Source organism: Thermoanaerobacterium xylanolyticum LX-11 (assembly GCF_000189775.2).
In the GTDB taxonomy this organism is placed as follows: Bacteria; Bacillota; Thermoanaerobacteria; order Thermoanaerobacterales; family Thermoanaerobacteraceae; genus Thermoanaerobacterium; species Thermoanaerobacterium thermosulfurigenes.
Genome location: NC_015555.1, coordinates 1,713,774 through 1,829,116, shown reverse-complemented (window position 1 = coordinate 1,829,116; position 115,343 = coordinate 1,713,774). Strand labels below are relative to the sequence as shown.

At 34.0% G+C, this 115,343-nt stretch carries 98 protein-coding genes, 1 tRNA gene and 1 riboswitch (2 of these 100 cut by a window edge); of the genes, 81 read left to right on the top strand and 18 right to left on the bottom strand.

The window, feature by feature from the left end; all coding sequences use genetic code 11:
• The 12 genes from THEXY_RS08985 to THEXY_RS08935 form a co-directional block, all read left to right on the top strand.
• On the top strand, window positions 1-422 hold the end of the coding sequence (locus THEXY_RS08985) for an ATP-binding protein (protein ID WP_013788526.1). It extends 910 nt beyond the left edge of the window; 422 of the gene's 1,332 nt are visible here — the last part of the coding sequence; the start codon falls outside the window, past its left edge; its stop codon occupies window positions 420-422.
• Between the two features lie 73 nt (window positions 423-495).
• Window positions 496-2,631, top strand: a complete 2,136-nt coding sequence (locus THEXY_RS08980) for a DEAD/DEAH box helicase (protein WP_013788525.1) — start codon at window positions 496-498, stop codon at window positions 2,629-2,631.
• Between the two features lie 354 nt (window positions 2,632-2,985).
• Window positions 2,986-3,405: a hypothetical protein gene (locus THEXY_RS08975; protein WP_013788524.1), complete on the top strand. Its 420-nt coding sequence runs from the start codon at window positions 2,986-2,988 to the stop codon at window positions 3,403-3,405.
• Between the two features lie 38 nt (window positions 3,406-3,443).
• Complete coding sequence (locus THEXY_RS08970; protein ID WP_013788523.1) at window positions 3,444-3,842, top strand: helix-turn-helix domain-containing protein; 399 nt, start codon at window positions 3,444-3,446, stop codon at window positions 3,840-3,842.
• Window positions 3,839-4,300, top strand: coding sequence for a protein-export chaperone SecB (locus tag THEXY_RS08965; RefSeq protein WP_013788522.1), 462 nt, complete (start codon window positions 3,839-3,841; stop codon window positions 4,298-4,300). Before THEXY_RS08970 ends, THEXY_RS08965 begins: the two co-directional genes overlap by 4 nt.
• Window positions 4,301-4,346: 46 nt before the next feature.
• Window positions 4,347-4,763, top strand: a complete 417-nt coding sequence (mntA, locus tag THEXY_RS08960; RefSeq protein WP_225624283.1) for a type VII toxin-antitoxin system MntA family adenylyltransferase antitoxin — start codon at window positions 4,347-4,349, stop codon at window positions 4,761-4,763.
• Window positions 4,735-4,881 (top strand): hypothetical protein, encoded by a 147-nt coding sequence (locus tag THEXY_RS12650; protein WP_013788520.1) that lies wholly within the window; start codon window positions 4,735-4,737, stop codon window positions 4,879-4,881. The genes mntA and THEXY_RS12650 overlap by 29 nt, the downstream gene beginning before the upstream one ends.
• Before the next feature lie 131 nt (window positions 4,882-5,012).
• Window positions 5,013-7,292 carry an AAA family ATPase gene (locus THEXY_RS08955; RefSeq protein WP_013788519.1) on the top strand — a complete coding sequence of 760 codons (2,280 nt, stop codon included), beginning with the start codon at window positions 5,013-5,015 and terminating at the stop codon, window positions 7,290-7,292.
• On the top strand, window positions 7,292-8,563 hold the full coding sequence (locus THEXY_RS08950) for an McrC family protein (RefSeq protein ID WP_013788518.1): 1,272 nt from the start codon (window positions 7,292-7,294) through the stop codon (window positions 8,561-8,563). The genes THEXY_RS08955 and THEXY_RS08950 overlap by 1 nt, the downstream gene beginning before the upstream one ends.
• 342 nt (window positions 8,564-8,905) lie before the next feature.
• Entirely contained in the window at window positions 8,906-9,382 is a 477-nt protein-coding gene (locus THEXY_RS08945; protein ID WP_041592114.1) for a GNAT family N-acetyltransferase, read from the top strand.
• A gap of 16 nt (window positions 9,383-9,398) precedes the next feature.
• Window positions 9,399-11,480 (top strand): phospholipase D family protein, encoded by a 2,082-nt coding sequence (locus THEXY_RS08940; RefSeq protein WP_013788516.1) that lies wholly within the window; start codon window positions 9,399-9,401, stop codon window positions 11,478-11,480.
• A 184-nt stretch (window positions 11,481-11,664) separates the two neighbouring features.
• Window positions 11,665-12,249: a YdcF family protein gene (locus tag THEXY_RS08935; RefSeq protein ID WP_013788515.1), complete on the top strand. Its 585-nt coding sequence runs from the start codon at window positions 11,665-11,667 to the stop codon at window positions 12,247-12,249.
• 57 nt (window positions 12,250-12,306) lie between these two features.
• Here the strand turns inward: THEXY_RS08935 and THEXY_RS08930 are convergent, their stop codons facing one another.
• A complete protein-coding gene (locus tag THEXY_RS08930) occupies window positions 12,307-12,687 on the bottom strand; it encodes a carboxymuconolactone decarboxylase family protein (RefSeq protein WP_013788514.1) in 381 nt (126 codons plus the stop codon).
• 283 nt (window positions 12,688-12,970) lie between these two features.
• On the opposite strand from THEXY_RS08930, the gene THEXY_RS08925 reads away from it, so the two are divergent.
• From THEXY_RS08925 to THEXY_RS08885, 9 genes are all read left to right on the top strand, one after another.
• Window positions 12,971-13,348 carry a nucleotidyltransferase family protein gene (locus THEXY_RS08925; protein ID WP_013788513.1) on the top strand — a complete coding sequence of 126 codons (378 nt, stop codon included), beginning with the start codon at window positions 12,971-12,973 and terminating at the stop codon, window positions 13,346-13,348.
• On the top strand, window positions 13,345-13,848 hold the full coding sequence (locus tag THEXY_RS08920) for a ribonuclease toxin HepT-like protein (RefSeq protein ID WP_013788512.1): 504 nt from the start codon (window positions 13,345-13,347) through the stop codon (window positions 13,846-13,848). Before THEXY_RS08925 ends, THEXY_RS08920 begins: the two co-directional genes overlap by 4 nt.
• A gap of 112 nt (window positions 13,849-13,960) precedes the next feature.
• Window positions 13,961-14,060, top strand: a riboswitch (TPP riboswitch).
• Between the two features lie 114 nt (window positions 14,061-14,174).
• On the top strand, window positions 14,175-15,479 hold the full coding sequence (gene thiC, locus THEXY_RS08915; RefSeq protein WP_013788511.1) for a phosphomethylpyrimidine synthase ThiC: 1,305 nt from the start codon (window positions 14,175-14,177) through the stop codon (window positions 15,477-15,479).
• 27 nt (window positions 15,480-15,506) lie between these two features.
• Window positions 15,507-15,989, top strand: coding sequence for an energy coupling factor transporter S component ThiW (gene thiW, locus THEXY_RS08910; protein WP_013788510.1), 483 nt, complete (start codon window positions 15,507-15,509; stop codon window positions 15,987-15,989).
• Between the two features lie 83 nt (window positions 15,990-16,072).
• Window positions 16,073-16,375, top strand: coding sequence for a ferritin family protein (locus THEXY_RS08905; protein ID WP_013788509.1), 303 nt, complete (start codon window positions 16,073-16,075; stop codon window positions 16,373-16,375).
• A gap of 436 nt (window positions 16,376-16,811) precedes the next feature.
• Window positions 16,812-17,498 carry a GntR family transcriptional regulator gene (locus THEXY_RS08900; protein WP_013788508.1) on the top strand — a complete coding sequence of 229 codons (687 nt, stop codon included), beginning with the start codon at window positions 16,812-16,814 and terminating at the stop codon, window positions 17,496-17,498.
• A gap of 41 nt (window positions 17,499-17,539) precedes the next feature.
• On the top strand, window positions 17,540-18,616 hold the full coding sequence (uxuA, locus tag THEXY_RS08895; RefSeq protein ID WP_013788507.1) for a mannonate dehydratase: 1,077 nt from the start codon (window positions 17,540-17,542) through the stop codon (window positions 18,614-18,616).
• A gap of 108 nt (window positions 18,617-18,724) precedes the next feature.
• Window positions 18,725-19,696: an ABC transporter permease gene (locus THEXY_RS08890; protein WP_013788506.1), complete on the top strand. Its 972-nt coding sequence runs from the start codon at window positions 18,725-18,727 to the stop codon at window positions 19,694-19,696.
• A 15-nt stretch (window positions 19,697-19,711) separates the two neighbouring features.
• On the top strand, window positions 19,712-20,584 hold the full coding sequence (locus THEXY_RS08885; RefSeq protein WP_013788505.1) for a carbohydrate ABC transporter permease: 873 nt from the start codon (window positions 19,712-19,714) through the stop codon (window positions 20,582-20,584).
• Between the two features lie 329 nt (window positions 20,585-20,913).
• Here the strand turns inward: THEXY_RS08885 and THEXY_RS08880 are convergent, their stop codons facing one another.
• On the bottom strand, window positions 20,914-22,425 hold the full coding sequence (locus tag THEXY_RS08880) for a hypothetical protein (protein ID WP_013788504.1): 1,512 nt from the start codon (window positions 22,423-22,425) through the stop codon (window positions 20,914-20,916).
• A 284-nt stretch (window positions 22,426-22,709) separates the two neighbouring features.
• On the opposite strand from THEXY_RS08880, the gene THEXY_RS08875 reads away from it, so the two are divergent.
• From THEXY_RS08875 to THEXY_RS08845, 7 genes are all read left to right on the top strand, one after another.
• The gene (locus THEXY_RS08875) at window positions 22,710-24,377 is read left to right on the top strand and encodes an ABC transporter substrate-binding protein (RefSeq protein ID WP_013788503.1); all 1,668 of its coding nucleotides are present in this window, start codon (window positions 22,710-22,712) and stop codon (window positions 24,375-24,377) included.
• Between the two features lie 135 nt (window positions 24,378-24,512).
• Complete coding sequence (locus THEXY_RS08870; RefSeq protein ID WP_013788502.1) at window positions 24,513-26,582, top strand: alpha-glucuronidase family glycosyl hydrolase; 2,070 nt, start codon at window positions 24,513-24,515, stop codon at window positions 26,580-26,582.
• Between the two features lie 89 nt (window positions 26,583-26,671).
• On the top strand, window positions 26,672-27,832 hold the full coding sequence (locus THEXY_RS08865; RefSeq protein ID WP_013788501.1) for a Gfo/Idh/MocA family protein: 1,161 nt from the start codon (window positions 26,672-26,674) through the stop codon (window positions 27,830-27,832).
• 18 nt (window positions 27,833-27,850) lie between these two features.
• Window positions 27,851-28,921, top strand: coding sequence for a Gfo/Idh/MocA family protein (locus tag THEXY_RS08860; protein WP_013788500.1), 1,071 nt, complete (start codon window positions 27,851-27,853; stop codon window positions 28,919-28,921).
• Between the two features lie 29 nt (window positions 28,922-28,950).
• Complete coding sequence (locus tag THEXY_RS08855; protein ID WP_013788499.1) at window positions 28,951-30,993, top strand: glycoside hydrolase family 52 protein; 2,043 nt, start codon at window positions 28,951-28,953, stop codon at window positions 30,991-30,993.
• Between the two features lie 17 nt (window positions 30,994-31,010).
• Window positions 31,011-32,513, top strand: coding sequence for a GH39 family glycosyl hydrolase (locus tag THEXY_RS08850; RefSeq protein ID WP_013788498.1), 1,503 nt, complete (start codon window positions 31,011-31,013; stop codon window positions 32,511-32,513).
• 21 nt (window positions 32,514-32,534) lie between these two features.
• Window positions 32,535-33,497 carry an acetylxylan esterase gene (locus THEXY_RS08845; RefSeq protein WP_013788497.1) on the top strand — a complete coding sequence of 321 codons (963 nt, stop codon included), beginning with the start codon at window positions 32,535-32,537 and terminating at the stop codon, window positions 33,495-33,497.
• A gap of 20 nt (window positions 33,498-33,517) precedes the next feature.
• Here the strand turns inward: THEXY_RS08845 and THEXY_RS08840 are convergent, their stop codons facing one another.
• Together THEXY_RS08840 and THEXY_RS08835 are read right to left on the bottom strand one after the other, a co-directional pair.
• Window positions 33,518-35,125: a response regulator gene (locus THEXY_RS08840; RefSeq protein WP_013788496.1), complete on the bottom strand. Its 1,608-nt coding sequence runs from the start codon at window positions 35,123-35,125 to the stop codon at window positions 33,518-33,520.
• Between the two features lies 1 nt (window position 35,126).
• Window positions 35,127-36,875, bottom strand: a complete 1,749-nt coding sequence (locus THEXY_RS08835) for a sensor histidine kinase (RefSeq protein WP_013788495.1) — start codon at window positions 36,873-36,875, stop codon at window positions 35,127-35,129.
• Window positions 36,876-37,410: 535 nt separating this feature from the next.
• Here THEXY_RS08835 and THEXY_RS08830 point away from each other — a divergent pair.
• The 4 genes from THEXY_RS08830 (at window position 37,411) to THEXY_RS08815 (ending at window position 44,953) form a co-directional block, all read left to right on the top strand.
• Window positions 37,411-39,096: an ABC transporter substrate-binding protein gene (locus tag THEXY_RS08830; RefSeq protein WP_013788494.1), complete on the top strand. Its 1,686-nt coding sequence runs from the start codon at window positions 37,411-37,413 to the stop codon at window positions 39,094-39,096.
• Window positions 39,097-39,179: 83 nt separating this feature from the next.
• Window positions 39,180-40,157: an ABC transporter permease gene (locus tag THEXY_RS08825; RefSeq protein ID WP_013788493.1), complete on the top strand. Its 978-nt coding sequence runs from the start codon at window positions 39,180-39,182 to the stop codon at window positions 40,155-40,157.
• Between the two features lie 32 nt (window positions 40,158-40,189).
• Window positions 40,190-41,095 carry a carbohydrate ABC transporter permease gene (locus tag THEXY_RS08820; RefSeq protein ID WP_013788492.1) on the top strand — a complete coding sequence of 302 codons (906 nt, stop codon included), beginning with the start codon at window positions 40,190-40,192 and terminating at the stop codon, window positions 41,093-41,095.
• Window positions 41,096-41,254: 159 nt separating this feature from the next.
• Window positions 41,255-44,953: an endo-1,4-beta-xylanase gene (locus THEXY_RS08815; RefSeq protein ID WP_013788491.1), complete on the top strand. Its 3,699-nt coding sequence runs from the start codon at window positions 41,255-41,257 to the stop codon at window positions 44,951-44,953.
• Window positions 44,954-45,006: 53 nt separating this feature from the next.
• On the opposite strand, the gene THEXY_RS08810 is transcribed toward THEXY_RS08815, so the two are convergent.
• Complete coding sequence (locus THEXY_RS08810; RefSeq protein ID WP_013788490.1) at window positions 45,007-46,248, bottom strand: endo-1,4-beta-xylanase; 1,242 nt, start codon at window positions 46,246-46,248, stop codon at window positions 45,007-45,009.
• Between the two features lie 257 nt (window positions 46,249-46,505).
• On the opposite strand from THEXY_RS08810, the gene THEXY_RS08805 reads away from it, so the two are divergent.
• From THEXY_RS08805 to THEXY_RS08765, 9 genes are all read left to right on the top strand, one after another.
• The gene (locus THEXY_RS08805) at window positions 46,506-47,828 is read left to right on the top strand and encodes a sugar ABC transporter substrate-binding protein (RefSeq protein ID WP_041592112.1); all 1,323 of its coding nucleotides are present in this window, start codon (window positions 46,506-46,508) and stop codon (window positions 47,826-47,828) included.
• A gap of 190 nt (window positions 47,829-48,018) precedes the next feature.
• Window positions 48,019-49,344 carry a sugar ABC transporter substrate-binding protein gene (locus THEXY_RS08800; RefSeq protein WP_013788488.1) on the top strand — a complete coding sequence of 442 codons (1,326 nt, stop codon included), beginning with the start codon at window positions 48,019-48,021 and terminating at the stop codon, window positions 49,342-49,344.
• Between the two features lie 104 nt (window positions 49,345-49,448).
• Entirely contained in the window at window positions 49,449-50,333 is an 885-nt protein-coding gene (locus THEXY_RS08795) for a carbohydrate ABC transporter permease (RefSeq protein WP_013788487.1), read from the top strand.
• Window positions 50,334-50,346: 13 nt separating this feature from the next.
• Window positions 50,347-51,207, top strand: coding sequence for a carbohydrate ABC transporter permease (locus tag THEXY_RS08790; protein WP_013788486.1), 861 nt, complete (start codon window positions 50,347-50,349; stop codon window positions 51,205-51,207).
• Window positions 51,208-51,260: 53 nt separating this feature from the next.
• On the top strand, window positions 51,261-52,061 hold the full coding sequence (locus tag THEXY_RS08785; RefSeq protein ID WP_013788485.1) for a polysaccharide deacetylase family protein: 801 nt from the start codon (window positions 51,261-51,263) through the stop codon (window positions 52,059-52,061).
• Between the two features lie 114 nt (window positions 52,062-52,175).
• Window positions 52,176-52,838 carry a copper amine oxidase N-terminal domain-containing protein gene (locus THEXY_RS08780; protein WP_013788484.1) on the top strand — a complete coding sequence of 221 codons (663 nt, stop codon included), beginning with the start codon at window positions 52,176-52,178 and terminating at the stop codon, window positions 52,836-52,838.
• Window positions 52,839-53,017: 179 nt separating this feature from the next.
• Window positions 53,018-53,620, top strand: coding sequence for a TetR/AcrR family transcriptional regulator (locus THEXY_RS08775; RefSeq protein WP_013788483.1), 603 nt, complete (start codon window positions 53,018-53,020; stop codon window positions 53,618-53,620).
• 121 nt (window positions 53,621-53,741) lie between these two features.
• Window positions 53,742-54,446, top strand: coding sequence for an ABC transporter ATP-binding protein (locus THEXY_RS08770; protein WP_013788482.1), 705 nt, complete (start codon window positions 53,742-53,744; stop codon window positions 54,444-54,446).
• Window positions 54,447-54,827: a hypothetical protein gene (locus THEXY_RS08765; RefSeq protein WP_041592110.1), complete on the top strand. Its 381-nt coding sequence runs from the start codon at window positions 54,447-54,449 to the stop codon at window positions 54,825-54,827.
• Between the two features lie 64 nt (window positions 54,828-54,891).
• On the opposite strand, the gene THEXY_RS08760 is transcribed toward THEXY_RS08765, so the two are convergent.
• Complete coding sequence (locus THEXY_RS08760) at window positions 54,892-56,265, bottom strand: IS4 family transposase (protein ID WP_013787204.1); 1,374 nt, start codon at window positions 56,263-56,265, stop codon at window positions 54,892-54,894.
• A 127-nt stretch (window positions 56,266-56,392) separates the two neighbouring features.
• On the opposite strand from THEXY_RS08760, the gene THEXY_RS08755 reads away from it, so the two are divergent.
• The 6 genes from THEXY_RS08755 (at window position 56,393) to THEXY_RS08730 (ending at window position 67,876) form a co-directional block, all read left to right on the top strand.
• Window positions 56,393-59,293, top strand: a complete 2,901-nt coding sequence (locus THEXY_RS08755; RefSeq protein WP_049781460.1) for an ABC transporter permease — start codon at window positions 56,393-56,395, stop codon at window positions 59,291-59,293.
• A 137-nt stretch (window positions 59,294-59,430) separates the two neighbouring features.
• Entirely contained in the window at window positions 59,431-59,781 is a 351-nt protein-coding gene (locus THEXY_RS08750; RefSeq protein WP_013788480.1) for a phenylpyruvate tautomerase MIF-related protein, read from the top strand.
• 12 nt (window positions 59,782-59,793) lie between these two features.
• Window positions 59,794-61,278, top strand: coding sequence for a TIGR02677 family protein (locus tag THEXY_RS08745; RefSeq protein WP_013788479.1), 1,485 nt, complete (start codon window positions 59,794-59,796; stop codon window positions 61,276-61,278).
• A gap of 17 nt (window positions 61,279-61,295) precedes the next feature.
• Complete coding sequence (locus THEXY_RS08740) at window positions 61,296-62,432, top strand: TIGR02678 family protein (RefSeq protein WP_013788478.1); 1,137 nt, start codon at window positions 61,296-61,298, stop codon at window positions 62,430-62,432.
• Window positions 62,425-66,594: a TIGR02680 family protein gene (locus THEXY_RS08735; RefSeq protein ID WP_013788477.1), complete on the top strand. Its 4,170-nt coding sequence runs from the start codon at window positions 62,425-62,427 to the stop codon at window positions 66,592-66,594. The genes THEXY_RS08740 and THEXY_RS08735 overlap by 8 nt, the downstream gene beginning before the upstream one ends.
• Before the next feature lie 4 nt (window positions 66,595-66,598).
• Window positions 66,599-67,876 carry a TIGR02679 family protein gene (locus THEXY_RS08730; RefSeq protein WP_013788476.1) on the top strand — a complete coding sequence of 426 codons (1,278 nt, stop codon included), beginning with the start codon at window positions 66,599-66,601 and terminating at the stop codon, window positions 67,874-67,876.
• A gap of 55 nt (window positions 67,877-67,931) precedes the next feature.
• Here the strand turns inward: THEXY_RS08730 and THEXY_RS08725 are convergent, their stop codons facing one another.
• Entirely contained in the window at window positions 67,932-68,783 is an 852-nt protein-coding gene (locus THEXY_RS08725) for an Rpn family recombination-promoting nuclease/putative transposase (protein WP_013788475.1), read from the bottom strand.
• 249 nt (window positions 68,784-69,032) lie between these two features.
• Here THEXY_RS08725 and THEXY_RS08720 point away from each other — a divergent pair, with 249 nt between their 5' ends.
• The 6 genes from THEXY_RS08720 to galU all read left to right on the top strand — a co-directional run bounded on the left by THEXY_RS08720 (window position 69,033) and on the right by galU (window position 74,368).
• Window positions 69,033-70,403: a phosphomannomutase/phosphoglucomutase gene (locus THEXY_RS08720; protein ID WP_013788474.1), complete on the top strand. Its 1,371-nt coding sequence runs from the start codon at window positions 69,033-69,035 to the stop codon at window positions 70,401-70,403.
• Between the two features lie 98 nt (window positions 70,404-70,501).
• The gene (loaP, locus tag THEXY_RS08715; protein ID WP_013788473.1) at window positions 70,502-71,116 is read left to right on the top strand and encodes an antiterminator LoaP; all 615 of its coding nucleotides are present in this window, start codon (window positions 70,502-70,504) and stop codon (window positions 71,114-71,116) included.
• A gap of 87 nt (window positions 71,117-71,203) precedes the next feature.
• Entirely contained in the window at window positions 71,204-71,887 is a 684-nt protein-coding gene (locus THEXY_RS08710) for a YveK family protein (protein WP_013788472.1), read from the top strand.
• A gap of 13 nt (window positions 71,888-71,900) precedes the next feature.
• The gene (locus THEXY_RS08705; RefSeq protein WP_013788471.1) at window positions 71,901-72,623 is read left to right on the top strand and encodes a CpsD/CapB family tyrosine-protein kinase; all 723 of its coding nucleotides are present in this window, start codon (window positions 71,901-71,903) and stop codon (window positions 72,621-72,623) included.
• A complete protein-coding gene (locus THEXY_RS08700; protein ID WP_013788470.1) occupies window positions 72,623-73,399 on the top strand; it encodes a tyrosine-protein phosphatase in 777 nt (258 codons plus the stop codon). The genes THEXY_RS08705 and THEXY_RS08700 overlap by 1 nt, the downstream gene beginning before the upstream one ends.
• A 54-nt stretch (window positions 73,400-73,453) precedes the next feature.
• The gene (gene galU / locus THEXY_RS08695) at window positions 73,454-74,368 is read left to right on the top strand and encodes a UTP--glucose-1-phosphate uridylyltransferase GalU (protein WP_013788469.1); all 915 of its coding nucleotides are present in this window, start codon (window positions 73,454-73,456) and stop codon (window positions 74,366-74,368) included.
• 3 nt (window positions 74,369-74,371) lie between these two features.
• Here the strand turns inward: galU and THEXY_RS08690 are convergent, their stop codons facing one another.
• The 4 genes from THEXY_RS08690 to THEXY_RS08675 form a co-directional block, all read right to left on the bottom strand.
• Window positions 74,372-75,301 (bottom strand): WD40/YVTN/BNR-like repeat-containing protein, encoded by a 930-nt coding sequence (locus THEXY_RS08690; protein WP_013788468.1) that lies wholly within the window; start codon window positions 75,299-75,301, stop codon window positions 74,372-74,374.
• A 247-nt stretch (window positions 75,302-75,548) separates the two neighbouring features.
• Window positions 75,549-76,127, bottom strand: coding sequence for a hypothetical protein (locus THEXY_RS08685; protein WP_013788467.1), 579 nt, complete (start codon window positions 76,125-76,127; stop codon window positions 75,549-75,551).
• Between the two features lie 60 nt (window positions 76,128-76,187).
• Entirely contained in the window at window positions 76,188-78,110 is a 1,923-nt protein-coding gene (locus THEXY_RS08680) for an S-layer homology domain-containing protein (protein WP_230197574.1), read from the bottom strand.
• Window positions 78,111-78,285: 175 nt separating this feature from the next.
• A complete protein-coding gene (locus tag THEXY_RS08675) occupies window positions 78,286-79,212 on the bottom strand; it encodes an LCP family protein (protein ID WP_013788465.1) in 927 nt (308 codons plus the stop codon).
• 146 nt (window positions 79,213-79,358) lie between these two features.
• Here THEXY_RS08675 and THEXY_RS08670 point away from each other — a divergent pair, with 146 nt between their 5' ends.
• From THEXY_RS08670 to THEXY_RS08660, 3 genes are all read left to right on the top strand, one after another.
• Window positions 79,359-80,408 (top strand): YkvI family membrane protein, encoded by a 1,050-nt coding sequence (locus tag THEXY_RS08670; protein ID WP_013788464.1) that lies wholly within the window; start codon window positions 79,359-79,361, stop codon window positions 80,406-80,408.
• Between the two features lie 96 nt (window positions 80,409-80,504).
• Window positions 80,505-81,158: a DUF2225 domain-containing protein gene (locus tag THEXY_RS08665; protein WP_013788463.1), complete on the top strand. Its 654-nt coding sequence runs from the start codon at window positions 80,505-80,507 to the stop codon at window positions 81,156-81,158.
• 64 nt (window positions 81,159-81,222) lie between these two features.
• Window positions 81,223-83,922: a calcium-translocating P-type ATPase, SERCA-type gene (locus THEXY_RS08660; protein WP_013788462.1), complete on the top strand. Its 2,700-nt coding sequence runs from the start codon at window positions 81,223-81,225 to the stop codon at window positions 83,920-83,922.
• A gap of 3 nt (window positions 83,923-83,925) precedes the next feature.
• Here THEXY_RS08660 and THEXY_RS08655 read toward each other — a convergent pair whose 3' ends face one another.
• The 3 genes from THEXY_RS08655 to THEXY_RS08645 are packed head-to-tail and all read right to left on the bottom strand — an operon-like array spanning window position 83,926 to window position 86,138.
• Window positions 83,926-84,258: a hypothetical protein gene (locus tag THEXY_RS08655; RefSeq protein WP_013788461.1), complete on the bottom strand. Its 333-nt coding sequence runs from the start codon at window positions 84,256-84,258 to the stop codon at window positions 83,926-83,928.
• Between the two features lie 53 nt (window positions 84,259-84,311).
• On the bottom strand, window positions 84,312-84,728 hold the full coding sequence (gene ndk, locus THEXY_RS08650) for a nucleoside-diphosphate kinase (RefSeq protein ID WP_013788460.1): 417 nt from the start codon (window positions 84,726-84,728) through the stop codon (window positions 84,312-84,314).
• On the bottom strand, window positions 84,729-86,138 hold the full coding sequence (locus tag THEXY_RS08645) for an MFS transporter (protein ID WP_013788459.1): 1,410 nt from the start codon (window positions 86,136-86,138) through the stop codon (window positions 84,729-84,731). It lies immediately after the preceding gene.
• 175 nt (window positions 86,139-86,313) lie between these two features.
• Between THEXY_RS08645 and THEXY_RS08640 the strand changes: the two genes are divergently transcribed.
• From THEXY_RS08640 to THEXY_RS08625, 4 genes are all read left to right on the top strand, one after another.
• Window positions 86,314-87,123: a lipid II flippase Amj family protein gene (locus tag THEXY_RS08640; protein ID WP_013788458.1), complete on the top strand. Its 810-nt coding sequence runs from the start codon at window positions 86,314-86,316 to the stop codon at window positions 87,121-87,123.
• A gap of 82 nt (window positions 87,124-87,205) precedes the next feature.
• Window positions 87,206-87,682, top strand: coding sequence for a ribonuclease H-like YkuK family protein (locus THEXY_RS08635; RefSeq protein ID WP_013788457.1), 477 nt, complete (start codon window positions 87,206-87,208; stop codon window positions 87,680-87,682).
• A 171-nt stretch (window positions 87,683-87,853) separates the two neighbouring features.
• A complete protein-coding gene (locus THEXY_RS08630; RefSeq protein WP_013788456.1) occupies window positions 87,854-89,041 on the top strand; it encodes an FprA family A-type flavoprotein in 1,188 nt (395 codons plus the stop codon).
• Between the two features lie 75 nt (window positions 89,042-89,116).
• Window positions 89,117-90,307 (top strand): NAD(P)/FAD-dependent oxidoreductase, encoded by a 1,191-nt coding sequence (locus tag THEXY_RS08625; RefSeq protein WP_230197573.1) that lies wholly within the window; start codon window positions 89,117-89,119, stop codon window positions 90,305-90,307.
• A gap of 18 nt (window positions 90,308-90,325) precedes the next feature.
• Here the strand turns inward: THEXY_RS08625 and THEXY_RS08620 are convergent, their stop codons facing one another.
• Entirely contained in the window at window positions 90,326-91,189 is an 864-nt protein-coding gene (locus THEXY_RS08620; protein ID WP_013788454.1) for a phosphatase PAP2 family protein, read from the bottom strand.
• Window positions 91,190-91,354: 165 nt separating this feature from the next.
• Between THEXY_RS08620 and THEXY_RS08615 the strand changes: the two genes are divergently transcribed.
• The 6 genes from THEXY_RS08615 to larC2 all read left to right on the top strand — a co-directional run bounded on the left by THEXY_RS08615 (window position 91,355) and on the right by larC2 (window position 95,232).
• Entirely contained in the window at window positions 91,355-91,825 is a 471-nt protein-coding gene (locus THEXY_RS08615; protein ID WP_013788453.1) for a hypothetical protein, read from the top strand.
• A gap of 82 nt (window positions 91,826-91,907) precedes the next feature.
• A complete protein-coding gene (locus THEXY_RS08610; RefSeq protein WP_013788452.1) occupies window positions 91,908-92,423 on the top strand; it encodes a CDP-alcohol phosphatidyltransferase family protein in 516 nt (171 codons plus the stop codon).
• 68 nt (window positions 92,424-92,491) lie between these two features.
• Window positions 92,492-93,319 carry an ATP-dependent sacrificial sulfur transferase LarE gene (gene larE / locus THEXY_RS08605; RefSeq protein WP_013788451.1) on the top strand — a complete coding sequence of 276 codons (828 nt, stop codon included), beginning with the start codon at window positions 92,492-92,494 and terminating at the stop codon, window positions 93,317-93,319.
• Window positions 93,306-94,061, top strand: a complete 756-nt coding sequence (gene larB, locus THEXY_RS08600) for a nickel pincer cofactor biosynthesis protein LarB (RefSeq protein ID WP_013788450.1) — start codon at window positions 93,306-93,308, stop codon at window positions 94,059-94,061. Before larE ends, larB begins: the two co-directional genes overlap by 14 nt.
• 5 nt (window positions 94,062-94,066) lie before the next feature.
• Window positions 94,067-94,801 carry a nickel pincer cofactor biosynthesis protein LarC gene (larC, locus tag THEXY_RS12910; RefSeq protein WP_041592109.1) on the top strand — a complete coding sequence of 245 codons (735 nt, stop codon included), beginning with the start codon at window positions 94,067-94,069 and terminating at the stop codon, window positions 94,799-94,801.
• A 35-nt stretch (window positions 94,802-94,836) separates the two neighbouring features.
• Entirely contained in the window at window positions 94,837-95,232 is a 396-nt protein-coding gene (larC2, locus tag THEXY_RS12905; RefSeq protein ID WP_041592108.1) for a nickel pincer cofactor biosynthesis protein LarC2, read from the top strand.
• 19 nt (window positions 95,233-95,251) lie between these two features.
• On the opposite strand, the gene THEXY_RS08585 is transcribed toward larC2, so the two are convergent.
• Window positions 95,252-95,806: a biotin transporter BioY gene (locus THEXY_RS08585; protein ID WP_041592107.1), complete on the bottom strand. Its 555-nt coding sequence runs from the start codon at window positions 95,804-95,806 to the stop codon at window positions 95,252-95,254.
• 378 nt (window positions 95,807-96,184) lie between these two features.
• Here THEXY_RS08585 and THEXY_RS08580 point away from each other — a divergent pair, with 378 nt between their 5' ends.
• The 7 genes from THEXY_RS08580 to THEXY_RS08550 all read left to right on the top strand — a co-directional run bounded on the left by THEXY_RS08580 (window position 96,185) and on the right by THEXY_RS08550 (window position 103,980).
• The gene (locus tag THEXY_RS08580; protein WP_013788448.1) at window positions 96,185-98,821 is read left to right on the top strand and encodes a valine--tRNA ligase; all 2,637 of its coding nucleotides are present in this window, start codon (window positions 96,185-96,187) and stop codon (window positions 98,819-98,821) included.
• 28 nt (window positions 98,822-98,849) lie between these two features.
• The gene (locus tag THEXY_RS08575) at window positions 98,850-99,386 is read left to right on the top strand and encodes a GNAT family N-acetyltransferase (RefSeq protein WP_041592106.1); all 537 of its coding nucleotides are present in this window, start codon (window positions 98,850-98,852) and stop codon (window positions 99,384-99,386) included.
• A gap of 57 nt (window positions 99,387-99,443) precedes the next feature.
• Entirely contained in the window at window positions 99,444-100,721 is a 1,278-nt protein-coding gene (locus THEXY_RS08570) for a bifunctional folylpolyglutamate synthase/dihydrofolate synthase (protein ID WP_013788446.1), read from the top strand.
• Between the two features lie 50 nt (window positions 100,722-100,771).
• The gene (locus tag THEXY_RS08565; protein WP_013788445.1) at window positions 100,772-101,005 is read left to right on the top strand and encodes a hypothetical protein; all 234 of its coding nucleotides are present in this window, start codon (window positions 100,772-100,774) and stop codon (window positions 101,003-101,005) included.
• 140 nt (window positions 101,006-101,145) lie between these two features.
• Complete coding sequence (locus THEXY_RS08560; RefSeq protein ID WP_013788444.1) at window positions 101,146-102,555, top strand: ISLre2-like element ISTxy1 family transposase; 1,410 nt, start codon at window positions 101,146-101,148, stop codon at window positions 102,553-102,555.
• Between the two features lie 375 nt (window positions 102,556-102,930).
• Window positions 102,931-103,005: transfer RNA gene (locus THEXY_RS08555), tRNA-Pro, on the top strand.
• A gap of 63 nt (window positions 103,006-103,068) precedes the next feature.
• On the top strand, window positions 103,069-103,980 hold the full coding sequence (locus THEXY_RS08550) for a YncE family protein (protein WP_013788443.1): 912 nt from the start codon (window positions 103,069-103,071) through the stop codon (window positions 103,978-103,980).
• On the opposite strand, the gene THEXY_RS08545 is transcribed toward THEXY_RS08550, so the two are convergent.
• Window positions 103,964-104,482: a DUF4364 family protein gene (locus THEXY_RS08545; protein ID WP_013788442.1), complete on the bottom strand. Its 519-nt coding sequence runs from the start codon at window positions 104,480-104,482 to the stop codon at window positions 103,964-103,966. The genes THEXY_RS08550 and THEXY_RS08545 overlap by 17 nt on opposite strands.
• A 94-nt stretch (window positions 104,483-104,576) precedes the next feature.
• Complete coding sequence (locus tag THEXY_RS08540; protein ID WP_013788441.1) at window positions 104,577-104,873, bottom strand: alpha/beta-type small acid-soluble spore protein; 297 nt, start codon at window positions 104,871-104,873, stop codon at window positions 104,577-104,579.
• A 123-nt stretch (window positions 104,874-104,996) separates the two neighbouring features.
• Between THEXY_RS08540 and THEXY_RS08535 the strand changes: the two genes are divergently transcribed.
• The 8 genes from THEXY_RS08535 to THEXY_RS08500 all read left to right on the top strand — a co-directional run.
• Window positions 104,997-105,674: a 4Fe-4S double cluster binding domain-containing protein gene (locus THEXY_RS08535; protein WP_013788440.1), complete on the top strand. Its 678-nt coding sequence runs from the start codon at window positions 104,997-104,999 to the stop codon at window positions 105,672-105,674.
• A 72-nt stretch (window positions 105,675-105,746) separates the two neighbouring features.
• Entirely contained in the window at window positions 105,747-107,564 is a 1,818-nt protein-coding gene (locus THEXY_RS08530) for a beta propeller repeat protein (protein ID WP_013788439.1), read from the top strand.
• A gap of 151 nt (window positions 107,565-107,715) precedes the next feature.
• Entirely contained in the window at window positions 107,716-108,726 is a 1,011-nt protein-coding gene (locus THEXY_RS08525; RefSeq protein WP_013788437.1) for a LacI family DNA-binding transcriptional regulator, read from the top strand.
• A 59-nt stretch (window positions 108,727-108,785) separates the two neighbouring features.
• On the top strand, window positions 108,786-111,110 hold the full coding sequence (locus THEXY_RS08520) for a kojibiose phosphorylase (protein WP_013788436.1): 2,325 nt from the start codon (window positions 108,786-108,788) through the stop codon (window positions 111,108-111,110).
• Window positions 111,111-111,250: 140 nt separating this feature from the next.
• Window positions 111,251-112,519 carry an ABC transporter substrate-binding protein gene (locus THEXY_RS08515; protein WP_013788435.1) on the top strand — a complete coding sequence of 423 codons (1,269 nt, stop codon included), beginning with the start codon at window positions 111,251-111,253 and terminating at the stop codon, window positions 112,517-112,519.
• An 83-nt stretch (window positions 112,520-112,602) separates the two neighbouring features.
• A complete protein-coding gene (locus THEXY_RS08510; RefSeq protein ID WP_013788434.1) occupies window positions 112,603-113,502 on the top strand; it encodes a carbohydrate ABC transporter permease in 900 nt (299 codons plus the stop codon).
• A 13-nt stretch (window positions 113,503-113,515) separates the two neighbouring features.
• The gene (locus THEXY_RS08505) at window positions 113,516-114,325 is read left to right on the top strand and encodes a carbohydrate ABC transporter permease (RefSeq protein ID WP_013788433.1); all 810 of its coding nucleotides are present in this window, start codon (window positions 113,516-113,518) and stop codon (window positions 114,323-114,325) included.
• Window positions 114,326-114,427: 102 nt separating this feature from the next.
• Window positions 114,428-115,343, top strand: partial view of a LacI family DNA-binding transcriptional regulator gene (locus THEXY_RS08500; protein ID WP_041592105.1) — the 5' portion only. The gene runs 86 nt beyond the window's last position; the window shows 916 of its 1,002 coding nt (coding positions 1-916); its start codon is at window positions 114,428-114,430; the stop codon falls past the right edge of the window.

Here is a 115,343-nt window from a genome sequence, read left to right as displayed (position 1 = left end):
GCAGGGGACTTTACAGCTATAAAGCATTGGAACGTAGGTTAAAACCAGGTGTTCAAAGCGATGAATACCGTGATTTAAAGCAACCGGTAATTAGATTAATGCCAATTACTCCTAATGAAACTCTGGTTTTATTAATGAATATCCGCGATATACACGCAGCTCATTACGGCTATGAACCAACGGTAACGGACGAAGAGATTCGTGATTTTTTGATTAATTTTTATGAACGATCGGGTGCTGAAAAGCACATCATCTTGGGGGACGTTATTCGACAGTTTATCAGTAGTTTAAATATTCTTATTGAAAATCCGATGACAGATCGGAAGGAATTATTTGGTGTTTCTAATGAAACACCACAAGATGATAAGCTGGATCGAAAAGTGGTTAATATACATGATCGCTTTCAACGTGGTAATTTTTAGTGATGTAAAGTGTTTTTACATGTGAATGATACGGTGAATACGCCGTTTATGATGTGATACCGAGGGGGATAAAATGAGCCAGATATTTTATATGTTATCTAATACTGTGCAAAAGAAAATATGGGATATGGGTTGGACAAGATTTACATCTATTCAAGAGAAAGCAATTCCGGTTATTATGAATACGCAAAAGGACGTGATTCTTTCGTCAGCTACAGCTTCTGGGAAAACAGAAGCAGCATTTCTGCCTATTCTTAGCCAAATTGAAGAAACAGCGCCTTATACACTTAAAGTTCTTTATATATCACCATTGAAGGCGTTGATTAATGATCAATTTGAACGCATTCAAAAATTATGTGATCAAATGTATATTCCAGTTCATCGTTGGCACGGTGATGTTAGTCAATATAGTAAAAAGAAGTTTATTGATAATCCTGCTGGTATATTGCAAATCACACCTGAGTCTATTGAAAGCTTGTTTATAAATCGTACTTATGCACTGCCTTTGTTATTTCAGTATCTTCAATTTATTGTGATTGATGAAATTCATGTTTTTATTGATACAGAACGTGGAGTTCAGTTACGTTCATTATTGTCTCGCATTGAATGTTTTACCAAAGATCGACCACGTATTATTGGGTTATCGGCAACAATTGATAATTTTGAGTTAGTTAAGAACTGGGTTAATTACCGAGACCCAGATAACGTTGAAATTATCGAAGTAAGAGAAAATGACAAAGATCTTTATTATAATTTGATGCATTTTGACAGTGAGAAAATGAAGAGTTATCCTATCGAACTTTATGAAGATATCCGGGAATTGACCCGTAATCATTCTGCCTTAATTTTTTTTAATAGCCGAGGTGCTGTTGAAGAGGCAACAGTTATTTTAAATCGTTTGGCTGAACGAGATGGAATAGGGCAGGTGTACTACGCACACCATTCTTCGATTGCTAAAGCGGAACGTGAATTTGTTGAGAAGATGATGGCTAAATCTACTCTACCTAAAAGTATCGTAGCAACCAGCTCATTGGAGCTAGGAATTGATATTGGAGAAATAGATTTTGTTATTCAAGTGGATAGTACCTTTACTGTTTCATCCTTAAAACAAAGGTTAGGAAGGTCAGGCAGAAAACATGGTAAAGATCAGTATTTGCAATTATATACAGCAGATAAGTACGGGTTATTACAATCTATTGCAGTGATGGATTTATTATTACAAAAGTGGATAGAGCCGAGTAAAGGTTATTCGCGCCCTTATGATATTCTGTTTCATCAAATTATTTCAATATGCCACCAAATGAACGGCGTTGCACCAGAAGATTTAATTACATTGTTGAAACGCAATGGTGCATTTTATGATTTACCGGAAACAGATATTTGTTTGTTAATTGAACATATGGTTAAGCAAGATTATTTGGAACAACTTAGTGATACAGGCCAGTTGATTGTCGGATTAGAAGGGGAACGACTGCTTAGAGGAAAAGATTTTTATTCTGTTTTTATGACTGAAGATTCGTATGAAGTATTAGATGGAATTAAAAAAATTGGGGAAATTCAAAAAACGCCATTCGTAAATGAAGGAGATAACATTATCCTTGCTGGGCGATTGTGGACGATCAAAGAAGTAGATGCTAAACGCAGCAAGGTATATGTGCAGAAAGCAGTGGACGGGCATCCACCTAATTATTCAGGTGGGGGTGTGCGATTGCACCGAAGAATTCCTGAACATATGCATAAGATATTATGTTCAGATTATATATTTGATTTTATCAATAATGATGGTCGCTATACTTTAGAAGAGTTGCGTGCGCCTTATTGTCATTATAAAGTAAGACCAGATGAGAGAATAATATGGAGGATGGATGGTGAACTATTATTTGAAACATTTACCGGGACCAACATTTTTCAAACGCTAATTTGGATGCTTCGTTATTATGGTGTTAATGTAGACAAGACTGATGGTATTGGGCGTATCTCTATTTTGGACAATATTGATTTAATAGAAATATTAAAGGAGATTCGACACAAAGATTGGTTTATGAGTGATTTGATACCTTATATAATGGACAACGAGTTTTTTGCGTCAAAATATAGCCCGCTTCTTCCTAAAGAATTACAGATTAAAATGCATGAAGCACATTATGTTGATATTAAAGGTGTACTCGACTTTCTAAATTGCTATTGTATTCGAGAAATCAGGCTATAGAACAAAGTGGAATTTGCTTGTATAAACAATCTAAAGGTTACATCTCAAGCCATGAAAGAGAGAACATATAAAATAATAAAGGAAATGGTGAATTTGGGGAAAAGAGATTGAAGATAAGGGATCCAATTTACGATTTTATAGTAGAACCGTGAAGATTCTATTCTTAAATACCTTATCTGTAGGCAATATAATTCTAAGACCAAATAAGCAATTTAATAGCAGTCTTATTAAAAAGATATTGTGAATAGTTTAAGATTTAGAAAAGCGGGTAAAATAACTTATAAGTAATATTTTTATTAAATATAGTTGTGTTTATTACTTATAAGTAATATAATATAAGTAAGGAGACACATAATGAAGGTGTTGTATAATATAATATATCCGGAGCAATTTTATAGTACTAAAATTTATACACATCCTAAATTTGAAGAAGAATTAAAGAATATTTTGGAATATAGCGGATATAAGGAAAAATTTATAAGAATGTATAGGCAAAGACTTAAATTTTTAGAAGAGTATCAAAATCAATGTTATAAGAAAAGAGATTGGTTTGAAATTTTAAAGAAAACCGATGGATTGTATTCAATGAAGTTTAAGGGATCGAAAAATATAAGGATAATTTTTAAGTTTACTGGATACAACAAACAAAATATTGCATTATTGTTATGTACATTTGAAGAAAAAAATTCAAAAAATAATAGCAAAAGTAGTTATAAAGAGGCTATTAATATTGCAGAAGAAAGATTAGATGAAATAAGAGAGCTGCTGGATTAGCTTGCTGTTATGTTATTAAAATTAGGAGGGAATTAATTATGGAATTTATAGACAATAAATTAAAATTAGGAGATGCATGGAAGTTAATTGATGAGTTAGCTGATGAATCGACAAAAGAAAAGTTTGAATTAGATGATATATTATATGAGATTTCTATGAAGATATATGAATTTAGGATTAAAAATGATTTGACGCAAAAACAGCTTGCTGAGAAATTGGAAATTAAGCAATCAATGGTATCAAAACTTGAAAGTGGTCAATATAATCCAACCATTGAACAACTGTGGAAAATTTCAAAAAAGCTAGGATGGAATTTTAAGATAATATTTGGGGAAGAGAATAGCAAAGCTAAAATCTGGGATACAGTTGACTTTGAAGAAAACCTAAATGATGAAACAGATAAGAAATTAGAGACTAAATTGGCGGTGGGGTCATGATTAATGTAAATAAGGTGTTAGCAGACTTTCAGTTTGTTGGGAATAGGGTATCTGATTTTAAAATTGAGACGAGAGATATAAGAACAAATGAGTTTAAAGTACATGTTACTTACGATTTTGATTATAATATAAAAGAAGTTAAAGAATTGGAAGATAAATATATAGGATATATTGAATTTATAACTGTGATAAAGGCAAAAGTTAAGAATTCAATATTGTTTAAAATTAATTTAACTATGGAAGGCGTATTTGTTGGAAATACTCAAAAGTTAAAACAAGAGGATTTTCTTGACATGCTGGAGCTAAATGGCTTAACGACACTTTCTCAGTTATCGCGGGCATATATTTTAACTGTTACATCTCTTTCTGGAATAAATCCACCAGTAAAATTGCCTATGGTAAATATTTTTAAATTAATACAGCAGAAAAAGAATAATGGAGCAAAAAAGGTGAATTGAAGTGTTACAGAAGGATATTGATGAAGTCGAAAAAATATTTAAAAGTATGTTGGATGAACTTAAAAAAAATTATGATATAAAACTGATATATGTATTTGGATCATATGCAAAGGGCAATAACACAAAGAACAGTGATCTAGATATTGCCGTGCTTTTTGGCGATGGCTATGATTATATGGATAAGCTTAATTTGATTGGAGATTTAATTTCTATATTTAAAAGAGATGATATAGATCTGGTAGTATTAAATACTGCAAACCCGGTATTGAGGCATCAGATAATTAAATTTGGCAAACTTATTTTTGAAGAAAATGAAGATATAAAAGTTGAATTTGAAGTGAAAACTTTAAGAGAATATATGGATATGGAACCTTTCAGGAGGACTCAGATGGAGTTTGTCAAAGAATGGATAGAGAATGTTTTGGAGGGAGATTATGACAAAAAGCATATTGGAAACAATTAATAATAAAATAAAAGAGCTTCAAAAAAATTTAATATTGCTGAAATCAGTGGCACAAGATGTTAATGAAGAAAATATAAAAGGAAAGATGCTCTTCTGCTATAATATCACAATTAGCTAATGATGATGCAATTCAAAAACGATGGACCAACTTCTTCAAAAAAGTATTAAGATTTGAGATGAGTTTTGATGAATAACTGACAAAGTCAAGAGTAACAAAAAATTATATATGATTGAGATGGAGGTATTTTAGTGGATGATCATGTACTAGAGGAAATAAAGAAGACTTGTGACAAACTCCTGACAGATAAAAAACTATTGCCTCTTGAACAATTAAATCAGGGGTATAATATATTTAAAGAAAAATTCAGCCCTGAGAGATTAAAAAGTTTAGATGGTGAACTTTTGATAGATACTATCTTTAATATTGGTAATAAAGATGGATTAAGTTATTGGCTGGAATTCAAAAACGATGATGAATTTAAAACTAATTCTAATAGTTATGGCAGCATTTCCGGTGGTAGTTCATATAAGTTTATCATGTTTAAAAGAAGCTCTGACGGCAAATGGGTCACAGGTAACCCTCAGAATCCTACTATTTTATCCATTGATAAAGCGGTTGAACTTGGCAGAAAAATAAGAGATGCTTTAGTTGCTGGAGCAAATTTGATTGATAAACTTTCAGATGATGCAAGTATAGAAGACTATATAAAACTACAGGAACAATTAAGTAACACATTAGTTTATAATAAGCAAAAACTTGGATGGGTGCATAAGTACTATCATATGCTGTATCCAAATAAAATAGATGCCTTTCATTCTACAAGATGGCAAGTACATGCCCTTATTTGCTGCAATATAAAGCCAGTGCAAGATGATAAACTTTATACGTTGTCTGGGCAATTAATGCAAATCACAAAAAAGACAGGATTACCTACAAGTTATGTAATGAATTCAATGTGTGTATTGTTTGGACCGCCTGTAAACTATTTTAGGATTGGCACAGGTGATAATGGCAATAGCTATTGGGAGGATATGAAGTCAAATTCATATGTAGGCATAGGCTGGGCAAAACTGGGTAATTTGACTTCATATGATGAAAGTAAGAGCATTAAAGAGGATATTGCTCAGGAACTTAAAAAACTTTATGGATATGATAATAATGTAGCAAGTAGAAAAGTTGGAGAAATCATAAGATTTTACAGAGATATTGAAATTGGAGATGTTGTAGTAGCAGTACTTGGTGAGAAAGTACTAGGAATAGGTAAAGTTGTTGGGAATTATGAATATGTAAAAGATAGACCTTATTCACATTGTAGAAATGTCGAATGGGTAAAAATATTTAAAGAACCTGTTCATTTACCAAAAACTAGCACTGGGAAACTAACTGCCTGTTTCCAATATAGAGATATTAATAACATTTTCGAAATTAGAAGATTGATGAATGAAGAAAGCGATGAAATTATGATTAAGCCTATATTAAAACCTCTTACGGGTACAGTTGCAGAAATAGAAGGTGTACTAGCGCGCAAGAAACAAGTCATTTTATATGGACCTCCTGGAACAGGGAAAACATACTATGCTGAAAAAGCTTGCAGTGAATTTGCTGCAAGAAGTCTATTTCACAAGCCTTATGATTCACTTTCACAGAATGAAAAAGCTTTGATATTGGGTGACAGTACGACAAATGGTTATGTTCGCATGTGCTGTTTTCATCCATCATATGGATATGAAGATTTTATAGAAGGAATTAAACCAAGGATTGTAAATAATCAAACGGTATTTGAATTAAAAGATGGGATATTTAAGAGAATATGCAAAGATGCAATGGAAAATTCAGATAAAAACTTTTATTTGATTATTGATGAGATAAATCGCGGAGATATATCACGTATTTTCGGAGAACTCATTACACTTATTGAAGTGGGAAAGCGCGGCAAAGAGGTTATACTTCCACTTTCAAATGAATCTTTCAAAGTGCCAGACAATGTGTATATTGTAGGTACGATGAATACAGCGGATCGTTCGATTGCTCTTTTAGATGTTGCACTTCGCAGACGATTTGGCTTCATAGAATTAATGCCAGATTATAGTCTGTTTGATGGTGTGGCATTTGAAGGTTTACCACTTGCAGAATGGCTAAAGGAATTAAATAGTAGAATATGTGAGAACCTTGGCAAAGATGCTTGCAATCTGCAAATCGGCCATTCATATTTTTTAGAGAAGGAAAAACCCATTATAGATAATGAGAAGTTTAAAAGAATTATAAAAGAAGATATTATTCCGCTTATTGAAGAATATTGTTATGGTGATTATGAATTGATTTCTAAAATTTTAGGTGAAAGTATTGTAGATGTAAAAAATCAGACGATTAGATATGAATTATTTGATACACCGGATATTTCTGATTTAGTAACAGCATTACTATCACCATGTCCTGATATTCGCATAGGCGTGGAGACAACCAATGATGATATAGCAGATGAAGATAATGACAGTGAAGATAATCAAAATAATAGCGAGGAATCATGATGGCCAAGACAATCAGTTTAAAAGAGTGGGACAGCATAGTTTTGGATGGTATAGAATTATCGGATAGCAATGCTCGCAATTTAGCAAAAGTTCTTACGGGCAAGGGAATATTAGAAATTATAGAGATTAGAGGTGGCCTATCAATCAAGAGTAATTCATATGTTGGAAGAGTTAAACTTGGGGATTTACAGATTAATGTTTATCCTAAGATAAAGGGGCTACCATTGTATCAGCTTCTAAGATATGCATATGGACTTAGAGATCTAAAGTTATTTAATACCGGAGAGCATAACATAGGTAATTTTTCTTTTTTTGATTTGCTTATTTATGAACTTTATGTTGAGGCAGAAGATTTGATTCAAAGAGGACTTCAAAAAAGCTATATAAAGGAAGAAGAATGTTTGTCATCGCCAAGAGGCAGAATTGATATGAATAAGCTTTGTGCTCAAGGTGAACTAATAAGGGATACATTGCCGTGTAGATACTTTGCTAGAGATGAAGACAATATACTTAATCAGATTTTACTTTCTGGTTTAAGACTCGGGTTGAAGCTGGTAATGGATGATGGATTAAAATTTAGCCTTCAAAGATTGATTTCTTATCTTAAAGAAAATGTATGCGATATTATTCTTACGCGAACTAGCTTGAACCGTGCTTGGAATAGTATTAATAGACTGACAGAAAGATATTCCTCTATACTTAGAATAATAAAGATCTTGTATGAATCACAAGGGATACAGTTAGAGGATGGTTTAAGTTCAATTGACCTTAATGGATATTTTTTCGATATGAATGCATTTTTTGAAACATTGATAGGACGATTATTAGAAGATTTTGGCGGAGGTTTTTCTGTGAAATGTCAGTATAGCTTGCATGATATGTTTACATATGTTGCAGAGTTTAACCCACGCCTAAAAAAGTCTCCAACACCGAGGCCAGACTTTGCAATTGTCAAGCATGGTAAGGTAATAAAGTTAATAGATGCCAAGTATAGAGATTTATGGCATGACGACTTGCCACGGGAGATGTTATATCAGTTATCGGTTTATGCGGTAAGTGGTATTGGAAATAAGGCTTCAACAATACTTTATCCAGCCACAAGTGATATTCCTACTATACAAAAGATTGACATTAATGATCCTGTTTCAGGTTCAAAAATAGCAAGTATAATCTTACAACCAGTAAATCTTATTAAAATTGCAGAGTTAATTACTGATGAAAGTAGAAGGTATGAATTGATGAATTATATCGATGAAGTTGTTTGGAGTTGAACATTTACTATCTGGAACCATAACGAAGCAGAAAAGATTGCAAAAATAATGAATTACTTTTAGTTAGCACAGTACAGGTATAAATAACTATTTTCTTGACTTTTTGTTACAAAATGTTATTTTAATATTAAAGCTATTCACTAATACTACATGTGATGATGCTAGAAAAGATAAAAATGTAAGTTAAAGTATAATACGGTATTAAGAATATACCGAGCTAACAGATCAGGTTACAAATATGGAGTGTTTATTATATTAGGCAAATCTTGTAAAGAAACTAATATTAGTTGGTATAAAAATGGAATGCCCTATAATTATAATATAAATCCAGGTGATTGTATAGTGAACATAAAAATAAGAGAAGCATTATTTAATGATTATAAATCTATAAGTACTCTTGTTAAAGAAGTACATAGTTTACATGTTAAAAATAGGCCGGATGTGTATGTAGACGTGGAGAATCCATTTACGGAAGAAAGATTTAAGGAGATATTAAATGACGATAAAACGAAAGTTTTTGTGGCTGAAGATTGCAATAATGAAATAATAGCTTACAGCATTGTAGAAATAATAACTACGAGAAATGTTCCAATTCTTAAAGAGAGAAAATTTGTCTATATAGATGATTTATGTGTTAGTTCCACTCATAGAAGAAAAGGCATGGGGAAAATGCTATTTAAACATATTGTTGATTATGCAAAAAAATCAGGTTATGATGCGCTAGAATTAACTGTGTGGGAATTTAACAGCGATGCGATAAAGTTTTATGAAAGTTTAGGTATGACGACAAGAAATAGAAGAATGGAATTGAAGATTTGAAAAGGAAGGCGCCGCCATGGAGCAGATAAGTTTGCTTGAACAAATCGATGATAATCCAACAAAAAAATATTTATGTGTTGTTAAAGATGACAAAATTGTTGATATGACATTTGAAGATATATTTGATACAAATACTTTCAACGAATTCTATGCTGTAACTTATGTTTCTTCACCCGCTTTCTTTTCAAAAGTCGTTAAAGACTTTAAAAAAGTCAAATTTATAATTGGCATTGATGATTCAGAATATTTATCGTCATTTACAAGTGGTATAGAAAAATTCGTTGATATCAAAGGAAGAATAGACTTTTGGAACGACTTACAGAAAGAAGTTAAAGAAAAAATTTGTGATGAAAGTATTTCTATCAGATTTACCTTAGATGCTCCCATTCACTCGAAAATTTATCTTCTAAATAACAGCGAAACAGGCTTTAAGAGAGTGGTGATTGGTTCTGCAAATCTTACAGAAAAAGCTTTTATTAATAAAAAGCAGTATGAAGATATCATTATATTTGATAATGACGTAGAAAAGTACGATTTATATTATAATCAGAGGTTTAAACCATTGTTTGAAGCGGGAGTTAATTATATTCCTGACATAATAAGAAAAAAATATCTAAAGAATCCTTCTGTAATATTGTTTAGCAAAGAGGTAGCAACAGAAATATTAAATAATGATTTAGAGATAAATCGCAATAAATTTTGTGTATTGACAGATGAACAAATGGCTGAACTAAAATCCCGATCCCAACAATTAGAAGAACATTATGAAGTAAAAAAAGAAGAGATTCAAAGGTCAACCAATATAATAAATCATATTACGAAAAAGAAGGGAAATAATTATATCTTAAAACCTCCCGATGAGCTAAAAAAGCAAACTTTGCAAATTGAAACTATTATATTAAAAGCTTCTAAAAATATCACAGATGATGTTAGGCAATTTTATAGATTCATGGATAAAACAAATACTCTTTCTGTTGTTGATAAAAACAATCATGAATTTTATAAACCATTTTCAGAAAAAATTGATATAGAGAATATAAGAAAAAACCTTGAATTAATCAATCGCTTTGTAAATGCCTATGAATTATTTACTTTTAAAACAAACAAGACATATCAGTCCAAAATAATGGAGATAATTTTATTCTCATTTATGTCGCCTTATATCTGGAAGTTGAGAGAAGAAATTGTCCTAAAAACAAGTTCAGAAAGCAATAGATCTACTTTTCCGGTATTTTTAGTTATTGCAGGAAGGGCTGCTTCTGGCAAAACAACAGCATTAGAATTTATAGGTCTATTGCTTGGCAATAACAGCCCATATTATATACCTTATAGTTTAATACAAAGCGGAAGAACAGTCGATAAAAATAAATTAGAAAGCTACTTTGACTCTGAATATCTTGCACCTATTCTTGTAGATGAAATTCCCTCTTCATTTTTTACTGGGAAAACTGGTGAAAATATTATTAAGGAAATTAGCAATAATACAACTGGGAAACACCCTGTAATGATAGGGACAACAAATGTAAGAGAATTTAATACCACAAGTCAAGTTTTGAGAAGAATATATTATATACAGGTTGACAGCGAATTTAATACTAAAGAATTTAATGCAGAATCTAAAAAATATCTAAATGAAATAGAGTCTGAAATTGACAATTCATTATTTAAAGATTTCTCTTATAGAATTGCAGAAAAAATCAAAAATGAGGAGATTCTTTATAAAGAAAATGACTGTTTATTTTTGGCGAGAGAAATCTTTAAAGAATATTATAAAGAATGTGGAATGAATGTACCTGAATGGTTTCCACATCAACCATTTTATGATTATGAGGAAAGAGGCAAAGAGATATGGAAGAACATCTATGAAAATAATAGGGATGCTTTTATAGAAAAAGATGATGGTACAATATATGTAAATACATCGATTATTTTTAATAATCCGCGTGAAAGAGAAAACATTGTAAATTATTTAGGTATCGGGTGTGTTAAAGAAGATAGTCAGATATTGTTATTAAATGGTGATATATTCTATAATTATATAGGAATTAAACCAAGAAATTCTTTTATTAGCACAATAAAAAAATACATAAAAAGATAAATGATGTTTGATGTGAATAGAAGAAGTTAAAAACATGAAAGAAGGGAATAGAAAAAGGAATAAGTACGTACATTTTATGATAATTAGTTTAAGGCAATTAATAATTGCTCCAAGAGCCACTTTTTAGGGATTTTTAAATTCAATATAGAATTCTATTAAATTAAAAGAAATTTTGGGGGTTATGATGAAACTTCTTATAAAAATTACTGCATCGCTAATAACTTTTGTCGTGCTTTTAAATATCATAGCAGAGTTACAGGTGATCATATTTGCATATAATGCAAAACCGGTGAAATCTGATGCCATTATTATCCTCGGCTGTGCAGTTTACGGAAAAAATCCGAGTCCTTTTTTTAAGGAAAGGTTAAATGAAGCTATAAGGCTTTATAAAAAGGGACTTGGTAAGTACATTATTGTATCTGGCGGTAAAGGACCTGGTGAGGATGTATCTGAGGCAGAAGCAGGGAAGGAATATCTTTTGAAAAATGGTATACCTTATAATACTATATTAAAAGACGATAAGTCGTATTCAACATTGCAAAACCTTGAAAATTCTAAGAAAATTATGGATGAAAAATCGCTAAAGACAGCAATAATTGTATCAAACAAATTTCACCTGAAAAGGGCAAGCATAATTGCGAAAGAAGCAGGAATAAATGCAAGCTATTCAGGAGTATTTGTAAAAAGGTATTTTTATGAAGAAGTATACGGCTTTTTACGGGAAGCACCTGCATTATTGTATATGTATTTTAGAATGCTAATAGATTAAAAGGCTTTCCTTTTGTCATAGGAGAAGGAAAGCCTTTTTGGTGAAAGCGCACTTTATTTATTCGGTTGGTTTTATCATAAGCCCATTGTTGAAGTGGTTTAAACCGCTCATCAGATCGATAACTGATAGAAGCTCAACTATTTCTTCATCGGTTACGCCTGCTTCTTTTAATTTTTTGGTGTATGCGGTTATGCACATTTCACAATTGTTTAAAATTGACACAGTTAAAGCGACAAAAAGTTTTGTTTTAGAGTCGATTTTCCCTGGGCCCATTGCCACTTGAGATTTCTGAAGAAATAGTTTTAAATATTCTGGCTTATTTGCCATTGCCCGCATTGTTGGAGGAACAAATCCCATCTGCTTTTCTATTTGTTCAAATATTTGCTTTACTTCTGGGCTTGCCTCTTCCTTGTTAACTAATTTAACACCTATAGCCATACTATCACTCCTAAAAATGAAATAAAACATACCCACCCCTCTATGATGGGGTACAACATAATGATACTACTATTCTATTGTGAATGCAAGTATGGTGAAAATTCAGCTTATGTAAGCTTTGAAACAACTAAAAGATATTGTACATATAAGTTCCTGTTATGGTTTCTATAAATTTTTATTATCATACGCGTTAAATTTATGGTTTATTATATATTTTAAGTGAATTGATTATTTTGATGTAAAATGATAAAATTAAGCCGTATAAATTTTAGGTGGTGATATTGTGCCGCTTTCGGATCAAGAGAGAAAAAATATACGTGAAACATGGCGTATAAAAGTCAAGAAAGATAGAGAAATAGAAACGTATAGAAAAAAAGAAGCTTTTGATAGAGTATATAAAATTGCAAAGATATTAAAAGAAAAGTATTTTGTTGATAAGGTTATATTGTATGGTTCACTTGCAAGAGATGACCGTTTTGATAATCTATCTGATATTGATATTTTTATTGATGGATGGGATGATAGTAAATTTAACTATTGGACAATGTTGATTGATGTTGAAAATGTTGCAAAGCCTTATAAAATAAGCATAGTTACGCAAAAAGAAGCTTATAAATCTCTGCTAAATGAAATATTAAGAGAAGGGAGGATTATAGAGTGACGGATATTAATAAAATTAAAGTTACATTAGCAAGACTACAGTTAGAACTTGAGAATATACAAAAATTATATGATACTTTAAATGAGAGAGGCTTATTAGATAGTAAAAACAGAAGAGAGAAATTGGCTGATGATTTCATGCTAAGGGCTGTTGGCTCTATTTTTCACGATTTTTATACTTCCGTTGAGAATATGTTTAAAATTGTGGGTAGAAATATAGATAATTTGATCCCTTCAAGTTCTGAATGGCATCTAGAATTACTTGAACAAATGTCGACTCCTATAGAAGGAGAAAGGCCGGCTTTTATTAGTTCTAATTCAAAGTTTTTGCTTAATGAATTTAGAGGATTTCGTCATGTATTTCGTAATGTTTATGGATTTAACCTAGTATCAGAACGCATAGAAAGATTACTAGATATTTTCCCCCATACTGTTGATAATTTAAGAAAGGATGTAGCACAGTTTATAGAAGACATGCAATCTATCATGATAGAGGAGTGATTTGAGGCTTACGATATTCAATTGCTTTTACTTAAATACTGTGGATATAATTTTTTGCCTTTACAATTTTAGAGTTTTAACGTATAATTAGATTAAATTTAATATTTGTGAAATTAGTTTGCGGGGGAACCATTCTGGTTGAGAAGGTAAAACCTGACCCTTAGAACCTGATGTAGTTAATACTACCGTAGGGAAGCAAGCTTTTGATTATAAAGCTTTACCATGCGGTAAGGCTTTTTTTATTATTCAATGACATCAAATACTACCTTCTTTTTCCCCTTTATTTTACAAGTATTAAAAAAATAATTTATGAAAGGATGACTAAAATGAACTACACTACACAATTAGACGCAGCAAAAAAAGGAATTGTTACAGAAGAGATGAATGTTGTGGCAGCTAAAGAAGATATTGAAGTGGATTTATTGCTGAATAAGGTAGCTTCTGGTGAAGTAGTTATACCGGCAAATAAAAATCATGAAGCATTAAGTCCAGAAGGTGTAGGTGCAGGGCTTAGAACAAAGATAAATGTAAACTTAGGTGTATCAAGGGATTGCAACAATGTGGATGCAGAATTAGAAAAGGCAAAAAAGGCGATAGAAATGAAGGCAGAGTCTATCATGGATTTAAGTTCGTATGGTAAAACTTTTGAATTTAGAAACAGATTGATAGGTTTTTCTTCAGCCATGATAGGTACTGTTCCAGTATATGATGCTGTGGGATATTATGACAAAGATTTAAAAGACATAACTCCTTCAGAATTTATAAAGATCGTCGAAAGGCATGCACAAGACGGTGTTGATTTTATGACTATCCATGCAGGTATCAATAGAGAGACAGCGGAAATTTTCAAAAGAAATGAAAGAGTTTTAAATATCGTTTCTCGCGGAGGCTCTTTGTTATATACGTGGATGGAATTAAATGATAAGGAAAATCCTTTTTATGAGTATTTTGATGATATTCTTGACATATGTGCTGAGTACGATGTAACGATAAGCCTTGGCGATGCATTGAGGCCAGGCTGCATAAGTGATTCCACAGATGCATGCCAAATAAAAGAGCTTATAACCCTTGGAGAATTAGCGAAAAGAGCTTATGAAAAGAATGTTCAAGTGATTATTGAAGGGCCAGGTCATATGAGGCTAAATGAAATTGAAGCAAATGTTTTGTTAGAGAAAAAGCTATGTCATGGTGCACCTTTTTATGTATTGGGGCCAATCGTTACAGATATTGCACCTGGATATGATCATATTACAAGTGCAATTGGCGGTGCAATTGCTGCAGCAAGTGGGGCGGATTTCCTGTGTTATGTAACACCAGCGGAACATTTGAGGCTTCCAACGATTGAAGATATGAAGGAAGGCATCATTGCGTCTAAAATAGCTGCCCATGCAGCAGATCTGGCAAAAGGTATACGCAATGCAGAAAAATGGGATAATGATATGTCTTATGCCAGGAAAAAGCTTGATTGGGAAGAAATATTTAGATTAGCAATAGATCCTGAAAAAGCACAGAGGTACAGAAGGGAATCTCTGCCACATGATAGTGAAACATGTACAATGTGTGGAAATATGTGTGCTGTAAGAAACATGAATAGAGTTATTTCAGGAGAAGATATAAGCCTGTTAAGATAGGATTTTTAAAAATTGGGAGGATTGTAAATGAATATAAAAAAGATTACTTATTCAGCTATGCTGATTGCAATCGGTGTAGTTTTTGCAAATTTTGTATTTTTCCCTGTAGGTGTTTCGAAAACGACCCCTATACAGCATATAATTAATGTCATATCTGCAGTGACACTTGGTCCAGGATATGCAGTACTAATTGCATTTTCAATATCCATAATCAGAAACATAATGGGCACTGGAACACTATTGGCTTTTCCCGGTAGCATGATTGGCGCTTTATTGACAGGAATTTTATATAAATTGACAGGAAAAAAGATTTTAGCTGCATTAGGGGAGGTTTTTGGTACAGGGATAATAGGAGGTCTTGTGGCATTTCCAATAGCCAAATATATCATTGGTAAAGATGTAGGAGCATTTTTCTTTGTCACTCCATTTTTAATAAATACAGTGACAGGAAGCATCATGGCCCTTATTTTGCTTAAGGTTTTGGATAAGTCGAAAAAGGTCTATAAATAAAATATGGTAATTCGGTAAATTCCTAATTTTGTGATATAATCAATTTACAATCAAATATTCATAATAAAAAAGGGGGCTATAGTATGCCTGATTTTGGTATTCCATTTGCTGGGCTTGCAAATAAAAATAAGATCACACATGAGGAACTTATAAGAGCTATACGTTTTATGGTGGCGGCAGAGTATGAGGCTATACAGTTGTACATGCAGCTAGCAGAGTCAACAGACAACAAATTAGCAAAGGACGTTTTAGTAGATATAGCAAACGAAGAAAGAGTGCATGCCGGAGAATTTTTAAGGCTTTTGAAGGAATTATCTCCAGACGAAGAAAAACTGTATGAAGAAGGAGCAAAAGAAGTAGAAGAAATGATTGAAAAAAATAAATAGAATAGGTATAGTAAAATTTCACCTAAATTAAAGTTTCAATTTTTGAAGATCTCATCATTGATCTAAAATCTGTTTTTACATTTTAGCTTAACCATCAAGGCACAAGTAAAAACCCTCTTGTGCCTTATTTTTAACTTTAATTCTGTTTTATTTTTCCAAAAAAATTTTTTTAAAACAAGAAGGATTTTTGAAATTCGCGTAGAATATTATATAATATAAAGAGCGACATATTAATATACTAGTATACAAGTTCTAAAACTAAAGTGATTTTTACTTGACTCATTACGCTTTATGTCCCCTATAAAATATTTTTAAACATAAGAAAAATCAAATAAAAAAAGAAGGAATTTTAAAAATTATGTCGAATATATAAGAATATGAATATTAATATGCTAGTATACAAGAATACAAGTATTAAAATAGGGGATGTGAAGTGATGGGATTGGAACTTTTGGAAAACAATACGTACGAGTCTAAAAAAGACTACATCTACAGGATGATCAGAAAGAACATAATCGACATCAATTTAAAGCCTGGCGAGGTTATGTCAGAGAATGATATAGCTAATACGTTTGAAACCAGCAGGACTCCTATTAGAGAGGCATTTACAAGGCTGGCAAATGAAGAATTGATTGAGATTTACCCTCAAAAAGGCACGTTTGTTTCTTTGATAGATATAAGGCGTGCGCAAGAGGCAAAATTCATGAGGGTAAATCTTGAGAGAGAAATCATAAGGCAGGCTTGTAGAGAATTTCCTGATGATATTTTGTTTCAGTTAGAAGCGAATATAAACCAGCAAGAGTTCTGCGTCATGAAAGAAAATTATATAACCATATTCGACCTGGACAATGAGATGCATGAGCTTATATATAGGGGCTGTAAAATGGGTAGGGTATGGTCAGCCATAAGGTTTGTAAGTGGTGATTATGACAGAATAAGGACACTGAGATTGTCGTCTGATACTGACTGGGATGCAATCATTGGTGATCACAAAAATATTGTAAGTGCCATAAAGGAAAAAGACGAAGAGAAAGGCTTAAAAATAATAAGTGAACACTTGACAATGATAGATAGGGATGTAGTGCTTTTAAAAGAAAAATATCCAGAGTATTTTAAACAATAAATTACATTGCATTAAAAATCTACAATAAGGGAGTAAGATATATGAAAATGACTTTTAGATGGTTTGGCGAGAAAGATGACAGTGTAACACTTCAGCAAATTCGCCAAATACCAGGTGTCTATGGAATTGTGGGTGCTTTATACGATGTGCCGGTGGGAGAAGCTTGGCCTATTGAAAAAATTCTTGAATTAAAGACAAAAGTGGAGTCCTACGGGCTTAAACTGGAGGTGATAGAGAGTGTAAATGTACACGAAGACATTAAGCTAGGATTGCCGACGAGAGATAGATACATTGAAAACTACAAGGAGACAATAAAAAATCTTGGAAAGCTAGGGATAAAAGTCGTATGCTACAACTTCATGCCTGTATTTGACTGGATACGGACTAATTTAAATGAAAAATTGCCTGATGGATCATATGTGATGTCTTATGATGAAGACATGCTAAGAGGAAAAGAACCGCTTAAGCTTATTGAAGACATGGATAATGGTTCAAATGGTTTTATACTTCCCGGTTGGGAACTTGATCGCTTAAAAGAATTAAAGATGTTGTTTGATATGTACAAAGATGTAGACGAGGAGAAATTATTTGATAATCTAAAATACTTCTTAGAAAATATTATACCTACATGTGAAGAATACGATGTAAAGATGGCTATACACCCAGATGATCCACCATGGTCGCTATTTGGTTTGCCGAGGATAGTTACATGCAAGGAGAATCTTGAAAGGATTGTAAACCTTGTAGACAGTCCTTACAATGGATTGACGCTTTGCAGTGGCTCTTTAGGTTCAAACCCCGAAAACAATATACCAGAGCTTATAAGGCATTTTGGCAAAATGGGAAGAATCCATTTTGGTCACGTAAGAAATATAAAGTTTATAGGCGAGAAAAAGTTTTACGAATCAGCGCATTTATCAAGCGAAGGGTCGTTTGATATGTTTGAAATCATGAAAGCCTATTATGATATAGGTTTTGAAGGATATATAAGGCCGGACCATGGAAGGATGATATGGGATGAGAAAGCAAGACCAGGATATGGACTTTATGACAGGGCCTTAGGTGTGACATATTTGAATGGGCTTTGGGAAGCAATAGATAAGATGTCTCATCAATAAAGATTGCTTTACTTCAATTGAAAGAAACTATTATAAGAAAACAGTTGACAGTATTAAAAATCAAAGTCAAAGTAATTATCTGTTTTACTGAGAAAGGAGAAAAAGCATATGGATTCTGTATTGATTAATAAAGGTGGGGGCAAAAAGGAGGCTAAACAAGGCAAGAATAGGGATTTTAAGAAGACATTAAAAGCTATTAAAAAAGATTGGCAATTGTACAGCCTACTTATACTTCCTATAGCGTATTACATCATATTTAGATATGTACCTATGTATGGAAATATTATTGCTTTTAGAAGGTTTGTCCCTGGTGGACCAGTGTATGGAACAGAATGGGTTGGACTTAGATACTTTGATATGTTTATACATGATCCATCGTTTTGGCAAGTATTTAGAAATACAATAATTTTAAGTGCCGAGTATTTGGTAATAAGCTTTCCATTTCCAATAATCTTTGCTTTGCTTTTGAATGAGATCAAAAGCACGTGGTTTAAGAGGTTTACGCAGACAGTGTCATATTTGCCATACTTTATATCAACGGTTGTTGTGGCAGATATGATAATGCAGATACTTGATCCATCATCAGGAGTCATCAATATGATTTTGAAGCATTACATTGGGCATACTATCAACTTTTTAGCAGAACCGCAATGGTTTAGGACTATATACATCGTTTCAGGTATATGGCAAGGCATGGGCTGGGGCGCGATACTGTACCTAGCAGCGCTGACAAATATCAACCCGGAATTGTACGAGGCTGCTATAATTGATGGTGCCAGCAGATGGCAACAAACGATATACGTCACTATTCCAGGTATATTGCCTACGATAATGATACTTTTGATACTAAACATTGGTGGACTTTTGTCAGTAGGATTTGAAAAGATACTGCTTCTGTATAATCCTCTGACGTATTCTACAGCAGATGTCATATCGACGTATCTATACAGAATGGGACTTGTATCAAATAACTTTAGCTATGCCGCTGCAATAGGAATGTTTGAAGCAGTGATAGGTCTTACATTGGTTTACACAGCAAACTACTTGTCAAGAAAATTCACAGAATCCAGTCTATGGTAAGGGAAGTGATGATAAATGAAAGAATCGAAACAATACAAAGTATTTAAAGTTTTTAATACCATAATAATGATCATAGTAATATTGGTGACACTGTATCCTTTCTGGTATCTATTAAGCGTGTCTTTAAGTGGTGAGAAGTATGTATATGCAGGATTGGTATCATTGTACCCAAAAGGCCTTACATTTAAGACATATCAAGTTCTTTTAGCAGAGAAAGAATTCTGGACCAGCTATAAGAATACGATTATTTATACGATTGTAGGCACCCTTGTTTCACTGTTTCTGTCTACGCTTTTGGCGTATCCACTGTCAAAGAAGCGGTTAAAAGGAAGAGGAATCATTTTAGGCTTTGTAGTATTTACTATGTTTTTCAGCGGTGGATTGATACCGACTTATCTTTTAGTAAACGCTTTAGGCATGAGAAACACTATATGGGGCGTTGTGCTTCCAGGCGCAGTCAGCACATTTAACGTAATGGTCATGAAGACTTTCTTTGAAGGTATACCAGCGGAATTGGAAGAAGCTGCAGAAGTAGACGGAATGAGCACATATGGAATATTGCTTAAGATAATTCTTCCTCTTTCTAAACCAATAATGTATGTTATGGCACTTTTCTATGCGGTAGGTGTTTGGAACAACTGGTTTGGACCGTTTATATACCTTGATGATAGCTCAAAATTTCCTGTTGCACTATACTTAAGGAATATAATTGTAGGATCACAGCAAACATCTGTCAGCAGCACCTCAGATGTTAATAGCTTAGCTCAAATATCAGCAACTTTAAAATCAGCCAGTGTAATATTGACTTCAATACCAATAATGATGGTATATCCATTTATACAAAAGTACTTTGTTCAAGGTGTCATGATTGGCTCATTAAAAGGCTAAAGGCATCATTAATTATTATTAAATTTAAATAAAAGGAGGGACTATCTGAGATGATTTTTAAGGAGGTGGTGGTAACAAAAAAACAAATTTTCATAATGATAAGATTCTGATTTTAATTAATAATAAGAGTGATTTCGGAAACTAATTTCCAACGTCATACTATGGCATAAATTAAAAATTAGATACAGAAAATAACAAAGCCTTTGCGATAAAATACTGAAAAGAGGAAAGAAAATGTAAAATAATGAAAATCAATTTAAAAAAAGAGTATAAGAAATAAAGCCTAATAAAATAGGTTTAAAAATTAACAGTATATGGAATCTCAATATTTATGCTACTCTACCTAATAATCCATCAAGCATAGAAATAAAATCAAACTTAGATTTTTTCAATCTAGCATCAAGATGGATATTAATAGAGTGTATCATAATCCAGAAAGACCAACGCTTTTTGCCTCTGGTTTTAGATAGCTCCAACTCATAGTCATTAAGAAGCCTTTTGTTAACACGCTCAGAAGAAGTTCGCTTTTTCATCTCGCCTTTCCATTCATCAGAACCACGTGGAATGACGGTAAACAAGCGAGGATCAGATGAAGGCTTCGTATAAACGGTTCTACCATAATCAGAAGAGGAGCACTTATCTTTACAATTACATGAATCAACTTTACCAGTCGCAAAAGGACAGCGCCATTTAATTCTGTTACGGTCTTTCATAAAACCATTGTAAACCATAGGTAATCCTGCCATACAGACAGGAATACCATTTTCATTGATTTTAATAGTACCTTGGTACTTGCTGTTGTTTTTATTCTTCTTATTAAGCGGAATTACAGGTTTAATATTCCACTTATTAAGAAGATGATAAGTAGGGTAATTATCATGAGCACAATCACCAATAAATTTATCAAAAACGAAATCAGGATACAAAGCCCTTGCTTCAGACAAAGCAATAATAGCAGTAACACCATCATAACGAGGAGCCTCAACCAAGCGAAGATAAATCGGAATATCAGATTTAAGCTCTTCGTTGTATGTCACTAAAAAATAACCAGAATAACCATAAAACCATGTCTCATGATAACTATCCCAACCATAGCGAGCATCGGGGTCAGAGAACTTGCGATGGCAGTCACAATTAAATATACCCTTATTAGCACAATCACAAGTTCTAATACCGAAAGGACTTCCGCCGGTTTTAATGCAAGTACCGTCACCGGAAATAGTAAGTTTTTCAATATCACCGAGGATGCCAGCATTGGCGGAAGGCCTAACAGCAACATCGGCAAAAATTTGTTGAAGAAGCTTCTCAGGTCTTGACTCAAAAATTTTACCCTGTAAAGCCAAATCAACAAATTTCTGTATAATACCAGGGTGGCGTGGTGGAAGCTTCTGATTTTTAGCAAGTTTTTTACGTGGTTTGCGTTTAAAAGGATGGAGAGAATCCTGTCGGTCTTTTTCAATATCAGGATCCTCAAGCCATAACCTGTTAATCAAGTCATAATGAGTACCAACACCAGGAATATTATCAGGAGACACGCCAATCATGTAACACAAAAGGTCATCATGATGAAGCATGTAAACCCATTTAGTAATACTGTGACATTTAAGAAGAGACATAAGTACAAAAGACCGAAAAACTTCAGGCTGATTTTTGGCTGGAGAACCAGTATTAGAGTAATAAGGTTCCAGTACAAGTTTAAGAACATCAAGATCTAAATTATAGAGTTTAGATAAAGCTTCAGAAAATTGAAGGACACGATTTTTATCTGAAGCATAAATGGGTTGAATATTTTCGACAAGGAAAGACTGATAATCAGAATGCGAACGCCATGCGCCCAACATAAAATCACCTCAATAACAAGTAGTATGGTAAAAACACCATCCATTTCGATTATTGGGGCGATTTAAAAAAGTCAAGATAGAATGTAACCATATATGTTAAATAAAGGGAAATATAAAGAAAAAATCTTACAATGTAAATAAAGATGTAAATGAATTGGAAATCGAAAAAGGATTTCAGAATGAAATTTTGGGGGATAAATTTAAAATATGTCTCCTGAAATTCAGATATATCAGGCAACAGAAGTTGCCGAGAATATTCAATAATTAAGAGGAGGATATTTTATATGAGTAAAAGCGCAAAAAGATTGTTGTCGTTTTTGATAGTTGTGGTTTTGGTTGTAGGTGTTTTGCTATCAGGCTGCGGAAATAAAAATTCTTCGTCCAGCAGCAACAATACAAGCAAACAAACTCAGACTGCCACAAACAATAACGATCCACAAAATTTACATTTTAAATCAGATAAGCCATTGGAATTTACGATGCTGTATAGCGACCATCCAAATTACCCATATAAGCCAGACTGGCTATTGTGGAAAGCCATAAAAGATGCTACTAATGTTACGCTTAAACTCACTATAGTGCCAATGAGTGATTATTCTCAAAAGAGAAGCCTTCTTATTAGCTCAGGACAGGCACCAGAGATAATTCCAAAGACTTATCCGGGGCAAGAAATACCATTTGTTTCATCAGGTGCTATACTGCCAATAAGCGACTATATAAATCAAATGCCTAACTTCTCAAGAGAAGTAAAAGAGTGGGGACTACAAAATGACATCAATTCATTAAAGCAAGCCGATGGAAAATTCTACGTTTTGCCAATGTTACATCAAACTTATTCGATACAATATTCACTTGCTATTAGACAAGATATATTTGAGAAAAATAATATACCGATTCCAAACACATGGGATGAATTGGAATCAGCATTGAAAAAATTAAAAGAGATATATCCAAACACATATCCTATGTCGGATAGATGGCAGGGTAAAGCTTTACTCCTTAATGCGGCTCCAACTTTTGGTATTCCAGTATCAAGTAGTGACGGACTTTATGATTGGACGACTGGAAATGTGTTGTACAACAGTTCAAAAGATGATTGGGAGTTCTATCCAACATCACAAGAATACAAAGATATGTTAACATATTTTAACAGGCTTGTAAAAGAAGGGCTTCTTGATCCAGCCAGCTTCACACAGACAGATGACCAAGCAATACAGAAATTTGTAACAGGTAAGTCATTTGTCATCATGACAAATACACAGGAGATTCAAAATAGTTTAATAAATAGGATGAATGATACTTTAGGAAAAGGTAATTTTAAAGTTACACAGATTTTGCCATTAGCAGGTCCAAAAGGTGCTGTTTTAGCAGGTAGCCGTCTTGAAAACGGTATAATGATATCATCTAAAGCAAAAGACGATCCAAACTTCCCACAACTTCTTAAGTTTGTAGACTGGTTGTGGTACAGTGAAGCAGGTGAGACGCTTACAAAGTGGGGTGTTGAAGGTGTAACTTATCAGAAAGTCAACGGCAAGTTCCAGCTTATGCCTGATGTAAACTTCATGAATCTGAATCCAAGCGGTACAAAGAACCTGCAGAAGGATTACGGCTTCTCTGGCGGTGTATTTGCACTTATTTATGGGGGTCCAAAAGATCTTGCTGAATCAATGATGACACCTGAAGTATTAAAGTTTGAAAATGATGCAAATACACAAAGAAAATGGCTTCCTGTACCTCCACCTGTACCATTTACCGAAAGTCAAAGAGAACAGTATAATATGTTAAATCAACCATTGGCTGATTATGTACAGCAGATGACATACAAATTTATAACAGGTGTGGCATCACTTGATAAAGATTGGGATAGTTATGTTCAACAATGTAATGCTAAAGGTGTAGATCAATTAGTTAAACTTACAAACGATGTATACAAAAGCAGCAAAAACAAATAATGGTTGATGTTTATTCTATTTTCCCTTTGATGGCTTATGCCTTCAAAGGGAAAAATGTTAGTGAGGCAAATTTACTTAAATGTTCAAAATGATGGGATTATTTAGTATATAATTGAATTACGGAGAGTGATAATAATGATTAGCGAGAGGAAATTTGCTGCCAGTATGTACGATTGTTGGCTTAAGTATGTACTTTGTGATGATAAAGTATTTGATGGGTATAAGGACTATTTTAAATATATTGTAGTTAAAAGCAGTGATAGAATTATAAATAATGCTGTTGAAGAGCTTAAAAAAGCTTTATCAAGTATTGTAGAAGAAGCAGAAGTTTTAGATTACATGCCAAAGTCAAATTGCATTTTTATAGGCACACTGGATGATTTTAAGGCAGAAGGATTAAAAGTGGATTTAGAAAGAAAACTTAAAAGTGAAGGCTTTGCATTAAATGTTGTAAAAAAGGATAATCACAATGTACTGTCTATAATCGGTGGAAGCGAAAAAGGCGTTTTATACGGCGTTTTTCACATCATAAGATCTATATTTAGCGGTAAAAGTCTGGAAGATGCATTGTGCATTGACAATCCTCAAAATGATTTTAGGATATTAAATCATTGGGACAACATGGATGGCAATATTGAAAGAGGGTATGCAGGAAAATCTATCTTCTTTAAAGATAATCGCATAGTTGATGATCTTTCGAGGATAAAAGATTATGCAAGGCTGCTTGCATCCATTGCAGTAAATGGCGTTGTAATAAATAATGTCAACGTGCATGAGCAAGAAACTAAGCTTATTACAGATGAATTTTTGCCTGATGTTGCCAGGATCGCAGATGTCTTTAGAGGTTACGGCATAAAGACATATCTAAGCATAAATTTTGCATCCCCTGTTGAAATAGGTGGTCTTTCTACTGCAGACCCGCTTAACGATGAAGTTAAGAAGTGGTGGAAAGATGTAGCATCAAAAATATACAGTTACATTCCTGACTTCGGTGGGTTTTTAGTAAAAGCAGATTCAGAGTTTAGACCTGGACCATTCACATACGGCCGCAATCATGCAGATGGTGCAAATATGTTGGCTGAGGCATTAAAGCCATATGGCGGCATTGTTATTTGGAGGACTTTTGTATATAACTGCATGGTAGACTGGAGAGACCGTTCTACAGATAGAGCGAAAGCTGCCTATGACAATTTCAAGCCATTAGATGGGAAATTTATGGATAATGTGGTTTTGCAAGTTAAAAATGGACCGATGGATTTTCAGATTAGAGAACCGATTACACCATTGTTTGGTGCAATGGAAAAGACAAATGTTTTTATGGAGTTTCAGATTACTCAAGAGTATACAGGACAACAGAAACATTTATGTTACCTTGTGCCACTTTGGAAGGAAGCTTTAGACTTTGATACATTTGCAAAAGGAGAAGGTTCGTTTGTAAAGAAAGTTGTAAACGGCAGTCTGTTTGGCTCAGAGCACGGTGGAATTGTTGGTGTAGCGAACATAGGTGATAGTGCGTCATGGACAGGACATCCACTTGCACAATCGAATCTTTATGGCTTTGGGAGGCTTGCTTGGAATCCGGATTTTTCATCAAGAGAGATTGCTGAGGAATGGGTGAGGCTTACATTTGGATGTGATGAGGATGTTTTGAATACAGTCGTACCGATGCTTTTAGAATCGAGAGAGATATACGAAGAGTACACAAGTCCTCTTGGAATAGGATGGATGGTAAACCCAGGTCATCATTACGGCCCTAATATTGATGGCTATGAATATTCCCATTGGGGTACGTATCACTACGCAGATTTTAAGGGGATAGGCGTCGATAGGACTGTAGAAACAGGTACAGGTTATACGGCGCAGTACAAAGAGCCTGTTGCAAAGATGTACGAAAATATAGATACATGTCCTGATGAGTTTTTGCTATTTTTCCACCATGTACCGTACAGTCACAAGCTAAAATCAGGTAAGACAGTTATCCAACACATATACGATACACATTTTGAAGGTGTAGAGCGTGCAGAAAAAATGAGAGAAGCTTGGATAAAGTTGAAAGGCAAGATAGATGATGAGACGTATAAAGCAGTGTTAGAGAGGTTTGACATACAGGTAGTTGACGCTAAAGAGTGGAGAGATGTTGTAAACACTTATTTTTACAGGAAGACTGGCATAAAAGATGAACATGGAAGGAAAATTTATGAATAGCTGTCTCAGGGAGAGATTGATGTAGAAATACAGTAAAAATCGAAAAATTTAGATTAATAACTTAGTTGATTGATTGGAGGAAGTTTAGTATGATTAATATAGCCATAATTGGGGCAGGTAATATTTCATCTGCCCACATACAAGGCTTTTTGGAGTTTAAAGACAGGTGCAAGGTCGTCGCTATAGCTGATATCTACGAGGACAAGGCTTATGAAAAAAAGAAGCGGTTTGGCTTAGAAGATGCCACTTTGTACAGTGATTACAGAGAAATATTGAAAAGAGAAGATATTGATCTGGTGGACATATGCACGCCACCATATACACATGCTGACATAGCCGTAGAAAGTTTAAATTCAGGGAAACATGTAATCGTAGAAAAACCGATGGCATCATCGTTAGAAGAGTGTGACAGGATGATTGAAGCCTCAAAGAAAAACAAAAAGATTCTTTCAGTAATAGCGCAGAATCGCTTCAGGACTCAGTTCATGAAACTAAAAAAGATCGTAGAGTCAGGTTTAGCAGGTGATATAGTACATGCACAAGTTGACTCATTTTGGTGGAGAGGTCATTCGTACTACGACCTATGGTGGAGAGGTACATGGGAAAAAGAAGGTGGTGGTTGCACATTAAATCATGCAATACATCATATAGACATGCTTATATGGCTTTTGGGTATGCCCGAAGAAGTACAGGCTGTAATGAGCAATGTTGCACATGACAACGCAGAAGTTGAAGACATATCAATAGCCATACTAAAGTATAAAAATGGTGCGTTGGCTCAGATAACCAGTTCAGTCGTGCACCATGGAGAAGAACAACAAATTGTGCTTCAAGGGAAAAAGGCCAGGATATCAGTGCCATGGAAAGTATATGCGTCAACAGCGTCCAGCAATGGTTTCCCATCTGGAGAAGACGAAGAATTGGAAAAGAAAATACAGGAATACTATGACAGCTTGGAAGAAACAAAGTACACAGGGCACACTCCACAGATTGACGATGTATTAAAAGCGTTAGAATCAAGTAATGAAATCTTGGTAAGTGGTATCGACGGAAGAAATGCCATAGAGCTTATAACTGCCATATACAAAGCAGCTACAACAAAAGAAGCTGTCAAATTGCCACTTGAGAAAGATGATCCATTCTACACAGTAAATGGCATAATGGCAAGAGTGCCTCATTTTTATGAGAAAAAAACGTTTGTAGAAAATTTCAATGACGAACGCATAACATTTGGAAGAGATATTAAGTAAATAGAGGAGGAACACCAAATGAGCAGAGAAAACGGTATGTACTATATGCCTGAAAGCAAAGCTAAAAAAGTCTGCAGCGATGGAGAATTTCAATTTGCAGCAATTGGATTAGACCACGGACACATATACGGTATGACAAAAGGATTAATAGAAGCAGGTGCTGAAGTAAAATGGGTGTACGACAAAGACCCAGAGAAAGTTGAAAGATTCATAAAAGCATTTCCTACTGCCAAAAAAGCTCGCAGCGAAGATGAAATACTGATGGATAACTCAGTTAAATTGGTAGCAAGTGCAGCAATACCATCAGAAAGATGTGACATAGGCTTAAAAGCAATGGATGCAGGAAAAGACTACTTTGCAGATAAACCTCCAATGACGACATGGCAGCAATTAGAAAAAGCAAAAGAAAAAGTTAGAAAGACAAATAGAAAATATGCCGTGTATTATGGAGAGAGGCTTCACAATGAAGCATCAGTTTATGCTGGACAATTGGTAGAAAAAGGAGCAATAGGCAGAGTAATACAAGTATTAGGAATGGGACCACACAGAGAAGGAAAAGGAAGGCCAGACTGGTTTTACGAAAAAGACAAATTTGGAGGCATACTGTGTGACATAGGAAGCCATCAGATAGAACAATTTTTGTTCTTTACAGGTGCAAAAGACGCAAAGGTTCAATCAGCGAAAGTAGCAAATTACAATCATAAACAGTACCCTACTTTTGAGGACTTTGGCGATGTAACGCTAATTGGCGATAATGGCGCAACAGGCTATTTCAGGCTTGATTGGTTTACACCTGATGGGCTTGGCACGTGGGGCGATGGAAGGCTGTTTATTTTAGGTACAGATGGCTACATAGAGCTTAGAAAGTACATCGATGTTGCAAGAGAAAATGCTCCAGACCATGTGTACTTAGTAAACAAAGACGGTGAATTTTTTATAGATGTGAGTGGAAAGGTAGGATTTCCTTTCTTTGGGGACTTGATACTGGACTCATTAAACAGGACAGAAAATGCCATGACGCAGGAGCACATTTTTAAAGCTATAGAATTGGCGTTAGAAGCTCAAACAAAAGCTATAAAGGTAGAATAAATTCATAATCTTAAGAAGAGGTGTTTTAAATGATAAGTAAATCTTTTTATGCGCACCACAGCGCATTTGGCGCTTTCTCAAGCTTTGTAATCGGTAAATGCGGTAAAGGTGGTGGCGTAGTATTAAATGATGTTCGGCCGCCTGAAAACAATGTCTACATCGGATACAAAAGAGATGGTGTTATAAGCTTGTTGCCATTTATTAAAGATGATACAAAAAATGCAGAAGAAGAGTTTACAGGAGAAGTTTCTACAAGCAAGAAAGAAAAGAATATAAAAGTCTTTGGCGAAGATGAGATAGAGAGAGAGTTAAGTTGGGCATCAGATACTTGGACAGCGGGAAAATTCAGGTTTTCCATTCTTACTCCTTTCGGATATGTTAAAGACCCATCTGTGATGAATGAAAACGAAAAGAAACTTGCATTGGCACCTGTCATATTTATACAGTTGACAATGGATAACACTGACAGCAATAAGGACGCTGAGATGATTTTTGGCTTTGAAGGTCCGAAAAGGATATTATCTGAGCTTACAGATGGGAAATACTTAGGCGGAGTATACGGCAGAAAATATGGTTTTGCAGTCAAAAAAAGCGATGATGTAAGAGAGCTGTCAAGACTTGATATTTTGACGTCATGGGCAAATGATAACTATCAAAATCACGGTCTTGGCAGAGCACCATCTTTGATATTTAAAGTGCCAGCAGGCGAGAAAAGAACATATACTGTGGCATTGGCAACGTATCAAAGTGGCGTCATCACGACAGGAATCGATGCTGAATTTTACTATACATCTGTTTTTAAGTCTCTGGAAGAAGTATTATCATTTGGACTTGACAATCAAGATTATTACTTAAATTTGGCAAGAGAAAGAGATGAAGAGCTTAAAAAAAGCGGGCTAAATGAGTACAGGCAGTTTTTGTTGGCACATGCGGCTCACAGCTATTATGCCAGCACAGAGCTTTTGAAGCGGGAAGATGGCACGCCTCTTTGGGTAGTAAACGAAGGCGAATACATTATGATAAATACATTTGATTTGACGGTTGACCATGTCTTCTGGGAAATGAGATTCCACCCTTGGACGATTACAAATACGTTGGATCTGTACTATGAAAAGTATAGCTACAGAGATCAAGCGGGTCTTGCCTTTACGCATGATATGGGTGTTGCAGATGGTTTTTCTAAAGAAGGTTATTCATCGTATGAGCTTCCCAATCTTACTGGATGTTTCAGCTACATGACCCATGAAGAGCTTTTGAATTGGGTTTTGACAGGTTCTGTTTATGCAATAAAAATGAACGACAAAGAATGGCTTAAGAAAAACATGGGTGTTTTTGAAGATTGTTTTGATTCTCTTGTGGCAAGAGATAAAAATAATGATGGGATAATGGATGTTGATAGTTCAAGGTGCGAGACAGGATCGGAAATAACGACATATGACAGCCTTGATGAAAGTTTAGGACAGGCGAGGAACAATTTATACCTTGGTGTAAAGACATGGGCGGCTTACGTTATGTTACATGGCTTGTTTAAAGAAAATGATCTTGGTGAAAAGGCAGAAAAAGCTATAGAAAAGGCTAAACAGGCTGCCAATACTATCGTCGGAAAATTTGATGAAGACAATCAGTATATACCTGCAGTATTTGAAAAAGGCAATACATCCAGGATAATACCTGCTGTAGAAGCATTAGTATATCCATATATTGTAGGATATACTAACTTTGTAAGTGAAGATGGTGTATTTGGTGAGCTTATAAAAGTTTTAAAGAAGCACGTAATGACGATTATAAAGCCTGGTATATGCATAGATGAAGTGTCTGGCGGTTGGAAGCTTTCGTCAACCAGCAAGAATACATGGAACAGCAAAATTTTCTTGTGTCAATATGTGATAAAAGATGTGCTTAATATAGACTTTGGCGATAAAGAAATTGAGTGGGATAGAGTACATGCTACATGGCAACAGGTGTCATGCAGCGAAGATTGCGCAACAGATCAAGTAAACAGCGATACAGGTACGCCAAGAGGAAGTCGCTTGTATCCGAGACTTGTGACAAGTGTATTGTGGATGAAATAGATTTTGGGGGTCTTAACATGATTAAAGTGAAAGTACCGAATTTTTCTAACAAGAAGTTTTCTGACAGGTGGAGATTTTGCGTCGGAACAGGCAGGCTTGGCCTTGCACTTCAAAAGGAGTACGTTGATACATTAAAATTTGTCAAAGAGAACATAGATTTTAAGTATATAAGAGGGCATGGCCTTTTGTGTGACGATGTAGGCATATATAGAGAAGATGTGGTAGGAGATGAAGTAAAACCTTTTTATAATTTTACCTATATAGATAGGATTTTCGATTCATTTTTAGAAATGGGTATAAGGCCATTTGTGGAAATTGGATTTATGCCTAAAAGATTAGCATCTGGTACACAGACAGTTTTTTATTGGGAGGGAAATGTTACCCCTCCCAAGGATTATGAAAAGTGGGAAAACCTCATAAAAGCTGTTGTTTCGCATTTCATATCAAGGTATGGCATAGGCGAAGTTGTAAAATGGCCATTTGAAATATGGAATGAGCCAAACTTAAAAGGATTTTGGAAGGATGCTGATGAGAAGGAGTATTTTAAGCTGTACAAGGTTACTGCAAAGGCGATAAAGGAAGTAAATGAAAATTTGAAGGTAGGAGGACCTGCTATATGTGGTGGTGCTGACTACTGGATAGAAGATTTTTTGAATTTCTGCTATGAAGAAAATGTTCCTGTCGATTTTGTATCGCGACACGCGTACACATCTAAGCAAGGTGAATATACGCCACATCTCATATACCAGGAGATTATGCCATCTGAATACATGCTAAACGAATTTAAAACAGTGAGAGAGATCATAAGAAACTCACATTTTCCGAACCTTCCATTCCATATAACAGAATACAATACATCTTACAGCCCTCAAAATCCTGTACACGATACGCCATTTAATGCTGCGTATATTGCCAGGATTTTAAGCGAAGGTGGAGATTATGTAGATTCATTTTCTTATTGGACGTTTAGCGATGTGTTTGAAGAAAGAGATGTGCCTAGATCTCAGTTCCATGGAGGATTTGGACTTGTGGCGTTGAATATGATACCGAAGCCTACATTTTACACGTTTAAATTCTTTAATGCCATGGGAGAAGAAATGCTTTATAGAGATGAGCACATGCTTGTGACAAGAAGAAATGACGGTTCTATCGCTCTTATCGCATGGAATGAAGTGATGAAAAAGACCGAAAATCCAGATAGAGAATATGAAGTTGAGATACCAGTCGGATTCAAAGAAGTGTTTATTAAGAGGCAGTTAATAGATGAAGAGCATGGCAATCCATGGGGCACATGGATACACATGGGTAGGCCAAGATATCCTAGCAAAGAGCAGGTAAATACACTTAGAGAAGTTGCAAAGCCAGAGATTATGACAAGCCGTGCTGTGCCGAATGATGGATACTTAAATCTAAACTTTAAATTAGGTAAAAATGCAGTTGTGCTGTATGAGTTGACAGAAAGGATTGATGAATCAAGCACATATATAGGACTTGACGATAGCAAGATAAATGGATATTGATGTGATTTAGGAGGATTTAAAATGGGACTTTTTGATATGCCATTGCAAAAACTAAAAGAATATACTGGTACAAATCCATGCCCTGAAGATTTCGATGAGTATTGGGAGAGGGCTTTAGATGAGATGAGGTCAATTGATCCTAAGATTGAACTCAAAAAAAGTAGCTTTCAAGTGCCTTTTGCAGAGTGCTACGACTTGTACTTTACAGGTGTGCGTGGTGCAAGAATCCATGCAAAGTATATAAAGCCTAAGACAGAGAGAAAACATCCAGCGCTGATAAGATTTCATGGATATTCATCAAATTCAGGTGACTGGAATGACAAATTAAATTATGTGGCGGCAGGTTTTACTGTTGTGGCTATGGACGCAAGAGGTCAAGGAGGGCAGTCTCAAGATGTTGGCGGTGTAAAGGGAAATACTCTAAATGGGCATATTATAAGAGGGTTAGACGATGATGCTGACAACATGCTTTTTAGGCATATTTTCTTAGATACTGCCCAATTGGCTGGAATAGTAATGAATATGCCAGAAGTCGATGAAGATAGAGTTGCAGTCATGGGGCCATCACAAGGGGGAGGGCTATCATTAGTGTGTGCAGCATTGGAGCCAAGGATACGCAAAGTAGTATCTGAATATCCATTTTTGTCTGATTATAAGAGAGTATGGGATTTAGACCTTGCTAAAAATGCCTACCAAGAGATTACAGACTATTTTAGGCTTTTTGATCCAAGGCATGAAAGGGAGAATGAGATATTTACTAAGCTTGGATATATAGACGTTAAAAATCTTTCAAAAAGGATAAAAGGCGACGTCTTAATGTGCGTTGGGCTTATGGATCAAGTGTGTCCGCCGTCAACTGTTTTTGCAGCTTACAACAACATAAAATCAAAAAAGGATATAAAAGTGTATCCCGATTATGGACATGAGCCTATGAGAGGGTTTGAAGATTTGGCGATGCAGTTTATATTGGAACTAAATGCATAAGGAGATGCATAAGCATCTCCTTAAACTGTATTTTTTATTAATTTTTTATATTCGCTTACGTTTAAGCCTGTGTATTTTTTAAAACACGATGAGAAGTAGTTTGGGTCTTGTATGCCTACGGCATTGGCGATTTCAAATGACTTCATGTTTTTCTCTTTAATAAGGCTTATTGCTTTTTCCATTCGCTTATTTGTCAGGTATTCTATGAAGTTTATGCCTGTTTCCTTTTTGAATGTCCTGCTTAGATAGCTGGGGTTTAAGTAAAAATGCTTTGCTACAAATGATAGTGACAAATTGCTGTCGCTTAAATTTTCCTCTATGAACTTTTTAACATCATCAATCAAATTATTTATGTTGCTAATCTGTTCTTTATTGACAGCTTTTATTGTGTTTATTACGATGGATGATAAGAATTCTATCATCTCAGGCAACGTCTCTATATTTACTATTTTGTTGTATGTGTTTATTTCAGATAAATAGATGTCGTCAAAATTCTCTTTTAATTCGAGAGAAACCGAGAAGCAAACAGAAATAATGTTTAATGCACTAACATGTATTAACTTAAGCGCATTTTCACTTTTAACATCGATCAAAGAGAAAACTTCTTTTACAGTATTTATAGCATCGTCTTCTAATCCAGATTTCAGATAAAATTTTAATTCATTTAAAAGATGCATTGTGTCACTTTCTGATTTACTTTCTTTAAATTGAACATCTCTATAATGTATTATGTTGTTGTTTCCAACAGCAATGTGATAATTTAATGCATCGATGGCCTCCATGTAGGACGTTCTAACTTCGCCGATGTTTTCTTTTATGTTGCCGATGCCGATATTTAAAGTACAATCAAGCTCTTTATTTATTTTGTTTTTAAGACGCATGCAAATTTTATATAGGTCTATCTTCTCATCGTTGCTTAATATGATGATTCTATTCATCTGGTCAGAGAATACAATGATATTTTTTAATTTTTTAAAATAGCTTTTAACGTAGTTACTGACTTTAAAGTTTTGAATCAATCGAGATTCTTCATTTAAATCGGCTGAATTTGCGATTTCTATCGCAGCAATTTGAAAATTTTCATTTTTCAAATGTAGCTTAAAAAATTCAAGCCTTTCATTTATTGAACTTTCAGGTAAGTTGCTGGTTATAAGCTCGTTTAAAAAACGCTCCTTCAAATAAGGCAGGTTCTCATATAATTGCTTTTTTAGATCTTCAAGCTCTTTCTTTTCTTTTTTCTTCACTTCGATGTACGATTTCACTTTTTTTGCTGTGTTTAAGACTTCATTTTCGTCAATAGGTTTAAGCAAAAAATCAAAAATTCCTAATTTTACAGATTTTTGGGCGTAATTAAAATCATTGTAACCTGTAAGGACTATAATGATAAGCGATGGATGTTTTTTTAAAATAAATTCACTAAACTCAATGCCGTCTATACCAGGCATTTTTATGTCGGTAAATACGATATCTGGCTTTAGCTCATCGATTAATTTTATGCCTTCATTTGCATTTGAGGCTTCACCTACAATTTCCATTCCTAACGATTCCCAATTTATGCATTGTTTTAAAAGACTTCTTTCTAAATATTCATCATCTATTATAAATACCTTAATGTTATTTTCTGACATCTTAGTCCTCCTTATTTATAGGAATAGTTATTATGATAGTTGTTCCCTTGTCTGGCTTACTTTGAATCTTCACAACATCGTTATAATTGTAGTAAATTTTTAGCCTTTCAATCGTAGATCTGAGCCCAACTCCTTTTGATTGACCAGATTCTATCTCTTTTAATTTTTCTTCACTCATGCCTTTTCCATTGTCAGAGACAATAAGAATTATTTGATTTAAATCGTAAAGGGATTTTATTGTTATTATGCCTTGTCCGTCTTTTCCTCTTACGCCGTGGTTTAATGCGTTTTCTACTAAAGGCTGAAGTATCAGCTTCGGTATTTTATAAGGCAATGTCCTATCGTCAATCTCTTTTATGACGTCAAATTTGTCTCCGAAGCGTATCTTTTGGATTGTAAGGTAATTATCTATTATTTCAAGTTCTTCTTTTATTGTTATTTCTTCGTTGCCGTTCATCAAAAAAGATCTATAAAACTTTCCTAAGGCTTTTACAATTTTGCTGGCGCTTTTTGTGTCATTTATCAAAATCAATGCACTTATTGCATCAAAAGAATTAAACAGAAAATGAGGCTTTATCTGCGATTGCATTACTTCCAGCTCTAGTTTTCTTTTCATCTTTTGCTCATTTATTATATCGCCGATAAGCTTCTTTATTTCGTCTATCATCTTGTTGTACACGTCTTTTAACATACCTATCTCGTCATTTCCTGTCACGATGTCTACTTTTTCAAATTTACCGTCTTTTATACCTTTCATGGAGTTTACTAACTTTACTATAGGTTGCGATATAAAAAGCGATATAAATAGAAGCCCCAGCAAAAGCAATACGATGTTTATGACTATGACAAAAAGAAGTATTATATTGTAGATCCAAAATTGGCTATTAAGTTCATTAAACGGTGTTATGCTTATGATATTCCAGCCAAAGTCATTTTTCAAGTCTGATATTATATAGACTTTACCATCTATCTTCCTAACTGTTGAGCCATTTGGATTGATGAATGTATATATTTCACTGTTTAAATTTTTGCTGATGTTTGTCGGCTTAATTATTGTATTTCCTTTTTCATCTCTTATTATTATACCAGACGTATAGGTATTTATTGAGCTATTTATATACTTGTACAAATAAGACTCAGAAATATTTATTATCATGATTCCGGCTGATTTCTGACTGTTTATATCGTTTATGACTCTTATGAAAGATACATATCCTTTATTACCACTGCTTTGGTCAATAAGATCTCCATCATTTGCTTCTAATATATATTTTCCATTTAAACTTACCAGTCTGTCATACCATTTAGCTGTCTTTATTGTGGACAAGCTTATGCTTTTAAAAGAAACATTATCAACAAAGTATTCGTTTCCCATGTTGTCAAAAATATATATGGATGAAATAAAGTCGTTAAAGTTTAAAAAATCCGACAAGTATTTGCTCATTGGCTGTATATAGCTTGCATAGTTTCCTGCATTTCCATTTGCTAAAGCTGATTGCAGAATCTGACTCGATATTAATATTTTAGACTGGTTGTCTACAGTATTTATTAACGATTCTATGCTGGAATTGATATTTGAGACAATTTCATTTGAAACCTGCATAACCTTGTTGCTGGTTATATTATTATTTATCTCTTGGTATGCAATCGAAAGAAAAGAAATCGAAATAATAAGCACAAACAAGTAATACAACACTATTTTAGAGGATATACTTAGATCTCCAAATTTTTTAATTACCTTGTCAAACATCTTATTTACTCCTTTGGAGCTAATATTTTTAAATGCATCTATAAACAAAACTATTGTAACATAGTTTTGTGATATTTAGACAAAATACTTTATCTATATTTTATCATATCTTGAGGAAAAAAGTAACTGGTTTATTTGTTGATTAGACAAAGTAAAAAAATTAAAGAATCAGGTAAAAAAATTCTATTTTATTAAAAAAATTTTGATATATAATTTTCTTATAAGTAAGAGTTAGAAATAAAAACAAGTATTAACAATAATTAATTTTTATTCCTTTATATTCATTTGTTTTATTTAATTTCTTTTAGATTCGTTTGTATTCAGCACAACTAATATTTGGCGGATTAGTAAACGTTAAGTACAAAATGATAGTATATATGAGTAGATATGTTAACTTTATTTAAACACTTGTTTGATTTAAAAATATTTTCTACTCATGTATAAAAATATATTTGTTCTATACGGAGGTGGTGGTATTATAAGGCATGTCTTTGATATTTTTAGAGTTATTTAACATTTTATGGGAGGAGAAATGATGAAAGGGAAAAAATTATTTATTTTAATTCTGGCTATTGTAATGGTTATCTCGGCGCTTTTGACAGGCTGCAGCAACACAAAAACAACCAGCAATAATACAAGTAAAAACACATCCGATAATAGCAATAACACTAAACAGATGAAGACATTCACACTTTTTTATGACACATCAACAGCTACACCATATGACTATACAAAAACACCTGTCTGGAAAAAGCTTTCTGAATTAACAGGTGTAAATTTACAAGTAAGTTATCTTGTTGGTACAGATGAAACATCAAAAGCGACACTTATGATAAGTGGTGGCGATTTGCCTGATTTAATTGTGGCAAGTAATAACACATTTGAACTTTTTAGAGAAGCTAATGATCTGGTACCTCTTGACGATTTGATTGACAAATACGGCACAAACATAAAAAGATGGTATTCCCAAGAAGACTTAAATAAGATGAAAGACCCAAAAGATGGACATATCTATTACTTAACACCAGCGAGAAAAACATTATATCTATATCCATACTCTGGTTTCTATCTTCCATTAGAGGTTTTAAGGGAAGCTGGATGGCCTAAAAAATTAACGTTAGATCAGTATTTTAATATCATTGAAGATTACGTAAAAAAGCATCCAACGTATAATGGGCAGCCAGTAGTAGGATTTACTGCTCTAACTGATAGCTGGAAGATATTCACATTAACTGGTGTTCCAAGTTATTTAGCTGGAAATGCAAATACAGGTGATGTATGGGTGGATGACAACAATAAAGCACATCCATTTGCAATAAGCCAATGGGCACATGATTACTATAAGAAGTTGAACGAAGAATGGAATAAAGGCATACTCGACAAACAGATGTTTACTAGAAATTATGATTCATATCTATCTTTGATTTCATCAGGAAGAGTTTTAGGATTCTACGATCAAAGATGGGATATCCAAAATGCTATCAATTCGCTTGAGCAGCAAAAACTTTATGACAGAGTTCCTTTTGCTTTGCCTGTAACCTTTGATGGTGTTACAAAAGAAGACTATAATAGTATGAATATGACAGGCAATAGTGCAGGTATTGTTATAACAAAGAGCTGCAAAGATCCTGTTGCTGCATTCAAATTCTTAGATGCTATGTGCAGTGATGGAGCTTTGAAGCTTGAAAACTGGGGAATAGAAGGCAAAGATTATTCAGTAAAAGATGGAAAGATGTATATGACACCAGAACAATTGACTCAATACAAAGATAACAATTATACTAAACAAGAAGGAATTGGACAGTATTGGTATTTCCCACATCCAAATGACGGTGTAAAACTTGCTGATGGCAACTTTGCATCACCTCAAGATACTCCAGAATATATAGCAAGTTCATACAAACCATACGAACAAGAAGTATTAAAAGCATATAATATAACCAATTTATCGCAAATGATGGCACCACCAATAGAGACACCTTATGGCTTTGTATACGATATAAGCATACCAGACAGCGAACAACAGATAAAGATTGCAAATCAAAAAGCATCTGACCTTACAAGAAAATATGTAGCACAAATGATACCAGCAAAACCAGATCAATTTGAAAGCATTTGGAAAGAGTACGTTTCTGAAATGCAGAAAGCTCATTACGACCTTGAAGTGCCATATATCCAGCAGCAAATTGATTGGAGAATACAACATTGGGGTACTAAATAAAGAACAACATAGTTAAAAAATTCTGTAATGAAGTACGAAAATCGTACTTCATTACACTTAAAATATTATTTGGAGGATTGAACATGGCCTTTACAGATGCTAGAGTGGAAGTTTTATCAGAAGAAAAAATGGTAAATAGTAAAAGAGATAAGAGAAAAAAATTTTACAAAAAACTAGCTCAACAAAAAGAACTAGTATTTATTGTATTGCCGTTTCTTGTATTGCTTATTATATTTAGCTATGTTCCGTTGTGGGGATGGATAATAGCATTTAAAAATTTTAATCCTGCCTTTGGAATAAACAAATCTCCTTGGGTTGGACTTGAAAACTTTAAAATGCTGTTTGAAGATCCTACTTTTTATCAGTCAATACGAAACACGTTAGGAATAAGCATTTTAAAATATTTTCTTGGATTTTTTTCCTCAATAACATTGGCTGTTTTAATAAATGAAGTTAGAAATGTGAAGTTTAAAAGGACGGTACAAACCATTTCATATTTACCACATTTCGTCTCATGGGTTGTTGCTGCAAGTATTGTCCTTGATGTCCTATCACCAAATGGAGTGGTAAATCAGCTGTTTTTAAAACTTCACATTATAAAGCAATCGATTAATTTCATAGGAGTTCCACATCTTTTCTGGCCGTTAATGGCACTATCCGATATGTGGAAAGAAGTAGGATGGAATTCAATAATATATCTGGCGGCAATGACTGCTATAGACAGTGAGTTATACGAGGCAGCGAGTATTGACGGAGCCGGTAGGATAAGAAGAATTTTCTCTATAACATTACCGTCCATAGTGCCAACCATAAAAATACTTTTAATATTAAATGCAGGGTGGATATTAAATGCCGGATTTGAACAAGTATTTCTGTTGTCAAATCCTATGGTCATAGACTATTCACAGACATTGGAATTGTATGTATACAATTATGGTATACCGATGGGGAGATTTTCATTTGCGACAGCAGCAGGTATATTTAACTCAGTAGTTTCTTTAGCAATGGTTACATTAGCAAATAGAATATCGAAAACACTTAGCGGAGAAAGTGCATTTTAAATCTAATTCACGAAATTTCAGGAGGTTATAAAGTGGCTAGAAATAATAAAATAAGGTTGAGCACAGAAGATATTGTATTTGACACAATAAATTATATTTTGCTTACGATCGTAATAATAGTCACACTGTATCCATTCATACATGTATTAGCAGTTTCATTTAATGATGCTATAGATACAGTGAGAGGTGGAATTTATTTATTTCCAAGAAAATTTACGACCTTTAATTATGTATCAATTTTAAGCGATTCTGAGATTTATAATGCGACAATCATCTCAGCATTGAGAGCTATTATAGGTTCCGCTTTAAATGTACTTGCCAGCATAATAGTCGCATATGCCATAAGCAGAAGAGATTTTGTCTTAAGAGGAATTGTCTCGAAGATTTTTACGTACTCCATGTATTTTTCGAGTGGCTTAATACCATATTACTTGTTAATCAGAGACTTACATCTTATGAACAATTTTTTGGTATACATCTTGCCAGGGATAGTAAGTGCGTGGAATATAATGGTTGTAAGAAGCTATATAGATGGTCTGCCAGCCAGTCTCATCGAATCGGCGAAATTAGATGGAGCCAGCGAATTAAGGATAATATTCTCTATCATATTTCCGCTTAGTGTACCAGTATTAGCGACGATAACACTTTTTGTTGCAGTTGGACAATGGAACTCGTGGTTTGATACAATGCTTTTTTGTTCCATGAATCCCAATTTAAGCACATTGCAATATGAATTGCAGAAAGTTTTGCAGTCGACTCAGCAGTTTACACAACAAGCATCTTTTGATATGGGACTGAGAAATAACTCTAATACAGTTACTCCTGAAAGCATAAGAGCTGCTATGACAATAGTAGCAATAGTTCCAATTATGATTGTATATCCATTCTTACAGAAGTATTTTGTAAAGGGTTTAACTATTGGCAGTGTTAAGGGTTAGAATTTGTTATTTGAATATTTGAGAATTATATGCGTGAAAGGGGTGATTATTTGAAAATACTAATCTTTTTTAGAGAAATAGATATTTGATTGTGAGGTGATAAATTTTTGAATAGCAGTTTAAATTTTAATATTAATTTAATTACCGGGAGGTAAAAAAATGAGCTTAAAAATAAATAAAGTTGTATCATTTATTACAGTTTTTATAATGATTTTAGGGACGTCAATATACATGCCACATGTAAAAGTGTTTGCGGACAACACCAGCACTAATTTAGTTTCCAACGGTGATTTTGAAAATGGGACTTTAGATGGATGGACAAAACAGGGAAATCCAACATTAGAAGTAACGACTGAGCAAGCAATTGGGCAATATAGTATGAAAGTTACTGGTAGGACGCAGACATATGAAGGACCTGCATATAGCTTTTTAGGAAAAATGCAGAAAGGTGAATCATACAATATATCGCTTAAAGTTAGACTTGTTTCCGGACAAAATTCGTCTAATCCTTTGATTACTGTAACTATGTTTAGAGAAGATGACAATGGCAAGCATTATGATACAATAGCTTGGCAAAAACAAGTTTCTGAAGATTCATGGACTACTATAAATGGGACTTATACGCTGGATTATACTGGAACATTAAAAACATTATATATGTACGTGGAATCACCAGATCCAACGCTGGAATACTATATTGATGATGTTGTAGTGACACCACAAAATCCAATACAAGTAGGGAATGTAATTGCCAATGGAACTTTTGAAAATGGAAATACTTCTGGATGGGTTGGAACAGGTTCATCTGTTGTTAAAGCAGTATATGGAGTAGCTCATAGCGGAGAATATAGCTTATTGACGACAGGGAGGACAGCTAATTGGAATGGTCCTAGTTATGATTTGACTGGCAAAGTAGTTCCAGGACAGCAATACAATGTTGATTTTTGGGTGAAATTTATTGATGGTAATGATACAGAGCAAATTAAGGCTACTGTTAAAGCGACTTCTGACAAAGATAATTATATACAAGTTGATGATTTTGCAGATGTAAGTAAAGGCGAATGGACAGAAATAAAAGGCAGTTTTACTTTACCTGTTGCAGATTACAACAGCATTAGCATCTATGTAGAATCTCAAAATCCTACTTTAGAGTTTTACATTGATGATTTTTCTGTAATAGGTGAAATTGCAAATAATCAGATTACTATTCAAAATGACATTCCAGATTTGTACTCTGTATTTAAAGACTATTTTCCTATAGGCGTTGCGGTTGATCCAAGTAGATTAAATGATACGGATCCGCATGCTCAATTGACGGCTAAACATTTTAATATGCTTGTTGCAGAAAATGCCATGAAACCAGAAAGTTTACAGCCTACAGAAGGAAACTTTACTTTTGATAATGCAGATAAGATTGTTGATTATGCAATAGCACATAATATGAAGATGAGAGGTCATACATTGCTTTGGCATAATCAGGTTCCGGATTGGTTTTTCCAGGACCCATCTGATCCGTCTAAACCAGCTTCAAGGGATTTACTGCTTCAAAGATTAAAGACCCACATAACAACTGTGTTAGACCATTTTAAAACAAAATATGGTTCTCAGAATCCAATAATTGGATGGGATGTTGTAAATGAAGTTCTTGATGATAATGGCAATTTAAGAAATTCTAAGTGGTTACAAATTATAGGACCTGATTATATAGAAAAAGCTTTTGAATATGCACATGAAGCAGATCCATCTATGAAATTGTTTATTAATGATTACAATATCGAAAATAATGGTGTTAAAACACAGGCAATGTATGACTTAGTGAGAAAGTTAAAAAGTGAAGGTGTGCCGATAAGTGGAATAGGCATGCAAATGCACATAAATATAAATTCAAATATAGATAATATAAAAGCTTCTATAGAAAAACTTGCATCATTAGGTGTGGAAATACAGGTAACTGAATTAGATATGGATATGAATGGTAATGTATCTAATGAAGCACTGCTCAAGCAAGCGAGATTGTATAAACAATTGTTTGATTTATTTAAAGCAGAAAAACAATATATAACTGCTGTGGTTTTTTGGGGAGTTTCAGATGATGTAACTTGGCTTAGTAAGCCAAATGCTCCACTGCTTTTTGATTCAAAGTTACAAGCAAAACCGGCATTCTGGGCAGTAGTAGATCCAAGCAAAGCTATACCCGATATTCAATCTGCGAAAGCTTTAGAAGGTTCACCTACGATTGGTGCAAATGTTGATAGTTCTTGGAAACTTGTTAAACCATTGTATGTAAATACTTATGTAGAAGGAACTGTCGGAGCAACTGCTACTGTTAAGTCTATGTGGGATACTAAAAACTTATATTTGTTAGTACAAGTTTCAGACAATACTCCATCTAGTAATGATGGTATAGAAATTTTTGTAGATAAGAATGATAATAAATCTACTTCTTATGAAACTGATGATGAACATTATACAATTAAAAGGGATGGTACAGAGAGTTCAGATATTACCAAATATGTGACATCTAATGCTGACGGATATGTAGCACAGATAGCCATTCCAATTGAAGATATTAATCCTGCAGTTAATGATAAAATTGGGTTTGACATTAGAATAAATGATGATAAAGGCAATATAGATGCAATAACAGTTTGGAATGATTATACAAATAGTCAAAATACTAATACATCATATTTTGGTGATATTGTATTGTCAAAATCTGCACAAATCGCAACAGCTATATATGGCACTCCTGTTATTGATGGCAAAGTAGACGATATTTGGAATAATGTTGAACCTATTTCAACAAATACATGGGTTTTGGGCTCAAATGGTGCTACTGCGACAGCAAAGATGATGTGGGACGATAAATATCTTTATGTTTTGGCGGTTGTTACAGATCCAAATCTGAACAAATCTAGTGTCAATCCATACGAACAAGATTCTGTAGAAGTTTTTGTAGATCAGAACAATGATAAGACGACTTATTATGAGAATGATGACGGTCAATATAGAGTTAATTATGACAATGAACAAAGCTTTGGGGGAAGCACTAATTCAAATGGTTTTAAATCGGCAACTAGTCTTACACAAAGTGGATATATTGTAGAAGAAGCTATTCCTTGGACCAGTATCACGCCATCAAATGGCACTATAATAGGATTTGATTTGCAAGTTAATGATGCAGATGAAAATGGCAAGAGGACAGGCGTTGTCACATGGTGTGATCCAAGCGGAAATTCATGGCAAGATACTTCAGGTTTTGGTAATTTGATGTTAACAGGTAAGTCATCTGGCGCCCTTAAAAAAGATGTGACGTTTAATGATATAAAAGACAATTGGGCGAAAGACGTAATAGAAGTATTAGCATCAAGGCATATAGTAGAAGGAATGACAGACACTCAGTATGAACCCAATAAGACAGTAACGAGAGCAGAATTCACAGCAATGATACTGAGGCTTTTAAACATAAAAGAAGAAACATACAATGGAGAATTTAGTGATGTTAAGAGCGGAGACTGGTATGCAAACGCAATAGAAGCAGCATACAAAGCAGGAATAATAGAAGGTGACGGAAAGAACGCAAGGCCAAATGACAATATAACAAGAGAAGAGATGACAGCAATAGCAATGAGAGCATACGAGATGCTGACACAGTACAAAGAAGAAAACATAGGTGCGACATCATTTAGCGATGACAAATCCATAAGCGACTGGGCAAGGAATGTAGTAGCAAATGCAGCGAAATTAGGAATAGTAAATGGAGAACCTAACAATGTGTTTGTACCTAAAGGTGTAGCTACGAGAGCAGAAGCAGCGGCTATCATATATGGCTTATTAGAGAAAACAAATAGTCTGTAAGTAAAAAATAAAGGCAGAGGGAGTGAGTTCCTTCTGCCTTTTACCTTATTTGTTTATAAAGTGATTTCTATCAATGTGCTGTTTTTGTCAAGGTTAAAATTGAATTTTCTATCATCAATATCTAATTCGTATTCGCCTAAAAAACCTGTAAATTCAAATTCGCCTGTATTGCTTGTGATAATACGTGTAGTATGTGTCCACCATTCGTCTTTTATAAGTTTTTTTAATTCGTAATATGATGGTTTGCATGAATTGTCACGTCTAAGAAGACCTGCAGGTGCACCAAGCCATGCATTTTCATCACAGAAATTCCACCATGTAATTGATTCTACCATTGGATGCGAAAAGAGAGTCTTATAATGCTTTATGACCTCCATTGCTTGTCGTTCTTCACCATCAGGTGTTGACGGCCAATCACTTATCTGGTAGTCATTTAAGTCCTCTATGTCGGGTGGCATCAAATGCCCTGATAACAATGTATTTTCTGTAAAATGCAATGGGATGTTGAAATGGGAAAATCTCTCAAGTACTTCTAAAGTCTTCTCAACTCCCCAATATCCTTGATGCATGTGTGACTGAATTCCTATGGCATCAATAGGGATTCCAGCTTCAAGGCATCCTTCTATGAGTATTTCGTATGAAATTGATGTATTAAAGTCATTTATAAGGAGAACTGCTTCTGGATTAGCTTTTTTTGCTTCACTAAAAACTTCCTTCACGAGGCGAATGCGGCCTAATTCTTTGCATATCCTGGTTATTCCATTGTCGTACTTATCAAAAATAGGCATGATTACGACTTCATTTATTACATCCCATATATCAACTAATCCTTTAAAATCACTTACTTCACGGTTTATGCGTTCAAGTTGAGCTTTTAATATATCTTCATTGGTCATATCCAAAAGCCAAGGTGCAGTTACGGTATGCCAGCAAAGCGGATGACCTTTTACAAGACAACCTTTTGATACAAGCCACTCTGAGGCTTTTTTAAGTCTATTTGTATCTGGCTTTCCTTTTTCAGGTTCAAATCTGCCCCAATAAAAGGGAATTGTGGCATAGTTAAATATATCAAAAAATTTTTCAAACCGATCTTCAATTTTCTCTTTATCGTTTTCTTTCAATTCGTCATTAGCAAGAGGAAGAGAATCGAATGCTCCACATCCAAATAAGAATTTATGCTTCACCTGAGATACAGTAACTTCTGCGTTTTTTATAGGTGAACCATCTTTTTTAGTTAATCTTATTTTGGCGATTCCTTTGCGGTGTTTTAATTCATCTGAAGTATTTATGCTCATTATAATCCCTCCAATGAAATGTAATTGTTTATAAATAAAATTTACTCTCATACGTTAGATAAGTCAATAAATTATGCATATAAGACTAACTTAATATTAAGGTGCTTTTTTGTCGTATTTGACGATGTGCTATCCTTGCATTAAAAAGTAAAAATATTTAAGATTGTGGTAAAAAATTTATATTCATTCTAAATATATGGTGTTTTATTATATTATTGTAAACAATTTAATAAAAGTAATAGAAAGGATGTGGAGGCATGAAGGTGTTAAAAAAAATCATGCTGGTTTTACTGTCAATTATGTTGATAGTCAGTACATCAGCATGTGGCACGAGTTCAAAAGGTCCAAGTAATTCTAATGCTTCTAAGTCTTCAAATTCATCTGGTGCAACTCAAAAGATAACGCTTACATTTTGGAATATATTCACCAACGACCCGCAAAAGACCATAGTTAAAAATATAGTAGACAAATGGAATCAAGAAAATCCAAATGTGCAGATAGAGCAGAGCATAACTGAGAATGATGCGTATAAGACGAAGATAAAGACTGCAATAGCAGCAAATGAAGCTCCTGATATTATATATGCTTGGGGTGGAGGATTTTCAAAGCCATTTGTGGATGCAGGAAAGATTTTGCCTTTGGATGATTATTTAAACGATGGAACAAAAGATAAGATGTTACCTGGCGCACTTAATAATATTACGTACAATGGAAAGGTTTACGGACTGACTTTTGCTCAGCAAGCCAGTGTGCTTTATGTAAACAAAGAGCTTTTTGACAAGTACAATGTAAAGATACCTACAACATTTAGCGAGTTGATAGATGCTATAAAGACATTTAAGTCAAAAGGAATTACACCATTTGCTTTGGGTGAAAAAGATGAATGGCCTGGAATGTGGTACTATGACATGATAGCACTCCGTGAAGCTGGTGCACAGCTTTCCAGGGATGCATTAAATGGAAAAGCTTCTTTTGAAGATCAGGCATTTGTTGATGCGGCAGAAAAACTACAGGAGATGGTAAATGCTGGTGCGTTTGACCAAGGTGTCATGGGTCTTACGAGAGATGAAGCAACAGCAGAATTCAATCAAGGCAAGGCTGCTATGTACTTTGGAGGGAATTTTGATGCAGCTTCATTTGAAGTAGATTCTTCATTAGTTAAAGGTAAAGTAGAAGCCGTAAGATTTCCTACCATTGAGGGAGGCAAGGGAGATCCGACTGAATACATTGGCGGTGGCAGCGATGTTTTACTTGTAAATGCTAATACTAAATATAAAGATGAGGCTGTAAAGGCTGCAAAATATTTAGCTGAAAATATGTCTCTTGAGTTTTATAAAGTTGGAGCTGCTTTGCCAACGTGGAAGTACGATAGTGTAGATCAGTCAAAAGTCGATCCTTTAGAAATACAGATAATGAATAACATTGTGGCAAATTCAAAAGACAGCGTTCTTGCATGGGATCTGTACCTTGAGGGAGATCAAGCACAGACACATAAAGATTTAGTAGCACAATTATTTGCAAAACAGATTACACCACAGGATTATGCTAAACAGATGCAAGAAAAAATCAATGGAAAGTAAAGAAGTCTACCGCAAAGCATTTTAGCTGCTTTGCGGCATTTTAAATATGCATGAAAAGTAAAAAAAATGAATAGGTAAATAAATTAAAGATTGTGGTAAAAAATTTGTATTCAATAAAGCTTGATGATGTTTTATTATATACATGAAAGATGTAAACATTACAATAACAAATTAGAAAGGATGCGTAGCAATGAAAAGATTTAAAAAACTCATGCTAGTTTTGCTATCTGTGGTACTGATTATTTCGGCATCAGCGTGTGGCACTAGCTCAAACAACTCAAATAATTCCAATGCTTCTAATTCATCGAAGTCATCTGGTTCATCTGAAAAGATAACGCTTACTTATTGGAACATCTTCACTGGTGAACCTGCAAAGACAAAAGTTAAGGAGATCATTGATCAGTGGAATAAAGAGAATCCAAACGTACAGATCGTAGAAAGCGTGACAGAAAATGATGCCTACAAGACGAAGATAAAGACAGCAATAGCAGCAAACGAAGCGCCAGACATTTTCCAGACATGGGCTGGGGGATTTTCACAACCTTTTGTAGAATCAGGCAAAGTTCTTCAATTAGATAGTTATTTAAATGATGGCACAAAGGATCAAATGTTGCCAGGAGCACTAGATAATGTTACGTATGATGGAAAAATATATGGTTTAGTTTACGATCAACAGGCAAGTGTTCTCTATATAAACAAAGAGCTTTTCGATAAATATAATGTAAAGGTTCCTACAACTTTTAGCGAACTTATCGACGCCATAAAGACATTTAAGTCGAAAGGCGTAACGCCATTTGCACTTGGTGAAAAAGATGAATGGCCTGGAATGTGGTACTACGATATGATAGCACTTCGTGAAGGCGGTGTGCAGCTTACGAGAGATGCTTTAAATGGCAAGGCATCATTTGACAACCAAGCGTTTGTAGATGCAGCGCAAAAGCTTCAAGACATGGTTAATGCAGGTGCTTTTGATCCTGGATTTATGGGTCTTACAAGGGATGAAGCGACAGCAGAATTCAATCAAGGCAAGGCTGCTATGTACTTTGGAGGAAATTTCGATGCGGCAGCATTTGATTCAGATCCGTCATCGCTTGTAAAAGGCAAGATTGAAGCAGTAAGATTTCCGACAATTGAAGGTGGCAAAGGTGATCCTACAGAGTACATCGGTGGTGGTGCAGATGCTTTAATGGTTAGTGCAAATTCAAAGCATAAAGATGAAGCTGTTAAAGCTGCGAAATACCTTGCAAAACAGTTATCCGACATGGAATATTTGATAGGTGCAGGATTGCCAATGTATAAATACGATAATGTAGATCAATCAAAAGTCGATCCATTAGAAATACAGATCATGAATAATATTGTTGCTAATGCGAAAGGAAATGTACCAGCGTGGGATCTGTACCTGATGGGTGATGCAGCACAGACACATAAAGATTTAGTGGCACAATTATTTGCAAAACAGATTACCCCTCAAGACTATGCAAAACAGATGCAACAAAAGATAAACGGAAAATAATGATATTTTCAATTTCCTGCTAATTACGCGATAATTAGCAGGAAATTGTTTAGCTATAATACTATTTTACATGTTGCTTTATTAATTTTGTTAGGAGGTTTCCTATGGAAAAAATTTTAAGCGATAAAAAGGCTATATTCCTCTTTGTATTTCCAGCATTTTTAGTCTTTTTAGTCATCGTACTGCTTCCCATATTTTTTTCATTTTACTACAGTTTACTAAAATGGGACGGTTTCAGCAAAGGAGTATTTATTGGCCTTCAAAATTACAAGAATCTATTTATAAACAATACAGATGGGTTTATTATCTCAGTGAAAAATTCATTTATATTAGCTTTGTTATCTGTTTTTATCCAGCTACCTATTTCTCTATTGCTGGCTCTTATTCTTTCAAGGGGAATTAAAGGTGAGAAATTTTACAGGACTGTCTATTTCATACCAGTTATTTTGTCTACTGTGGTCATAGGACAACTTTGGATGAAGATATACAATCCCAACTACGGACTTTTGAATTTTATCTTGACTAAAATAGGATTGGAATCACTTACGAATCAGTGGCTGGGAAATACTAAGACGGCTCTTGGTGCAGTCTTTGTACCTATACTATGGCAATACATCGGCTATCACATGTTGCTGATGTATGCATCTGCAAAGTCAATACCTACAGATATATACGAGGCTGCTAAAATCGATGGTGCGACAGAATCGCAGATAGCCTTCAGGATAACAATACCACTCATGAAGCCTATATTAAAAGTCTGCGTTATATTTGCAGTAATTGGATCCTTTAAAGCTTTTGATTTAATATATGTTCTTACAAATGGTGGACCGCTTCATGCCAGTGAAGTTCCGTCGACTCTTATGTACAACATGATATTCTTCAGATATCAGTATGGTTATGGCAGTGCTATGGCTATATTTATCATATTGGAATCACTGATTGGAACAGTTATCATACAAAAACTATTTGGAAAAGACGAAGCATATTAAAGGTGGTGTGAAAATGGATAATGTAGCAAACAAGAAAAATAAAAGCGGTGTGAAAAAAATTGGTTTTTACCTATTGGAGGCTATGCTTGCTATCTGGGCTATAATACAAGTATACCCATTGTTTTGGCTATTTTTGTTTTCTGTTAAAAACAATACTGAAATTTTTGGTGGCAATATTTTAGGTTTTCCACGCATATGGCAGTGGTCAAACTATTCTGAAGCATTGTCCAGTGGTAATGTAGGCAGATACTTTATAAATAGCTCTATTGTCACTATTTTGACCATAGTAATATCAAGTATTTTAGTTGCAACAAGTGCCTATGCCATTGTAAGGATGAAATGGAAGTACAGTAAGTTGGTTTTAACCATATTTTTGATGGGTATGATGGTGCCTATACACGCTACACTGCTTCCACTCTTTATAATATTAAAAGATTTGAACTTGCTTAACACGTACGCATCGTTAGTGATACCTTATGTCGCATTTGCTATACCGATGGGCATATTTATTTTGACTGGATTTCTCTATACGATACCTAAAGAACTTGAAGAATCTGCTTTTTTAGATGGATGCAGCATATATAAGTCGTTTTATTACATCATACTGCCGCTTATAAGGCCAGCATTAGCGACAATAGCTATTTTTACCTATTTGTCGACGTGGAACGAGCTTATGTTTGCAAATACTTTTATAAACAGCGATGCCATAAAGACATTGACAGTTGGTATAATGTCATTATCTGGACAATATCAAACAGAATGGGGACCTATCGGTGCTGGCCTTGTAATCGCAACGATTCCCACAATTTTAATATATGTTTTGCTTAGCGAGCAAGTGCAAAAAAGCCTTGTAGTAGGAGCTGTAAAAGGGTAAAATTATATACAGAGGTTGCTTAGTATAGAAATTTTTAAAAGGAGATAATGAAAGTGAGAATACGCTTTGATTATTACCCTAACGGCAAAAGAAAAGCATTGACTATGAGCTATGACGATGGACAGGTTTACGACAGAAAATTGGTTGAGATCTTCAATAAATACGGCATAAAAGGGACGTTCAATCTTAATTCAGGTGTGTTTGACTCTGAACCTTATGTATCAAAAGAAGAAATAAAGAAACTATATGAAGGACATGAAGTTGCTGTCCATACAGTAGACCACCCGTACCTTACCTTAATATCAAAGGAAGAATTGGTGTATCAAATAATGGAAGATAGAAAGAATCTTGAGGCATTGGTAGGCTATCAGGTACGAGGTATGGCATATCCATTTGGCGATTACAGTCATGCGTTGGCAAAAGAGCTTAAATCGTTTGGAATTGAGTATTCAAGGACTGTTAATTCTACAAGAAGCTTTAGAATACCAAATGACTTTTTAGAATGGCATCCAACGTGTCACCATGACCAGGATGTAATAGAAAAGCTTAATGACTTTAAAAATGTGCCAGCGTGGGAGCAGATGCCTTTATTCTATGTTTGGGGACACAGCTTCGAGTTTGAGAGAAATGGCAATTGGGAATTGATAGAAGAATTTTGCAAGATGGCATCATTTGACGAAGATGTTTGGTATGCTACAAATATTGAAATTGTGAATTATATAAATGCACTAAAAAGCTTAAAATTTAGCGCTGATGGTAGCATTGTATATAATCCATCAGCAATACCTGTATGGATTGGAGTAGACGGTGAAGCAGTGAAGATAGATTCTGGTGAGACGAAGCTATTAAAATAGCATTTATTGACAATCATCCACTATTGTCATTACTAAAATGATATAGTGGATGATTGTTTTGTAGTTTAAAAAATAATTTTTTCGATCGATATATCTTTTAGAGGAGGTGATAGCGTGAAAAAGATAGTGGCATTTGCACTTTCAGCGGCGATTGTTATAAGTTCTGTATCGCTTGTTGCGGCAAAACCGAGGGAAAATCACAGAAATGCTTTAAGGAAGGAAAGTGCAATAACTGTAAAAAGTGAAAGTAGAGAAGAAGTATCTTTTGGCAAAAGTAAAGAAGTAAATTACACGTTTTATCATGGAAAAGTCAGAGCAAAAGGTAGAGAAATCAAGTTTGATGTTCCTCCTGTAATCAAAAGCGGTACCATGCTTATTCCAGTCAGAGCTGTTGTTGAAAGCTTAGGAGCAAATGTAAATTGGGATGCTGCAACAAATACTGTTACTATAACAAAAGGTGGTACGACAATTGTATTTGACTTAAATGGATCAAAAGTGTATGTCAATGGCAGCGAAGTGACTTTAAGCATGCCAGCAATGGAAATAAGCAATAGGACTTTTGTGCCGATAAGATTTATAGCAGAAACACTTGGAGTAAATATCAATTATGACGATAAAACAGGCGATGTCGATATAGAAGACGGAAGCCAACAAGGTAGTACAGTATCGCAAAGTGTTTATGGACAGACAGATGAAACTGTATCGCAAGGTGTCTATAATTCTGATGACACAGTGACAAACAATGTGTACGGTGAACAAGACAATGAACAAGATTAAGTACACACAATGGATAAATATATAATGACAATGAGAAAAAGTTGTAAGTCCATATTATAAAAAATGGATTTACAACTTTTACTTTATTTTAAAATAATATTTGAAGCTATATAAGATATTGATGACAATTGTACATTATGATACTATATTTTTAGATTTTAGGGAAAGAGTGAATATTGATGAATGGTGAACAATTGGAAACAAGAGAAAAGATTTTAAATGCGACGATTGACATAGTTGGCATGAAAGGAGAGGCGACAATCAGAGAGATTACTGAAAAAGCCGGTGTCAATGTTGCATCGATTAATTACTATTTTGGCAATAAAAATAACTTGTTTAAAGAAGTAGAGAATTATTATGCAGAGAAACTTTTAAAATCAGGTTATGATATTTTGTTGGACACAAGTTTGATGCCACATGATAAACTTTTTAAATGGGCACTAAATTTAATAGAGTACATGTACAAATATCCGGCATTGATTTCTATAATTGTTAAACTGACACATGATGATAAAAGTTATAATCCAGTAATAATTAAAAAGATATATTTTAATGATGAAGTACAAAAGATAGTTGAAAATATTATTAAAGATATAACAAAAATAGAAGACAGTAGAATTTTAAATTTCAAATATCTTCAGCTTTTTTCAGGAATTTTGGGTACTGTCATAAATCACATTGTAGTAAGTATTTACGGTGATGAAAAAAGCATTTTAAATATAAGCGATTCTGAAGAATTAAGACAGTACTTAGTGCTTTTAATAGAAAGTATCTTAAGGTAATGTTCTATTGTCATTTTTTTGTTTTTTAGACATAAAATATTGATTAAATAGTCTTATTGTGCTAAACTTAAAACAAATATTTTAAACAGTTGTTTAATCATATAAACGGGAGTAGATGCTAATGGGAAGCTTTGTAGAAGTTAAAAACCTTGTAAAAAGGTATAGGATGGGGGAAATAACCATTACTGCTGTATCTGGAGTAAGTTTCAATATAGATAAAGGAGAATTTACAGTCATAGTAGGTGAGAGTGGTGCAGGTAAGACGACAGTTCTTAATGTGCTTGGTGGAATGGATATATGTGATGAAGGACAAATAATTGTAGATGGAAATGACATAAGCAAATACAATCAGCGACAGTTGACGACTTACCGCAGGAAGGACATTGGGTTCGTGTTTCAATTTTACAATCTGGTTCCAAATCTTACTGCTTTAGAGAATGTAGAATTGGCAACAGACATCTGCGATAATCCAATGGATCCTGTAGAAGTGCTTAGAGATGTAGGACTTTCTGAAAGGCTAAATAATTTTCCTTCGCAATTATCAGGTGGTGAGCAGCAAAGAGTCGCCATAGCCAGAGCATTGGCTAAAAACCCTAAGTTGTTATTATGTGATGAGCCAACAGGGGCATTAGATTATAAGACTGGTAGGGCAATTTTAAAGCTACTGCACGATACCTGCAGGAGATTAGGAATGACCATCATAATAATAACTCACAATAAAGCTATTGCGCCAATGGCAGATAAAGTTATAAGCCTTAGAAATGGCAGCATCGATAAGATATCTATTAATGATTCTCCAGTACCTATAGAAAGGATAGAATGGTAAATGGGAAAATCTTTGCTGAAAGACATATTTAGAGAAATATCTAATACGAGAAAAAGATTTTTATCATTGTTTTTCATCGTGTTGATGGGAGTAGGTGTTTTTGGTGGAATAAAAGCAGCCAGCCAAGACATGAAGCTTACTGCCTCAAAATACGCTGATGATTATAATTTGTTTGATGTACAAATTTTATCTACAATGGGTCTTACAAGTGATGATTTGAATAGCATCAAATCTGTAAAAGGTGTACTATCAGCATATCCATTTTATACAGTTGATGCTGTGGTGGATAAAAATAATAAGGGATTTGTAGTAAAAGTCATAAGTGTAGATCCAATTAAAATTAAGAATGATAAAAATTATGTACTAAAACTTCGCACATAAATAATTACTCTGTTCCTTGAAAACTTAATGCTTTGCCAGAAAAAAGTAATAGTAATTTACACAATTATGCACACTTCGGAAGTCTTTCCTTAAGTTCTTTGGGAATCGCAGCCATAAAAGCATCAAGTAATTGGTCCAGCTGTTCTGAAGATAACGATAGTTTATCTGTTATTGTATCTATGAATACTTGCATAAGTAGATGAAAAGCCTGAATCAGCGTAATATCGGACATTTCATCCTGTATGTAGTAAAATATCTCTCCCATTGTTCGTAAATCTGATGATCGACGGTTCTCTAGTGCAAGCATCATGTATCTGGTAAATACGATTGCTGTATGTGCTGTCATCGCATCGTAAGATAATGAATTGCATTCCTTGCTGAGCTTCAAGTATGATTTACACACTTTGAAAAAGACTTCTATATCCCAGCGCTTCCCGTATATACGAATGATTTCGTCCTCGTTAAGGTTCATATCCGTGGTAATAAGTGCCAGATAGTCTTTTCGATTATTCCTGTTTCTGACAAATACAATTCGAGCAGGAATAGATTTTCCGTCTTTTTCAATGGAAACTTCCACGGATAACAGGTATCTAGACCTGCCTCTTCTTTTTCTGTTCTGCTTGTATATTTCTGTTAACGGCTGCATTATTCCATTATATAGGTAATGCATCTTTGATGTTTTCTTTGCCATTGCAATAACATCATAGCCTATTTCTTTAATAGCAATCAAAGAAGAGGGAGAACAGAACCAAGTGTCAAACAATACATAAGATGCTGGAATCATTGCTTTTTTAGCGGTCTTTATTAATTCCAGAGCTACGGCTGTTGCTTTAGTTTGGGATAGATTCCTTCTTAAATACCCGGCGGAACGCTTGTCCACAGGTATAGCTTCATTGATACGATTCTTTTGATTCTCAGTAGATAAAAGACATCCATTGACTGGGATAAAAGTATTTCCATCTGACCATCCGAGTGTAAGTAGGCGAAAGCCATATTTGTATGTTTTCTTAGCATGGTCATATACTTTTGCTAGTAGTTCTACTTTTTTAGAGCTAGAGCGTTCGAATAAAGAGTCATCAACAATAAGAACATTTACGCGTTTGTCACTTGTTAACCCAGTAATTGTCTCATTTATAATCTGTGCACTAAGCCAAGTGGTAAACCGAATCCAATTAATATGAATAGAGTTTAAGAATCTGTAAACCGTGTCTTTCTTAAAACCAACCTGATTTGTACCCATTAGCATATTCATATACATAGATCTATTGGTAAAGATCATACAGAATAAGTACTCGAAAATAGAAATAACGGGAATACCCTTGCTTTTGTAAGCATTCGATAACCTTAAAGCAGCCGAAATTCTATATTTTTTGAAGAAACTTTTAATCGAAGTAGAAACCTTATTATCAATTTGGTAATTTTGTGTTATACTATTCATAGCATGAGCCTCCAATTGGTTTATTTTTTGATAATTCAATTATACCAAAAATGGAGGTCTCATGCTATTTTATAGCCAAATAATATTGAATTATCAAGGTACAGAGCTACTTTTATAAGTGCGAAGTTTGAGTTATGTAAATAAACCTAAACTTTTAGAAGGCAGATTTCCTGAAAACAATTCTGAGTGTGTGGTGGAGACAAAATTTCTTAAAGACTTAGGATTTTCAATAGGCGATACCGTAACTATAAATTTGGATTCTCAAAATCAAGACAATATAAAAAACAAAAAATACAAGATAGTAGGTGTAGTTGAAACGCCTTATTACATCTCAAGAGACAGAGGCTCCAGCAATGTGGGAAATGGACAGATACAGGCTTTTATGATGGTACCTAAATCTGATTTTTCAATGGATGCGTATACTGAAATAGATGTATTGGTAGATGGTGCAAAGAAATTTTCCACATTTTCAGATGAATACTACAATTTTATTCGTCCTGTAAAAGATGATTTAATAAAATTAGGTAAAACTCGAAGCGAAATCAGATATGAAGAAATTAAAAGTAAAGCTCAAAAGGAAATAGACGATGCTAAAAAAGCTCTTGAAGACAAAGAAGCTAAGTACAACAAAGAATTGGCTGATGCTAAAGCAAAGCTTGATGAGACAAAAATTACACTTCAAAATTCTCAAATCCAGTTAAACAAAAAACAAGCCAGTTTTAATGAGCAAATGGCTTTAAATCAGAAAAAACTTGATGATGGAAAAAATCAGATTGCTAATGCTCAAGCAAATATATCACAAAATGAAATGAAATTAAACAATGCAGAAGCTGAGATTCAGGCAAAAGAAAAAGAATTAAATTATGATGAAAACATAAAAAAATTAAATTCGATGTACGATGAGCTTAATGGTTCCCTAAATCAATTGAATTCTGAGATAAACAATAATCCATCTTTAAAAGAACAACTAAAACCAAAGGTAGATGAATTAAATGCGCAAATCGCAAGTGTATTAAAACAAATAGATGTACTTAATGCAAACAAAAAAGCATTAGATGAGAATATGGTGCAGTTAAATGAAAAGAAGTCGCAGCTTGAAAGTGCCAAAGCTCAATTGGCGGCTTCACAGGAAAACATAAAAGAACAAGAATCAGCTTTAAGCAAAGCCAAGATTCAAGGTCAAATGCAGATAGATAGCGCAGCAAAACAGTTGAATAATGCTTTCCTTACGCTTAATGATAATTATAAGAAATATGAGGCTAATAAATCAGAATTTGATAATGAGATAAATGATGCCAAAGCCAAAATTGCTTCTTCGGAAGAGAAACTTAAAGATTTAAAAAAGCCTGTATGGTATGTATTAGATAGAAAATCTAATATAGGTTATGTAGAGTATGGGGATGAAGCAGACAGGATAAAAGCATTAGGAAATGTATTTCCGACTATCTTCTTTCTTGTTGCAGCGTTAGTTAGCCTCACTTCTATGACCAGGATGGTGGAAGAGCAGAGAACGCAAATGGGGATTTTAAAAGCTTTAGGTTATGGTAGATTATCAATAATGTTTAAATTTGTCGTTTATTCATCTGTTGCAACAATATTAGGTGGATTTGTAGGTTTGCTTTTGGGTTTTAACATATTGCCGAGAATAATTTTCAATGCCTATGGGATGATGTATACACTGCCACCTGTGATTACAGAATTTAATTCATATTATGCTTTTGTGGGAATTTTGGCTGCACTTGTGTCTACTACGGTCGTTGCAGCATTGGTGTCATTTAACGATTTAAAAGAAGTTCCCGCATCATTAATGAGGCTTAAAGCGCCGATAGCAGGTAAGAGGGTTTTGTTGGAAAATATGAGATTTATTTGGTCTCGACTTGATTTTATGCAGAAAGTGACTGCCAGAAATATATTTAGATACAAAAGAAGATTTTTAATGACCGTAATAGGTATAGGTGGTTGTACTGCACTGCTGCTTACTGGATTTGGAATAAGGGACTCAATAAATATCATTGTTTCTAAGCAGTTCAATCAAATCTTCAAATATCAGATGATAACGACTTTTAAAAGTGACGCTTCTAAAGAAGATTTAAATGAGCTTACAAATGCTATAAATAATGACAAAAATATAAAAGAAAGCATCATGGTTAGTCAATCCAATGTGGACGTTACAAGAGGTAAAGTTAAAAAAAGCGCAATTTTAGTCGTCACTGACGACAAGGAAAAATTTAAAGATTTTATAGTCTTAAGAAGCAGAACTACTGGTGATAAAATACCATTGACGGACGAAGGAGTTGTAGTAACTGAAAAACTTGCAAATATTCTTGGAGTGAGGAGTGGAGGTTATATCTATTTAAACATTGGTGATGGCAGGAAAGTAAAAGCGAGAGTAATTGGCATAGCAGAAAATTATTTGCAGCATTACGTTTATATGAGCTCATCTTTGTATGAGAAAGTGTTTAATAAGAAGATGACATCAAACGAGATACTGTCGAAGATTACTGACACTTCAAGCACAAAAGAAGATGAAATATCTCAAGAGATATTGAAATCAAAAGCTGTAATGACGGTTAATTTTATATCATCTATTAAAAAGACATTTCAGGACGTTGTAAATAACTTGCTGTCGGTGGTATTAGTCTTGATTGTATCTGCAGGTACGCTTGCTTTTGTGGTTCTTTACAATCTGACAAATATCAATATAACAGAAAGGATAAGAGAGCTTGCCACGATGAAAGTTTTGGGATTTTACGATGAAGAAGTTTCTCTGTACGTCATGAGAGAGAATTTTATCTTGACAATCATAGGAATTTTATTAGGGTTTGTGATGGGTGTCTTTCTTCACAGGTATCTCATGTCCACAGTAGAAGTTGATATATTGATGTTTGGAAGAAATATTGAACCGATGAGCTTCTTGTATTCTGCACTTATAACAATGGGATTTTCTATTCTCGTAAGCGTCGTAGTGCACCTCCAACTTAAAAAAGTCGATATGGTGCAATCATTAAAAAGTCCAGAGATTGATTGATGAATAGTATTGTGCTATCATTTAATGAAGATTTCAATGATAGCACAATATTTTCTATTTCTGTTGATGAATTTTACACATTAATTTATAATTGTTAATAAGTTATTAAATTTCTATATATAAAGGAGTGTATCTATATGCCTATAATCAATTCAATTACAAAGGAAAAACTAAGTGACGATTTGAAAAATACTTTAAAGACAGATTTTGCATCTATGATGATGGATGTAGCCGGTAAAAGCGAAAATTGGCTTATGGTGAGATTTACAGAAGGCGATGATTTGTATTTTCATGGAGAGCCTTTAGATAAAGGTGCAATCGTAGAGATACAGTTAATAGGAAAGCTTACAAGAGAACAAAAGGAAAAGATTTCCGCCAGAATCTGCAATATTTTTGAAAGTAATTTAAAATATCCTAAGGACAATGTGTACATAGTCATTCAAGAATTTGCCGGTGAAAATTGGGGATACAATGGCAGTACATTTTAAAGGTGAAAAATTATGACTGATAAAATAAATTTTAATGTCATAAAGCCTATAGATGAGGCAAGATACCTTACTGCTGATAATGCATCAAGGTATCGCCTCATCATGCGGTATTTTTATCAAAATTATGAGAGGCTTAGATATTGGCTGACTAAAGAGGATGTGTATAATTATGTAAAAAGTTTTGATTTGTTTTACGACTATACATTGGATAAGTGTGAGCAGGATTTAAAGTCGCTGACTGAGTGGAAAAACTTGATTGCTGAGCAGGACACTGGAAGAGCTCAATCTGCAGAAGAATTTAAAAATAAAAAATTTAGATACATGCTTAGCGAGTATTCGATAGAAATAGAAAGGATGACAATTAATCTCGAGAAAATAAAGGGTTATGGTGGTTCTTTAGAGCCATCTTTATTCCAAAGATTGTATGAAAGCTTAAAGAAAATTGACGATATATCTAAAAGTGACGACTTAGAAGCTGTATATAGATGGTGGAAAGATTTTACTTCAGATTTTGAAAATATTTATCATAACGCTATAGACTACATTGCCAGCTTGCAAAGTTCAAATGCAGATGAACTTATGAAGACAGATGCTTTCTTAATATACAAAGACAAGCTTACTGAGTATTTAAGAGGATATATAAAGGATTTGCAGAGATTTTCTCAAGTTATCGTATCGCTTTTAAATAAGCTTGATAAAAAGTCATTAGAAGATATTGTAGAAAAATTGCTGCTTTATGAGGAGAACATACCGAGGTTGGATAAAGATTTTGATATTAATGATGTCAAAGAAAATATATTAAGCAAATGGCAAAACATAGTATTTTGGTTTAGAGGAAACAGCGATGAAGATAGTGAAGCGTACAGGCTTCTTGAAATATCAAATGAGATAATAAGAAAGATCACGATGTATGCGGCCAGAATTTCTGAAAACAGGTTAAAGACGGCCAGCAGGAAAAGTGAGTATATAAAGCTTTCAAAGATATTTGCAAATACTGATGATATAAACTATGCACATAAGCTTTCATCAGTTGTATTTGGAGTTTTTCACACGAGACATTTATATGGCGATTTTGACAAAAAGACTGAAAGCATAAATGAAAGCGTGTGGGATGATATGCCATGTAAATTCTTAATAAGACCAAAGACGAGAAATTATACACAATCCACAAAGACAAATGCTATAATAGATAGGGTAGAAGAAAAAGAGATGTGCTTAAAACAGTACCTTGAAGAAAGACACAGTGAGATTGAAGAAATATCAAAGTATATAATTGACGGCAAGATTGTACTGAGAGAGTTGCCAGTAATTAAGCCTTTTATAAGGACAACCCTTTTAAATTGGATAAGCAAATCCTTAAATCAGCCTAAAAACATAGCAAAATCAGAAGATGGAAGGACATACAAAGTCAGCATTTCAAGGAACAAGACGATAGTTCTAAAATGTACAGATGGGATTCTTGAAATGCCTGATGTAACGATAGAGTTTTTAAATTGATACGGTGGTGTTTTTAGTTGGAAGAACTTAAAATCCTTTTAGAAAACTTTTGGGTTACAAAAGATGACACGGAAATGTTTAATAGAATACGTGACAATGAAAAGAAATTAAGATCATTTGTAGAGGATAAGTTAGGATATCGTCTTATCGTAAATCCATTTCTTATAAAGCTAGAAAAAATACCTGGTGATGCTGAGAAGTGGATGGGGATTGAAGAGTTTCAGAGCTCGATGGATTATGCGTTTTTATGTCTTCTCCTTGCGTTTTTAGAGGATATGGGCATAGGTGATCAATTTATACTTTCAAATATAACGGAGTATATTGAGATGCAGTACGAAGGCATGGAAAGTGTTGATTGGACCTTGTTTAAGCATAGAAAATCCCTTGTCAGGGTACTTAATTTTGCAGAAAAAATGAAAATGATAAAAGTTGATGATGGAGAGCATGAAAGATTTGCCGATAGTCGCGATGTAGAGGTTTTATATGAAAATACGGGGCTTTCAAGATACTTTATGAGAATTATGAGCAGTGAAATAAATGAAGAGATGACGTTGGAAGATTTTATAAAAGACGACAGGTATGAGGACAACAAAGTCCTTGAGAGAAGGCATAGAGTTTACAGAAAATTGCTTCTATCTCCAGCCGTCTACTATGAGGGAACTGACGATCAAGATTTTATTTACATAAAAAACTACAGAAATACATTAGAAAAAGATTTTGATGATTATCTCGATGCACAACTGCACATCCATAAAACATCTGCATACATAATTTTTGATGAGAATAAATATGCATCATCTTATTTCCCGGACAATAAAAATATATCTGACATAGTTCTTCAAATAGCTTATGTTTTAAGAGATATGATGGATTCCGGCAGTTTAAATGTAGGTATAGATGACCGTATTGAAATTACAGAAGGGCAATTTATGAACATCGTATCTTATGTAAAGAGTAGGTTTAAAAGCGGATGGAGCAAGATTTACACTGATATGAGTGATGAAAAATTATTTGATGAGATTACAGAGTTTATGAAAAGCTGGAAAATGGCAATATACAATGAGGATACCCACTCATATACTTTGATGCCGATCTTAGGAAAGTTTATTGGTGAATATCGAAATGATTTTAAAGGAGCAATTCAAAATGAATGATAGATGGGTAATTAATAGAGCTGGTCTTCTTAACTTTTGGTATTATGATGATGAAGTATTCGAATTTTCTGGAGGGAGGCTTCTTCTAAGAGGTTCCAATGGTTCAGGAAAATCTGTAACTATGCAGAGCTTCATACCTCTTCTTTTAGATGGCAATAAAAGCCCTGAAAGACTGGATTCATTTGGCTCAAGGGCCAGGAGGCTTGAGGATTATCTTTTAGGTGAAGAAGATGTAAATGGAATTGACGAGCGAACTGGCTATCTTTATATGGAATTTAAAAGGGAAAATAAAGATAATTATATCTCTATAGGCATAGGTCTTAAGGCGAAAAGACATCAAAGCATGGATTTTTGGGGATTTGTCATTAAAGATGGACGGCGAATAGGCATTGACATATTGCTTTATAAATTAGAGACAGGTATTGATGGGAAAAGAGTCAAAATACCTTTATCCAAAAAAGAGCTTAAAAATTACATTGGAAGTGGCGGAGAAGTAGTTGATACGCAAAGAGAATATATGGAATTAGTAAACAAGAATATATTTGGTTTTTCAAACATTGATGACTATGATGAACTTATAAAGCTTTTAATACAGCTTAGGAGTCCAAAACTTTCCAATGATTTAAGACCAAGTCGTATTTACGACATATTGAATGCCTCTCTATCACCTTTGACAGATGACGATTTAAGGTCGATGTCTGAGACGATAGAAAATATGGATCAGATAAAGCTGCATTTAGATTCATTAAATAAAAATATGAAATCTTTAAAGAAGCTTAAAAATGAATATGATAGGTACAATAAGTTTATGCTTTATTATAAGGCAGACAAACTTTTGGTGCAGAAAAGTGAGCTGTCTAAGGTACAAAAACAAAGTGATGAATTGCTGCAAAGCATTGAAAAAAATAATCAAGATGTTTTCCAGGGTGAAGATAGAATATCAGAACTTGAAAGTGAACTTCAGGCTTTGAAAAATAAAGAAATTCAACTGAGAAAAAATGATGCCTTTAATACACAAAGAGAACTTGTTGAAGAAGAAAATATTTTAAAACAATTTAGAAAAGATAGGGATTTAAAAGAAATTCAGCTTAAAAAGAAAAAAGAGAAATGTTTCCAAATAGAGGAAGAGCTAAAGGAGCTTTACAGTAGAGAATATAGCATTGATGAAAAAATAAAAGAAAATCTTTTGGATATGGCTTCTATATCTGAAGAAGTCAATTTTGATGAGCATAGCTTCTCAGAAGAAGAATTAAAAAAGTCTTATGGTAAGGATTTTGACTTTGATTTTTGGAGCAATTCACTAAAAGAGTATACAGGAAAAGTGAAAAAGGCATTAGATGCCATTAATGACGAGGTAGACGCAAACAAAAAATACAATGACGCATTGTTAGAAGAAGATAGGTTGAGAAAGGCAAACGAGGACTGGAAACGAAAAGTCAACGAAATTGAGATTTTGCTTGATGAAGAAAAAAACAGGTTTATTGATAAAATTTACGATTGGTCAGATACGAATAGATTTTTGAAGCTTAATAGAGAAAAAATCGAAGAACTTTCCAGAATAGTTCTATCATACGGGAAAACAAGTACTTATGAAGATCTTATATCATTTGTAAGGAAGCCCTACGAGGATATCAGAGAAAAGTTTCAGATGGACTTGATTAAAGTTAAAAATGAATTGGACTTAAGAAATTCTAAGCTGGATGAAAAAGAAGAGGAATTAAGAAAGTGGAGAGAGACATATGATCCAGAACCACCTCGCAATGTGGAAGTTATAGAAAACAGAAATAGATTGGATAAAGCAGGAATTGCATATGTGCCACTTTATAAAGCAATTGACTTTAAAAATGATATAGATGATGATACAAAGGGAAATATTGAATCAGCTCTTATGGACATGGGAATCTTGGATGCACTTATTGTGTCAAGAAGCGATATTGATAGAGCAATGAAAATGGATAAGGACATGGCAGATAAGTATATCATTCCAGGGACTTTTAACATGAAACTTAATGTACTGCAGTATTTTGATGTTGTCGATTCAAATAGCGGTGTCGGCTTAGATGAAATTTCAGATGCTTTAAGCAATGTATTTATTTATGAGGAAGAGAATGCAACATATGTGAATGATGATGGCACGTATGGAATAGGGGTTTTAAAAGGGAAAGCTGTAGGAAATGTAAAGTCAAGGTATATAGGTTTTGAGTCGAGACGGCGCTTTAGAGATGAAATGATATCATCAATATCTAAAGAAATAGACGCCATAAAAGGTGAAATAAGAGAACTAAATGATAGACAACTGTCAATAAAATCTCAGCTAAGTGATTTAGACGTAGAATATAAAAATTTTCCAGGGAAAGATGATTTGGAAGAAGCGCTAAAGGAATTGAAAGAAGCGCAATCGAATCAAAAATTCACGGAGATTAAATTGAATGATGCGACAATTGCTGCTAAGAAGCTTTTTGATGTGCTTCAAGAAAAAAAAGCAATTGTTAGGAAGTTGACGTCTGGAATTGGCATTCATGCAGATGCCAAATCTTACGAAAGTGCTTTAGAACAGTTAGATGAGTACAAGAATCTCCTACAGAAATTACAGATAAATTACAATAGCTATATTACTGTCTTAAGAAGTGCAGAGACTAGAAAAATGCAGAAACAAGATATTGAGTATGACATTGATAATTACAAGTTTGAGATTGATGTATTAGATGCGAAGATAAAAAACAGCATAGAAAAGATCAATGTATTAAAAGAAACCATTGAAAAACTTGGCATAGAAGATCTTCAAAAAGAGCTTTTACAGTGTATAAAAAGGATTGACGACATACCAAAAGAAATAAATGATTTAACTGCTAAAACTGCTGCACTTAAAGAGAGAGTAGTCCTGCAAGAAAAAGAATATGAAAGGTTAAAAGAAGAAATAAGAAAAAATCAGGATATTTTAAACATATACCATAAAGGGTTAAAAGATGAGATAATATTTGGATTCGTTGATGAGCTTACAGATATAGATGATATGTATAAAGCAGCGAAGACTATTCAATCACAGTACAAAGAGATGTTTGCAAAGTTTGATAAAGACAGTGCCACAGAAAAAATAAGAAATGCATTTTATGTCTGTATAAATGAGCTTGTAGAATATGGGCTTTCATTAGATGTGGTAGAAATTGAACAAACTGATACAGATATTGATACTTATCAAGAAATATATAAAGATTTAAGAAGATATCAGATAACAGCGAAAGTAAATGACAAAAAGATATCCCTTTATGGGCTTTATAATATGATCGATGAAGATATAAAAATAAACGAAAACCTTATGAAAGAAAAGGATAGGCAGCTTTTTGAGGATATAATCATGCACAATGTAGGGCGTAAAATAAGAAGCAGAATCTTTAAAGCAGAAGAATGGGTTAAAAAGATGAATGAGTTAATGTCTCAGCGTGATACGTCAAGCGGTCTTAAGTTTCAATTGGAATGGAAGCCAAAGGCTGCTACAAATGAGCAAGAGCTAAATACAAGAGAGCTTGTAGAGCTTTTAAAGCTTGATGCAGACATGATGAAAGAAGAAGATTTTAATTTAGTAGTAAATCACTTTAGATCAAAGGTTGAAAGTGCAAAGAAAATATATGAGGAAAACAGCAATACTGATACATTCCACCAGATAATGAAGAGCATTCTCGACTATAGAGATTGGTTTGAGTTTAAGTTGTATTTCAAAAAAGAAGGAGAAAATCGCAAAGAACTTACAAACAATGCCTTTTACAAGTTTAGCGGTGGAGAGAAAGCTATGGCTATGTATATACCTCTTTTCTCAGCAGTGTACTCTATGTATCAATCGGCGTCATCACAAGCTCCAAAGATTATATCGCTTGATGAAGCTTTTGCAGGAGTGGATGACAACAACATAAGAGATATGTTTAAACTTATAGAAGACTTGGGATTGAATTTCATCATGAACTCACAAGTACTGTGGGGCGATTATGATACAGTGCCAGAGCTATCTATATACGAGCTTATAAGGCCTAAAAATGCAAGTTATGTGTCGTTGGTAAGATATAAATGGGATGGAAAGATTAGGCGTTTAGTTACTGGAATTGAAAAAAGTGTTGAAGAGATCGATGATTTTTCGTACGATGAGGTTGCATTTACAAGGAGTAGGTGAGTAGATGAAAGCCGATGATATAGCATTTTTTAGAAGAAATAAAGGGTATGAAAGGATATTTAAAGCTATTAGGGATAAATATAAGAGCATAGGAAGGATAGGCGGTGTAATCAAACTTGATGATTTAACGGATTCTGAGAAAGTAGTATTATCTAACCATTTTAAAAAAGACTTTAGCAAGCGAAAATCAGTAAATATCGATGTCAATAAATTTGCAGAGACATTTTTGAATACGAGATTTGAAGAGTACAGTTTGATGGATATATTAGAATCGTATTTTGATGAAAAGCTGACCAGCAAAAAAGAAGACATGTATCAGTATGAAAATGAAAAAGAAAAGTTCTTTAACAAGTTTTTATCTGAGTATGAAGGGACAAAGTGCTGGCAGTGGTTGAAATCTATTTATGAAAATAAAGCTATTGGTGTAAAAACGATAAATCAGAGATATGATAGTGATCGCACTTTGCTCAAAAAAGATATAAAATACGTTTGTGATGCATTAAATAGACTTCCGGTTTACGAAGGAAAGAAGGTAAGGCTGCCAGTCTTTTCATCCCATATAACTAGAGACCCGCATGGATTCGATGTAAACACTGACTGTGGTAAAATGCTTATAAATGCATTGGCTACGATTTTTGGGTTCGATGAGGTGAAAAATTCTGAGGAGGTTGCCGAGCTTTTATATAAAGCTGGCATAGTGATTGATGAGATATCGAATTTTGTGACGCTTAAAGGGCTTTTGGCATATAGCAAAGACGAGTGTAATAAGGTGTTTGAAGCTGCTTATGAATGCAATGAAGTTTTGCAAATACCGCTTTACAATTTGAGCGTGTTGGATAAGGTCGAGAGCCCATCCAAAAAAGTATTTGTATTGGAAAATCCAGGTGTTTTTTTATCCGTATGTGATTTTATTAGGAAGCCTGTTCCACTTGTATGCGCATATGGCCAGCCCAGATTATCTCTGCTTGTCCTTTTAGATATGCTATATAAAAATGGTACAGATATATATTATTCAGGTGATTTTGACCCCGAAGGATTACAGATAGCACATAGACTTTTCAAGAGATATCCTGACAGATTTCATTTTTGGAGATATGATGTTGAAGATTACATAAAAGCTTTATCAGATAAGACATTGACTGAATCAAGGCTTAAAATGATAGATAAAATCGATATGGCTCAATTAAAGCCTTTAGCAGACAAAATGAGATTATTGAAAAAAGCTGGATATCAAGAGCTTATTCTTGATGATATCATTAAAGATTTATTGTCAATGAGTTAATTAAAAAAATGAGCATAACAAATTAGTTTTTGAATTGTTATGCTCATTACTTGTTTTAATTTATTAATTTTTTTATCTCTTCCTTTGCTAATTCTGTAATTTTTGCTATTTTATCAATATCCATACCTTCTTCTAATAATTTTTTAGCAATTTTTATGCTTTTTTCTTTTTCGCCTTTTTCAATACCCTTTTCAATACCCTTTTCAATACCTTTTTCAATACCCTTTTCGATTATCATCTTATATGTTTCGGATTCTTCAATTCTAAACATTCTTACCACCTCCGAAAAAACTTTCTCAATAACTTCTCTTTTAAAAACTATACCTGACAATATCTCAGCCTTAAATGTTATGTCTTTCTTTTTATTTATGTCCAAAGGAATATCTTTTATAGCCTCAACACATCTTTCTAAATATTTTTCTCCTTCTTTTTCCCTTCTATTTTGGTCCATCAATGGAAGAAGCGAATACAAGTCATAATAGTCTGTTCCTACAACATCAGTATATTTTATGTTACCAACATTTATTATCCTGTATTTATAATCTAATGTGTTTTGTTCTCCAAAGTCGTAGCTTAAGCTATTTGCCATTTTTACATTGTCTTTTCCTATATATAGGACTATCTGATATGGTAAGAGATTATGCTTTTCCATTATCTCCATGGAATATCGTAACATCCTGTAAGGCATTTTTCCGTCATTTTCTGATTGAAATTCTATATGCACAGCGACATTTCCTTTATCAGTAGTACATTTGAATATCATGTCGCTGTCCCTTCGTTCTATTCTTGCAAATTCTATATTAAGTTCATCAATCTTTGTATATTGCAATCCAAGAAAATAACTCATTATGTCATCAGTCATATCCGAAAAAATATTTTTCATCGTTATATCGTATTTTTGGCTCATATTTCTTCCTTCCATTTCTCTTAATACTTATAATTATTATACCACACGGTTTTACAAAAGGATATGGCTAATATAGTATTGTTTATAATATTATTGAAACAGCGTTAATCATAGACTTTTTGATTATAATGAACAAAATTGATAAATAATTCAAGTTGAATTTGACAGAATTTTATTGATGCAGCTTGTGAATGTAATACTTTAGTATATAATATATTATGAACGCTAATTTTAAAGGAGGGAGTTTTTATGGCTCTAAATCAAAATATGTTTAGGATGTACGATATACGCGGTGTATGGAATGATGATCTTACCGAAGAAACAGCAGAGCTTATTGGCAAAGCCTTCGGTACATATATTCAAAATGAAAAAAACGTAAAAGATGTAATTGTAGGCAGAGACAACAGGATATCTTCAAAACCCATAAGAAATGCTGTGGTAAAGGGACTTACTTCTACTGGATGTAATGTGCTGGATATCGGTGTTCTGTCTACGCCTGCTTTTTACTATTCACGCATACTATATAATTACGACGCAGGACTTATGATAACAGCAAGCCATAATCCACCGCAGTTTAACGGATTTAAAGTTGCATTTGGACCATCTACTATATATGGTGATGAGCTTAAAAAGCTATATCATATTGCAGAGAAAGGTGATTTCAAGACAGGGACAGGTTCTTTGAAATACGCATACCCTATACAAAGCTACATAAAGATGATTCAGGATAAGGTGAGACTTGGCGATAAAAAGCTTAAAGTTGTTGTAGACTGTGGAAACGGTACATGCTCAAACATATATCCTGATATTATATACGGGCTTGGGTGCGAAGTATACCCACTGTACTGTGAATCAGATCCAACATTTCCAAACCATTTTCCTGATCCAGTGAATGCAGACAATCTGAAAGACTTGATAAGTGAGGTTAAAAGACTTAGCGCAGACGTTGGCATAGCTTTTGACGGTGATGGAGATAGGATTGGCGTCGTTGATGAGAAGGGCAACATAATCTGGGGCGATATGCTGATGGTGCTTTACTGGAGGGAAATAATGAAAAAGCATCCAGGTGCAGATGCCATAGTCGAAGTAAAATGTTCAAAGGCACTGCCTGAAGAGATAAAGAAACTTGGTGGAAATCCGATCTTCTATAAGACTGGTCACAGCCTTATAAAGGCAAAGATGAAAGAAATCAATGCTGTCTTTACAGGCGAGATGTCAGGCCACATGTTCTTTGCAGATGAGTATTATGGCTATGATGATGCGGCGTATGCTGCAGCAAGACTCCTTAGAATACTTTCTAATACGAATAAGACATTGTCAGAGCTTTTGTCAGATGTGCCGAAATATCCGTCGACTCCGGAATTGAGATTGCACTGCGATGATGAAAAGAAATTTGATGTTGTAAAAGGTGTGACAAAACATTTTAGAGAAAAAGGATATGAATTGATCGATATCGATGGTGCAAGAGTCATGTTTGACGGCGGATGGGGGCTTGTTAGAGCATCTAATACAGGACCTGAATTGATTGTAAGGTGTGAAGCTGATACTGAAAAAAGGCTTGAAGAGATAAAAGATGAGCTTGCAGAGGTATTAAAAAAATACGGTGTTGAGCTTAAATAAGAATGTACGAAGGGACTGTGGGAAATATCACGTCCCTTTTGTTTTGGAAAAATTTTATGATTTTTTTGTTGTAAACGGTCACTAAAGAAGGATTTTTAATGTGTCATGTCGAATACATCATAAAAACAAATCAAAAGGAGGCAGCATATGTGGAAGATGATGAAAAATGGTATGTCATATATACTAGGACTGGAGATGAACTGAAAGTAAAAAGGTTGATTGAATTGCTATTTTGTAAATTGAAAAGAAAATCTATTAGAGTGTTGATACCTAAAAGGGCAATAATTGAAAGAAAAGGCAAGAATCGTGTGGAAAAGATAAAGTCTTTATTTCCGGGTTACGTATTTATAAAGACGTGCATGAGCTATGAACTTTACAATGATATTAAAAGATTACCTCGCTTTTTAAAATTTTTAAAAGATGAGGCAGAGCCTGCTGAGGTTAGAGAAGAAGAAATAAAGATTATACTTTCGCTCGTAGGCGACTCTGACATTGTTGGATTCTCAACAGGAATCAAGATAGGTGGTAAAGTTAAGATAATCGATGGACCGCTTAAAGGGTTTGAAGGTCTTATCGAAAAAATTGATAAACGAAAAGGAAGGGTAAAAGTTAGGCTAAATGTATCTGGAAATGCTAATCTTGTTGACTTAGGAATACATATTGTAGAGGAACTAGACAATGGTGAATTTAATAAGTTGTCTGAAGTGTCGTAGAATCGTAATTAGTTTATAAGTTTTTAATAAGGGTTGTGTTTTAAAAATTGAAAAGACAAATTAATAGCAAAGGAGAGAAATTAGACTATGAGTGAAGAAGAAATAGATTTGAAGGAGATTTTGGAAATTTTAAGAAAAAGATGGTGGCTCATATTAATTATTACTGTAGCAGCAGTAGTGATGAGCGGAATTTTGTCCTTTTATGTAATAAAGCCAACGTATCAGGCTAGTACATCGCTAATTGTAAGCAAATCTCAAACAGCACAGTACAATAATGGACAAATTCAGTTTCAGGATGTTCAGACGAACAGGCTTCTTGCAGCAACATATGCGGAAATCGCAACAAGCAGATCAGTACTGCAAGAAGCTATAAATAAATTGAATTTAAATATGACGACAGATCAGTTAAAGAAAAATATAGATGTAGCAGAAGAAGGGGATACAGAAGTAATAAATATAAGTGTAAAAGATAATGACCCAAAGATTGCAGCAGATATAGCTAATGCAGTTGCAGGTTCATTCGTCGATAATATAGTAAAAATAATGAAAGTTGACAATGTAAGTGTGATTGATGAGGCTATACCTCCTACAACTAAGATAAGTCCAAAGCCGACACTTAATATGAGCATTGCTGCGATATTAGGCATAATGGTAAGCATATTTATAATATTTCTATTTGAGTACTTTGATAAGACATACAAAAGTATTGACGATGTAAAAAAATATCTTGATTTGCCTGTACTGGGTGTAATTCCTGAACTTAAAGACTGAGGAGGCCATATAATTGATTGATGTAAATAATAATGTATTCAAAAATAATGTTGTTAACTCAAAGACAACAGTTTCAGAAGCTTTTCGCTCATTGAGGACAAATTTACAATTTACTAGCGTGGATAAAAAAGTAAAAAGCATTTTGATAACAAGTTCGTTGCCAAATGAAGGGAAAAGCACAATTATAAAAAATCTGGCATATGCATTAGCTATGACTGGCGTTAAAGTGATTGTTGTTGATTGTGATTTAAGAAACCCTACTGTGCACCAGATGTTTAAAATACCAAATATGAGTGGATTGACAAATATAATTGTGGAAGATGATAGGTATGAAAAGTATGTTATATCAGATAAAGAATTTGACAATTTGGGTATAATAACGTCTGGTCCAATACCGCCAAATCCATCTGAATTAATAGGTTCAAACAGGATGAAAGTTTTTTTAGACAGACTTAAAGAAGATTATGATTATGTTTTGCTTGATGCACCGCCCGTTTTATTGGTAACAGATCCTACGGTTCTTGCGCCAGTAGTGGATGGGGTTATTTTAGTTATCCAAGCAAATAAGACAGAAATTGAAGCTACCAAAAGAGCAAAGGAAATTCTTACAAATTTGAAAGCTAATATTCTTGGAGCTGTTTTAAATAAAGTAAAAGAACAAAGAAGTGACTATTATTATTACTATTATTATAATAATGATGGAAGCAAACATAAAAGGAAAAGAAGGAAAAAATAATGGTTGACATTCATTGCCATATACTACCAGAAATTGACGACGGAGCAGCCGACATTGATACATCTTTAGAAATGGCACAAATAGCCCAAAAAGATGGTATCAAGACGATAGTAGCAACTCCACACTATATCGAATACGAAAGTGAAATAAGTAAAGACTTTATAAAAAATAAATGTGACTTATTAAACAATTATTTTTTGAAAAATGGTATTGATGTAAAAATATTGCCTGGTTGTGAGGCATATATTTCTCATACGTTGCCATCAAAATATAAAGAGGGCAGCATTATGTCTATTAGCGATAATGGCAAATATATATTGGTAGAACTTCCGATGGTGGAATTTCCTAGCTATGTAGAAGACGTGATATTTGAATTTAAATTAATGGGCGTTACGCCTATAATTGCCCATATAGAAAGATATAAATACGTCGACGATAATTTTGATTTAGTGTATAATCTTATTAAAAAGGGAGCATTAATGCAGGTTAATTCCACCAGCGTAACCGGACTCTTTGGAAACAAGATTGCGAAGAAGGTTGCTCACCTAACCAGATTAAATATGGTGCATTTAATAGCATCAGATGCTCATACTGCGAAAGGGCGATCTCCACATATTGTTGATTCGCTATTGATATTGAAAGATAGCGGAATTGATCATGAAGTTATTGATTATATTGTTGAAAATGGATACAAAGTGATAAATGGACTTGAAATAGATGTTCGCGAACCTGTTTTAAAGAAAAAAGGCATATTTCATAAACTGTTTAGAACTTAAAATATGCTAAATAAATCATGATTACAAACGCTATGAAATAATGGAGGAATACGCATGAAAATAAGAAAAGCGATAATTCCAGCGGCAGGACTTGGAACAAGGTTTTTACCTGCAACAAAAGCACAGCCAAAGGAGATGCTTCCAATAGTTGATAAGCCGACTATACAATATATAGTGGAAGAAGCCGTAAACTCTGGCATAGAGGATATACTCATAATAACAGGAAGAAACAAAAGAGCCATAGAGGACCATTTCGACAAATCTGTAGAATTAGAGTTAGAATTAAAGAAAAAAGGCAAAGAAAATCTTTTAAACCTCGTTGAAGATATAACAAATATGGTGGATATACATTATATAAGGCAAAAAGAGCCGAAAGGACTTGGACATGCCATTTATTGTGCACATACATTTGTAGGAGATGAGCCATTTGCAGTTCTTTTAGGGGACGATATAGTTGATGCAGAAGTACCCGTATTGAAGCAGATGATAGAACAGTACGAAAGATACAACTGTTCCATAATAGGCGTACAAGAAGTGCCAAAAAGTGAAGTAGACAAATACGGCATAGTAGATGCCAACATGATTGATGACAGGCTGTATAGAGTAAACAACCTAGTAGAGAAGCCAAAAAAAGAAGAAGCACCGTCAAACATGGCCATACTTGGAAGATATATAATATCGCCAAGGATATTTGATATACTAAAAGACTTAAGGCCCGGAGCAGGTGGTGAAATACAGCTTACTGATGCACTTAAAGTGCTATTAGACTATGAAGCAATATACGCATATAATTTTGAAGGCAAGAGGTATGATGTAGGAGATAAATTAGGGTATCTTAAGGCTACTGTTGAATATGCTTTGAAAAGAGACGACTTAAAAGACGACTTTATAAAATATCTAAAAACTTTAAAATTAAGTGACCATGATGTTTTGGATGAAGTTGCGATTTCTGGTTTGAATGTAAAATAAGATTTAGTCTATATGGGCTATTTCCCATTTATTTCCGCCATCATTTGACTTATACGTTATTGCATGTTTTACGGTTTTATTGTTGCTAAGTCCCCTATACTCTACAGTAAATGTGTAATTTTTGACACCTACGAGGACAGGGACATTTGCAGACATGACGTAGTATTTTTTGTAACTTTTTGGCACTGGCAATAAAACTTTTGACCACGTTTTTCCTCCATCAGATGTTTTATATGTTACGGTTTCTGAAGATGTGCTATTTGAGACAGTTATCCAGCCATTGTAGCGACCATAAAATATCATGTTTGAATAATTTCCAGAACTGTAGAGACCTGTGTAATTTTTGTCTGAAGTTATTTTTATTTCTTTCCACGATGTACCACCGTTGTCTGTTTTTAATAAATAATTTATCTGCATTCCTGCCCCATGTAGTACCGTTAAGACCCAGCCTTCATCAGCTGTAATAAACTGGAGGGCAGCTATATCCTCTCCCAATTGTTCAATTTCAAAACTTAATTTTTTCCAATGCAACCCACCGTCTGTGGTTTTGAGTGTGTATAGCGTTGGCGGCACAATCCAAGATACCCATCCGATGTCTCCTAAAAAATAAGGTACTATGCTTTCAGCATCGGTGTATGATTCTTTAGGAATTTTATCCATCGGAATAGAAATTTTATTCCATGATTTGCCGCTATCAACGCTTTTGTATAACTGTAAATTATCTAGTGAAATATGATTATCTTTAAAATCCCATTTCCATTTTTCTACAGAAACTGTATCTTTATTTTTTTCAATGTTTAAATCCGACTTTTCACTACTTGCGGCATGTTTAGCAGTAATTTTACTTGTTATGTTTAGACTATTCTTATTATCAAGTTGACAACTGCTTAAAAGCAGTGCTAATGCTAAAAATATCATTAACAATTTTTTCAATTGCTTTTCCTCCCTTGCTTATATATATTTAACAATATTATACATTTTAATGTTTACTCATTCATTAAATAAATATTAAAAATGATTAAAAGTTTTTAAATTTTATAAGTATAGCGTGTTACTTTTACTGGTTTAAATAACAAAGATTTTTAATAAAAATAAGAGTAAAAAATGTATTTTTACTCTTAATCATTCACATATGTATAAAATTATGCAGAATAATATGGTATTACAGATAATAAAATAGCTACTTATTACCTGCTAAATAGTATTTGTGATATAATTCTTTGATTCTTTCGATTTCAGCAGGAGAAAATTTTGAATAGGCAATGTTTTTGGCTTTTTCTTTTTCTTCAGGTGTTAAACCACCTTTTAATAGCGACATTAAATATTGAATGTCACTAGTACTAAGTTTTGATGTTACCATTTTTACAATTTCAGCTTTGTCAGAAACGGAAACTGAACTTTCAATTTGTTTGATAGTGTCTTTTGTCACAGTAGAATTAGTTGATGCATTTGTTTTATTGCTATTATTGTTTGAGTTTTTACTTGAAGAACTATTGTTTTTATTACCCAAAGGATTGTTGTCTTCATTTTTTGTATTCTCATTGTTTTTTGGATTGTCACTGTTGATTTCATAACTGTTGATGTTTTTAGTTTCATGTTGATTGCCATTTAAAGAGTTTTCAGTGCTATTTTTCAATACCATATTTGATAGTAAATTTGATGAAATTTTGTTAAATGCATAGTTAATTCCCACATATGTTAAGCCTGATATGAGCAATATTGATATTGATATTGATATAATAATTATTGCCTTTTTCATACTCTACCTCGCAATAATAAATGTAGAGGGGAAGAGATCTATGTTCCCCTCTATATATTTTTACTGCATGTCAAATAATCTGCTTATTACGGCAATTGCTTGTGCTCTTGTTGATGTTGAAAGTGGACTGTAGGTAACTTGTGTCATCCCATTCATGATATTATATTTGACAGATGCTGCAACAGCCTCTTTTGCCCAACCTGATACATCTTTAGTATCTTTATATTGTGCTAAAAATTTTGTCACTTCATCTTGGCTGATGGCAGTATCTTTACCCATATATTTCAACGCATCAAGAGCCATTGCAGCCATCTGCTCTCTAGTTATATTGTCATTTGGAGCAAATTTGTCAGATGAGATGCCTTTTACCAATCCAATATTGTACGCTGTTGTCACGTCGTTGTAATACCAATCACTACTTTTTACATCTGTAAATGGTGTTGCTTTCGTTTGATATGGTACATTTAATAGTTTGATTAGAAATGCAGCAAATTGTGCTCTTGTTACATTTCCTTCAGGATTAAAAGTATCAGATGTTATACCATCTGTTATATGTTTAGATGCCATGTATTCTATATCGCTTTTTGCCCAGTGATTTGATATATCTTTGAATGTTTTATTGTAGTACATAAGCGCATATGTGCTAAAACCATATAGTTTAGTTGTTATAGTGTTTGTTGTTTTGTCGTATTTACCGCCTTTATATATAGCAGTATCGTTGTCAATCTTAAATAAGCTTATTTTCTTTGGATCGTACTTTGTCGTATCTATACCATTTAACGACAGCTTCACTGTTATTGGTTTGTCGAATGAAGAAATGTATGTATCTTTCCCATCTTTTGTAGCTTTAAAATAGAACTCATATACTTTGCCGAGAAGTGTAAGTGATGCTATATTTACTTTATCAGCGATTGTCTTAGCTTGTGTATCATCAAGTACATTTATAGAAACTTTAAGTGTTGAACCATCGTTATTAGTTATAACACCTGCAGGTATATAGAGACTTATTGCGTTGTCTGAGCTAGCAACGGTTGTTTCTTTTGTCAAGTCTACATTAGATGATGCAACAAGTGTTCCGACTTCGGTTACTTCTGTTCCACTACTTGATGAACCGCCGCCTATAGTTCCGCTACCACTGCTTCCACCACTGTTGTTTCCGCTACCATTAGAAGGTGTGTAATTTTGAATGCCATACGCATTCAATACTGCTCGAAGGAGATTTTGATTATCTGATGACAATCCTCTTGCGGCACTAGAAAAGCTATCTGCAGCAGTGACAATATCGTCTAGAGTTAAATTGTTACCCATATCTTTTAAGAGTTCATTTGCTAAATCCTTAAGATCTTGGTTTTTGCTTATATCATCTAATGAATATACAGTATCTCCTAAAGCGTAGTACACTTTAAAATTATCGTCTATCCTTAAGTTATTGTGATGTTCTTGAATTAAATTTAACAAACTGCCTGTTTGAACATTGTCTATTAAGAAATTGATGACATTGCTGTGAGCATCATTAAAACTACTTAATGCATCTGTGTCTATGTCCTTTGGTTTTAATGTGACATCTGTTATAGTACCGCTTTCAATTTGATCTAGTATAGATTTGCGCTTATCTGATGTTATGAATGTCTTCATTGCTTGTGCTAAAAGTACGATATTGTCTGCTGTTACATTGTAATTTGTTGTATTTATGCTAGATAGCGTGTTTGCTATGCTATTTAGTAAATTGCTAGTAGTTTGACTTATATTTCCATTTACAAAGTTTCTTACTTTTTGTACTACTTCTTCTCTTTGATTATACGGTAAACTTGCAAAAGTTGTAGCTGCTTGTGTAATAAATGGGTTTACAATATTCAGTTGATCTTGTGTGATAGTAACTGAATCTGCTAATGCTGTAACATTTAAGTAAGGAAAAATAAGCGTTAGTGACAAGACAAAAGCTAAGATGATTTTTGACAGAGAAAATCTTTTCAACTCCTTCACTCCTTTATCGTAAAATTTCATAGGATTTAAGAAAAATTAATTAACAATTCACCTCCTATTTATGAAAAAATTTCATCTTTATTATATGACTATGGAAAAATATAGTCAATATAATTTCGGCAACTTTTTCAAAACTTCAGCTAAAATTGTGATTTTTTTGATATAAGTCGACAATTTACTTAAATTCTTTAAGTATTTCATTCAGTTTTTCCATATCGGGCTTCCAGTAGCTTATATTGTTTAAATTATAGAAACTTCCTGGCACTGTATAAGTTTTAATGTCATCAGCGTTTACATCTTTCATCACCGAAATCAAGGCAAGTATCTGATTGAAGTTAAGGTTTGTGTATATATCACCTTTAAAAGCATCGTACAATTTTATGTATGAAGATACATCATTTTTGTTTGCCTTTAATTGTTTTAAAAATGCCAGTAAAAATTGTTGCTGCCTTTTTACTCTATTTATGTCTCCCATCGGGTCGTAACGCCATCTAACATATTCTTCAGCTTTTTTGCCGTCTAAAACCTGATACCCTTTGTTTAAATTGGCACCGTGTGTATGCATGTCTTCTTCAACGTTTATTGGAACGCCACCAACCGCATCGACTATCTGAGAGATGTTTTGCATATCTATTGATATGTAGTAATTAACATCGATTCCCAGAAAATTGCTGATTGTCTTTAAGCTTAGTTCATATCCACTTTTGCCCATGCCACCATATGGATATGCAGCATTTATTTTATCGTATCCTTTTCTACCTGGTATTTGAACGTATGTATCTCTTGGAATCGATAAAAGATTTACTTTTTTTGTTTTTAAGTCGATTGAAAATATCCCTATTGTATCTGTCCTAAAGTTTCCTATTGTTTTTATTCTTTCATCTGTCATATCTAAACCGAGAAATGCCAAATATATTTTTTCACTGCTAAATTCAGAATTGTTTTTTTTAGCTTTATCAGTAATTTTTGAGCTATTTGGCATTTTAGTGCTTGAAAATGCGGATGTTGGATTTTTAAATGTATTATAGCTATTATAACCAAATATAGATAAAATAATTGCAAAAATAATAATCAATGTTAAAATAATTGTTTTTTTTCTCATTTTATTTCTCCTCGTCAAATTTTTGATTTAAAAATCCCACTTTATAAGATTATACAACAATCAAATATAATATTAAAAGTGATTATAAATAAAAATCATTTAGGAGAATATATATATTAGTGAAAAATCGTTTAGGAGGCGCAATCTTGAAGAATAAAAGATTGTCGGTATTTTCAATTACTGCTACATATATAGGTACTGTAGTCGGTGCTGGGTTTGCATCTGGACAGGAAGTACTGCAATTCTTTGGATATCACGGTGTAAAAGGATTTGTGGGTCTTTTTGTCGCAGCCATCATGTTTATTGTATATGGGTATTTTATTTTGCTATTGGGCAATAAACTTAATGCTTCTTCACATTATGAGGTTATTATGGATGTTGGAGGCCCTTTTTTTGGCAAAATAATGGATTATGTGATAATATTTTTTTTATTCGGAGCTTTTACGGCAATGCTGGCAGGTACAGCAGCGATTTTTAAAGAGCAGTTTGAGCTACCATCTCAGTTTGGAGCTGTTTTGATGGCTGTAATATCAGTCATGACAGTTTTGACAGGAATAGCAGGTGTTATTTCTGCTATTTCTTTTGTAGTGCCGATTTTATTGCTGGGAGTATTTTTAATAAGTGCATTAGCACTTTTTTATACACCAGATATTTCTGTATTAAACCGCATATCAATGCCATTTGATGCAGCCGTCAAGAATTTTTTTGTATCTGGGGTTATTTACGCTTCATATAATTTGCTAATGTCTGTGGCAATTTTGGCGCCACTTGGAAATCAAACAACGAATAAATCGGATTTAAAATTAGGTGCATTATTTGGAGGTTTAGGTTTATGGGCAGGTGCTACGATGATCTTGGTGGCGATTCTTTTGAATATGCCTCACGTTTCCAATTATCAAATACCTATGCTTTACATAGCTGGAAAATTCTCAAAATTGCTTAAGCTTATTTACAGTTTTATTTTAATTGCAGAGATTTATACGACAGCAGTTGGGAATCTTTATGGATTCGTGGCAAGATTGACTGATGCTAAAAGTACATTGTATAAAGTTTGTACAATCATTACAGGTGGTGTAGGACTGATATTAAGCGGGTTTGGTTTTTCAAAATTAGTACACTACATGTACCCAGTTGCAGGTTATGCTGGAATTGTGATGCTGATTGGGATAACATATGGTTTAATGAAGAAAAAATGATGTAAATAAGCTAATTTGCTAATATTTTTTGCTTGTAATTCGAAATATATATTGGATAATAGTATTGCTGCAGACTTCATAGACAGGAGTGAAACCATGGATTCTTTTTTGTATGATACAAAGACAAAATGTCCAGTATGTGGCAGAGAATTTACTTATACTAAAGTAAGAATGTCGCATTTGAGAATTAGAGAAATCAGAAAGGATCTGTATACAAAGTATGAGGGAATAGAGCCTTTTTTTTATGATCCCATTGTATGCCCAAATTGTGGTTATGCTGCATTAAACGAATCTTTTAACAACATTACTGAAGAAAGTAAAAAAGAAGTTCTTTCAAAAATCACTACAAATTGGACAAAAAGAAAGTTTTCTGGTGAAAGGACTCCTAAAAAAGCTTTAGAATCATATCTTTTGTCTTTATATTGTTCAGAAATAAAGAACGATAAAGATATAATATTTGCTAAGACATGCTTAAGGATAAGTTGGATATACGACATATTAGGAGATACTGCCAATAAAATAAAGTTCTTAAAGATTTCATTAGATAAGTATGAGAAAGCATATGAAGGAAATGATTCATTTGAAGGTGAAATACAGCTTATATATTTGATAGGTGAGCTAAACAAGATATTAGGCAATAGAGATGAAGCTCTAAAATGGTTTAATAAGGTAATAAATCATCCATTGAGAAGCAATTATTCTATGATAGTTGATTTTGCAAGGGATGAATGGCAAAGCCTAAAAATATGAGGTCATGTTTTTACATGTGACCTCATATTTTTATATGAGGAGAAATGTACAAAGGGGGATACAAATGTTTCAAACAAAAAAACCAGAAAATAGTACAATTTACTTCTTTAACGATGAATCTGTCAAAAATGGGTTAAGCGAACAAGAAGCACGCAAGAGATTATTGAAATACGGTCATAATGTTCTTGATGAAGGTAGAAAATTGACTGCTTTCGATATTTTTTTAGATCAATTTAAAGATTTCATTGTGATGGTTTTGTTGGTTGCAACGTTGATTTCTGCTCTAATGGGAGAAATAGCCGATGCTGTGACGATCACGGTTATTATAATCCTTAACGCAATTCTTGGTTTTGTGCAAGAATACAGGACCGAACAGTCACTGGATGCTCTGAAAAAACTTTCTGCGCCATCTTCAAAGGTTTTAAGGGATGGTGTTGTAAAAGAAATACCTTCAGAAGAAATAACAGTTGATGATGTAATATTGCTTGAAGCAGGCGACAAAGTACCAGCAGATGCTATTGTATTTGAATCTTCTAACTTAAGGATTGATGAATCTATTTTAACAGGTGAGTCTATACCTGTAACAAAAGAACCTGTCGAAATAGGAAATAGGAGGGTGGCGCAAAAAAATAGCTTTATATACATGGGTACTGTAGTCACGAGCGGACGCTGCAAAGCTTTAGTTGTTGATGTAGGTATGAGGACTGAAATGGGCAAAATTGCAGGGATGATTAAAAATATTGACGATAGCATGACACCACTTCAAAGAAGGCTCGATAAATTAGGTAAGGTCCTTGTAACAGGTTCTTTATTAATTTGCGCTCTTGTGGTAGTTATGGGAATCATTAGAGGCGAGTCTATTTATTACATGTTTTTGTCTGGAGTTAGCCTTGCTGTAGCTGCTATACCTGAAGGTCTTCCTGCAGTTGTCACCGTATCGCTTGCTATAGGAGTACAAAGGATGTTAAAGCGAAATGCGATTGTCAGGAAACTTCCGGCTGTAGAGACGCTTGGATGTACAAATGTCATCTGTACTGATAAAACAGGCACTTTGACGGAAAACAAAATGACAGTTAAAAAGTTTTTTGTGAATGATAATGTTGTAGAAATTGAGGGAAAGTCAAACAACGTTAAATTTACAATAAATAGTAGGAAGGTAGAGCCAATTTATGATCCTGCATTAAAAAGGCTATTAGAAATAGGATGTATGTGCAATAATGCGGACGTAAAAATAGAAAAGGCCAAAGTAAGAAATGAAGTTGTAGAAGATGTAAAATACGTTGGAGATCCTACAGAAGCTGCCATTATGTATGCATCAATTTTAGGAGGTGTATCTAAAGAATACGTAGAAAAAAAGATGAAACGAATCGAAGAAATTCCATTTGATTCAGACAGAAAAAGGATGAGCGTAATAATTGAAGAAAATGGTATGATTTACGCATTTACGAAAGGAGCACCTGATGTTATAGTAGAGCTTTGCAATAAGATTTTGAAAGATGGTAGGGAAGTTTCTTTAAGCCAAATTGAAAAGAGAAAGATACTTGATGCAAACGAGAAGTTCAGTAAGGATGCTCTTAGGGTATTAGCATTTGCATATAGGAGGCTTCCTAAAGGAGTTAGATACAGCGATCCTTCAATAGTTGAAAGGGATTTAGTCTTTGTTGGATTAGAAGGAATGATAGATCCACCCAGAAGAGAAGTATACGATGCTGTATTAAAATGTAAATTGGCAGGTATTAAACCTATAATGATAACAGGAGACCATAAGTTAACTGCTACAGCTATTGCAGATGAATTGAATATACGCTCAAAAACTGATAATATAATGACGGGAGACGAGATAGATAGATTAGATGATAAAAAACTTAATGAAGCAGTAGAGAATACGACGGTTTACGCGAGAGTTTCTCCAAAACATAAACTGAGGATTGTAAGAGCTTTAAAAAGCAGGGGATATGTTGTTGCAATGACTGGAGATGGTGTAAATGATGCACCTGCCATTAAAGAGGCTGATATTGGTATTTCTATGGGGAAAAGCGGGACAGATGTAGCGAAAGAGGCATCTTCTATGATTTTGACTGATGACAATTTTGCTACCATTGTAGCGGCAATTGAAGAAGGAAGGATTATATACGACAACATAAGAAAATTTATAAGGTATTTATTGTCATGCAACATTGGAGAAGTAATAACGATGTTTTTAGCTGCTTTGTCATCTTTAGAGCTTCCGCTTGTTCCTATACAAATCTTGATGGTAAATCTTGTGACGGATGGGTTACCTGCATTAGCATTGGGGCTTGATCCTGCTGATAAAGACATAATGAATTTAAAGCCGAGAAAGGCAGATGAAAGCATTTTTGCAAACGGTCTTGGAATAAGAATAGGCATCGTTGGAACTTTAATGGCTGTTTGCACGCTGTCATCGTACATATTTGCTTTGACTTATGGCACATTGGACAGGGCAAGAACGATTGCGTTTTCGACTTTAGTCATGGTGGAGCTTATACATTCATTTGAATGCAGGTCTGAAAGACATTTGATATTCGAATTAGGCTTATTTACAAATAAATATCTTGTAGTTGCAGTTATTGCATCATTTTTGCTTTTTCTCTCAACTATATACATACCATTTTTAAGTGCTGTTTTTAGGACTATACCATTGACTTGGTTTGACTGGTTGGTAGTAGTATTTTTTTCATCTATAGAATTTGTTTTTAACAATCTGTATACTGCCTTTGTGTTGCCAAAAAAAGAGGCGAAGTAAAATTTACTTCGCTTCTTTTAAAACTTTCAAAGAATATCTAAGTTCTAAATAATTTACAAGTTTTTTTACCATGTCTTTCTTATCATCATTTATAAAATTCCATTTATGTCTGTAGTCTGCAATGATGGATTCTGATATTGTACTTTGATTTAACACATCTCTTTCAATGTCTTTGTATATAAAAAGCCTTGAAACTCTTCCAGCACCTTTTGACAATGTCTTCGGATTTATTCCGTAATCGACGACATCAGCTTGCACTAAAGCATACCAATTGTAGTCGTCTATCTTTCCATATATAATTCCATACTTGTTGGTTTTGCTGTATACTTTGATCATTGAATATTCTCCTCCAATAGAATTTTTCTTCTATTAGAGTTTATTTACTTGTCCTAAATTTTATTCGCGTATTCTGGAAACCATAAAAGTATTTCTCTTTTTGCACTTTCTAAGCTGTCAGAGCCATGCACTATATTGAATGTCGTATTTGTGCAAAAATCTCCACGTATTGTACCTGGTTGAGCATCTTCAATTTTTGTAGGACCGTTTAAGAGTCTTACTATTCTAACAGCATTATCGCCTTCTAAAACCATGGCGAAGACAGGGCCAGACATCATATATCGAATTAAATCATTGTAAAATGGTTTGTCTTTGTGCTCCTCATAGTGCTTTTGAAGGAGTTCCAAAGAAGGCCATATAACTTTTGCAGCTACAAGATTAAGTCCTTTGCTTTCGTACCTCTTTAATATCTCACCTATAAGTCCACGCTTTACACCGTCTGGCTTTACCATAGCAAATGTCCATTCCATTTACATTCCATCCTTTTCTAAATTATTCTTTTTATTAATTTTATCCCTAACGAGTGATGTTAATGCACAGATTATGGAAAATATCCCTGCTACTATATATGCATCCCTCAATCCAAGTAAAAACGCACTGCTACTGTTTATTTTAAGCGATTCATAAAACATCTGCCTGTTGGTAAATATTGCACTTCCCATGGCTATACCGAGAACCATTCCTGCATTTCTCATTGTGGCTAAGAAGGCAGATGCGATGCCGAGTCTATTTCTTGATACACTGCCCATTATAGAGCTGTTGTTAGGCGTTTGGAAAATTCCGTTGCCAATGCCGAAAAGACCTAATCTTAACATTATTGATGCCATCGATGAATGTAATGTCAGTGTAGACATAGAGAAAAGTGCAACGGCTGTAATCAAAGCGCCAATAGTAGATAAAATTTGTGCTCCATATCTGTCAGATAAAATGCCACTTAATGGTGCAACAACAAGCATTATCAACGGGAAAGATGTCATGATTATGCCAGATATATCTGTAGAATACCCAATTTTTTGTAAAAGAAAAGGAGTCAAAAACGTCATGGTGTTTTGCGCCATAAAATTTATTAAGGTGCTGAGATTTCCAAAGGTAAATAATCTTATTTTAAATAAGCTTAAGTCGAGCATTGGAAACTCTACTTTGTATTCTATTATTACAAATGCTATAAAAAATGTTATAGATGTCAATAGAGATACGATGCTTAAGATAGACGTCCAGCCCCAAGTACCTCCTTCAGATATAAATAGGAGAAGTGCAGTGAGAAAGATAAATGCTGATAATGCCCCAAATGGGTCAAATTTCTCTGGAATTCCTTTATTATCTGGAACTACTATTTGAGCCCATATAAAACCAATTATGCCTATTGGTATGTTTATATAGAATATCGATCTCCAGCCTAAGTATGTAAGCAAGAAACCACCTAATGTAGGTCCTATCGAAAGCCCTATAGATACGGCCATTGCATTAAAGCCTAATGCTTTCCCTCTTTCGCTTGGAGGGAATGTAGCAGTTATTATAGCCGGAGCCATTGACATAAGCATACCAGCACCTATAGCTTGAAAGGCCCTTACAATAATAAGCATGTAGATATTGTTTGACATACTTAATATGGCGGAAGTGACGGAAAAAGTTATAAGACCATACTGATATAGTTTTTTATAGCCTACCATATCTCCAAGCCTGCCAAATGTCAACATTAAACTTGAAAGCATTAATAAGTATGTCATCGAAATCCAGCTAGTAGTAGTAATATCTGTGTGGAAAATTTTTGCTAGTTGTGGCATTGCAATATTTGTTACACTGCCGTCTATAGGCCCCATGACTGTTCCTATTAGTACAGCAGATAAGATTATCCATTTATTAGTGCGAAGATTTTCCATTTGCGCCTTTTCCTTTCCTGTAGTTTCTATAGTGGTTTTGACATAAAAAATTATAACACAGTTTTTGCATAAAAACGAAATGAAATATGATTTTGCGGTTCATCGTCATGTATTGCTTTTTTTGTTAAATATGTCTATAATTTAACTTGTATATTTTAGCTTAGGATGTGTGCAGATGGTAGATGTAAAGAGGCTATTAATCGTTTGCTTTTTCACAATGATAATAAATTTGATCGATACATTATCGTATTCTATAAGGCCATCCGGCGTAAGGACCAGGAAGCTGGCAGTTTCATTATCATTGTTTAATATAATGGCTGTAATTTCCAGATTATCAAACATGATTCAAGGGCCCTTTTTAGGAAGTCTTGTTGATATATCCATAAAGTACAAAATGGTTTCAGCGCTAAGCATCGATATGAGATTTGTATTGTTGTCGGCTACATTAGGCGCTGTCATAGGTGCGCCGTTAATGCCTACGTTTGTTTCAGTGTTTTCGTCTGCCATAAATGGCATGGAGAAAGCTGGATCTGTGCCGAAACTTGTACTCATGTCTTTAAAGTGGAGCAGCATAAAGAAAATAAGGACTAAGATAGTTTTACCTAAGTTTAGCATGTTAAAAGGCATCAAAGAGACGAAAATACCTAAGAGCTTTCTGGTTTACAATGTGATAATCACTTCTATATACACAACAGGCATTATATCGTCTTTGTATGCAGGTGCATTGTTACCTGAATTTAGAACTACAGCAAGTTTGCTTTCGGGAATAGTCAATGGCTTTGCCACAATTCTTTTGACAGTCATTGTCGATCCTGTTGCAGCACTTATTACGGATCAAGCACTGGCTGGGAAAAGAACACAGCAAGATGTAAACACAATGGTGATATTATTAGTATTCGGAAAAATAATAGGTACGCTATTGGCGCAAATAGTCTTTGTACCGGCATCTCATTTGATTCTCTTTGTCACAAAATTAATTGTTTAATGAAAATTTAACACAGAAGAAACAAAAATAGTGTATAATATATAAAAAGGATTCTTATGAGGATCAAAGGAGATGGATAGCCTTGAATTTTGTAAATCCGACAAAAGGCGTTTTGGATATTGATAAGATGTTTAATGATATTGTGGAGTTTATAAAAGATGATAAGAATTCCAAGTACAAGCTTATGATAGGTACTGATTCACAGCCTGGTAAAGTCATATGCTTTGTTTCGGCAGTGATTATATATCGCGAAGGTAAAGGTGCAAGGTATTATTACAGGAAGTTTCAACATAAAAAAATTCCATCTCTAAGGCAAAGGATTTTTATGGAAGCTAATTACAGCATAGAGCTTGCAAATATATTGTCATCAAAATTTGAAAAAATGGGCAAGAAGGATTTTAATATAGAGATACATCTTGATGTTGGCGAGAATGGCATGACGAAAGATATTATAAAAGAAGTAGTGGGAATGGTTACTGGCTGTGGCTTTGATGCACAGGTAAAACCTGATTCATACGGAGCAAGCAAAGTAGCTGATAAACATACAAAGTCGATGTAAATCATGTTCAATGAAAACCTCTTTTGAGGTTTTTATTTTTTGGCAGTACATTGCAAATTAAATTTTGAAAAATTATTTTTTTAACTATTGCAATATTGGCAGCAAGTGGTATAATTAAATTAAGGAAATGAAATATTAATTAATAATAATTATTATTTATGGGGTGATATTATGGATAAAGTCGTTAAAATAAAAAATGATGTTTACTGGGTGGGAGTTTTGGATCCTGATCTTGAGTATTTTGATATAGTATGGAGAACACCATGGGGAACATCTTACAATTCATATCTTGTAAAAGGAAAAGAAAAAATTGCATTGATTGAAACGGTAAAAGAGCCATTTTACGATGAGTACGTCGATAAGATAAAAAGCTTTGTAAATTTAAAAGACATTGATTATATTATTGTAGACCATACAGAACCTGATCATTCTGGTGCATTGCCGAAACTTCTCAAAGAGGCGGTAAACGCAGAAGTCATTGGCAGCAGGACGGCTATAACTTTTTTGAAAGGACAGATAAACCGCGATTTTAAGTTTAGAATAGTAAATGATGGTGACTCTATTGATTTAGGCGGTAAGACATTAAAATTCATCATGGCACCGTTTCTTCATTGGCCAGATACGATGTTCACTTATTTAGAGGAAGAAAGAATTTTATTTACATGCGATGCTTTTGGCTGCCATTATACACCTAAACATCTTTTTAACGATCTTGAAGATGATTTTAAAGAAGCTTACAAGCTTTACTTTGATTCCATCATAAGCCCATTTAAGCCAAAGGTTTTGGAGGCATTGGAAAAAATTAAGGATATTCCTCTTGATGTAATAGCAGTAGGACATGGACCTGTGCTGAGGGAAAATATCGATAAGTATTTGCAGGATTATGAGAAGTGGAGCAAAGAAGATGTAGCTCAAAAAAAGAAAGTGCTCATATACTATGTTTCTGCATACGGAAACACGAGAAAAATGGCTGAGGAGATTGGCAATGGCATAAAAGATTCTGGAGTTATAGATGTTGAAATATACAACGCAAAAGCTGTTGATTTAGATGATGTTAGAGATAAGATTGAAAAAGCAGATGGACTTTTGTTTGGTTCCCCTACAATTACCGGTGATGCTGTTGAACCTATATGGAATGTTATAGATAGAATAAATCCAATAAAGAATAAGAATAAGCCTGCTGCAGTTTTCGGATCTTATGGATGGAGTGGCGAGGCAATACCATTGATGGAAGAAAGGCTAAAAGGTCTTAAACTTAATTTAGTTGAGCCGGGTCTTAAAGTTAATTTTATTCCAAGTGATGACGATATTGAAAGATGCAGAGATTTTGGAAGAATATTTGCTTCATCGCTTGTATAACATAAGAGTTTTATATGCGTGCTGCATATAACACAAATTAAAATTTTCACATATAAAATTTGGAAAGGACTGATAATGATGAATTTCATAATAATAGGAAACGGGATTGCTGCACTTCAAGCTGCTGAAAATATCAGAAAGAACGATGGTGAATCAAAAATTACGATGATTTCGAGGGAGAAATACAACACATATTACAGGGTGAAATTGTCACATTTACTTGGGCAGCAATTTGATTTGGAAAAATTATATGTAAAGCCTGATCAATGGTATAAAGATAACAATATAGACGTTTTGCTTAAGAGAAATGTGCTTTCAGTAGATACAGATAAAAAAATTGTGAAGTTGGATGACGGCAGCATTTTAACATATGATGTTCTCATAATCGCATCTGGAAGTCATAGTTTTGTTCCACAAGTTAAAGGAAACGATAAAAAAGGTGTTTACACTGTGAGAAGCCTTGACGATGTGGAAAAATTAAACGAGCATATAAATGGCAAAAAACGAGGTGTAGTAGTGGGCGGTGGATTGTTAGGACTCGAAGCGGCCTGGTCATTAAGACAAAGTGGTTACGACATGACAGTTGTAGAATTTTTTCCAAGGTTGCTGCCTAAACAGTCTGACGAGGAAGGATCAAGGATTATTGAAAAGATCATTAAAGATAGCGGTATAAATCTTGTATTAGGTGCAGAAGTAGAGGGGATAATTGGTGATACAGCAGACGGTGTTATGCTTAAAAATGGAATTAAAATAGATGCTGATTTTGTGATATTTTCAGCAGGCGTAAGACCAAATTTGGATGCGATTAAAGATTCAGGCATAAAAGTCAATAAAGGAATTGTAGTTGATGATTTTATGAAGACAAATATTGACGATGTATATGCAGCAGGTGATGTTGCTGAGCACAACGGCAAAATATATGGGCTTTGGACCGTCGCTTTGGCTCAAGGGAGGACGGCAGGTTTAAATGCTGTTGGTGTTAATACGGTATACAAAGAAGTCCTTCCGTCAAGCACATTGAAGATAACTGGTGTGGATGTTTTTTCATCGGGAAATATTTTCGATGAAGCTGCTATATCCTACAGATATAAAGATGGAAATACTTATTATAAATTGTTTGTTAAAGAAAATAAATTGATAGGAACAATTCTCATAGGTGATATAAGCTATTCTACAAAAATAAAGAAAGTCATAGATTCTGGGCTTGATTTAAAAGAGCTTTTAGATTCATCTAATGATGCCAAGGAAATATTAGAAAAAATATAATACTTGGCAATCCAAGTATTATAAGGTTTTTTTGTTAAGCTTGAGTTTATTGAATAGAAGTGGTGCTCCAATTGAAATCCATAATCCGCCAATGAAATATCTAAATGCATTGAAAATTTCTGTATAAGGCAGCAAATATTTCAAAGTGCTTAATATTACAGCAAAAATTGATATACCAATTATCAACTTTGCTATTTGACCTTTAACCGTGTTATTTACGGTAAATTTAAAGTAATGTTGGTCAATAAAATATCCTATCATTGTACCAGATGCCAATGCCATGTATTCGAAGTTTTCATTGTATGGAAACAAAATTATCAATCCTAGAGGCACAATTAGCGAAAGAATTATCTTATATATAAGCTTTATATCATACTTACCTTCGATTATTATGCTGTCTACAAGTTCCGCGACTATTATCACTAACAAAGCGATTAAAATTCCACCAACTATATCGACAGGCCAGTGAACGCCAAGGTACAACCGCGAAAGGGAGACGAGTATTATTGCAGCAACACCTAAAATTTTTGTGATTTTCTTATTGTATTTAAACATCATTGTGCCCCAAAACGTAGTTGTACCTTGTGCATGGCCACTGGGAAATGAATATCCGCCAGCGGATTGTGTAAAAATCGATCTGATACCAGGGTATCCAATTGGCCTTTGAACCATTGTTACGTTTTTTATTACTGTATTGACGTATATAGATGACAAAAGCACTAACCCCAATTTAAGTCCAAATCTTTTATCAATGCACCAATAAAATAAAGGCAGTGCTAAAAAATAAAATAATGAGCTTCCCATCATTGTTATACATATAAAAAAATAATCTAAAATTGGATTTGATAGAAGCTGAATATCCTTTATTATGGCTGCTTGCATTTTATCACCTCGATATATATATTCTACAAGTTTGCAAATCTTCCTTCAATATTAATTGAGTAATTCATAAAATTATTTATAATCATCTTTGTCGAAAATTATTTTCTTTTAGAAAGAAGGATTTTTAAAATTTATAAAGAATAATAATATATAGGTGGTGTTAATGTGAAAGCTGAAAAGATATTTTTGAGAGATGTGGAAAAGAGGGACAAAAAGTCATTTTCTATATGGCTTAAAGATGTTGATGTAGTGAAATTTTTGATAGACATGTTTAAGGTGTCAAGAAAAAGTGAAAATGTATTGAATATTCCCTTCGGGAAAAACAGAAAAATATTTATACTGCAAACAAATGAAGGAGAAAATATAGGTTTTTGTGGACTTTACAATATCAACTGGCAGCTTAAAAGATGTAGCATGTATGTTTACATCGACGATTGTGAAAATGTAAGCGATGATGTTATTAGCGATGCTATGAATTCTATTGTAAAAAGCATAGATCTTTTGAAGAAATTCAGGATATTAGAAGTTCACGCTAAAGCTGACATCTTGAAAAAATATATAGAAAAAATGAACGATGGTAAAAAGTGCGATAATGAGTTTGTTTTTGAGATAGGATTAAACGGTAAAATTGTGTGAAGGCCTTGAAGGCCTTTATTTACTTTTTGTTAAATAAATAATATAATACAATACAAGCGATATTTATTTAAGAGGTGCTTTTATGAACATACCGAATACATTGACATTGATTAGATTTGTACTTATACCTGTTTTTGTTTACAGTTTTTTTTACATATACAATGGAAATATTTATGCCGCAGCAGTATTCTTGATATCTGGACTTACTGATGTGCTTGATGGGTATATTGCTCGCCATTACAACCAGATAACGAAAGTAGGTATATTGATGGATCCACTGGCAGATAAGTTGATGATTATAACTGTCTTATTAAGCCTATGGATTAAAGGTATAATACCATTCTTTATAATTTTGATCGTCATTATAAAAGAAGTTACAATGATAATAGGTGCATTTATTTTGTACAAAAGAAAAGATATCACAATACCTGCTAATAGATTTGGAAAAACTGCAACACTTCTTTTTTATGTAGCTATAATTTTTTCGATATTTGATTGGCCTTATGGTCTTACACTTATGATAATAGCGCTGATTTTAGCACTTGTAGCTTTTTTTATTTATTCGATAGAATTTAGGCTTTACAATAAAAAGCAGTAGTTTATATTAATGTTAAGAGTTTTGTTTTTCAAGTTTTTTGTGTTATATTTTTTTGAGGGGGTATGGCTATGAAACTGGAAGAAAAATACGAAAATTTAAAGAAGTACATAGAGAAACTTGGAAGTGCTGTCATAGCTTTTTCCGGAGGGGTTGATAGCACTTTTCTTGCAAAAGTCTGTTATGATGTGCTTAAGGATAGATGTGTAGCTGTTACTGCTACATCTTCTACATATCCGCAAAGGGAATTTAAAGAAGCGCAAGAGTTGGCCAAACAAATTGGTATAAGGCACAGAATCATAAGGTCTGAAGAGTTAGAGATTGAAGGTTTTTCAAAAAATCCTATAGATAGATGCTATTACTGTAAAAGCGAGTTATTTTCAAAGTTAAAGAATGTTGCAGAAGAAGAAGGCATTGAGTATGTTTTGGATGGTACAAATTACGATGATACCGGGGACTTCAGGCCTGGCAGACGTGCAGCAAGGGAATTAGGCGTAAAGAGTCCTCTTTTAGAGTGTGGATTTACCAAGAATGACATAAGAGAGATGTCTAAAATTTTAGGGCTTCCAACATGGAATAAACCTGCGTATGCATGCCTTTCTTCTCGTTTTCCATATGGGCAGGAAATAACAGATCAGAAATTGTCTATGGTGGATAAAGCAGAAGAATATCTTTTGAAATTAGGCTTTGTTGGTTTTAGAGTAAGACATCATGGTGATATTGCCAGAATAGAGCTTGACCAAAAACAGATCAACATGATGTTGGATGAGTCTGTGAGAAAAAATGTAGTTTTAAAATTGAAAGAGATAGGGTTTAAATACGTGTCATTGGATCTTGAAGGATATAGGACAGGTAGCATGAATGAAGCCGTGGTGGAGTTGATAAATGATGTACGATAGTATTATAAAAGATGTACTTGAGAAATATAATAATGGTTTAATTAAATTGGAAGAAGCTGTTGAGGTATTAAAAAAACTTCCTTACGAAGATTTAGGATTTGCAAAAATAGATTACAATAGAGAAGTAAGGCGTGGATACCCTGAAGTTATATACTGCGAAGGAAAGACTCCTGAACAAGTGAGAGAAATAGCATTAAGAATGTATGAAAAAGGCAGCAATGTATTAGGTACAAGAGCATCTTTAGATCATTTTGAAGCAGTAAAAGAAGTATGCGATAAAGTTGTTTATTACGATGAAGCAAGGATAATATCAATTAGAACAGATGAAATAAAAAAAACGAAAGGTGTAATAGGAGTTGTTGCAGCAGGTACATCTGATCTTCCTGTAGCTGAAGAAGCGGCTGTAACTGCTGAACTTATGGGTAATTCCGTAAAACGTATATATGATGTAGGTGTGGCTGGAATACACAGATTGATAAGCAAAATTGATGAACTAAGGAGCTTTAGAGTCATAATATGTATTGCAGGTATGGAAGGTGCTTTGCCTACAGTTGTAGGTGGACTTGTTGCATGTCCAATCATTGCAGTGCCAACAAGTGTTGGATATGGTGCTAATTTTCATGGGCTTTCGGCGCTTCTTGCTATGCTTAACTCATGTTCCAGTGGTGTCAGTGTAGTCAACATTGACAATGGGTTTGGCGCAGCGTATTCTGCAAGTCTAATAAATAAGATAGGAGAGTAGCTATTATGAAGCTTTTGTACTTTGATTGTTTTGCGGGAATTTCAGGCGATATGACAATTTCCTCTCTTTTAGGACATGGCATAGTAGATGTAGATAAATTTAAAGAGGAGCTTAATAAGATTCCCTTAAGCGGATACAGTTTAAAATTTGGAACAACGCAGAAGAATGGGATAACTGCAAATACTTTTGAAGTCGACTTTGATGAAGGACATCACCATCACAGGACTATGAAGGACATTGAGGACATAATAAATGGAAGTTTGCTAAATGATAATGTAAAAGAAATGAGCCTTAAGATATTTCGCAATCTGGCAGATGCTGAAGGTAAAGTGCATGGACTGCCGTCTCATGAAGTTCACTTTCATGAAGTAGGAGCAGTTGATTCTATCATTGATATAGTTGGAACATCTGTGCTTGTAGACATGATAAGACCTGATAAAATCATCTTTTCAAAGCTGCCTTTAGGTTCTGGGTTTGTGAAAAGCCAGCATGGCTTAATACCTATTCCAGCTCCAGCTACAGCAGAATTATTAAAAGGCATACCTGTCTATGATAATGGAGTGTGTGGTGAGCTTGTGACGCCTACAGGTGCTGCAATAGCTAAAACATTGGCTCATGAGTTTGGAACGATGCCGGAATGTGAATTTGAGTCTATAGGATACGGTGCAGGGCATAAAGACCTTGAGGTGCCAAACGTATTAAGGACAATTGTAGGTACTGTAGAACTAAAAAAAAAGTAGAAAACATTTATATCCTTGAGACAAATATTGATGACATGAGTCCGGAGTATTATCAGTACATATTTGATAGGCTTCTAAAAAACGGAGCGTTGGATGTCTACATTACTCCCATATTTATGAAAAAACAGAGACCTGCTAATATGCTTTCTGTGCTTTGCAAGGAAGAAAATTTAGAGAACGTAAGAAAAGTAATTTTTGAAGAGACATCTACATTCGGCTTAAGGCAGTATAAAGTTGATAGATATGCTCTTGATAGAGATTTTAAAGTCATTAGGACTCCGTTTGGAGATGTAAGAGTCAAAATGGGTTATCTGAATGGCAAATTTATAAAATCTCACATAGAGTCAGATGACGTGAAGAGAATTGCTGAAAAAACAGGACTTTCTGTGCAAGCTGTTTTAAATGTTTTGCGTGAATATGATGGCACATAAAAACTGAAAGTGCTACCTTTCAGCTTTTATGTGTTTTTTTTAATATTGGCATCAATTTTAAAGCTAAGTATGAAGACAGTAAAACTTTTATGAAATCACCAGGCATGTAAGGCAGTGCACCTAATAGAACTGCTTTTTTTAAATTTAATTGTGCTACAATGGTTAATTGCAGAACTCCCAAAACATAGACTATCACTATGCCACCGATTATATTAGAAATAATCAGCCTTAAAAAGCTTATCTTTTTAGATTTTAATAGCATAGACGTGACAAATGATGCAATTGGCATAGCCAATAAGTATCCGCCTGTAGGTCCAAACAGTATTCCTATACCGCCGTGAAATCCTGCAAAGACAGGTATTCCTATTGCACCAAGTGCAAGATAAATAATCATGCTTAAAAAAGCTGTTATTGGTTCTAAAAGACTTCCAGACAACATTAATGCCAGTGTTTGACCTGTTATTGGCACGGGCGAAAAAGGAAGTGGTATGCTTATGAAGCTTAGCACTATAGTGATTGATGCAAACATAGATGCTAATGTCAGCTTTTTTAAATGGTTGTTCAAAAGAATCACCTCCAACGTAATTTATTTGTATTATATAAAATACAACAGATATTTGTCAACTAATATTCTTAATATAGTTGACAAATTAAGTGATATTGACAATTTGTAAGTTAATGTATATATTAATATTAATAAAATATTTTGTTATGATAGTGAGGAGTAAATGTACCAGATAAAAGAGATGGAATCCCAAGGCTGAAAGGTTTCCTTGTTGTTGAGTACATTGAAGGTAGCACTGGAGCAAGTAAGCTGAAACTTAAGTAGGCTTAAACGGGTATGCCCGATACAGCTTAAGTTATAAAATAAGGTGGTACCGCGGAAAGCCTTCGCCCTTTTGGGAAAGGTTTTTTTATTTTATTCAAAACATAAAATTGAAAGGAGATAAAGATGGAAATTTCTAAGACGTACAATCCTAAGGAATTTGAGGATAGAATATACAAAGAATGGATGGAAAAAGGTTATTTTACGCCAAAGATTGATTTAAACAAGAAGCCATTTACTATTGTAATACCACCTCCAAACATAACAGGGCAATTGCACATGGGTCATGCTTTAGACAATACGATGCAGGACATAATAATCAGGTGGAAAAGAATGCAGGGCTTTGTGACTTTATGGATACCAGGTTCAGACCATGCCAGCATAGCTACAGAAGTTAAAGTTCTCGACCAAATCAGAGAAGAAACAGGGCTTACCAAAAGAGATATAGGGAGAGAAAAATTTTTAGAGAGAGCATGGCAATGGAAGGAAAAGTATGAAAACAGGATTTTAGATCAGCTTAAAAAATTAGGATCTTCATGCGATTGGACGAGAAAGAGGTTCACAATGGATGAAGCGCTGTCGAAAGCCGTAAGAGAAGTCTTTGTTTCCCTTTACGAGAAAGGTCTTATTTATCGTGGTGACAGAATAATAAACTGGTGCCCCAGTTGTAAAACTGCATTGTCAGATGCTGAAGTAGAGCACGAAGATGAATCAGGACATCTTTGGTACATAAAGTATCCTGTAAAAGGTGAAGAAGGATACATAACAATAGCTACTACAAGGCCTGAGACAATGTTAGGAGATGTAGCAGTAGCAGTCAATCCAAATGATGAAAGATATAAACAGCTTATAGGCAAAGTTCTTATATTGCCAATTGTCGGGAGGGAAATTCCGGTCGTAGGGGATGATTACGTAGATCCTACGTTTGGAACAGGAGCTGTAAAGGTTACTCCTGCACATGATCCAAATGATTTTGAAATAGGAATAAGACATGGGCTTGATTTCATAAACATAATGAATGAAGACGCATCGATAAATGAAAATGGTGGAGAATACTATGGATTAGATAGATATGAAGCGCGAAAGAAGATAGTCGAAAAGCTAAAAGATATGGGACTTTTGGTAAAGGTAGAAGATCTAAATCATAGTGTAGGCCATTGTTATAGATGCCATACAACTGTTGAACCGTTTTTATCAAAGCAGTGGTTTGTCAAGATGGAGCCTCTTGCAAAGCCAGCACTTGAAGCTGTAAGGACAGGTAAAATAGAATTCATACCTGAAAGATTTGAAAAGATATATTTTAATTGGCTCGAAAACATCAAAGATTGGTGCATATCTAGACAGCTATGGTGGGGTCACAGAATACCAGCATGGTATTGTGATGATTGTGGTCACGTTAATGTCTCTAAAAACGATCCTGTATGTTGCGAAAAATGCGGTAGCAAAAACATACATCAAGATGAAGATGTGCTTGATACGTGGTTTAGTTCAGCGCTATGGCCTTTTTCCACGATGGGATGGCCTGAAGAAACTGAAGATCTTAAGTACTTTTTCCCAACCGATGTGCTGGTAACAGGCTATGACATAATATTCTTCTGGGTAGCCAGGATGATTTTCATGAGCTTGGAATTCATGAAAGAGGTGCCTTTCAGACGAGTCTTGATACACGGACTTGTAAGGGATTCGCAAGGCAGGAAAATGAGTAAATCTTTAGGAAATGGTATTGATCCTCTGGAAATAATAGAAAAGTACGGTGCCGATACACTGAGATTTACGCTTATAACTGGCAATGCCCCAGGAAATGATATGAGATTTAGCGATGATAAAGTGGAAGCCAGTAGAAATTTTGCCAACAAGCTTTGGAATGCATCAAGGTATGTGATGCTTAACCTTACAAGTGACGATACGACGCTTTACCTGGAAAATCTCAACATTGCTGACAAATGGATTTTAACAAGGCTGAATGATGTAGTAAAAGAAGTAACAGAAAACTTGGAGAAATACGAATTAGGGATAGCTGCTGGAAAATTGTATGATTTTCTTTGGAGTGAGTTCTGCGATTGGTATATAGAGCTTAGCAAACCTGTCCTTTATGGCGATGATTTTGAAGCAAAGAAGATAACGAAGTCTGTCTTAAGATATGTGCTTGATAATACATTGAGATTGTTGCATCCTTTTATGCCGTTTATAACAGAGGAGATATTTAAAAATATACCACATGAAGGCGATACGATTATGCTTAGCAAATGGCCTGAATACAGAGAAGACTTGATTTTTGAAAAAGAAGCAAAAGATACTATACTAATAATGGATGCAATAAAGACAATAAGAAATCTAAGGGCAGAGGCTTCTGTAGCACCGTCAAAAAAGGCGAGGGTTATAATCAATACAGACAAAGAGGATGTTATAAAAATATTTAAAGATGGAGAGAATTATATTACTAAACTTGCTGGTGCCAGCGAAGTGATGTATATTAAAGATAAAGATATGTTGCCTCAGAAAGCCATGTCAGGTTCAATTGAAGGTGCATTAGTCGTAATGCCTCTTGAAGATTTAATCGATATAAAAGACGAGATAGAAAGGCTTAGATCTGAAAGAGAGAGAGTTTTAAGCGAGATAAAGAGAGCTGAAGGTATGCTTAAAAATGAAAAGTTTATAGGTAAGGCACCAAAGCATGTTGTAGACGCTGAAAAAGAAAAGTACGAAAAATACAGTGAAATGCTTAAAAATCTTGATGAGCGTATTGAGTATTTGCTAAAATGATTTTGATGCCTCTGAAGGAGGTAATATGGTGTTTACACTATTCAAAAGGATAGAAAAAAATCCGACTTTAACAATACGAGAAGCAAATATCAAAGATGCCAAAGGAATAGTGAAACTAATCGAGAGTGTTGGAAAAGAGAAGATATACATGGTTTCAGAAGAGCCAGGATGGACAGAAGAAGAGGAAAGACAAATGATAAAGCGGCTTGATCGCGGAAAAGACCTGATTTTGGTTGCTGATTACGGTGGACAGATAGTTGGTTGCCTTACGCTTTTTAGATATTATGGTGGCAGATCTTCTAAAGTTCAACACGTAGGTGAGATTGGCATAAGCGTAGATGCTAAATACAGGAATATAGGCATTGGTTCGAAGCTATTTGAATACGCTATTGATTGGGCTAAAAAAAGAAGCTATTCAAAGCTGTGTTTAAGTGTATTTAGCTCTAATGCCAATGCCATTCATCTATATCAAAAATACGGATTTGAAGAAGAGGGACGAAGAAAGAAACAATTTAAAATCGGAAATGAATACGTAGATGAAATAATGATGGGATTATTTTTATAAAACATCCCCAGACAATTGATGTCTTGTCTGGGGTTTTGAATTTCGGAGGATGATAATGTGAATTACAGCGATGCAATAAAATACATTCACAACACTAATAAATTTGGCATAAAATTAGGGCTTGATAACATAAGGCGTCTTCTTGAATATATGGGAAATCCTCAAAAAAAACTTAAATTTATTCATGTAGCAGGTACAAATGGAAAGGGTTCTACATGTGCCTTTATAAATAGCATCTTAATCAATGCTGGATATAAAGTAGGACTTTACACCTCTCCGTATTTGGAAGAATTTGAAGAAAGAATGAGGATAAACAACAAAAATATTCCAAAGGATAAATTGGCAGATTACGTTGAATATGTAAAAGATGTTGTTGACAGGCTGTTGGCTGACGGGTATCATCATCCGACAGAATTTGAATTGATTACTGCAATTGCATTTAAGTATTTTCGCGATGAAAATGTCGATTTTGTGGTGCTGGAAGTAGGATTAGGTGGACGCTTTGATGCGACTAATGTCATTGACAATTCTTTGGTTTCTGTGATTTCGACAATAGATTATGACCATATGGACAAATTAGGAGATACTTTAGAAAAGATAGCCTATGAGAAAGCTGGAATAATAAAAGAAAATGGAATTATAGTAAGTTTTTACCAAAAAGATGAAGCGTTGCAAGTGATTGAAAGAGTGGCAAACCTTAAAAAAGCATCTTTGGATATTTTAGATATCAATGATGTCGAAATAATAGAGTCCAACAGCGAATATCAGATTTTTAATTACAGAGATTATAAAAATCTTAAGATATGTATAATTGGCAAACACCAGATTTACAATGCTTCATTGGCTTTAATGGCTGTAGAAAAACTTAGATCTCAAGGTATAACTATAAGCGAAGAGGCTATAAGAGTAGGGCTTGCCGATGCAAAATGGCCTGGCAGAATCGAAGTATTAAGCAGATGCCCATTTATCGTGATAGACGGTGCCCACAATCCTCAAGGCATGTCGGTATTAAAAGAAGCTTTAAATCTGTTTTCCTATGAAAGATTGGTGCTTGTCATTGGCATGTTGAAGGACAAAGACACAGACAAAATGCTTAAGTTAATAGTACCTCTGGCAGATATTGTAATAACGACAAAACCTGTAAGCGACAGAGCTTATACGGCAGAAGAATTAGCTGAAAAAATTAAAGGTGTGAATCCATTACATTTTGAAGATATAGATGATGCTATTAACGAAGCATTGAGAAAAGCAAATAAAAAAGATTTGATACTTTTTTGCGGTTCACTTTATATGATAGGTCATGTCAGAACATATTTAAAAAAGGTAATAAAATAATAAAGACTATAATATAATATAAAAAACTACAGTCTCTAGAAGGTGGTTGTATGGAATATAACAGTGCAGATCTTCTACAGGAGATAGACAATGCACTAAAGAGGCTTAAAGAGAGTGAATTATACCTTGAAAGGGTCGAGAAAGACAACTACCTTAAAACAAAGCTTGCACAATTAAAATATGATTTTGCAAGGGAAGAATACTTAAGACTTTTGAGAATTGCCAGAGACGAACATATAAAGTACGATATAAAGGACTTATATAAAAAGATCATAGATATTTGATAAGATGAGAATTCGAATTCTTACTTAGTGTAAAATTTTTTTAGGTGAAAAAGCAGGAAAATAGCGATGAAATGTAGAAATAAGACCTCACCATCCTCCCAAAAGGATGAGTTAGAAAATAAATAGGAAGGTGAGGTCTTATGAAAATAATTCAACATACACTTCAAAAATTCCTGCTTGTTGTAGAAAAAATTATTGGATTACTTGATGGAAAATATACCTATTTGGAATTTGAAGAAGAACTTAAAAAAATTCTAAATGAATTAGGAAAAGAGATTTGTGCAGATGTACTTCATGAACTTGATCAAAGCATATATAAAGATAAATACAAAAGGAAAAACTGGGTGGTAGTACAAAAAGATTGTGAAAGGACAATAACAACTGCATTTGGAGATATCACATACAAAAGACGATACTATAAAAACAAAGAAACAGGAGAGAAGGCATATCTCGTAGATAAAGCTGCTGGCATCCAAAAATATGAAAGAATAGATGCTGAGATTAAAGCTGATATAACGGATCTTTCTACAATACTCTCATATCAAAAAACCACTCAGGAACTTAAAAGAAATGGAGCTAACTGCAATGTAAGCCGGCAAACAGTAATGAACACATTAAGAAAAATAGACAACCTTCAAACATATGAAAAGCCAAAGACTAAAAAAGAAATAGAAACTTTATACATAGAAGCTGATGAAGACCATATACATCTTCAAAACGGCAAACCAGACATTGTAAAATTAATATACGTACACGAAGGAAAACAAACAATAACAAAAGGCAGAAATGAACTAAAAAATGCCGTATACTTTTCAGGTGTATACGAAGGAGAAAAAGTAGAAGAGTTATGGAAAGAAGTATGGGAGTACATTGTAAACACATATAACGAAGACAAAATAAAACGCATATACGTATCTGGAGATGGAGCAGAATGGATAAAATTCGGAGTAAAATATCTGCCTAATGCCGTATACGTATTAGACCTATTTCATCTACAAAAATACATAACAGCTGCAATAAAAGAAGATAAAAAAACAAAGAGAGAATTATGGAAAGCCATATTTAAAGCAGACAAACAAAAAGTCAATGAGCTTTTAACACAAAAATACAAAGAACTAGAATTAAACGGAACAGAAAATCCCGTAATGAAGTGCCAAACCTATATAAATAACAATTGGGATGGAATAAATTCATACAGCCTTTACAAAAAAGAAATAACAGGATGCAGTGCAGAAAGTCATGTAAGTCATGTACTTTCAGAGAGGCTATCAAGCAGACCAATTTCATGGAGCAAGGTTGGGGCTCACAAAATGGCAAAATTAAGAGCAATAAAAGCAAGCGGTATATCACTGAAAGATGTCGTATTAAAACAGCAATATGAAAGCTTAAAGCCAATAGAAATACCAAAGCAAACAGTGTATAAAGCGAAACAACAACTAAAGAAAATAAGATCAACTTATGAAAACATAATAAGCTTGCCAATATTGCAAAATAAAAAAACATTAACAAGTCAGGCTATAAAATCATTACTATTGAGAAATGCCATTTAAAAGTATGCATATATATTGAAGATTGTAGTTTTAGTTATTATTATGGGGAGCTTATTTGGGTTACCTATCACATGTAAAATTCATGAATAAATAGCATTGATATACATGATGGCTTCTTTGAAGAGCGTGAGAATCTGAGAATGAGTGAGATATTAAAAGAAAATCAAAGATTATAGAGTGAGTGGCGATTTTATGCTATCAAGAAGTTAAGAGACTTCAACACTAAAAAACTTTTCTTAAAATCCAGCTATCAATACTCATCCTTAGAGTGATAGTGAGGTCTTTTTTTCAAAAAAACCTAAAAATACTTGACACGATCAATTCTTAAATTGTACTTGATATAATAATTTGTTTATGATAAAATTGTAGATGCGTCGGGGCATGGCGCAGAGGTAGCGCGCGCGGTTCGGGACCGTGAGGTCGCAGGTTCAAATCCTGTTGCCCCGACCATTTTTGTGACATTAATGCCTTCTGTGCATATTATAAATTAGCATATGCATGGGGGGATGAACATTGAAAATATTTGTTGCCAACAAAGGTGATGACACTATAAGCTATATAAGCGACAATCATACCAAGGCATTTCTTAAGTTGATTAATGATGGCTTTACTTATAAGAGTGATAAATTCCACATACCGCAAAAAGGACCCCATAGATTGCTTATTGATAGCAGAAGAAAAGAACTTTATTCTCTAAATGTGTTTGATGATTCGATGAGTATTATTGGTATTAATGACTTTCGATTGCATGATACTGTATATATTGGATCTTCTCCCAACGATGGTATGATTTTAAATAATCGTATATATGTTTTAAATGGTGATGCAGATTGCCTAAGCGTATTTGACATAATGGCAGGTAAGATAGTAGAGCAGGTTAATGTGGGATTTCAGCCACAGTCTATAATATACAGTGAAAAGCATAATAAAATTTTTGTATCAAATACGAATTCTGATTCAATTTCATTGATAGATCCAATTGATCTACATGTAGAAAAAACATTGTCTGTTAAGTCAAAGCCATTTGGAATGTGCTTATCAGACGATGAAAAATTTTTATTCGTGGCGAACTCGTATTTGGAGACGGGGCTTGATGGTTCAATATCCGTATATGACATAATTAATGATACATTTGTCGATGACATTAAATGTGGAAAGCTGCCAATATCCGTTGCGTTTTCAAAGAAATATATATTTGTTGTAAATTCATGCTCTAATACTTTGATGAAAATTGATTTGCATACAAAAAAACGTACAGAACTTTTTTGTGGTTATATGCCGGTTTATGTAAGGGTGTTTAAAAATCATGCATTAATAACAGTTTCTGGTGAAAATAAGTTGATTTTAGTAGATATAGAAAATCTCAAAATTGAAAGAAAGATAGAAGTTGGAAAAGAGCCCGATGGTCTCATTTTTGAGGCGTAAGGGCTTTTACAATATAATTATATACGTCATTTGATTTTTGTTTCCAGTTATCACATACGATCTTTGCTTGTTGTGCATTTACTAAATTTAGATTTATCTCTATAAGGACAATGTCGTTTTCTACAACTTGTAAATTTGCGATGTATTCTCTCTCAGACTTCTTATAATATGTGGCTACATACTGTGATTCTTGTCTGAATTTTTCCTTATTTATAACTATGTATTCATCTATTTTTTTTCTCGTTTTTTCCTGAATGTGCTTAAAGAATAACTTTAATGCATTTAAACCAAACTCAGTTAATACGTATTTATTTTCCTTAAGATCTACAAAATTGCTTTCTTCTAATTCGTTTAGGTATTGCTGAAGATAGAAATAATTCATAAGGTTGTTATCAGAAATTATTCTGTTTATCTGTTCACCTGTAATAGGCATATCTATTCTATTTAAAATGTACAAAATTATCAATTTGTTTTCTGCTAATTCTTGAATCTCATAACTCAACTTTCACACCTCTCACAACATGTTGTATGATATTTATATTCTACCACAAAATATATATTAAAAAAAGAGAGTATTTTAAATACTCTCCAAAGTATCATTTGTTCATGTATTCTGCTTCACTGCCTGCTGCGCCATTTCCAATTTTTGTTGTCTTTTCGCCGCTTATGCTAATACCATTTGACATGGCGGATTCAGCGTAGTGTACCATTCTTTTTAGCATATGTCCTCCGACAGCACCGCAATCGCGAGACGTAAGTGTGCCCCAATAATCTTCAGATCCTTGTTTTACGGGCAAACCTAATTCTTTTGCTACTTCATATTTTAAATTATCCAGTGCTTGATGTGCTTCAGGCACTACTTTTGTTTTATCATTCCAACTTCCTCTTGCCATGTTTTTACCTCCTCAAAATTATTCCCATATCTAATTTTGCGTAAAAATATATGATTTATTCTTTTTTTACTTAACAACAATATGTTAAAATTATTTTGGAATAAAATTAAAAAGGTGATGTTAATGAACAAACAAATGATTATTTTAGAAAAAATTAAAGAATGGGGTGCATCGGATGTTGGATTCTCTTATCTTGGTGATGTGCTTCCTGAAAGTTTGCAAGATTTAAAATATGGTATAACTGTTTTAATAAAATTGTCGGATAGGATAATTAATGAAATTGATGATAAACCAACTTATACGTATTTTCATCACTACCGTTCTGTGAATACATTGATAGACCAAATTACATTGAAAACTATGCTTTTGCTAGAAGAATGGGGCTACAATGCATTAGCTGTACCTGCATCTCAGTCCATAAAAGAACTTGGAGAGTACAGAGGGTTATTTCAGCATAAAACTGCTGCAACAATGGCTGGATTAGGATGGATCGGGAAAAATGGGCTCTTGGTCACTGAAAAATATGGTCCAAGAGTAAGGTTAGGCACAGTATTGACTGATTTTAATTTAAATCCAGGTATTCCTGTTACTGAAAGCAGATGCGGTGATTGCAATTTATGCGTAACAAGTTGTCCAGCAATGGCACTGCACGGCAGATTGTGGAAAGTTGGAATGGATAGAAAGGAAATTGTTGATGCACATGCATGCAGTGAGTACATGAACAAAAATTTTAAACATATAGGACGAGGGTCTGTTTGCGGAATATGTATCAGGGTATGCCCATATGGTATCAAAATTTAATAATTTTTTTATAAAATCCTTTTAAATGTCTGCTAAAATTAATTTAGAAAGATAAAAAGGGGAGTCACGACTATGTGGCGATTATCGTATAGATTGGCAGTGTCATTTGTAATCTTAATATTTTTCTTAACTGGTTGTGGCATAAACAAAAATCAAGAAAATAGTATTAACGATACTACGTATAAAATCAATAGAAATGTTGAATTTAGCTATAATCTAAACAATGCGCCTAAATTTGGTCTTCAGGCGATTCACTTTATAAATGGGAAAGATGGATGGGCTGGTGGACAAGGGATTATTTTGTCTACAAATGATGGAGGTAAAAACTGGACAGTTGAACATACTGGTTCTTTTAATATAATAGGATTTGATTTTGTCAATTCTATTTATGGTTGGGCCATATCATCTGATAGATCTATTTTGAAGACGACAGATGGTGGTAAGACGTGGATTGAATTGCCTAAAATGAATGTGAATATTGAAAACATAAAGTTTGTAACGGTGAATAGAGGCTATGGTACACACGAAGGTAAACTTTATATCACTGACGACGGAGGACAGACGTGGGAAAGCATGAACACAAAAATAAAAATTGATTCTTATGATTTTGTTGATCAATACCATGGATTTGCGTCATACAATAATAGTATATATTATACAAGAGATGGTGGGATTTCTTGGAATTTTGTTTACAATCCATATTTGCAAGGACAATGGGCCGTAGAGATCTCTGCATTAGATGTAAACAATATATGGGCTATTTATAGGGGCAAATCCACATCGGCAGAGGAACAGCCATATCTTATTTTAAAAACTGCAGATGGTGGGAAGAATTGGACTGCTTTGGCTGAAGAAAAAAATTTTAGTAGTTTTTACGGTAGTCATAAAACAAATAATTTTTTAGGTTCATATTTAAGCTCTATAGATATTGTTGATAAAGAAACTGCTTTTACCATTGGGCTAAATCCGAAAAATGATAGTGATAAGATTTTGATATCGAGAACTACTGATGGGGGAAATACGTGGAGCAGTTATCCTGTTCCGCAATTTGATTTAGAAAGCATAATTGAAGGTCCTATTCCGATGACATTTGTAGATACTTACAATGGCTGGATTGCGTCAACGAAAAATGGCAACGGGCTAATATTAAGCACACTTGATGGGGGGCAAACGTGGCAGCAACAGTATCCTATAAGAAAGGACAATAATCAAAAAAATATTGAATATGTAAATCCAATTATTATAGATGCTTTGAAAGATATCGAAGGTAATGCAATAATTAAGATTTATGCTCCTACAGTTGTTCCTTTGCCAGAAGATAAAAAAAATATGTATATAACTGCTGTGCCTGAAATGGGAAAGTTTAACGACAGCTACAATGTTGATTTAATTATATCTGATAAACTATTAGATTTAAAAAATATAAAAATAGATCCGACCAATATTGATGCTAACGATATTTTGGGGGATTTTGGAGGCTTTCTTTTTGCCTCAGATATCGATGCGGAAAATTATGTAAATGCGATTCAGCAGAATAATGGTTTTATAGTCGATGAACAGAGTCAAAAACTTAATTATAAAGATTTTATATGGGGACAGGTTTATTATGGGAAGGGTAAGTACAGTGTGCAATGGAGAGAGGGCAGATGGACTGTTGAAGTTAATTCACCTGACAAGCCTCAGATCGATTTGGCAAAACAGATGGTAAAATACTTACAAAATTACAATTTGCCTGTTCCGCTAAACAAAGGCTTGATTGTTGTAAATGTATCTAAAAATAAAACTACAACTAATATTTACTGGACAAAGGAATCAAGTGTATACTATATAAATTACAATTTTAAACCTGTTGATGCATTACAGATGGCAGTATCGATGAGAGAGAATTGAAAAAACAAGTATTCCAATTGTTGAAAGGTAAATAAATGCTTTTGACAATTGGAATTTTATTAAAAAATTTTAGAAATGTTCACTTGACATGTAAAAAGAAATGGTATACAATAAAATTAAACCAAAACGTTTTGGAAAAGGTGGATATGTAATGGCAGTTACTATAAAAGATATTGCAAAATACGCGGGTGTTTCTGTAACTACGGTTTCCAGAGCTTTAAACGGATATCCGGATGTAAGCGAAGAAACAAGAGAAAAAATCAAGAAAATAGCTGAGGAATTAAACTATTCTCCTAATTCTATTGCAAGAGGATTAGTGACCAATAAGACTCACACGGTAGGTCTGGTTGTTTCAGAACTTATTAAACCGGGTGCCTACCATCCGTTTTTTCTGGAGATATTGGCAGGTATAAAGGCAGGTTTAAGAAAAGATAAATACGACCTTATATTGTATACGGTTGATCCAGCTTCACAAGATGTGACGCCTTATGAAAAATTATGCAATGACAGGAAAGTTGATGGCGCAATTGTGGAGGGTTTAAAATTAAGCGATCCGTATATAGAAGAGATAAAAAACACAGATATTCCAACTGTGCTGATAGATATTCCTATATTAAATGATAAAGTAGGCTATGTAAGTTCAGATAATGTGCAAGCTGCTTTTGAGGCAACAAGCTATTTAATAAAATTGGGGCATAAGAATATCGGCTTTATAAACGGACATAATGATGCTGCAGTGAGTTTTGAAAGATTGGAAGGATATAAAAAAGCACTTTATAAAAACAATATTCCTTATAAAGACGAATATGTTGTTTTTGATGATTTTACTCAAGATGGAGGATATAATTGTTTCAGAAAGATGATTTTTGAAAATCCTGAAATTACAGCGGTTTTTCACGCTTCGGATTTGATGGCTATAGGTTCATTAAAAGCTGCACAGGATCTTGGCATGCAGGTTCCGGAGGATATATCTATAGTTGGTTTTGATGACATTGAACTAGCATCATTAATAACTCCAGGTTTGACAACTGTACGACAGGAAAATTATAAAATAGGTTATATGGCAGCTAGACATCTTATATCAATAATTAAAGGCGAAAAACCGAGACATATCGTAGTACCCCATAGGCTTGCTATTAGACAATCTGCAAAAAAAATATAATTTTTTTTGCAATATTTCCAAAACGTTTCGGATGCATTTATTTGGCAGGAGGTATACATGTGGCTAAATATACATTTATTGACGATATAAATAAATTGTTAAGCGATGATAAATGGCTTATTTTGCAGGACAGATATGACAAAAAATTAAATCAAAGGTATGAAACAAATTTTACTCTTGCAAATGGATATATGGGAGTAAGAGGAAGTTTTGAAGAAGGCGCTGATGATGAGTGCCCAGGTAACTTTATTGCTGGAATTTTTGATAAGTCAGAAGCTCAAGTAAGGGAATTGGTCAATCTACAAAATTGGGTTGGCATAAAGATATACATTAATGGCAAAAATTTGAATCTTGATAAATGTGAAATTTTAGATTTTATCAGAATTTTAGATATGAAGCATGGAATCTTGTTTAGAGGCATTACAATAAAAGATGATTCCGGAATGATTACCCGTATAGAAGGGTACAGATTTTTAAGCAAACATAACGTTCATCGTGCTGCCATAAAGCTATTTATAACACCTGTGAATTATAGTGGTACCATTGCTGTAGAAAGCATAATTGATGGATCTGTGTTAAATTCAAAAGAAAATCCAGCACATAAAACAAAACATTTACGTGTTGTTGAAAATACTGACTTTGTCAATGGTGGTTGTTATCTTGAAACAGCCACAAGAGATGATGATGCAAGAATTGGAACAGGCTTCTATGTAAAAATTTATCGCAGCGATGATGGAGATAATATAGTGAAGCATAAAAGATTTGCTCCGTTAGGTGAAATATGTTCAGAATACTATGAATTTGAAGCAATTGAAAAGAAAACTGTTGAAGTAGACAAATTTGTTTCAACTTACACATCGAGGGATATATCTAAAGAAAAGATTAAAAGTGAAGTTGAGAAAGATGTTTACAATTTTGCCTCAGAGGGTATAGATAAAGAACTTTTAAAGCACATTGAAATATATGAAAAACTTTGGAAGGTTGCGGATATTAAGATAGATGGTGATGATGAGGCAGATAAAGCTTTGAGGTTTAATGTATTTCATTTGATGAGCTCCGTTAGCGAAAGTGATTCTAGGGTAAGCATTGCAGCAAAAGCTCTCCATGGCGAAGGATACAAAGGACATGTTTTTTGGGATACAGAAATATTTATGCTTCCATTTTTTATATATGTGTATCCAAATGCTGCTAAAACACTTCTTATGTATAGATACAATCTTTTAGATGCGGCAAGACAAAATGCCATACGAAATGGATATAAAGGCGCTCAATACCCATGGGAATCTGCTGACACAGGGAATGAGGAGACACCAAAATGGGGTGTTGATTATAAAGGTAATCCCGTGAGGATATGGACTGGAGATATAGAGTACCATATAACTGCTGATATTGCTTTCGCTGTTTTTGAGTACTACAGAGCTACAGATGACATAGATTTTATGCTTAAATGCGGCATCGAAATGATATTAGAAACTGCCAGATTTTGGGCATCAAGATGCGAATACAACGATTCGTTAGATAGGTATGAAATAAATGATGTGATTGGCCCTGATGAATTTCACGAACACGTAAATAATAATTCATATACTAATTTTCTGGCGCGGTGGAACATTCAAAAAGCAATTGAATTCATTGAGATTTTGAAAAAAGACTATCCATCAACATACGAAGTGTTGTCGTCTAAGATTTGTCTGACAGAAGATGAACTAAAAAGTTGGAAAAATATTATTACTAAGATTTATATACCGTTTGATAAAGAAAGAAAGATCTTAGAGCAATTTGAAGGTTATTTCAAAAGAAAAGATTACGTAATAGATAAGTTTGATGAAAATAATATGCCGTTATGGCCTGATGGTGTAGATGTTACAAAATTAAATGATACGCAACTTGTAAAACAAGCTGATGTAGTAATGCTTATGCTGTTATTAGGTGAAGAATTTGACGATGAGACGAAAAAGATTAACTACGAATACTATCAAAAGAGGACGATGCATAAATCTTCGTTAGGCCCCAGCATGTATTCTATTATGGGGTTAAAAGTTGGCGATTATAAAAATGCATATTATTCATTTTTAAGAAGTGCCAATGTTGACCTTGTAGATAATCAAGGCAACACGAAAGAGGGTCTCCATGCTGCTTCTGCTGGAGGTACATGGCAGGTTGCTGTATTTGGATTTGGCGGTTTGTACATTGACAAAGAAGGCGTTTTGAATATAAATCCATGGTTACCAGAAAAATGGCAGAAGCTATCGTATCAAATCTATTGGAAAGGCAATCTACTCCAAATCAATATTGCTAAAGATAGTGTTGACGTAAAAATTCTTGAAGGCAACGGAAGAAAGATAAAAGTAAAAATAAGAGGGAAAGATGTTGAAGTTAATTAGATTTATCATAGGCATAAACAGAAATTGCTGTTTTGCCTATAAAGATAAATAATAGAATAAGGGGGGATTCAGGATTACTTTAAATTGGTGAAAATTTAGTTTGCTTAAAATCATAATTTATTAAGAGAGGAGAAAATGAAATGGGTAAAAAATTTTTAAGCATTTTTGTCGTAACAATACTTTTGATAGCCACATTGCTTTCCGGATGTTCAACGAAGCAAAGCAATTCTTCCAATAACAATAATAAAACTAGTTCTGTGCAAAAACAAGATACTACTAAATCTGTAACTTTAAAACTTGGCATGTGGTCTTCTTCACCTGCTGAAACGAAAATTGTAAATGATCAGTTGGCTGCTTTCAAGCAAAAATATCCTAATATTAATGTACAAATTGAAACAATAGTAGGCGATTACATGCAAAAATTACAAACAGAAATTGCTGCAAATGTAGCACCGGACATTTTCTATCTTGATAGCATGCCTGCACCACAGCTTATGTCATCAGGTGTTTTAGAACCATTAGATGATTATATTAAGAAATACAATGTGGATGTAAATGATTTCGAACCATCGTTGCTTTCGGCATTTCAGTGGGAAGGAAAAACATACGGTCTTCCAAAGGATTATAACACATTAGCGCTATTCTATAATAAAGATATGTTTAATGCTGCAGGTATAAGTGAGCCTCCAAAGACATGGGATGAATTAAAAGCAGATGCACAGAAATTGACTAAGAATGGCGTGAAAGGCTTGGTTTTATCGTCAGACCTTGCAAGGTTCGAAGCTTTTATGCTTCAAAATGGTGGTTCAGTATATAAAGATGGAAAGGTGTCTTTAAATCTTCCAGAAAATGCTCAGGCACTTGACTTCTATACAGGGCTTATCACTAAGGATAAAGTAGCGGATACGCCACAAAATTTAGGTGGAGGATGGAATGGCGATGTATTTGCTGCTAAGAAAGCTGCAATGGCGATAGAAGGAGGATGGATGATACCATTCTTAAAAGACAAAGATCCAAACCTCAATTATGGAATAGCAGAACTTCCGGAAGGCAAACAAAAAGCAACATTAGCTTTTACTGTTGCTTATGTAATGAATAAAAACAGCAAGAATAAAGATGAAGCATTTAAATTATTAGAGTTTTTAACGGGAAAAGAAGGACAACAATTTGTTGTTGATTCAGGTCTTGCCCTTCCATCAAGGAAGTCTATGGAAGAAGGATTTAGGGCAAAATATCCAGATAGAGTGGCATTTATCGATGGTGCAGCTTATTCTTACCCATGGCAGTTTGGCCTTCTTGGAACAAAAGTATCTGATGCAGCAAATAAAGCTTCAGATTCGCTTATAATGAAGCAGGCAAATAATGCTCAAGAAGCACTTGATAATGCACAGAAGCAACTTGGACAATGATGCTATGCAGCACCTTTAAGGTGCTGCATAAAGATTTTGCTGTTTGGTGTTGCTATTAATGGATTGAAAGGAAGAGTCTCATTATGAAAGCTCATTCAATTTCAAAGAAAAAATATATAAATGAAACTATTTCGGGATACGCTTTTATGATGCCTTTTGTCATTTCTATTTCTGTATTTATTATTGGACCATTAATTTATGCATTTATAATAAGCTTTAAAGATTTTTCATACTTAAATCCTTCATCAAGCCACTGGGTAGGGTTTAAAAATTATATAGGATTGTTAAATGATCAAACATTTAAAAGAGCATTGCTTAACACAACGATATATTCATTGTTTGTGGTACCTACGCAATTATTTATAGCATTAATCCTTGCATTAGTCGTTGATTCAGACATTAAAGGAAAGACCTTTTTTAGAGTTGCGTATTATATACCTACTGTAACATCGACAGTTGCTGTGTCAGTCATTTTTTTGTATTTATTTAAAGCAGATGGTTTAGTCAACACAATTTTGTCAAAAGTCGGTATACATGGTCAAGCATGGTTTAACAATGTCAACTTTGCTTTGCCGTCAATCATGATGATGGCTATTTGGTCGTCGGTTGGAAATTATATGGTAATATTCTTGGCAGGACTTCAGGACATCCCCATGGAATTGTATGAGGCAGCAGAAGTGGATGGTGCAAATAAATTTCAAAGATTTATAAAAATTACTTTTCCATTGTTGAGACACGTTGTGTTCTTTAACCTTGTAGTCTCATTGATAGGTACTTTTCAAATCTTTGATCAGGCGTACGTTGTGTCAGGAGGAAGCGGAGGGCCACTTGACGCGACGATGACGGTGGTTCTTGACATATATAAAACAGGATTTAAAGATTTTAACATGGGATATGCATCAGCTATGGCTTTTGTATTATTTCTAATTATTTTGCTTTTGACATTATTGCAAAGATTATTATTTAGAGATGAAATGTATTAGGAGGTAATATATCATGTCTAAAATATTCAGATTTTTTCTTTATTCGGTAGCCATAGTCTATGCTGCAATAACGCTAGGACCATTTATTTGGTCTATAATAACTTCGCTTAAACCTACAAGTGAAATAGATAGTTTAAGAGTCAATTTAAAGAATTTAACGTTTGGCAATTATAACATGATTGTAAGTCAGTTTCCATTTCTGAGGTGGTTCTTTAATAGTTTGATTGTTGCTATCGCAGTTACATTTGGAAATTTATTGTTTAATTCAATGGCTGGATACGCTCTTGCCAGAATTAATTTTGCAGGACGTAATTTCCTATTCATTATTGTGTTGGCGCTTATGATGGTGCCTGGACAGGTTGTAATGGTGCCGACGTATATTTTATTAAGCAAATTAGGATGGGTGAATACTTATTGGGGGCTTACTATACCGTTTTTAACCAGCAGTTTTGGCATATTTTTAATGAGACAGTTCTTTTTATCTATTCCGAAAGAGATGGAAGAAGCTGCAACGATAGATGGATTGTCTAGATTTAGGATTTTTCTGCAAATAGTTTTACCATTGTCGAAGCCTGCTCTTACAACACAGTTTATATTCATGTTTACAGGCAATTGGAATAGTTTTTTGTGGCCAAGTCTTTTGACGTCCAGTGATAATATGTACACACTGCCGGTTGGATTAAATTCATTCTACGGACAGTATTATCAATTTTGGAATCAAGTTATGGCAGGCGCTATACTTTTGACGTTGCCGATGATACTTATATTTCTTGTATTCCAAAAACAATTTGTCAAAGGGATTTCTACAACAGGTCTTAAATGATTTGTATTGCTGTTTTAAAATTAATGTGATATAATTGTAAGCGGTTACTGTTTTATATGCATTATGACTCTAAGTTAATTGCGAAGGGAATGTGTGGTCTGTATGGCAAATATAGATGATGTAGCAAAACTGGCGAACGTTTCAACAGCGACTGTTTCAAGAGTTTTTAATAATAGTCCATACGTCAGCGAAAGGGCAAGGGAAAGTGTATTAAAAGCGGCAAAAGAGCTTGGCTATGAGCCAAGCATATTAGCTCGCAGTTTGGCCATGAAGAAGACAAACACTATAGGGTTAATAGTTCCTGACATATCTAATCCGTATTATAGTGAAGTTGTTCGCGGAATAGAAGATGTATGCAATATATATAAGTACAATATAATTCTTTGCAATGCCGATAACTCCCGAGATAAAGAAATACAGTACATTGATATGTTGAAAAGCAGATGGGTGGATGGAATAATATTCCATAGCGATTATTTTTCGGATGAAATATATGATATTTTCAAAGATAGAAAAATACCGTTAGTATTAGCTGGAAGAGCGACGAATTATGATGTGCCGTATGTAGTAATAGACAATAAAAAAGCTGCTTATGACGCTACAAAATATTTGATATCGCAAGGTCACAAAAAAATAGGTGTCATCCATGGCGATTTGAACGGTATGAAAGAAACTGTTGATAGTGTTGATAGGCTTTACGGATTTCTCGATGCTATGAAAGAAGCTGGTCTTAAAGTATATGATGAGTTGATAAAAGAAAGTAATTTTAAAGCAAAAGGTGGCTATATAGCTGCAAAAGAAATGCTAAAAGGTGGTGTTAAACCAGATGCTATCTTTGTCTTCAGTGATGTAATGGCTATGGGTGCTATCAATGCTGTTTTTGACGCTGGTTTAAAATGCCCGGAAGATGTTTCTATAATAGGATTTGATAATCTCGATTTGGCAGAGGTGACAAGGCCAGCTTTAACTACTGTTGCGCAGCCCATGTACGATATTGGTGCTGTTGCAGCTCGCATGT

Coding starts and splice junctions, on each gene's coding strand:
- THEXY_RS08980 (WP_013788525.1), top strand. CDS start 496: ATGAGCCAGATATTTTATATGTTATCTAATACTGTGCAAAAGAAAATA.
- THEXY_RS08975 (WP_013788524.1), top strand. CDS start 2,986: ATGAAGGTGTTGTATAATATAATATATCCGGAGCAATTTTATAGTACT.
- THEXY_RS08970 (WP_013788523.1), top strand. CDS start 3,444: ATGGAATTTATAGACAATAAATTAAAATTAGGAGATGCATGGAAGTTA.
- THEXY_RS08965 (WP_013788522.1), top strand. CDS start 3,839: ATGATTAATGTAAATAAGGTGTTAGCAGACTTTCAGTTTGTTGGGAAT.
- mntA (WP_225624283.1), top strand. CDS start 4,347: ATGTTGGATGAACTTAAAAAAAATTATGATATAAAACTGATATATGTA.
- THEXY_RS12650 (WP_013788520.1), top strand. CDS start 4,735: ATGACAAAAAGCATATTGGAAACAATTAATAATAAAATAAAAGAGCTT.
- THEXY_RS08950 (WP_013788518.1), top strand. CDS start 7,292: ATGGCCAAGACAATCAGTTTAAAAGAGTGGGACAGCATAGTTTTGGAT.
- THEXY_RS08940 (WP_013788516.1), top strand. CDS start 9,399: ATGGAGCAGATAAGTTTGCTTGAACAAATCGATGATAATCCAACAAAA.
- THEXY_RS08935 (WP_013788515.1), top strand. CDS start 11,665: ATGAAACTTCTTATAAAAATTACTGCATCGCTAATAACTTTTGTCGTG.
- THEXY_RS08930 (WP_013788514.1), bottom strand. CDS start 12,687: ATGGCTATAGGTGTTAAATTAGTTAACAAGGAAGAGGCAAGCCCAGAA.
- thiC (WP_013788511.1), top strand. CDS start 14,175: ATGAACTACACTACACAATTAGACGCAGCAAAAAAAGGAATTGTTACA.
- thiW (WP_013788510.1), top strand. CDS start 15,507: ATGAATATAAAAAAGATTACTTATTCAGCTATGCTGATTGCAATCGGT.
- THEXY_RS08905 (WP_013788509.1), top strand. CDS start 16,073: ATGCCTGATTTTGGTATTCCATTTGCTGGGCTTGCAAATAAAAATAAG.
- THEXY_RS08900 (WP_013788508.1), top strand. CDS start 16,812: ATGGGATTGGAACTTTTGGAAAACAATACGTACGAGTCTAAAAAAGAC.
- uxuA (WP_013788507.1), top strand. CDS start 17,540: ATGAAAATGACTTTTAGATGGTTTGGCGAGAAAGATGACAGTGTAACA.
- THEXY_RS08890 (WP_013788506.1), top strand. CDS start 18,725: ATGGATTCTGTATTGATTAATAAAGGTGGGGGCAAAAAGGAGGCTAAA.
- THEXY_RS08885 (WP_013788505.1), top strand. CDS start 19,712: ATGAAAGAATCGAAACAATACAAAGTATTTAAAGTTTTTAATACCATA.
- THEXY_RS08880 (WP_013788504.1), bottom strand. CDS start 22,425: ATGTTGGGCGCATGGCGTTCGCATTCTGATTATCAGTCTTTCCTTGTC.
- THEXY_RS08875 (WP_013788503.1), top strand. CDS start 22,710: ATGAGTAAAAGCGCAAAAAGATTGTTGTCGTTTTTGATAGTTGTGGTT.
- THEXY_RS08870 (WP_013788502.1), top strand. CDS start 24,513: ATGATTAGCGAGAGGAAATTTGCTGCCAGTATGTACGATTGTTGGCTT.
- THEXY_RS08865 (WP_013788501.1), top strand. CDS start 26,672: ATGATTAATATAGCCATAATTGGGGCAGGTAATATTTCATCTGCCCAC.
- THEXY_RS08860 (WP_013788500.1), top strand. CDS start 27,851: ATGAGCAGAGAAAACGGTATGTACTATATGCCTGAAAGCAAAGCTAAA.
- THEXY_RS08855 (WP_013788499.1), top strand. CDS start 28,951: ATGATAAGTAAATCTTTTTATGCGCACCACAGCGCATTTGGCGCTTTC.
- THEXY_RS08850 (WP_013788498.1), top strand. CDS start 31,011: ATGATTAAAGTGAAAGTACCGAATTTTTCTAACAAGAAGTTTTCTGAC.
- THEXY_RS08845 (WP_013788497.1), top strand. CDS start 32,535: ATGGGACTTTTTGATATGCCATTGCAAAAACTAAAAGAATATACTGGT.
- THEXY_RS08840 (WP_013788496.1), bottom strand. CDS start 35,125: ATGTCAGAAAATAACATTAAGGTATTTATAATAGATGATGAATATTTA.
- THEXY_RS08835 (WP_013788495.1), bottom strand. CDS start 36,875: ATGTTTGACAAGGTAATTAAAAAATTTGGAGATCTAAGTATATCCTCT.
- THEXY_RS08830 (WP_013788494.1), top strand. CDS start 37,411: ATGAAAGGGAAAAAATTATTTATTTTAATTCTGGCTATTGTAATGGTT.
- THEXY_RS08825 (WP_013788493.1), top strand. CDS start 39,180: ATGGCCTTTACAGATGCTAGAGTGGAAGTTTTATCAGAAGAAAAAATG.
- THEXY_RS08815 (WP_013788491.1), top strand. CDS start 41,255: ATGAGCTTAAAAATAAATAAAGTTGTATCATTTATTACAGTTTTTATA.
- THEXY_RS08810 (WP_013788490.1), bottom strand. CDS start 46,248: ATGAGCATAAATACTTCAGATGAATTAAAACACCGCAAAGGAATCGCC.
- THEXY_RS08805 (WP_041592112.1), top strand. CDS start 46,506: ATGAAGGTGTTAAAAAAAATCATGCTGGTTTTACTGTCAATTATGTTG.
- THEXY_RS08800 (WP_013788488.1), top strand. CDS start 48,019: ATGAAAAGATTTAAAAAACTCATGCTAGTTTTGCTATCTGTGGTACTG.
- THEXY_RS08795 (WP_013788487.1), top strand. CDS start 49,449: ATGGAAAAAATTTTAAGCGATAAAAAGGCTATATTCCTCTTTGTATTT.
- THEXY_RS08790 (WP_013788486.1), top strand. CDS start 50,347: ATGGATAATGTAGCAAACAAGAAAAATAAAAGCGGTGTGAAAAAAATT.
- THEXY_RS08775 (WP_013788483.1), top strand. CDS start 53,018: ATGAATGGTGAACAATTGGAAACAAGAGAAAAGATTTTAAATGCGACG.
- THEXY_RS08770 (WP_013788482.1), top strand. CDS start 53,742: ATGGGAAGCTTTGTAGAAGTTAAAAACCTTGTAAAAAGGTATAGGATG.
- THEXY_RS08765 (WP_041592110.1), top strand. CDS start 54,447: ATGGGAAAATCTTTGCTGAAAGACATATTTAGAGAAATATCTAATACG.
- THEXY_RS08760 (WP_013787204.1), bottom strand. CDS start 56,265: ATGAATAGTATAACACAAAATTACCAAATTGATAATAAGGTTTCTACT.
- THEXY_RS08750 (WP_013788480.1), top strand. CDS start 59,431: ATGCCTATAATCAATTCAATTACAAAGGAAAAACTAAGTGACGATTTG.
- THEXY_RS08745 (WP_013788479.1), top strand. CDS start 59,794: ATGACTGATAAAATAAATTTTAATGTCATAAAGCCTATAGATGAGGCA.
- THEXY_RS08735 (WP_013788477.1), top strand. CDS start 62,425: ATGAATGATAGATGGGTAATTAATAGAGCTGGTCTTCTTAACTTTTGG.
- THEXY_RS08730 (WP_013788476.1), top strand. CDS start 66,599: ATGAAAGCCGATGATATAGCATTTTTTAGAAGAAATAAAGGGTATGAA.
- THEXY_RS08725 (WP_013788475.1), bottom strand. CDS start 68,783: ATGAGCCAAAAATACGATATAACGATGAAAAATATTTTTTCGGATATG.
- THEXY_RS08720 (WP_013788474.1), top strand. CDS start 69,033: ATGGCTCTAAATCAAAATATGTTTAGGATGTACGATATACGCGGTGTA.
- loaP (WP_013788473.1), top strand. CDS start 70,502: ATGTGTCATGTCGAATACATCATAAAAACAAATCAAAAGGAGGCAGCA.
- THEXY_RS08710 (WP_013788472.1), top strand. CDS start 71,204: ATGAGTGAAGAAGAAATAGATTTGAAGGAGATTTTGGAAATTTTAAGA.
- THEXY_RS08700 (WP_013788470.1), top strand. CDS start 72,623: ATGGTTGACATTCATTGCCATATACTACCAGAAATTGACGACGGAGCA.
- galU (WP_013788469.1), top strand. CDS start 73,454: ATGAAAATAAGAAAAGCGATAATTCCAGCGGCAGGACTTGGAACAAGG.
- THEXY_RS08685 (WP_013788467.1), bottom strand. CDS start 76,127: ATGAAAAAGGCAATAATTATTATATCAATATCAATATCAATATTGCTC.
- THEXY_RS08675 (WP_013788465.1), bottom strand. CDS start 79,212: ATGAGAAAAAAAACAATTATTTTAACATTGATTATTATTTTTGCAATT.
- THEXY_RS08665 (WP_013788463.1), top strand. CDS start 80,505: ATGGATTCTTTTTTGTATGATACAAAGACAAAATGTCCAGTATGTGGC.
- THEXY_RS08660 (WP_013788462.1), top strand. CDS start 81,223: ATGTTTCAAACAAAAAAACCAGAAAATAGTACAATTTACTTCTTTAAC.
- THEXY_RS08655 (WP_013788461.1), bottom strand. CDS start 84,258: ATGATCAAAGTATACAGCAAAACCAACAAGTATGGAATTATATATGGA.
- ndk (WP_013788460.1), bottom strand. CDS start 84,728: ATGGAATGGACATTTGCTATGGTAAAGCCAGACGGTGTAAAGCGTGGA.
- THEXY_RS08645 (WP_013788459.1), bottom strand. CDS start 86,138: ATGGAAAATCTTCGCACTAATAAATGGATAATCTTATCTGCTGTACTA.
- THEXY_RS08640 (WP_013788458.1), top strand. CDS start 86,314: ATGGTAGATGTAAAGAGGCTATTAATCGTTTGCTTTTTCACAATGATA.
- THEXY_RS08630 (WP_013788456.1), top strand. CDS start 87,854: ATGGATAAAGTCGTTAAAATAAAAAATGATGTTTACTGGGTGGGAGTT.
- THEXY_RS08625 (WP_230197573.1), top strand. CDS start 89,117: ATGATGAATTTCATAATAATAGGAAACGGGATTGCTGCACTTCAAGCT.
- THEXY_RS08620 (WP_013788454.1), bottom strand. CDS start 91,189: ATGCAAGCAGCCATAATAAAGGATATTCAGCTTCTATCAAATCCAATT.
- THEXY_RS08610 (WP_013788452.1), top strand. CDS start 91,908: ATGAACATACCGAATACATTGACATTGATTAGATTTGTACTTATACCT.
- larE (WP_013788451.1), top strand. CDS start 92,492: ATGAAACTGGAAGAAAAATACGAAAATTTAAAGAAGTACATAGAGAAA.
- larB (WP_013788450.1), top strand. CDS start 93,306: ATGATGTACGATAGTATTATAAAAGATGTACTTGAGAAATATAATAAT.
- larC (WP_041592109.1), top strand. CDS start 94,067: ATGAAGCTTTTGTACTTTGATTGTTTTGCGGGAATTTCAGGCGATATG.
- larC2 (WP_041592108.1), top strand. CDS start 94,837: ATGAGTCCGGAGTATTATCAGTACATATTTGATAGGCTTCTAAAAAAC.
- THEXY_RS08580 (WP_013788448.1), top strand. CDS start 96,185: ATGGAAATTTCTAAGACGTACAATCCTAAGGAATTTGAGGATAGAATA.
- THEXY_RS08565 (WP_013788445.1), top strand. CDS start 100,772: ATGGAATATAACAGTGCAGATCTTCTACAGGAGATAGACAATGCACTA.
- THEXY_RS08560 (WP_013788444.1), top strand. CDS start 101,146: ATGAAAATAATTCAACATACACTTCAAAAATTCCTGCTTGTTGTAGAA.
- THEXY_RS08540 (WP_013788441.1), bottom strand. CDS start 104,873: ATGGCAAGAGGAAGTTGGAATGATAAAACAAAAGTAGTGCCTGAAGCA.
- THEXY_RS08535 (WP_013788440.1), top strand. CDS start 104,997: ATGAACAAACAAATGATTATTTTAGAAAAAATTAAAGAATGGGGTGCA.
- THEXY_RS08530 (WP_013788439.1), top strand. CDS start 105,747: ATGTGGCGATTATCGTATAGATTGGCAGTGTCATTTGTAATCTTAATA.
- THEXY_RS08525 (WP_013788437.1), top strand. CDS start 107,716: ATGGCAGTTACTATAAAAGATATTGCAAAATACGCGGGTGTTTCTGTA.
- THEXY_RS08515 (WP_013788435.1), top strand. CDS start 111,251: ATGGGTAAAAAATTTTTAAGCATTTTTGTCGTAACAATACTTTTGATA.
- THEXY_RS08510 (WP_013788434.1), top strand. CDS start 112,603: ATGAAAGCTCATTCAATTTCAAAGAAAAAATATATAAATGAAACTATT.
- THEXY_RS08505 (WP_013788433.1), top strand. CDS start 113,516: ATGTCTAAAATATTCAGATTTTTTCTTTATTCGGTAGCCATAGTCTAT.